Raw genomic sequence first — 112,372 nt, 5'->3', positions numbered from 1 at the left:
TGCTTTTCTCACACCCGGCCGATTACACGCCGGTCTGCACCACCGAACTGGGCCTGACCGCCAAGCTGAAGGACGAATTTGCCAAGCGCAATGTCAAGGCGATTGCGTTGTCGGTCGATTCGGTCGAGTCGCATAAGGGCTGGATCAACGACATCAACGAGACGCAGAACACCAGCGTCAACTTCCCGATCATTGCCGACCCCGATCGGAAGGTTTCACAGCTGTACGACATGATTCATCCGAATGCGAGCGAGACATTTACCGTGCGTTCGCTGTTCGTGATCGATCCGAACAAGAAGATTCGCCTGACGATTACGTATCCCGCTTCGACGGGGCGCAATTTCAATGAAGTGCTGCGCGTGATCGACTCGCTGCAGTTGACCGACAGCCACAGTGTGGCCACGCCGGGTAACTGGGAAGACGGCGACGACGTGGTCATCGTGCCGTCGTTGAAGGACGAGGAAGTCCTCAAGCAGAAATTCCCGAAGGGCTACAAGGCGGTGCGGCCGTATCTGCGCCTGACGCCGCAGCCCAACAAGTGACCGTCTCCTTGGTAGTGTGATTGCCGCCCGGCCTTGTGCCGGGCGTTTTTTGCGTTGGAACCGGCTCGGGATCCTACTGGGCGGGCCGATCTTGGCCCTGTGGTGCTCGCCGTACCCATGTAGGGCTGCGCTTCTCGGACCAACCTCGGCCCGCTCGCCACGGATCCTGATCCGGTTCTCAGGCAAAACAAAACCGGCCAGCCCTTTCGGGTCTGGCCGGTTTGTCTTTTGTGAAGACGGGTCAGTGTGCGATCAGATCGCCCAGCCGCCTGCGTAGAAGGCCACCAGCGCACCGGCAATCGCCACGGTGCCGATGTTCAGCTTGCGCCATTCGCCGGCCACCAGGCGGCCGATCACCAGCGTGCTGAAGCCGAGCATGATGCCGGTGACGATGTTGCAGGTCAGCACGATGAACACGGCACAGACCAGGCCAGACAGCGCGTCAACCATGTCGTCCATGTGCAGCTTGCTCACGCTGGAGAGCATCAGCAGGCCGACATACATCAGCGCCGGAGCCGTTGCGTACGACGGCACCAGGCCGGCCAGCGGCGAGAAGAACATCACCGCCAGGAACATCACGCCGACCACGACAGCCGTCAGGCCCGTCTTGCCGCCTGCTGCCACACCAACGGTCGACTCGATGTAAGCCGCGGCCGGCGCACCGCCGAAGAACGCCGAGAAGATCGAGCTGATCGAATCGGCCGTGAGGGCGCGGCCGCCGTTGATGATGTGGCCCTTGTCGTTGAGCAGACCGGCTTGGCCGGCCACGGCGCGGATCGTGCCGGTGGCATCGAACACAGCGGTCATCACGAGCGCCAGCACGCTTGGCAGCACGGCAGCCGTGAGTGCACCGCGGATATCCATTGCACCGATCAGCGACGCATGACCTGCGGCGGCGAGCGAAGGCACGGCAAACACGCCAGTGAACTTCACGGCCGGGTCAAAGATCAGGCCCAGGATCGAGATGGCGATGATCACGATCAGGATGCCACCCGGCACGCGGCGGCGCTCCATGCCGAAGATGGCGGCCAGACCCAGCACCGACATCATGACCGGGAAGGCGGTGACGTGGCCCAGTGCAACGGGCAGGCCCTCGCCGGCGTTCTTCACTACCAGGCCGACGTCGTTGGACGCGATCAGCAGCAGGAACAGCCCGATGCCGATGCCCGTGCCATGCGCCACGCCCGACGGCAGATTGCGCAGGATCCAGGAGCGCACGCCCGTGGCCGAGATGGCCGTGAAGGCCACACCCATCAGAAACACCGCGCCCAGCGCGATTTCCGGCGTCAGCTTTTGCCCAAGCACCAGGCCGAAGGCCATGAACGCGGTCAGCGAAATTGCACAGCCGATGGCGATCGGCAGCTTGGCCCACAGGCCCATCAGCAGCGAACCAAAGGCGGTGGTCAGGCACACCGCGACAAAGACTGCGCTGGTATCAAAGCCGGCCTTGCCCAGCATGCCGGGCACGACAAACACGGCGTAGACCATTGCCATGAATGTGGTGATGCCGGCCACGACCTCGCGCTTTTGCGTGCTGCCGCGTGCAGAAATCTGGAAGTAGCGATCAATGGCACGCGCGTCGGCGATGCCAGCGGCGCCAAGTTCCGTCGACGACGGAATGGTCTGTTCAGCCATGGTGGGTTTGTCTCCTGGCAGGACTCCGCGCCGGCCGATCTTGGTCGTCCGCGTAGGGTGCCCTGTTCTGGTTTTGATATCGGTACGGGTGCCTGCGTACGCGCGCCGGCATTCTCCAGACCGTTGTCTCGCGATTGGTTTTGTCGCGTGGCGCTGCAATCTGCGTGTGGACCGCGCGCTCGTTCTATCGGTGTGAGGGGCGTGCGGCCCAACAATCCGCCGACACTTGAACCGAAGCATAGACGCGCGCTACCGCCGATTCATGCGGCGTGGCGTATCCCGGTCATTTGCAAATTGGTATATCGCGAGGGGAGGAGAACAACGGTGCCCAGGACGGGCGAGAGGTGCGGCAGCGGGTGTGGCGAGTGGTGCACGAGTGTGCCCCAACTCGCCGGAAAAACAAAGCGCAATCAGAAGAAAGCCTGAATGCCGGTTTGTGCGCGGCCCAGGATCAGCGCGTGGATATCGTGCGTGCCTTCGTACGTGTTCACCACTTCCAGATTCACCACGTGGCGGATCACGCCAAACTCGTCGGAGATGCCGTTGCCGCCCAGCATGTCGCGCGCCACGCGGGCGATATCGAGCGACTTGCCGCACGAGTTGCGCTTCATGATCGACGTGATTTCCACGGCGGCCGTGCCTTCGTCCTTCATGCGGCCCAGGCGCAGGCAGCCTTGCAGGCCGAGCGTGATTTCGGTCTGCATGTCAGCCAGCTTCTTCTGCACCAGTTGGTTGGCGGCCAGCGGGCGACCGAACTGCTTGCGATCGAGCACGTACTGGCGCGCGATGTGCCAGCAAGCTTCTGCAGCGCCCAGCGCGCCCCACGCAATGCCATAGCGCGCCGAGTTCAGGCACGTGAACGGGCCTTTGAGGCCGCGCACGCCCGGCGTCAGGTTCTCTTCCGGTACGAACACTTCGTCCAGCACGATTTCACCGGTGATCGACGTACGTAGACCGACCTTGCCGTGGATGGCAGGTGCCGTCAGACCCTTCCAGCCTTTCTCCAGGATGAAGCCGCGGATTTCGTCCTCGCCGTTGTCGTTCGGCAGCTTGCCCCATACGACAAACACATCGGCGATGGGCGAATTGGTGATCCACATCTTGGCGCCCGACAGCGAGTAGCCGCCGTCGACCTTCTTGGCGCGCGTGATCATCGAGGCCGGGTCGGAGCCGTGGTTCGGCTCGGTCAAGCCAAAGCAGCCGATCCACTCGCCGGTTGCCAGCTTGGGCAGGTACTTTTGCTTTTGCGCTTCGCTGCCGAATTCGTAGATCGGCACCATCACCAGCGACGACTGCACGCTCATCATCGAGCGATAGCCCGAGTCCACCCGTTCGACTTCACGGGCAATCAGGCCGTAGCTGACGTAGTTCAGGCCGGGGCCGCCATACTGCTCGGGAATCGTCGGGCCCAGCAAGCCCAGCTCGCCCATCTCACGAAAGATCGACGCGTCGGTCTTCTCATGCCGGAACGACTCCAGCACGCGCGGCATCAGCTTGTCCTGGCAGTACGACGCGGCGGCGTCGCGCACCATGCGCTCGTCGTCGGTCAGTTGTTGGTCGAGCAGCAGCGGGTCGGCCCAATTGAAGGCATTGCGAGCAGTCACAGCGGTCGTCTCCGAGTCTTCGTTGTTCCGACATACGGAACACAGTTTCGAAATTTAGAGCTATCATAGCGCAACCACCGACGATTTCCAGGGCTTTTTTGCCATGAGCACGACCCGTCTCCCCGATCCCGAATTCGACACGGCGCCCGCCGAGTCGAGCGATCCGAATTTCGTCACGGCGCTCGCGCGCGGGCTGGAACTGCTGCGCGCATTCCGCCCTGGCGACACGCTGCTAGGCAACCAGGAATTCGTCCGGCGCACGGGCTTTCCCAAAGCCACCGTCAGCCGGTTGGCCGGAACGCTGGTGTCGCTCGGCTACCTGCGTTACGACGATGCGCTCGGCAAGTACGGGCTGGACGCCGGTGTCCTGGCGCTCGGGTTTGCGTATCTGGCATCGAGCGACGTGATCCAGCTCGCGCGCCCGCACATGAGCGCGTTTGCACAGCGCTTTGGTGTATCGATTTCGCTGGGCAAGCGAGATCGGCTGGACATGGTGTACCTGGAGACGATCCGTCACGACAGCCCCTCGATGAGCGGGTCGTCGGGGCTGGGCGTGGGCTCGCGGCTGTCGCTGCTGTCGAGTTCGATGGGACGAGCCTATCTGGCTTCGTTGCCCGCAGCGCGGCGTGAGCGCCTGTACGAAGCATTGCGCACACAACAGCCAGCGCAGTGGGCGGCAGAAGGTGCCGCTGCAGATGACGCAGTGAAAGCCGCCATACGCAATGGTTACGCCGTTTCCCTGCGCGACTGGCATCCAGCCATCCACGCGTGTGCGGTGGCGTTTTTCGCGCCGAGCCAGCGCGAGCCTTACGTGGTGAGTTGCAGCGCGCCGTACACGGCCGCCGACGCAGAGCGCATTCGCGACGAGCTGGCCCCTGCGCTGAGAGAGTTTGCGGCAAGGCTCGGCCAAGTGGTCGAGCCAGCCTGAGCTGCGCAGGTCAAAGGTCCGTGCGCAACTTCCAAAGCTCCGGAAACAACACCACATCCAGCATCTTGCGCAGGTAACCGACGCCCTCGGTGCCACCGGTGCCACGCTTGAAGCCAATCACGCGCTCAACCGTGGTCACATGCCGGAAGCGCCATTGCCGGAACGCGTCTTCCAGATCGACGAACTTCTCGGCCAGTTCGTACAGCTCCCAATGGTGCGTCGGGTCCCGGTAGACCTCCAGCCACGCTGCTTCCACCGAAGCGTTGTAGGTGACCGGGCGCGACCAGTCACGCTCGATGCAATCCGCATCGAACGCAAAGCCGTGACGCGCCATGTAACGCACCGCCTCGTCGTACAGCGACGGCGTTTCCAACGCAGTCTTGACCTGCTCGTAATGCTCGGTGCGATGCGCGTGCGGCTTGAGCATCGCCGCGTTCTTGTTGCCGAGAATGAACTCGATCTCGCGGTACTGATACGACTGGAAGCCCGATGATTGCCCCAGGTGCGGACGCATGGCGGAGTACTCCGGCGGCGTCATCGTGGCGAGCACGTTCCACGCCTGCACCAGCTGATCCATGATGCGCGACACGCGCGCCAGCATCTTGAACGCAGGCGGCAGGTTGTCATTGCGCACGCAATCGCGCGCGGCACGCAGCTCGTGCAGCATCAGCTTCATCCACAGCTCGGTCGTCTGATGCTGGACGATGAACAGCATCTCGTTGTGATCGGGCGAGCGCGGGTGCTGCGCGTTCAGGATCTGGTCGAGCGCGAGGTAGTCGCCGTAGCTCATCGATTTCGAGAAATCGAGCTGGGCGTCGTGCCAGCCTTCGCCCTGGGCGGCATGCATGGGGCAGCCCGATGCTGCGGATTGGTTCGGGTTCGACATCTCAGGTCACCAGCGTACGTTCGTTGAATTGGGTCGATTGCCATGCGCTGGTTTCCAGCACATCGCGCAGAATTTCCACCGCATCCCACACATCGGCAAAGCTTGTGTACAGCGGCGTGAAACCGAAGCGCATGATGCGCGGCTCGCGGTAGTCGCCGATCACGCCGCGCGCGATCAGTGCCTGCACCACCGCATAGCCGTTGGGGTGTTCGTAGCTGACGTGGCTGCCGCGGATGGCGTGGTCGCGCGGCGTGACGAGCGTGAGCGGAAAGCCTGCACAGCGCGTTTCCACCAGCGTGATGAAGAGGTCGGTCAGCGCAAGCGATTTGGCGCGCAGGGCGGCCATCGACGTCTGCGCGAAGATGTCGAGCCCGCATTCCACCATCGCCATCGACGTGATCGGCTGCGTGCCGCACAGGAAGCGACCGATGCCGGCGTCAGCGTCATAGCGCGACTCCATCGCAAAGGGCCGAGCATGGCCCCACCAGCCCGACAGCGGCTGCCAGAAGCGCTCGCGCAGTGCCGGTGCCACCCACACGAAGGCGGGCGAACCGGGGCCGCCGTTCAGGTATTTGTAGGTGCAGCCGATGGCGTAATCCGCGCCGCCTGCGTGCAGGTCGACGGGCACGGCACCAGCCGAATGCGCCAGATCCCAGATGGCCAGCGCGCCGTGCTGGTGCGCCAGTGCCGAGACGGCGGCCATGTCGTACATGTGCCCGCTCTTGTAGTTCACGTGTGTGAGCATGGTGACCGCGACGTCGTCGCCGAGCGCCCCTTCCAGTTCTTCCGGCGAGTCGATCAGGCGCAGCTTGTAGCCGTCGCGCAGCAGGTCGGCCAGTCCTTCAGCGATGTACAGGTCGGTCGGGAAATTGTGCGTTTCCGACACGATGATCTTGCGGTCGGGCGCGTCTTCGCGCTGCACGCGAATCGCCGCAGCCAGCACCTTGAATAGGTTGATCGACGTGGTGTCTGTGACGACGACTTCGTCTTCGCGCGCACCGATCAGCGGGGCCAGTTTGTTGCCCAGGCGGCGCGGCAGTTCAAACCAGCCGGCCTGGTTCCAGCTGCGGATGAGGCCATCGCCCCATTCGCTGGCGACGACTTCCTGCGCGCGGGCAAGGGCAGCTTTCGGGCGTGCACCGAGCGAGTTGCCGTCCAGATAGATCACGCCGTCGGGCAGCGCAAAGGCGTCGCGCAGCGAGCCGATCGGATCGGCCGCGTCGCGTTCGAGGCAGGAGTTGCGGGTGATGGTCATGTGAATGCGGGGCGAAAAAAGCGGTTGGTGTTCTGTCGATGTATCGATCAGGGCAGGCTGCGCAGCACGGCGCGCACCGGGCTTGCATCGAGGGTGGCGAACTTGAGGGGCAGGGCGATCAGCTCGTAATCGCCGGCAGGGACGTCGTCGAGCACCAGTCCTTCCAGGATGGCGAGGCCGTGCTTGCCGACGGCATGGTGCGCGTCCATGGTCTTGGAGGTTTGCGGGTCGAGCGAGGCGGTGTCGACGCCGATGAGCTTGACGCCGTGGGCAGCCAGCAGCGCGATGGTTTCGGGCGCGACGGCGGCAAAGTGGTCGTCCCACGCGGTCTGCGGCATGTGTGCGTACGTGCGCAACAGCACGCGCGGCGGAGTATCGGTCAGCGCTTCACGCACGTGTTCCGGCTCGACGCGCGCTACGCCAACGCAGTGGATGACGCGGCATGTGCCAAGGTAAGCGTCCAGCGACACGTGCCCGATGGCAGCGCCGTCGGCGCGGTAGTGCAGCGGTGCATCGGCATGCGCCCCCGTGTGCGGCGAGAGCGTGATGCGTCCGACGTTGACCGGGCAGTCGCCTTCCAACTTCCACGCAATTTCCTGCGAAAACGGCGTGTCGCCGGGCCAGGTGGGCGTGGCGGGCGAAAGCGCGGGGCTGATGTCCCACAAAGTGCGTTCCAAGGCGGCTCCAGGGCAAGAAGATCGGTGAATCCGTGCCGAAATGATAGGGAAATCCACGCGCAATGGGTTTGCATAATCGTGCGTGTTGTTCCGCTGTATTCGCATAAAATGCAACTTATTAAAGAAATCACGCAAATAACGACGACAGATGCAACTCGATACCACCGATCTGCGCATTCTGCAGGTATTGCAGGAAGACGGCCGCATCAGTAACCAGGACCTGGCCGAGCGCGTGGCGCTGTCGCCGTCGGCCTGCCTGCGACGCGTGCGGATGCTGGAAGAGGGCGGCGCCATCACCGGCTATCGGGCGCAACTGGGGCGCGCGGCACTCGGGCTGGAACTGGAAGCCATCGTGCAGGTGTCGATGCGCCAGGACGTGACGGGCTGGCACGAGACCTTCATGGCTGCCGTGCAGAGTTGGCCCGAGATCGTGGCCGCTTACATCATCACCGGGGATTGCAACTACATCCTGCGCGTGCAGGCGCCCAACCTGCAGCACTACTCGGAGTTCATCATCGAGCGGCTGTACAAGACGCCCGGCGTGATGGACATCCGCTCGAATATCGTCCTGCGTACCATCAAGGACCGCGATGGCGGCTTGGCGCTGCTAATGGAAGCGCGTGGCGTGCGCCCGCTGGAGGGCGGGGCGGCGGGCAAGCGCGGGAATGCAAAGTAGACGCTAGCGCCGGAGTTTCTGACGAGAATCAATCCCCTACTGCAAGCATGCGCGGATAGTGGCCCTGTGTTGCCGACCGGAGCGGGCCATGGCCAAGAAGTTTCCGCTGCATCCTGTGCATCCCGAGCGCATCTGCTGGGGCTGCGACAAGTATTGCTCCACCGACGCCCTTGGCTGCGGCAACGGCTCGGGCCGTACGCAGCACCCCGCTGAACTGCTGGGCGACGACTGGTACGAATTCGGGGATTGGGGCATCGAAGCGGAGGCGCCGCAGAAGGCAGCGACTTCCACGTGATGCGGGCGGGGCGTCAGTCGCCGATGTGCGTGAGCGACGAAAACGCGCCGCGATGGAACACCAGCGGCGCGCCATCCGCGTCGATCACGCCGCAGCGCTCGACTTCACCCACGAAGATGACGTGGTCGCCTTCGTCATATCGGCTGCGGTTATGGCACTCGAACCACGCCAGCGATTGCGCGAGAATCGGCAGACCGGTCGGGCTCAGGCGGTAGTCGATATTGGCAAAGCGGTCGCCCTTGAGCGTGGCGAAGCGCTTGCACAGGTCCAACTGCTCGGCCGCCAGGATATTGATGACATAGTGCGAGCCGGCGTGGAACAGCGGAAATGAGTTGGCCTGCGTGCCCAGGCTCCACAGCACCAGCGGCGGGTCCAGCGACACCGAATTGAACGAGCTGGCCGTCACGCCGACAAACGCCGGCGTACCTGGCCGACCTTCCGAGCGCGTGGTGACCACCGTCACCCCAGTAGCAAACTGGGAGAGCGCACGCCGGAAGTGCGCGGCGCCAAAATCGGGCGGGGTGGCGCGGCCATGTGGGCGTCGATGTGACGACGCCTCGCGCGCTGAGGATTCCGGGGCGCGCGCATCCATGGGAATGGCTCCGTGTTGGTCCATGAAAACTACCGAAAGTAATAGTCAATTGTAACGGACGTCCGATAGGCCGCGTCGGGGTAGGGCTTTGCGTGGTTCTTCGATCACATGATGGTGCCTGTGTCAGGATGAGGGTCTTCGGCCGACCAATGGCAGCTCAATCAATTGCAGGAGAACTCGAATGACTGAACAACGCGCCCTTGAAACCGCCGTCCTGGGCGGAGGCTGCTTCTGGTGTCTGGAGGCTGTGTTCCAGCAGGTGCAAGGCGTGCACAGTGTGGTGTCCGGCTACGCCGGCGGCCATGTCGATCACCCAAGTTACCGTGCCGTATGCAACGGCAACACTGGTCACGCTGAAGTCGTAGCGGTGAAATTCGACCCGGCCGTGATCCCATATCGCGAGATTCTCGACATCTTCTTCGCCATTCACGACCCGACCACCGTGGACCGCCAGGGCAACGATGTCGGCCCGCAATACCGTTCAGCCATCTTTGCCCAAACGGCCGGACAACTGGCGACGGCGCGGACGGCCGTTGCCGAACTCGGCGCCAGCGACATCTTTGAAGCGCCCATCGTGACGGAACTGGTGGATGCCGCTGACGGCAAGGTGACCTTCTGGCGCGCGGAAGATGAGCACCAGAATTACTTCCGCGATCACCCGACGCAAGGCTACTGCGCGTTCGTGATCTCGCCCAAGGTGGCGAAGTTCCGCAAGCAGTTCGCGCACCGCCTGCAGGGCTAGGAGAGGGCGCCGAGGCTACGTTGCGTCCGCGGGAAGGCGCGCGGCAATGGCCTCGGCCAGCTTGATGCACGACAACGGGGACGATCCTTCCGCCTTGTTGCTGACCAGGATCGTCACCTTGCGCCCGGCCGCCAGCGCGGCGACTGCCATGTCGGCCAACGTTTCGCGCGAGAACGGGTCTTCATCGACGAGCTTGTTGAACGGTTTGTACGCCGCTTCGGCTTGTGCATAGCGATAGCGGCTGTTCAGGTTCCAGCGCACCACCAGCTGGCCGCCCGCGCCCTCATCCAGCAATGCAACGGCGGCGGCTTGCCGGTCCGCCGCCGGCATCCGCTCATGCAGGCCGACGCAATAACGCACGCCTGCTGCGCGCAGCATCCTGATCAAGCGTGGCGTGAGCAGCGTGGCGTCGCGCAATTCCACCGCGTAGACGGCATCGGGATTGAGTTGTGGATCGAGCGGCGGCAGGGCGGTCAGGAACGCCTCAAGCCGTTCCACAAAGCCGGCGGCATCTTCGGCCAGCGCGCCCAGCGGCGAGAGCTGAAACACCAGCGGCCCGCACCGCATGCCAAGCCCGCGGGTGGCAGGCTCGACAAAATCGCGGATGGCAAATTCAGCATTCAGGAAGGCGGGATTGGCTATGCGGCCGCGCCCGTCCGATTCCCGAATCCACGCATCGCATACGGCGGAAGTTGCCTTGACTGCAAAGCGGAAATCTTCCGGCACGCTGGCCGCATAGGCAACGTAGTCCGCGAGCGGAATCGGTGAATAGAAACCGCGATCAATGCTGACCGTGCGCAGCAGCGGGTGGCGGGCATAAGCCGCCAAGCCTTTGCGCGCGAGCATGGATTCGGAATATTCGCCCCCATACACCAGCCCGTCCCACCCCGGATACGACCACGACGAAGTGCCGATGCGCAGGCCGCGCGGCAGGCGTTGCGCCAGCTCGGCCACTTCGGGTGCGACCGTAGCTGGCAGCACGCCCTGGCGGGTGGGTGAACGTTTGGTTTTCGGAGCGGACTTGCCTGGTTCGGCGGCCACGCCATCGGTGGCTGCGGGTGGCGCGCCGAACAGATCGTCGATGGGGGAGCTGGCGGTCAAATGGTTACGCGTAGATATAGCGGCGCGACCACGGGATCGTCGTCGCCGACTTGCCGCCCTTCTGCAGCACGGTTTGGAAGATCGAGATTTCGTCGGCGTCGAAGGCGTGTGCGCAGCCGGCCAGGTAGACGCGCCAGATGCGGTATTTCTTTTCGCCCACCATCGCGCGGATGGTCTCGCCGTTGGTCTCGAACCGCTCGGCCCAGTGCTCGAGCGTGCGCGCATAGTGGCGGCGCAGGCTTTCAACGTCAAGCGCTTCCAGGCCGCCATCCTGCGCGGCGCTCAGTGCCAGCGAGATGTGCGGCAGCTCGCCTTGCGGAAAGACGTAGCGATCAATGAAATCGCCGCCGCCCATGGAGCTTTCTCCGCCGGCCGTGTCAGAAGACGTGATGCCGTGGTTCATGGCGATGCCGTCGTCGGCCAGCAGATCGTGTATGCGGCGGAAATACACGGGCAGGTTCTTGCGACCGACGTGCTCGAACATGCCGACGCTCGTGATCCGATCGAACTGGCCGGTGAGGTCGCGGTAGTCCTGGATGCGGATCTCGATCTGGTCTTGCAAGCCGGCCGCGCGCACGCGTTCGGTGGCGAGCTCGTATTGGTTTTGCGACAGCGTCACGCCCAGGCAGCGTGCGCCGTACTTCTGCGCGGCGCGCAGCACCAGCGCACCCCAGCCGCAGCCGATATCGAGCAGCGTTTGCCCCGGCTGCAAGCGGATTTTGGTAAGGATATGGTCGATTTTCTTGAGCTGCGCCTCGTCGAGCGTTTCATCGCCGTTTTCGAAGTAGGCGCAGGAGTAGACCATGTTCTGGTCTAGCCACAACTTGTAGAAATCGTTGGAAACGTCGTAGTGGTACTGGATCGATTCCTTGTCGCCCTCCTTCGTATGGGCGAAGTGGCGCACCACGCGGGCCAACGCATTGCCGCTGCTGACCGCCGCCGCTGAAGCGAGGCTGTAGCCAACGTTGATGATGTCGGCCAGCTTGCCGTCCAGGTCGATCTTCTCCTGGACGTAGGCTTCGCCGAGATTGTTGAGGGTCGGGGAAAGCAGCAGCGGCAGGGCGCTCGCTTCGCGCACGGTGAGCGTGACGCGGGGCTGCTCGAAGCGGCCCAGTTCGTATTGGTCACCGTTCCATAACCGCAGCCGTACGGGAAGGTTGGCAGACTCGCGGATGTCCTGGATCCACTGCTCGAGTTTGCGGTCAATCGCCTGTTGGAAAAACATGTCGACGCCTCCCTGATGTGCAGGTGTTCGAGGCGGCCATCGGATTGCAGCCCGAACGGATCACATTAGCTTACGACAAACTTTCCCATTGTGCTGTGCGGGTCTTAGGGGGCGCGTGCCGAGCCAATCCTCCGCAGCAAGCGCCGTGCCGGCATGACGCGACGCGCAATAACGTGTTGCGTCTCCACTCGCCCCGCTACGGGGCGAGGCGGACGATCTTCCAGCTGCCGTCAGCCTGTTTCCGGTACTCCAGCCGGTCGTGCAAGCGCGATGGGCGGCCTTGCCAGAATTCCAGCCGCTCCGGCACCAGACGGTAGCCGCCCCAGTGCGGCGGGCGCGGCGGAGCATCGCCAAAGCGTGCGCGATATTCGGCTTCGCGAGCCTCCAGCGTGGTGCGGTCGGGCACTTCGCTGCTCTGCTCCGACGCCCACGCCCCCAACCGCGAGCCCAGCGGGCGCGAATGGTAATAGGCGTCGCTCTCGGCGTCGCTCACTTTTTCGACAATGCCTTGGACGCGCACTTGCCGCTCCAACCCAATCCAGTGGAACAGCAGCGCAGCGCGCGGGTTTTCGGCCAGTTCCTCGCCCTTGTGGCTGGCGTAATTGGTGAAGAAGGTGAAGCCGCGTTCGTCCAGATTCTTGAGCAGCACGATGCGGGCCGAGGGCTGGCCGTGCGGATCTACGGTGGCGAGCGTCATGGCGTTGACTTCAGCCACCTCCGCCTTCAGGGCCTCGTCGAACCAGCGGCGGAACTGGCGCAAGGGGTTGGCGTCGACGTCGGCGATGTCGAGCGAAGCGCGGGCGTAATCGGTGCGGATATCGGCAATGGAGGTCATGAGCGTGGCGGATGCGGCATGCGAACGGCCCGAGTATAGACAAACGCCGCCCAATGTCCTTTGCTTGCGCGCAAGGGCTGGCACGGTTTGCGCTTGGGGCGGGGTGCTGGCGATCTGTCATGCGCCGCCTATATTGGCTAGTCAAGGGCGTCAGGCTGGCGACGCCTGCCATCTTCCCCACAAAAATTTCAACAGGATGTCGAAATGGCCCCCCGTTCCCATTTTCCTGACACCGCTGCCGGCCTGACGCGACGTCAGTGGCTGCAGGGCACATTGGCGTTGGCTGCGGCCGGGCTGGCGGGCTCGCAGGTATTGCGTGCGGTCGCCCAAGCCCCGACTGAATCGCTCGATGCCTTCATGGCGTTGTCACAGGCGCTGACGGCGCGGCCTGCACTGGACCGCGCCGTTGGCACGCGATTGCTGGCGGCGCTGGGCAAATCCAGTGCCGATTTTGCCGCGCAATTGCGGCCGCTGGCGCAGGCGTTGGCGGCGGGCTCGCTTTCCGATGCGCAGCAGAAGACCGCGCTGCAGATTCTGGAAGCGTGGTACCTGGGTGTGGTCGACGGCAATGTCGTCACGTACGAGCAGGCACTGATGTACAGCGTGGTCTCCGACACGCTGGTCATCCGCACATACTGCCCCAACCAGCCCGGCTTCTGGGCCGAACCCCCTGTCGAGAGGCAAGCCTGATGGCCGATACCCAACAAGCCGATATCGTGGTGGTGGGCTCCGGCGTGGCCGGAGCGTTGGTAGCGTACGAGCTGGCGCGTGCGGGCAAGTCGGTGCTGATGCTCGAAGCCGGCCCGCGCCTGCCGCGCTGGGAGATCGTCGAGCGCTTCCGCAATCAGGCCGACAAGATGGATTTCATGGCGCCGTATCCGTCGACGCCATGGGCACCGCATCCGGAATATGGCCCGCCCAACAACTACCTCGTGCTCAAGGGCGAGCACCAGTTCAACTCGCAGTACATCCGGGCGGTGGGCGGCACGACTTGGCACTGGGCCGCATCGACGTGGCGCTTCTTGCCGAACGACTTCAAGCTGCGCAGTGTGTACGGCATCGCGCGCGACTGGCCGATCCAGTATCAGGATCTTGAGCGCTATTACGGCCTGGCCGAAGAGGCCCTGGGCGTATGGGGCCCGAACGACGAAGATCTGGGCTCGCCGCGCAGCCAGCCGTATCCCATGGCGCCGCTGCCGCTCTCGTTCAATGAGCGCACGATCAAGGATGTGCTCAATGCGCACGACGCAAGCTTCCACGTGGTGACCGAGCCGGTGGCGCGCAACAGCCGCCCGTACGACGGCCGCCCGACCTGCTGCGGCAACAACAACTGCATGCCGATCTGCCCGATCGGCGCGATGTACAACGGCATCGTGCACGTGGAGAAAGCCGAGCAGGCCGGCGCCCGGCTGATCGAGAACGCCGTGGTCTTCAAGCTCGAAGTCGGCGCCAACAAGCGCATCGTGGCCGCGCGTTACAAGGACTCGAAAGGCGCCGAGCACCGCGTGGAAGGCAAGTGGTTCGTGCTGGCCGCCAACGGCATCGAAACGCCCAAGCTGATGCTGATGTCCACCAGCCAGGATTTTCCGAAGGGTGTGGGCAACAGCTCCGACATGGTGGGGCGCAACCTGATGGACCACCCTGGCACCGGCGTGAGTTTCTATGCCGACCGCAAGCTATGGCCGGGGCGCGGGCCACAGGAAATGACCTCGCTGATCGGCTTTCGCGATGGGCCGTTCCGTGCCACGCAGGCTGGCAAGAAACTGCACCTGTCGAACATCTCGCGCATTGAGCAGGAGACGCAGCGCATCTTCAAGGAAGGTAAGCTCATCAAGCCCGCTGAACTGGATGCGCGCATCCGCGACCAGGCCGCGCGCTACGTGCAGTTCGACAGTTTCCACGAGATCCTGCCGCTGCCGGAGAACCGCATCGTGCCCAGCGCGACCGAGGTCGATGCCATCGGTATTCCGCGTCCGGAGATCACGTACCACATTGACGACTACGTCAAACGCAGCGCCGTGCATACGCGCGAGGTTTACGCCACGGCGGCGCAGGTGATGGGCGGCACCAATGTCGAGTTCCACGACGACTTCGCGCCCAACAACCACATCACCGGCGCAACCATCATGGGCGCCGATCCGAAAGACTCCGTGGTCGACAAGGATTGCCGGACGTTCGACCACCCGAACCTGTTCATCAGCAGCAGCTCCACCATGCCGACCGTGGGCACCGTCAACGTGACGCTGACCATCGCGGCACTGGCACTGCGCATTGCTGACCAACTGAAGAAGGAGGCGTGAGATGAAGACGATCGCTTCTTTCTCGCTGCTGTTGCTGACCGGTCTGGTGGTCAATGCCTGGGCCAAGGACACGCCCGCTGACACTGCGCAGATCAAGCGCGGCGAATACCTCGCCATTGCGGCGGACTGCGCGGCCTGCCATACGGCGCCCGGCGGCAAGCCCTTTGCCGGCGGCTTGCCGATGCAGATTCCGATGCTGGGCACCATTTACAGCAGCAACATCACGCCCGATGAAAAGACCGGCATCGGCAAATGGACGTACGAAGAATTCGAGCGTGCCGTACGCAAGGGCGTGGACGACGACGGCAACAACCTGTATCCGGCCATGCCGTATCCGTCGTTCGCGAAGATCAACGATGCGGACATGCGCGATCTCTATGCGTACTTTCGCAACGGCGTGACAGCGGTGCAGAACGATCCGCCACAAAGCACCATTCGCTGGCCGTTGAACATGCGCTGGCCGCTCAAGCTGTGGAACCTCATCTTCCTCAAGAGCGAACCGTACGTTCCGAAGGCCGACAAGTCGCCGACGTGGAATCGCGGTGCGTACCTCACGCAAGGCCTGGCGCACTGCGGGACGTGCCATACACCGCGCGGTTTCGCCATGCAGGAGAAAGCGCTGGACGAGCGCGGCAGCGGCTATCTGGCGGGCTCGACGCTCGCGGGCTGGACGGCGTTCAACATCACGTCGGACCCGACGAGCGGCATCGGCGCGTGGAAGCCTGAACAGCTCGTGCAATACCTGCGCACCGGCAGCGTGCCTGGCGTGGCGCAGGCCGCAGGGCCGATGGGCGAAGCGGTGCAGCACAGTTTTTCGCGGATGACGATGCAGGACGTCGAGTCCATCGCCGAATATCTGCGCACCGTCCCTGCCGTGAGCAACAACCTTGAGCGCGCACGGCAGGATTGGGGCAAGCCTGCCACCGATGTGACCGCGCTGCGCGGCAAGCCCATCGAAACCACGATCGACGCCGCGCGCCTGTACCTGGGCAATTGCGCCACGTGTCACCAGGCCGATGGACGTGGCACGCCCGATGGCTATTACCCGCCGCTGCTGCACAACTCCACGGTCGGCACGCGGGACACGACCAACCTCGTGCAAGTCATGTTGTTCGGCATTGAGCGCAAGGCGGGCGACAGGCATATCGGCATGCCGGCGTTTGGGCGTGACCTGTCCAACGAGCAGCTCGCCGCGCTGACGAACTACGTCACGCGCCAGTTTGGCGATCCGGCCACACCGGCGGTGACTGCCGAGGCCATCGCAAAGCGGCGCTCAGCAAAGTAGCGGGGATGATGCCGGCGGCAGGTCAGCCGCCGGTCGTGAGTGGGTCGCGCGACGCGGGTGCTGCGGGACGCTTCGGTGTAGCAGTCTTGCCCGAGTCCGGCTGCGTCGATTTCAAGTCGCCCTCCGGCGTGCGGCCAGGGTTCTTGCTGTGATACGTCTTGCCCGGCGGTGGCGCGGTCGGGCGCTGGCGCACATCGGCGAGCAGCTTGCCGCAGGCGCTTTCCGGTGCGGGTTTGAGCTCAAGCACCGGCAGTACCGCCGCCACCGGCGCCGTCAACGCCAGGGCCACTGCGCCGCCTGCCCGCAGTGCTACGACGGCCGGGTTGATCGACACATCCGGATGCTTGTATGTGCCCTTCACATACAACGGCGTACGCAGCGAAAACACGCGCAGCCCCTTCGAATCCGGGTGAATGGTGAAGTCCAGGGCCTCCTGCTTGAAGCTCGTCGCGCCGGTCACGTCGATGACAGCATCCTGCGTATCCACCACGAACGTGCGCGCCTGCGCCAGGCCATTGCTCACGGCAAAGTCGCCGGCCGCGCAGTTGATGGTGACCTGCTTGTCGCCGAAAAGCTTGGTCAGGATCACGTTGCCGACGTTCAGCCCCATGGCTTCAAGAATGAACTTGCTGATCGTGCCTTGCTCGACCAAGAGCTTCACCTCGCCGTTCGATGAACCGAGCAGAGCCGCCACCGAATTGCCCGTGGCCGAGAGACGCGCATCGCCGTTGATCTCGCCCACGCTGGCGCGCACCGATTCGATCTTCGGGAACAGCTGCTTGATCTTGAAGTGCCGTGCCGCCAGCGCCGCGCGCGCCTGCATGGGCGTCGCGTGTCCGTCGAGCTGGATGTTGGAGGAAAGCGTGCCGCCCGCAATGCCGAAGTTGAGCGGGTCGAGCGTCAGCACCGCGTCCTGCAGCTTGACGTGCGTGACGAGGTGATTGATCGGCAGATCTGCGGTGTGGACGATGCGCTCACCGGTGAACTTCACGTCGGCATCAATGGCGTTCCAGCGATCGGTACGGAAGGGTTCGACCGGCAGTACCTTGTCGGGGGGCTGGCGTACGGTTTTGCTGTCGCCTGGGTCGGCGCTCGGGTCGGCCCGCTTGGCCTTGCTGGCGTTGGAGTCGGCGCCGATGATTGGCGCGAGGTCGGCAAACAGCAATTGATGTGAGACCAGTTCGCCCGTCAATTGCGGACGCGGTTGGCGCATCGCAAAGGTGAGCGTGCCGCCCAAATCTGAACCACCCACGCGTCCCGTGAATTTTTCGTAGCGCCACGTCGAGCCTTGCCTGCGAAGTTCGCCGATCAGCCGGCCGCGGGTGTCGAACGGCGGCGTATCCGGCAGCACCACGCCGGTCAGCGGATACAACTGCGCCATGCTTGCGCCCGATAGGTGCAGGCGTAAGTCGATGGCCGTCAGGCTCGCGGGGTTGGTCAGCGTGCCTGCCAGGTCAATGCGTGTCTTGCCTACCGTAACGTCGGCCTGCAGCGGGTAGGGCCGTTGTGCATCCTGCAGGCGCAGCACGCCGCCGGCCTTGCCGCTGCCCTTGATGGTGGCGTTGTTGTAGGTGCCCTTGACCGTCCACGCGATGCCGTAAGGCTGCTGCGGATCCGGCACCGTCGGCGTCTGTGCGGCGCTATCGGATGCTGCCGCGCCGGACGCCGTCGGCACCGTGGCGGGCTGGTCCGCATTCTGGATGGCTGTGCCGTTGGCGGCGGTGTATAGCGTCTGGTTGTCGACGGTGTCGATCGTCGCTGTCAGGTGAATGCGCTTGATGTCATCGTCAAGGGCCAGCGAGCCTTTGCTGAAGGCGATCTCGCGCAGGTCCAGTTTCCAGTCCGACGGCTTCTTGTTGTCGCCCTCGCTGCCCGCCAGATCGAAGGTCCAGTTGTTGCGGTTCTGCTTGTCGCGCTCCAGCGCAATGGCGGGCGTGTCCAGCGTCACGCTCGGGATGACGATGCGGTGTGCCAGCAGCGGCAGGGCCTCCAGCACAAACGTGAGCTGATGGATGGTGGCCACGTGCGGCTGCTTCGCCCAGTCCGGATTGCCGACGGTGATGTCGTTGGCAATCAATCGCGGCCAGGGTACGTACGCGCGCCAGCCGGATTCGCCTTGGGGCTTCTTCCACGTGAGCATCAGGTCGCCGTTGATGGCGAAGGGGCGCCCGATGGCTTGCGAGACGCGATCATTCAGATACGGCTTGGCGCGGTTCCAGTCGAACGTCAGCACAAAGATGACCGCCGCTGCCACGATGACGACGGGTGTGATGACCAGTCCGAGGGCGAGTTTGCCGGATGTACGCATCGTCTTCTTGTTGGTATTGGCACCAAAATGCGACCGCGCACGTTGATATATAGTTCGGCGCAACCACGATTCCATTGTGTCATGAGCCAAGTAGCAATCAGCGCGCCAGCGCACCCGCCTATCCTCGATGATGAATACGCGCGCCGGTTTGGCGGTGTTGCCCGGCTGTACGGGCCACAGGCGCTTGAGCGTTTTGCGGCGGCGCACGTGTGCGTGATCGGCATCGGCGGCGTGGGTTCGTGGGTGGCCGAGGCGGTGGCGCGCTGCGGTGTTGGCAAGTTCACCCTGATCGACCTCGATCACATCGCTGTGTCGAACACCAACCGGCAGATTCACGCGCTGGGCGATGCGTATGGCATGGCCAAGGTCGACGCCATGGCCGAGCGCATCCTGCAGATCAATCCGCGCGCCGAGATCAGCCGCATTGATGATTTCGTGACGGTCGAGAACGTCGAGGCATTGCTCGGCCATCCGTTCGATTACGTGATCGACGCCATCGATGCGGTGAAGGTGAAGACGGCCATCATCGCGTTCTGCAAACGTACCGGCAAACGCGTCGTGACGTGCGGCGCCGCGGGTGGGCAACTGGACCCGACACGCATTCGCGTGACGGACCTCTCTCGCACGATTCAAGACCCGCTGCTGGCCAAGGTGCGCGGCAATCTGCGTCGCCAGCACGGCTTTTCGAAGAACCCGAAGTCGCGCTTTGGTATCGACGCAGTCTTCTCGGATGAGCCGCTGCGCTACCCAGAACCTGAACAGCAGGTGTGCGCGGTGGAGTTGCCGGTCGAGTCGAGCCACGCCGGCATCGACGATCTTGCAGCGGCTGGGGATATTGCCGTGGTCAATGCGCCGCCCGCTCCGCAGCCTGCGCAGCAGGGGCCGCAGGGCCTTGCGTGCGCGGGCTTTGGCTCGTCCGTATGCGTGACAGCGGTGTTCGGGATGGTGGCCGCGTCAACGGCGCTGCGCGCGATCGCCGGCGTATGACGGCCTGCTGCCTTAGCGCGGGATGACCTGATCGAGCTTCTCGCGGATGATGTCGGCATACACGCCCGACCATCCGTCTCGCGGCTGGCTATTGGCAAAGACCACAAAACCAGGCATGACCGACACGCCGTATCGATCGGCGGTGTGCTGGTTTTCGTCGAAATCCATGGTGACGAATGTGGCGCGTCCGGCGTAGCTTGATTCCATCTGTTCGAGGCTGGCCACGGCCGATTGGCTCGGGTGGCTCCACTCCGCGGCAAAGCACACCACCACCGGGTTGCGTTGCGAGGCGTCGATCACATCGGATTGAAACGAAGCATCGTTGACGATCTTCATGGGCGCTCCCAGGGTGGAGTGGACGCCCGCGCAACGAAGGCCAGCGGGCAGGGCCACTTTGACTCTAGGCAGCAGACCGCCGGTCGACAACCCGCGTTCAGTCGACGTGCTCGATATTGCGCACGGTGTTGCCCACTTGCGCCAGGTACGTCGTCATCATGCGGTCCATCACGTCGACATGCTGGGCAAACCAGGCGGGCAATTCCGCCACAAGGCGTCGGCCCAAATCCATCTCGCCCGCAGCGGCGCGCTTGCGCACTTCGCGGCACAGCGCCAGCACGTTGTCGTGTTCACCGCGGTGGCAGTGGCGCGGGGGGAAGTCCGCGGCGTCCATCCACGCGTTCTCTTCACCGAAATGGTGCTCGGTATGGTCGATGAAAGCGTCGAGCGCGGGAATGAACTCGGCGTCCGAAGCATCGGCAATGGCATTGAGCAGGGCGCAGAATTCGGCGTGGTTGGCGTCGGTGGCGGCATCTCCGAGCTGGAGCGCCTCCGACCATTCGATCACGGGCATGGCAGGCGGAAGAATTGGATGGGCGAGGCGGTCAGCTTAAGCGACGGCCACCTCGCCACAGTTTGACGTCGGGCAAACGTGTTAGCCGGCGTCCGGTGCGGGATGCTGCTGCAGCACTTCTACCGCCCGTGTGTACAGCGCCGCCGATGGCGCATAGCCACGCCCGATCTGGTACAGCGTGCCGCCTTGCTCGGCCAGCAGGCTGGGAAACCCGGTGATGCCCCAGCGGCGCGACAGGCGGAAGTCTTCGCGCGTTTCGTCGCGTAGCGCGTCCGTGTCGAATACGGCATCGAAGTGTTCCGCCTCCACGCCATTGGTGAGCGCAACGTCGCGCAGCACATCGGCTTGTGTGGTGTCGCGGCCTTGGGCGTAGAAGGCGTGTTGGATGGCATGGAAGACGGTAAGCACGCGTTCGTCGTCCTCGGCCCAGTGCTCGCGCGCCATGACGACGGCGCGGCAGGCGGGTTCGGTGTCGTAGACGAAGTCGTCGCGGCGCATGGCCACTTCGGGCGACTGGTCGAACGGCATGCCGCTGCGTTCGGCCACGGCATGCCAGTGGTGGAGGATTTCTTCGCGCTTGTCTGCGGCCATCGGCTCCCGCTGGCCGGGGCGCAGGCCGCCGGTGATGAGCGTAACTGGAACCGGCGCGCCAAGGGTGTCGGCCAGCCGCTTGCGCAGGTCAGCCAACTGCGGGCCGAAGCCGTAGCACCAAGAACACATTGGATCGGCTACGTAGATCAGTCGCATGGCGGCTCCTCAGTTCAGTTTGGACGCAAGCTGCCGGCGCCAGTGCGAAACCGCCTGCGGCGCGTCGCGCATCATGTCAAATACCGAGACCATCGTCTTGCGAGCGACGTCGTCACGGAATGTGCGATCCCGCTCGACGATGGCGAGCAATTGCTCCAGGGCCGCCTCGTAATCCTGGCCGGCGATGTACTGCTGCGCCAGATCAAGCCGCGCCTGCAGATTGCCGGGCTCCGCTTCCACGACCGTGCGCAGGGCGCCGGCATCGGGCAGTGTATCGGCCCGTTCAGTGGCCTTCAGCCGTGTTTCCAGCGGGGCATAGCGCTCGTCCTGCGGCGCCTTGGGGGAGAGCAATGCGAATTCGCCCTGCGCGGCATGCGCGTCGCCGCTATCCAGCAACAGGTTCACCAGTTCAAAGCGGGCAGCATCGAAGCCGGGGTCGAATGCCAGCGCATTCTGGAACGCTTCGCGCGCATGGGCGGTTTCGCCGGCTTGGCTTGCGGCCAGCCCTTCGCGATAGGCGATTTCTGCAGGCTGCGGAATCACCCGGTCCAGGAAGGCGCGCAATTGCGTTTCAGGCAAGACGCCAACGAACTGGTCGACTGGCTTGCCATTCACGAACGCCACCACGTACGGGATGCTGCGCACGTGGAACTGGGCGGAAAGCTCCGGGTTTTCGTCCGAGTTGATCTTGGCGAGCTTCCATTTGCCGGCGTACTCGGCCTCCAGCTTTTCCAGCATCGGACCCAATGTGCGGCACGGACCGCACCATGGCGCCCAGAAATCAACCAGCACCGGGACCTGGCGAGAGGTTTCGATCACTTCTTGCGCGAAATTCTGCGAGGTGATGTCGCTCATCGTCGGGATTCTCCTGAGGGGCGGTGGCGCCGGCACACGCGCCGGCGAGAGGTATCGTGCATTTTACTTGGGGGTGGAGCGGACCGTTTACAGGGAGTCTGCCCGCCGTTTGTTCGCCGCAATAACGTATGTCAGGACAACGGTTGAAAATAGAACGATCGTTCGGATACCATCCGGTAAAAACAACACACAGATTTACGGAGACATGGCATGACACGACCGCACTTCCAGTTCTGGCCCCGACGTTTGCCGCACAACATCAGCTCGCCGCAAACGAGCCTTTGGTACAACCTGGAAGTGTCTGCCCGACGCTATCCGGACAAAGACGCGATCATCTTCTACGGTCGCCACACCACCTTCCGTGAGCTGCATGACGATGCAGTCGCCGTGGCGGGGTGGTTGCAGCAGGCGGCGGGGGTGCAGAAGGGCGACCGCGTGTTGCTGTACATGCAGAACTGTCCGCAATTCATGGCCGCGTATTACGGCATCCTGCGCGCCGACGCGGTGGTCGTGCCGGTCAACCCGATGAACCGGCCGGAAGAATTCAAGCATTACATCACCGATGCGGGCGCCGCCACGGTCATCTGCAGTGCAGATCTGGCCGTCAACGTGACCACCGCCAACGCCGATCTGCCGGAAGCGCAACGCACCAGGCACCTGCTGGTCACGTCGTACGCCGATGCACTGCCGGCCCAGTACGAGTATCCCGAAGACGCACCGCCTGCGTGGATCACCGCGCAGCATCCGGCGCAGCCTGGCGCCGTTGCATGGAACGACGCACTCGCGCAGCGCCTCGTGCCGGGCCCGCACACCGCCGGGCCGGACGACCTGGCGGTGATGCCTTACACGTCGGGCACCACGGGCTTCCCGAAGGGTTGCATGCACCCGCACCGCACGGTGATGCACAACATCGTCGGTGGCTCGATGTGGTCGAACGGGACGAAGGAGGGCGTGAGCCTGTCGATCATCCCGTTGTTCCATGTGACCGGCATGCAGTACGGCATGAATGCGCCGATCTACATGGGCTCCACGGTCGTGATGCTGCCGCGCTGGGACCGCGAGGTGGCGGGGCGGCTGATCTCGCGCTACAAGATCACGCATTGGACGAACATCCCGACCATGGTGATCGACTTCCTGGCGAGCCCGCAGCTGGCGGAGTTCGACCTGTCGAGCCTGGCCTACATCGGCGGCGGCGGCGCGGCGATGCCGCAAGCCGTGGCCGAGCGCCTGCTGAAGGATTTCAACCTCGCGTACCAGGAAGGCTACGGCCTGTCGGAAACCATCGCGCCCACGCACAGCAACCCGGCCGATCGCGCCAAGCAGCAGTGCCTGGGCATTCCCGTGTTCAACACCGACGCTCGTATCGTCGATCCGCAGACGCTGCAAGAACTGCCGATCGGCGAGGTGGGTGAAATCATCGTCAGCGGCCCGCAGGTCTTCCTGGGTTACTGGGGCAAGCCGCAGGCCAGCGCAGAAGTCTTCATCGAGTTCGAAGGCAAGCGCTTCTTCCGCACCGGCGACCTGGGCAGGATGGACGAAGACGGCTACTTCTTCCTCACCGATCGTCTGAAACGCATGATCAACGCGTCGGGCTTCAAGGTCTGGCCGGCCGAGGTGGAGAGCCTGCTGTACAAGCACCCCGATGTGCAGGAGGCCTGCATCATCGGCACGCGCGACGCGTATCGCGGCGAGTCGGTCAAGGCGGTGGTGGTGCTCAAGGCCCACGCCAAGGGCAAGACCACTGAAGACGACATCATCAACTGGGCGCGCGACAACATGGCCGCCTACAAGTACCCGCGCGTGGTGGAGTTTGTGGATGCGCTGCCCAAGTCCGGCACGGGCAAGGTGATGTGGCGCACGCTGCAGGAGCAGGAAAACGCAAGGAATGAGGCGGCCGAGAAACCGGCGGCGGCATAAACAGAAAGGGGCCTCAGAGGCCCCTTTTTCAATGTCCGCGCGCCTTGAACAGGAGCGCGCCGATGCCGTGGAAGCCCCGCTGACGCGCATGCCGCATCGGCGTGACGCCCCCGCGGTCGGCCAGGTTCGGGTCGGCGCCCCCGTCGAGCAGGAGTTGCACCGTCTTCTCGTATTTGTCGCTGCCATCGCCCAGGGCCACGGCTTCGATCAGCGCGGTCAGGCCCAGGTTGTTGGTGGCATCGGGCGGTACGCCCGCCTTCACGAGTTCGCTGACCACTTCCACGTAGCCACGGCGTGCAGCCGGGATGAGCGCGGTGTCGCCGTCAGCGTTGGTGGCGCGCAGGTTGGCACCGTGCGAGAGGGCCAGGCGCACCGTTTCCGCATCGCCCTGGATGGCAGCGAGCAGGAAGGCGCTGTTCTGCGTGTTGTCCTGCAGGTTGACGTCGGCGCCGGCCTGGATGAGCAAGCGTGCCGCCGCACCCATGTGGGCCATGACGGCGGCGATGAGCGCGGTGCGACCGTCGGCATCACGCGCCTTGAGGCTGGCGCCCTCGGCCAGCAACGACTGGATGGCCATCGTGTTTCCGGCCTGCGCGGCCAGGATCAGGTCGCGGTCACGCGTGGCCGGGTCGCTGCGGCGGACGGGCCGGGCGTCGGGCGTATGTGCCGCGCCGGGTGCCACTTTGGCGCTGGCGTTGGCTGCAACATGCACGATCGGCAGATGCTGCTCCTGCCACGCGTTCGCCATGTCGCCCACGGCCAGTGCCATCCCCAGCATGACGCCGATGAGCTGGTTGATCGCGGGGTGCGGAGCGATGAGCATGGCGGGCGGGTTCAGGCGCTGAGGTAGGGATCGGGCAGCGGCGCGGTGTCGGTTACGTCCATTGCGTCGGTTGCGTCGGTTGTTGCGGAGGGGGCGTTTGCTGCGTCGGTCTCCTGCAGGCGCGACCACAGGCGGTCCAGATACGGATCGTGCAGCCCATTGCTGGCCAGGCCGATCAGCGTGCGCTGCAGGTATTCGCGTGCCGGGCCGTACAGCCCGACCGCCTCGCGCAGGCAGCCGACCACGCGCTCGTCGGGCAGGCGGCCGGCATAGGCCTCGTGCGCGCGGTTCATGACAAACGCCAGCGCCAGGACGCGTTGGCCATTGATTTCGGTGGGCAGCCAGCGGGGGAGGTACGCGCCAGTCAGCATTTCGCGGCGCCAGAGCACCCGGAATTCATGCTCGGCATGCTCGCGCGGAACGCGGAAGGCCACGCCACGGCAGCTGCCGCCACGGTCCAGGCCGAGTACGAGCCCGGGGTTGTCCCAGGTACCGCGGTTGATGCGGGAATAAAGATAGAAGCCGCGGTGATAGCCGTGCACCGTGGCGCGGGCGGCCTCGGTGTGGAAGATCATCGGGTTCCAGATGAGCGAGCCGTAGCCGAACACCCAGGCGTCCTGGCATTCGCCGTGCGCAGCCGACAACCGCGCGAGCGTCGATGCAAGCGACGCTTCCAGCGCAGTCTCGGTCAGCAACGACGACGCGACGGGCGAATCACCCAGGGCGGCGCGCAACCGGTTCTGTTCGAGATCCTCTCGGGTGACGGCCATGTCGCAAGCATAGAGCAATCGTTACGAGTGGTCACGCGGACGGACGGCCGATGGCCCGGAAACGGGGCGTTGCGAGGCTCGCGGGACGTGTGACTATGGCGCGGCCGCAACGGTGGAGCATGCGCTGCCGGAAAACTGGAGGCGGGGGAACGGAATTGAACCGTCTTATACGGCTTTGCAAGCCGCAGCATTGACCACTCTGCCACCCCGCCGAGGGAGGCGGCTTGAGATGCGCCGTGTGACGCATCGCAAGCCGGGGCGGATTCTAGCGCAGGATCAGACTTCCAGCAGATCGACCTCGAAAAGCAACGTTGCGTTCGGGGGGATCACGCCGCCCGCGCCGCGTGCGCCGTAGCCCAGGGCCGCCGGGATGATCAGCTTGCGCGTGCCGCCGACCTTCATGCCTTGCACGCCTTCGTCCCAGCCCTTGATGACCATGCCGCCGCCCAGGTGGAAGGCGAAGGGGTCGTTACGGTCCTTGCTGGAATCGAACTTCTTGCCGGCCTGGCCGTTTTCGTAGAGCCAGCCGGTGTAGTGCACGGTGACGTATTTGCCGGCCGTGGCTTCAGCGCCGTCGCCGACGACGACATCCTCGTATTGCAGGCCGCTTGCGGTGGTTTCGATGGTCATGATGAGCCTCGTGGAGTGGCGTGGGTGATGAGGGCAAAGGGCTCAGGCAGCGTCCGCGGCCTTGAGCGTTTCAAGCTGGACGTGGACGTTGTCCGCGTCGTTGGCGATCCAGATATCGCCGTCCTGGATGGTGACCTGCAGACGCATGGTGCGTTCCACCATGGCGGCCAGCGCAGCCACGGTGTCCGCTGCAACTTCGTACACCGAGACGTTGGCAAAGCGCGTGATCTTGGTCTCGATTTGTTGCCACCACACGCGGCTCGCGTTGCCGCTATATGTATAGACGGCGACTTGCTCGGCGCGGTTGCTGGCCTTGCGGATGCGGGTGTCGTCGGGGTTGCCGAGGTCGATCCACAGTTCGATGGCGTCGGTCAGGTCACGCTGCCAGAGCTCGGGTTCGTCAGGCTCGGACAGTCCACGCGTGAAGGCAAGTGTTTCGCTGGCGTGGCGGGCGAAGGCGAGCACGCGCACCATCATGCGTTCGTCGTTCTCGCTCGGGTGGCGGGCAACGGTCAACGCGTGGTTGGCGTAGTAGTGGCGATCCATGTCGGCGATCTGCAGATCGACCTTGTAGATCGTGGATTTCAGGGCCATGCGGGTGGTCGGTGGATGGGCCGTTTTTGGCAAAGCGCGCATTGTCGCACGGGCCGATGAACCTGACGGCATTGGCGGGCCGCATTCCCAACGGCGGCTGTTTGCGGTATACGAGCGGTGCGTGCGCTAGTCGGCGCACGTTTTTCCTATCCAAACCAGGACAATCAGAACGATGCGTTGGATATTCGGAATCGTGGGTCTGTTGCTCGGAGGCCTGTCGGGGGGCGTCGTCGGGGCGTTCTTTGGGGCGTTGATCGGTCTGGGACTGGCATCGCTGATTTTGTACATGGACAAGCGGGCCAGCGCGCAGTGGGCAAATCCGCCCGACGCGCCGGACGCAACCGGCGCTGCGCAGGGCCATGCGCCCGCGCAGGCTGCCTTGTCGCCACAGCCGGCCACGCTGCAGGAGCGGGTGGCGCAGCTTGAGCACGAGGTAACGCTGCTGCGCCGGCAGATGGCTGAAATCAAAGGTGGAACGTTTGCAGTGCCTACCGCGGCTGAGCCTCCTGCCGTTGTGCTGCCGCCGACCGTGGCCGAAGCGTTGCCGTCAGCGGAGGCGCCTGCGCCGCAGATGGCGGTTCCACAGCCAATCCCTGAGCCTGTTCCCCAGGCCGTGCCGGTCCTGGCGCCGCACGAGCCCGATTGGGTGGAGCGCGCCGTCGGCGCTGCCCGCGACTGGCTGCTGGGCGGCAACAGCGTGGTGCGGGTCGGCATCCTGATCCTGTTCTTCGGGGTGGCATTCCTGCTCAAGTACGCGGCGGACAACAGCCTGCTGCCGGTTGAGTTCCGGCTGGCGGGTGTGGCGGTCGGGGCGATCGTGCTGCTGGGCTTCGGCTGGCGCCTGCGCGAGAAGCGTCCGGGCTATGCGCTGGTGCTTCAGGGCGGCGGGGTCGGGGTGCTGTACCTCACGGTCTTTGCCGCGACGCGTGTGGTGCCGCTGCTCAGCCCGGGGATGGCGTTTCCGCTGCTTGTGCTGATCTGCGCGTTGGCCGCCGGACTGGCCGTCAAGCAGAACGCGCCGGCGCTGGCCTTTACAGGCAGCGCAGGCGGCTTCCTGGCGCCGATTCTGATCTCGACGGGCCAAGGCAGCCACGTGGCGCTGTTCAGCTATTACGCGCTGCTCAATGCGGGCATCTTCGCCATTGCGTGGTTCCGGGCGTGGCGGGCGCTGAATCTGCTGGGCTTCTTCTTTACGTTCGGGATTGCCACGGCGTGGGGCGTGTTGCGTTACCAACCGTCGTTGCTGGCGAGCACCGAGCCGTTCCTGATCCTCTTCTTCCTGATGTATGTGGGCATTGCGCTGCTGACCGCGCTGCGTCGCCATATCAGCCTCACCAACTACGTTGATGGCACGCTGGTGTTCGGCACGCCGCTGGTGGCGATGGGTTTGCAGGCGGGGCTGGTTCACCACATTCCGTTTGCGATGGCGTGGAGCGCCACCGCGCTGGCCGCGTTCTATCTGGCGATTGCGGGCTGGCTGGCGCCCCGGCGTGCCAGCCTTGGTCTGCTGTACGAGGCGATGTTCGCGCTGGGCGTGATCTTCATCACGCTGGCGATTCCGCTTGCGTTCGATGGGCGCACCACCAGTGCGGTGTGGGCACTGGAAGGCGCCGCCGTGGTGTGGCTGGGCGTGCGCCAGCAGCGTCGGTTGGCGCTGGCGGCCGGCTTGCTCCTGCAGTTGGCAGCGGGCGCCGCATTCGCCGTGGATGCTGTGTTCGATTGGGCGCCGCAGCACGGCTGGGCCGTGCTCAATAGCCGCTATATCGGCGGCGTATTGATTGCGCTGGCGGGCGTGTTCAGCGGCTGGCGCCTGCATGGCAAGGCGGAGGCGCGGTCGTGGCTGAAGGCCGCGCCGGTGCTCGGCATTGTTGCGTCGGTGTGGGGCTTGCTGTGGTGGCTTGGCAGCGGCAGCAACGAGATCGACCGCTGGGCCTGGCGCATCGCCAGCAAGACCGTCGGCCGCCCGGATATTCCGCTGTACGCCGCCTTCGCCCTGCTGACGGCGTGGGCTGCGCACGGCCTGCGCCGCAAGCTCGATTGGGCACTGGCCGAATGGCCTGCGCTGGCGTTGTCGCCGGTGCTTGCGTTGACTTCTCTGGCTGCGATCGAGCACTGGGCACCGTCACCGCTGGCCGGCTGGGGCGGGCTGGTGTGGATTGCGGCCGTGGTGCTGGCCTTCGTGCTGCTGCGCCGCCAGGAACGCGACGTGAAGGACACCATCCTCGCGCCGCTGCATACCGTGCTGTTCTGGATGATCTGCGGCGTACTGGCGACGGAAGGCTACTGGCGCCTGGATGCCTACGTGCCCGAGGGCACCTGGAGCTTCGCCGCCTGGGCCTATGCCTACGGCGCGTTGCTTGCCCTGCTGGCTGGCGCAGGCTGGCGCATCCGCTGGCCCGTCGCCCGCTTTGAGCGCGCCTATCTGCTGTGGGGCGCTGCACCGCTGGCTGCCCTGCTGTGGTTGTGGAGCCTGGCGAGCGCCGCCAGCGACGGCAATGCCGCGCCGCTGTTCTACCTGCCGATTCTCAATCCGCTGGACGTGGCGCAACTGCTGGTATTCCTCGCTATCGCGCTGTGGATGCGCCGTGTGGCGCTGCAGAAGCTGGTGCCCGAGCCGATGGTGATCGGCTACGCCATCGGTGCGACGCTGTTCATCTGGGCCAACGCGGTGCTGCTGCGCACGCTGCATCATTGGGCCGACGTGCCGTACACGCTGGACGATCTGGGTGACTCGATGCTGGTGCAGGCGTCGCTGTCGATGTTCTGGACCGTGCTGGCGTTGGCGGTGATGGTGTTTGCCACCCGGCGCGCCAGCCGCGCGCTGTGGTTCACCGGCGGGGCGCTGCTGGGCGTGACGGTGGTCAAGCTGTTCCTGTTCGACCTGTCACGTGTCACGGGTGTGGAGCGCATCGTGTCATTCATCGGTATTGGCGTGCTGCTGTTGCTGATCGGCTATTGGTCGCCGTTGCCGCCGAAGCCCAAAACCAGCGCTGATGCTGAAACCGGGGAGGTTCTGTGAAGAAGGTTGTTCTTGCGATGGCTGCGGCATCGCTGTTGTCTGCGCCGGCGTGGGCCGAACGCTTTGCGCTGACCGGCACGCCCGGCGCGCCTTACTACGCCGTCACGCTCACCGAAGACGTCTACGCCCATGCGCACGAGGCCAGCCTGGCCGATCTGCGCATCCTCAATGGCGACGGCGAGCCCGTGCCGTTCACCATCGACATCCCGCGCGATCCGCCGCCGCAGGCACGCACGCTGCACGACGTGCACTGGTTCGCCACGCCCATCGACGATGCGCAGAAGCCGGGCGCCGCGGGTGTCGTGCTCGGTACCGATGGCGTGCTGCGTGCAACGGGCGTGCAGCTATCGCAGGCGTCTGTCCGTGCGTGGGTGGTCGACCTCAGCCAGCTTCGTGACACGGTGACGGCGCTGATCATTGCGCTACCGGCCGCCGAATTCCAGAGCGGTGTGAGCGTGCAGGCAAGCGATGACTTGCAGCATTGGAGCCCAGTCGCCCAGGCCACGCTGTTCCGCCTGTCCAACCAGGGCAGCACGCTGGTGCAGGATCGCATCGAGTTCACGGGGCTGCGGGCGAAATACTTGCGCCTGACGTGGCAGGGCAAACCGCCTGTGCCGGATGCCGTGCGTGCAGAGTTGGCCGCCGGGGCTCCGGTTGCGCTTGCGGATAACGCCACCCAGTGGCGCTCGGGTCTGGCGCCGGTGCAAACGCCCGCCGCCGGCGATTACTACTTCGATACCGGCGGCGTGTTCCCGGTCGAACGCGTGAAGATTCATCTGCCGCAGGCCAACACCGTCGCGCAGGCGACGCTGTATGCGCGTGCCGACGCCCAGGCGTCGTGGCGACCGGTGACGTCCGCGCGCCTGTTCCGGCTGGCTGGGGCTGAGGGGAAGGGCGAGCAGGAGAACGCGGCCATCACCGTGCCCGCCACGGGCGAGCGCTACTGGCGTCTGCAGGTCGACACGCGCAGCGGTGGCCTGGGTGCCGGCGCGCCGCAGTTGGCGATCGGCTGGCGTCCGGCCACGGTCACGTATGCGGCGCGCGGCAATGTGCCGTTCATGCTTGCGGTGGCGGAAGTGGCGCGCGGCAATCCGGTCGCACGCGCGGATTTGCTCGCGGGTGCATCGCCCGCCATTGCGCAGGCACAACTTGGCGCGATGAGCGATTCGCCTGCCGATGCGCTCACAGCAGAGCCGCCCGGCGGCCGCAAGCGCCAGTGGATCCTGTGGGGCGCGCTGTTGGCAGCGGTGGCCGTGCTGGGCGGCATGGCGTGGCGGTTGTTCCGCGCGCCGTCCGTGCCGCCGGATGCATCGACGTAATCCGCATTGCCCAACAAAAACGGCGCCACCTGGGCGCCGTTTTTGTTGGCAGAGCGGAAGCTCAGTGCGCGAAGGCCGGTTGGACGAACAGCGCAACGCACAGGGCAAAGCCTGCAAACCACGTCAGCGAACGCAGTGGTGCCCAGTCGGCGAGATAGCACACCGTGTACAGCACGCGCGCCACGATGAATGCGATGGCCAGCAGGTTGATGCGGTCGATCACGCCGCCGCCCAGGATGGCCACCAGCACAGCCACCGCAAAGAACGGAAACGCTTCAAAGTGATTCTGCTGTGCGGCTGCGGCACGGGCCGCTACGCCGGTCTGCTGTGCGAGCCACCCGCGTGGGTTGCGGTTGTCGTACCGCGGGCCTTTGGCCTTGGCGATGCCGACAGACACGATCGGCAGCACCGCTGCCACCAGAACGCACCAGAGGGCGATCGGCATGGTCAGTCTCCTGGATGTGGATGGGTGTGAAGGTGACGCACCCTAGCACAAGGTGCGTTTTCAAACACCTGAGGCGCTAGTCGACACCCTGCACGGCAATGCGCACATCCCCGAGCATGACCACCTGGCCTGCGCGAATCTTGGCAGTCTTGCGCAGTTCCGGCTGGCCGTCGACCGTGACCGCTCCGTCGGCGACAACCGCCTTGCCGGCACCGCCGCTGTCCACCACGCCAGTCAGTTTGAGCAGCTTGTGCAGCTCGATGTATTCGGTGGTCAGGGCGAAATCGATATTGGGCATGAATGGATTACAGCGGTTGTTGCGAGGTTTATTGAGGCGTGGCTTCCACGCTGATGTCGAGGTCCACGCGGTCACCGACATCGGGCAGGAAACGTGTCATGCCGAACGCGCTGCGGGTGATGGCAAGATGGAAATCGCCGCCGCAAACGTGGCGCGTGCTGCCGGGCATCTTCTCGTCGCCACAACTGAAGCGGCGCACTTCCAGCCTCACAGGCTGCGTCACGCCGTGCAGTGTCAGCTTGGCCTCGATGGCGACCAGTTTGCCGCCTTCCACGACAAAGCGGTCGCTGCGCAGGCGGATGATCGGAAATTGCGCAGCGTCGAGAAACTGCTCCGATTTCAGCACACCGTCCAGCACCCGCAGGCGCGTGTTGACGGATGCAGCGTCGACGGTGAAATCGAAGCCGCCCTGGTTGGTGGCTTCATCGAAATTGATGGCGCCGTCGATCTTGTCGAAGCGGCCGCGCATCGTGCTGCGATCGAAATGCGCTGCGCCGAAGTAGACCGATGTGTGCGCCAGATCCGGCGCAAATGATGTGGCAAAGGCGGGAGTGGTGAACAACCCCGCCAGCAATAGAATCCATGCACGCATGATGCCTCCGTTATCAGAGGCCCATGGCGCGCATGGGCCTGTGCTTACTTGCCCCAGCTGTCTTTCAGGCCGACCACGCGGTTGAACACGGGTTTGCCCGGTTGCGAATCGACGCGGTCTGCCACGAAGTAGCCGTGGCGCTCGAACTGGAAGCGGTCTTCCGCCTTGGCCGTTGCCAGCGTGGGCTCCAGATAGGCCGTGACAGTCTTCTTGGAGTCGGGGTTGAGCGCATCCAGGAAGTTCTTGTCGCCCGAATCCGGCTGCGGGTCGCTGAACAGGCGGTCGTACAGGCGCACTTCAGCTTCCAGCGCATGTGCGGCGCTCACCCAGTGGATGTTGCCCTTCACCTTGACGCTGTCAGCACCCGGCGTGCCACTCTTCGTATCCGGAATGATGTTGGCGTGCACGGCGGTGATGTTGCCGTCGGCATCCTTGTCGCAGCCGGTGCATTCGATCACATAGCCGTAGCGCAGGCGCACCTTGTTGCCCGGGAACAGGCGGAAGTAGCCCTTGGGCGGCGTCTCGGTAAAGTCCTCACGCTCGATCCACAGTTCACGTGTGAGGGGAAATTCGCGGCGGCCGAGTTCAGGCTGCTTGGGGTGCACGGGTGCGGAGCACGGCTCGTTGAAATCGGCCGGCACGTTGTCGAGCACCAGCTTGACCGGGTCCAGCACGGCCACCGAGCGCGGCGCACGCGCATCGAGGTCGTCGCGCACGGCGCCTTCCAGGATGCTCATGTCGATCCAGCTATCGGCTTTCGACACGCCCACGCGTTCGCAGAAGAGCTGGATCGATTCGGGCGTATAGCCGCGGCGGCGGATGCCAACGAGCGTCGGCATGCGCGGATCGTCCCAGCCATCGACGCGCTTTTCCGTCACCAGTTGCAGCAGCTTGCGCTTGCTGGTGATGGCGTACGTCAGGTGCAGTCGCGCGAATTCGTATTGATGCGGCAACGGTGCGGGCAGCACGCCGGCGTCGCGCAGGTGGTCGAGCACCCAGTCGTACAGCGGGCGGTTGTTTTCGAATTCCAGCGTGCACAGCGAATGCGTGATGTTCTCCAGCGCATCGGAAATGCAATGCGTGAAGTCGTACATCGGGTAGATGCACCATGCGTCGCCGGTGCGGTGGTGATGCGCATGGCGGATACGGTACAGCACCGGGTCGCGCATCACGATGTTCGGTGCGGCCATGTCGATCTTGGCGCGCAGGACGTGTTCGCCGTCCTTGTACTTGCCGGCGCGCATGTCGCGGAACAGCGTGAGGTTCTCGTCGACCGAGCGGTCACGGAACGGCGACGGCGTGCCCGGCTTGGTGAAATCGCCCCGGCTGGCGGCAATCTGCTCGGCGCTTTGGCTGTCGACGTAGGCTGCGCCGCGCTGGATCAGCACTTCAGCAAAACCGTAAAGCTGCTCGAAGTAGTCGCTGGCGTAGTAGAGGTGCTCGCCGCCGGCGTCGTTCCACGAATAGCCGAGCCAGTGCACGGCGTCGATGATGGAATCGACGTATTCGGTGTCTTCCTTGACGGGGTTGGTGTCGTCAAAACGCAGGTGGCAGCGGCCGTTGTAATCGCGGGCCATGCCGAAGTTCACCCAGATGCTCTTGGCGTGACCAATGTGCAGGTAGCCATTGGGCTCCGGCGGGAAGCGGGTGACCACCGGCGGGATCGGCTGGCCGGTGGCGTCCTTGCGATCGGCATAGGTGCCTTGCGCGAGATCGCCATCAATGATCTGGCGCAGGAAATTGGACGTGGGGGCGGCGGCGGTCGACCCGTTGGCGTTGGCGTTGTCTTGGCTCATGGGAGTGCGTGATTCGGCAATCCCGCGATTTTACAGTGCCGGGCGGTTTACGCCCCCGGACGCTATTTGCGCTGGGCCAGACCGTCGAGCGCCTGTGCGCGCAACAGCTCATTCGAGGCGGTGAAGGTCTGCTGCCGGAGTTGCGCGATTTGCGCTGCGCGGTCGGCTTCCGACAGGCCGGTAAAGGCGTTGATGCGATCGCGTTCGCGGGCGTAGGCGTCGTAGCGGCTGCGCCAGTCGGCTTCTTGCCGGTTGCCCTGGATCAGGCGGTCGGCCACGAGGCCGTCCACGCCGCGGGCTGACAGGCGCTGGCGCATCTCGGCTTCGCTCATGCCCTGCTTTGTCCATGTTTCCATGTCGCTGGCCAGCTTGAGCGGGGCGGAGGCGTCGCGGCGCGCCTGCTGTACCGATGGCGGGAGATTGGCATCGATGGCGGCGATCCTGGCAGCGCGCTGTTCCGGCGTGAGCGACGGGTCGGCCATCACAGCGAGGCGGTCGAGCGCGGCGGCGTCCATCGCGTCGTCATCGCCGTACCACGCCTGCGCGACGTCCGCGCCCAGGTATTGGCGGCGCAGCGCGGTGCGCTCGCTCAACTGCTGGCGGAGTGTGGCGATCAACTCCGGGCGTTGCTGGACTTGTTCGAGGCTCGGCTTGTTGCGGCCGGCTGTTCCGTTCGCAGCCGCTGCCTTGCGATAGGCCAGGTAGTGCTGCAGCAGAGATTGCGCTTCCGCCAGCGCCGGCGTGCTCAGCTTGGCGCGCAGATGCGCCTCGGCCATCGACACACGCCGCGCTTCGGGCAGCGAGGCGGGCACGTCGAGGAAGTAGTCAAAAACCGCGCGGTTGGCGGCTTCGACGATGAGGTGGCCGCGCGTATCCACACGCAGGCCGTCCGGCGCCTGCGTATCGGCCAACTCGGGCGCGGGCGCAACGGTTGTCGACGGTTCGGCGCTGACACTGCCGATGAATGCGCCCTTGGCCGCCTGCGGCTGCGATGCCGCAGGCGTTTCCGGTGCGTCCGACGTGTGCCACCAGTAGACCCCGCCCGCAACCGACACCGCCACCAGCACGGCCACAACAAACGTCATGGGTTGTATCGATGGCGATTGGGGTTTCATCGTGGCGTTCAGCGATTGGAGGGTTAGAGACCGGCCGTCTTCAGTCGATTGGCTTGCGTGCGGATCACTGCAACCGGGTCGGCCGCGCCCCAGCCGATCAGGCCGAGCAGCTGGTTGACCTCATCCAGGTGGTTCCAGGCGTAATCCGTCGACAAGACCTGCCCGAACTTCGCGCTGCACACGGAGACGAGCCCATCGTTGGTTCCCGACCCCCGTGCCTGCATGACGCCGCCGCTGAACACCAGCACCGGATCAAACACGTCGAGAAGGTTGGTGGCGGTGGAGCGGCCCGTCCACGAATACAGTTTCTGCACGTTGCCGTTGCGCACGTCGGTGGCGCTGCCGGTGTTGCATCCGCTCGCCAGCCCGGCGCTGGGGAACGCCTTGTTGAAATCAGCCGCGCCCGACGTCGACAGAATGTGCAGCGCCGCAAATCCATTCTGCGGATTGCTGTTGCCGTTGAACCAGCCGAGCACCGAGCCGAATACATCGGCGCCGAGGTTCACGAGCGCCTGGAACGGGGCCGGTGTCGACTCCACGAAGTCCGCAAACTCCGATCCCTTGTGGGGCGTGCCGATGGTGGTGACGGAGGCCACGAGGTCCGGCACGACGGCTGCCGCATAGCGCGAGGTCAGCCCGCCCTGGCTGTGTCCAATGAGGTTGACCTTGGCCGCGCCCGTGGTGGCGAGCACGCTGCGGATCTGGCTGACGAGCTGTTCGCCGCGCACGGTTTCATCGTTGAAGGCGGATACGTCGGCCACGTAGACATTGGCGCCATTGGCGCGCAGGTCTTCAGGGATCTGGTACCAGTAGTCGACCACGCCGAGGAACTTGCTGGTGCCCGACAGGCCATGCACCAGCACGATCGGGTACTTGGTTGCGGCATAGGTGCTGGCGGCCTGGGCCGGCACAGCGGCACCCAGGGTGAGGGCGGATGTGGCCAAGACGGCGGCTGCAGCGTGCGTGCGCAGGAAGCTGCGCGCTGATCCATACAGAGCATGGAGCAGGGAAGTCTGTGACATTCGGTTGTCTCCTGGACATTGGATAGGTGGTCGACCTCTTTGGGCCGATCGCCCTCCGTTATCCGAAGCGCCGTGTCCGACGTCAACTGAAGTGGAGGTTTGGCTCTAATGCTGCGCTGCCGCGTGCGCAAATAAAAACCGGAGGGCGAGCCTCCGGTTTGGTAGGGTGCGATGCAACAACATCGCTGGGCTTATTCCTCTTGAAACGCCTCCTCGCGTTTTCTGTTGATGGCGGGCAGCGCCACCAGCAAGACCAGGATGCCCGCCGCAATCAGCAGCCCAAGCGACAGCGGCCGCGTGACGAACGTGGAGAAATCCCCACGCGAGAGCAGCAGCGCGCGGCGGAAGTTTTCTTCCATCATCGGCCCCAGCACAAAACCGAGCAGCATGGGTGCCGGTTCACAGCGCAGCTTGACGAACATGTAGCCGATCAAGCCGAAGAGCGCCGTCTGGAAGATATCGAATGTCGTGTTCGACACCGAATACACGCCAATGCAGCAGAACACCAGAATGGCCGGATACAGGAAGCGATACGGCACCTTCAACAGGCGCACCCACACGCCGATCATCGGCAGGTTCAGCACGATCAGCATCAGGTTGCCGATCCACATCGAGGCGATCAGGCCCCAGAACAGCGCGGGGTTGCTGGTCATCACCTGCGGGCCGGGCTGGATGTTGTGGATGGTCATCGCGCCCACCATCAGTGCCATCACCGCATTGGGCGGAATGCCCAGCGTGAGCAGCGGGATGAAGGACGTCTGCGCGGCAGCGTTGTTGGCCGATTCCGGACCGGCCACACCTTCGATGGCGCCCTTGCCAAACTCGTGTGAATACTTCGACGTCTTCTTCTCCAGCGAATACGACGCGAACGACGCCAGCGTCGCGCCACCGCCGGGCAGGATGCCCAGCAGCGAGCCGAGCGCCGTGCCACGCAGTACGGCCGGGATCATGCGCTTGAAGTCTTCGCGGCTGGGCCAGAGGTTGCGCACGTGCTCGACAAAGGTTTCGCGGTGCTCTCTCTGTTCGAGGTTGGCGATGATCTCGGCAAAGCCGAACACGCCCATTGCCACCGACACGAAGTTCAGCCCGTCGGCCAGCTCCGGCACGTCGAACGAATACCGCGCGGTGCCCGAGTTCACATCGGTGCCGACCAGGCCGAGCAGCAAGCCCAACACGATCATCGCTATTGCCTTGACGAGCGAGCCCGAAGCCAGCACCACCGCGCCGATCAGGCCCAGCACCATCAGCGCGAAATACTCCGCTGGCCCGAAGTTGAACGCGAATTCGGACAGCGGCGTGGCAAACGCCGCCAGCACCAGCGTGGCCACGCAGCCAGCGAAGAAAGAGCCGAGGCCGGCGGTTGCCAGCGCCACGCCGGCCCGCCCCCGCCGGGCCATCTGATAGCCGTCAATGGTTGTGACGACAGACGAGGATTCGCCCGGCAGATTGACGAGGATGGCCGTGGTGGAGCCGCCGTACTGCGCGCCGTAGTAAATGCCGGCCAACATGATCAGCGCGGCCACGGGCGGCAGCGCGTATGTGGCGGGCAGCAGCATCGCAATCGTGGCGATGGGGCCAAGGCCAGGCAACACGCCGATCAGCGTTCCGAGCACGCAGCCGATGAACGCGTAGATCAGATTCTGTATGGAAAGCGCGGTGGAGAAACCGAGCGCGAGATTGGCAAAGAGATCCATGGTGTCGTCCGCGTCCCGCTCAATTGCCGATGAAGGCAGGCCACACCGGAAACTGCAGCTTGAGCCCGTAGACGAAGGCCCCGAGGCTCATCACCACCATCACGATGGCCGTACCGGCGGCGCCCTTGAGCGTGAACTCGTGGCTCGCCATGCTGGAGACCAGCACGAGCACCACAATGGATAGGACCAGCCCAAGCGGTTGCAGCAGCAGCCCGAACAGCACCACGGAGCCGAGCACCCACAGCAGCGTCTTGACGTCCCAGCGCGGAATGCGATCGGCCACACCTTTGCGCGACAACGATTGCACGACTACGACCACGCCCAGCAGCACGAGCACCACGCCCAGCCAGAACGGGAAGTAGCCCGGGCCCATGCTGCCTGCCGTACCCATGCGGTAGCTGCGCGCCAGAATGGCAAACGCCGCACCAGCGACGATGAACATGATGCCGGATGCAAAATCCTGGTGACTGCGGATCACCGGACCACCTCGTTGATCGTTCTGCAAGTCGGGTCTCCTCGGAGTAGCGTGCTGCGCCGGGTGTGGCTGGCCGCCTTGTACCTTGTAAGGCGGCCAAGTTTGCACGCTAAGCAGACCGGCTTTCAAGCACCTTGCGGAGGGGAAGGCGGGCCTTCTCATGGCCCGGCGCGGCGCCTGGGCAGACGATTCAGGGTTTGTCCCTAGCGTTGCCTTGGGGAAACTTGGGGCCGCACAACGCGGTTGCGCGGCCCTGTGCATTTACATGCCGATGCCGCGTGCCATCAACACAGCCGCCAGCGGAATGAAGATGATCAGGTGCGACTCGATCATGACCCAACGCCGCGTCTTGGCAATTTCCGCGGGCGTGGGTACGAAGTTGGGCAGCGTCTTGCCCTGCTTCTTCCAGCGCAGGATCGTGACAGTCGGAATGATCGACATCAGCCCGATCAGGATGAACAGGCCAACCTTGACGTGGAATACCGGGTTGTGGACGTAGAACGCGTAGCCTTTGGCGCCGTAGAACACGCGCAGCAACCCCGTGATCAACACCGCGAGGGCAGCAAAGCCGAACACGGCGTCATAACGCGCCAGGCGCTTGCACGTCTCGGGCGTCATGTCCGGGCGCAGCACCACGGCCTCGGCGGTGAGAAAGACGATCAGCGTGAAGATCGATATGTAATGCAGGTAGGCCAGCAACGCATCAAGCCACATGAGGACCTCGTCTTGGGTGGAAGAAGTTGCGATTAGATGACGCCTTGCACGCGCAGGGCTTCGATCTGCTCGGGCGAGAAATCGAGCACGTCGCGCAGCACGGCGTCGGTGTGCTCGCCCAGCAGCGGCGGGTGGCTTGCGGCCTTGGGCGGCGTCGCGCTCATCTTGACCGGGCTGCCGACCAGCTTGACGGTACCGGCGCTCGGGTGAGGCAGGTCGACGCGCAGGCCGCGCGCCTGTACCTGCTCGTTGTCGAACACCTCGTCGAGCGAGTTGATCGGGCCGCACGGCACGCCGGCGGCTTCGAGCTTGTCGATCCATTCGCCTTTGCTGAAGCGCTTGACCATCTCGGCCAGGATCGGCACCAGCACGTCGCGGTTGGCCACGCGCTGCGGGTTGGTGGCAAAGCGCGGGTCGTCAGCCAGCTCGGGCATGCCGCCGGCATCCACAAAGCGGCGGAACTGCCCGTCATTGCCGACCGCCACGATGATCCAGCCATTGGACGCCTGGAACGTCTGATACGGCACGATGTTCGGGTGCGCGTTGCCCCAGCGCTTGGGCGCCTGACCGCTGGCGAGGTAGTTGGTGTTCATGTTGGCCAGCATGGCGACCTGCACGTCGAGCAACGCCATGTCGATGTACTGGCCCTCGCCGGTGCGGTCCCGATGGGCAAGAGCGGCCAGCACGGCCACGGTGGCGTACATGCCGGTCATCAAATCCGAAATGGCCACGCCGGCCTTCTGCGGGCCGCCTCCGGGCAGGTCGTCGCGCTCGCCGGTCAGGCTCATGAAGCCGCCCATGCCTTGCACGATGAAGTCGTAGCCGGCGCGCGCGGCGTAGGGGCCGGTCTGGCCGAAGCCCGTGATGGAGCAGTAGATGAGGTCCGGTTTCACCGCCTTGAGCGATGCGTAGTCGAGCCCGTATTTCTTGAGCTGGCCGACCTTGTAGTTCTCGAGCACCACATCCGCATGCGCGGCGAGTTGGCGCACGATGTCCTGGCCCTCGGGCGTGCTGATGTCGACGGTGATCGAGCGCTTGTTGCGGTTGGCGGCCAGGTAATAGGCGGCTTCGGCGGTGTCCTGGCCGGCTTCGTCCTTGAGCCACGGCGGGCCCCATGTGCGCGTGTCGTCGCCGGCGCCGGGGCGTTCTACCTTGATGACGTCGGCGCCGAAATCGGCAAGATTCTGCGCGCACCAGGGGCCGGCAAGCACGCGGGTCAGGTCGAGAACACGGAGATGGCTCAGAGCGCCCATGGATTGACGAATCGACACAATTGGAACGGGTGCACTCTACACCACGCCCCGGAAGGGGCGCAGCCCCATGCGACCAACCGGGGAAAATGCGGCGCAGAATGGACGCGACCCGGGCGCGAACCCCGTATAATCAACGGTTTGCACTAATCCAAGGCGCTCAGGAGCGGGATGCTCCAAGGCGCAATGCTGACTCCGGCACCCCGCGACATGAAAGCCTCCGATATCCGCCAAAAATTCCTGACCTTCTTTGAGGGCAAGGGCCACACCGTGGTGCGCTCCTCGCCGCTGGTGCCGGGCAACGACCCGACGCTGCTGTTCACCAACTCCGGCATGGTGCAGTTCAAGGATGTCTTCCTTGGTACCGACAAGCGCCCGTACGTGCGTGCGGCTTCCGTGCAGCGCTGCCTGCGCGCCGGCGGCAAGCACAACGACCTGGAAAACGTCGGCTACACCGCGCGCCACCACACGTTCTTCGAAATGCTCGGCAACTGGTCGTTCGGCGACTACTTCAAGCGCGACGCACTCGTGTGGGCGTGGGAGCTGCTGACGCAGGAATACAAGCTGCCGGCCGACAAGCTGTGGGCCACCGTCTACCAGACCGACGATGAGGCCTACGACATCTGGACCAAGGTCATCGGCCTGCCGCCCGAGCGCGTCGTGCGCATCGGCGACAACAAGGGCGCGCCGTACGCCTCCGACAACTTCTGGCAGATGGCCGAAACCGGCCCGTGCGGCCCGTGCTCGGAAATCTTCTACGACCACGGCCCGGACGTATGGGGCGGCCCCCCGGGAAGCCCGGAAGCCGACGGCGACCGCTACATCGAAATCTGGAACAACGTGTTCATGCAGTTCGATCGCCAGCTCGATCCGGCGACCGGCGAATACACGCTGACCCCGTTGCCCGCACCGTGCGTCGACACCGGTATGGGCATGGAGCGTCTGGCTGCGATCCTGCAGCACGTGCACAGCAACTACGAGATCGACCTGTTCCAGGCGCTCATCGCCGCCGCCGCGCGCGAGACCCACACCAAGGATCTGGCCAACAACTCGCTGCGCGTGATTGCCGACCACATCCGCGCGTGCTCGTTCCTGATTGTCGACGGCGTGATTCCGGGCAATGAAGGCCGCGGGTATGTGCTGCGCCGGATCATCCGCCGCGCCATCCGCCACGGTTACAAGCTCGGCTGCCGCGCAGCGTTCTTCCACAAGCTCGTGGACGACCTCGTCGCGCAGATGGGCGAAGCCTATCCGGAATTGCGCGAGGCACGCGACCGCGTGGTCGAGGTGCTGCGCACCGAAGAAGCCCGCTTCTTCGAGACCATCGAGCACGGCATGTCGATCCTCGACGGCGCGCTGGGCGAGCTCAAGGCGAACGGCGGCAAGATGCTCGACGGCGAACTCGCCTTCAAGCTGCACGACACCTTCGGTTTCCCGCTGGACCTGACGCAAGACGTCTGCCGCGAGAACGACGTGATCGTCGACGAAGCCGCCTTTGATGCCGCCATGAACCGCCAGCGCGAGCAGGCACGCGCCGCCGGCAAGTTCAAGATGGCCGCCGGCACGCTCGACTACACCGGCGACAAGACCACCTTCCACGGCTACGACCAACTCGTGCGCGAAACCGCGCGTGTGACGGCGCTGTTTGTGGATGGCGCATCGGTGCAGGAAATGCACCCGGGCCAGACCGGCGTCGTGGTGCTGGACCACACCCCGTTCTATGCGGAATCAGGTGGTCAGGTTGGCGACCAGGGCACGCTCAAGGCCGCGACCGTCTGGTTTGACGTGGCCGACACGCTCAAGGTGCAGCCGGAAGTGTTCGGCCATCACGGCGAGCTGCGCACCGGCGTGCTGAAGGTTGGCGACGCTGTGGCGGCGGAAGTGGACGCGGTGCGCCGCGCGCGCACCATGCGTAACCACTCGGCGACGCACCTGATGCACAAGGCGCTGCGTGAAGTGCTGGGCAGCCACGTGCAGCAGAAGGGCTCGCTGGTCGATGCGGAAAAGACCCGCTTCGACTTCTCGCACAACGCACCGATGACGCCGCTGCAGATTCGCGAAGTGGAAGCGCGCGTCAACGCAGAAATTTTTGCCAACGCGGCCACGAGCGCCCAGCTCATGGGCTTTGACGACGCGGTCAAGAACGGCGCGATGGCGCTCTTCGGCGAGAAGTACGGCGACGAAGTACGCGTGCTGTCGATCGGTTCGTCGAAGGAACTGTGTGGTGGCACGCACGTGGCGCGCACGGGCGACATCGGCCTGTTCAAGATCGTGAGCGAATCGGGTGTGGCAGCGGGCATCCGCCGCGTGGAAGCCATCACCGGCGACAACGTGCTGCACTACCTGCAGACGCTCGACACGCGCATCAACGAAGCGGCCGCCGCACTGCGTGCCCAGCCGTCGGAACTGACGCAGCGTATCGGCCAGGTGCAGGATCAGGTCAAGTCGCTCGAGAAGGAGCTGGAGCGCCTGAAGTCGAAGCTGGCCGCCAGCCAGGGCGACGAACTGGTGAGCCAGGCCGTGGACGTGGCCGGCATCAAGGTGCTGGCTGCCAAGTTGGACGGCGCCGATGCCAAGACGCTGCGCGAGACCATGGACAAGCTCAAGGACAAGCTGCAGACCGCGGCCATCGTGCTGGGCAGCGTGACCGACGGCAAGGTGGCGCTCATTGCCGGCGTGACGGCTGACGCCACGGCCAAGGTCAAGGCCGGCGAGCTGGTCAACTTTGTCGCCCAGCAGGTCGGCGGCAAGGGCGGCGGCCGCCCGGACATGGCGCAGGCCGGCGGTACGGAGCCGGATAACCTGCCGCAGGCGCTGGCCGGTGTGGCAGCGTGGGTGCAGCAGAAGGTGTGATGTAACCCCTTCGTATCGGATGCGCTGAACGGCGCGCGTTCCCGGCAACGGGGCGCGCGCCGTTCGTTTTTTGGGCCCCATTCCGTGCGCCGCGCACGCTTCGCAGACTTGTATAGGCCTGTTTGACAAGTCGGCTGGCAAACGCCTGCCGCTGGAGACAGGCCCCGCCATGGCCTATACCGGGAAAACGTTGCCGATTGTGTAGGGATTGTGTGCCGCTTGGCAGGCAACTTGCATCGGTTGCGCGCGCTGTTCCCCACAGCGCGGGTTGATCCCATTCCTATCCCCAAATCCGAGGAGAACCATGAGCGTCCTATCTGACAAGGTCGACGCCCCGCCACCGCAGCCGCCGCATCGGCTGCTCGGGCGCAAAGGCAAACGATTGGCGCGCGCCGTCGCGGTTGGCGCCTTGCTGGCGGCCGGCGTCGGTGCATCGACACAACCGGTTGCGCAACTTGCGCCCGAGTCGCACGCGCGCAAGGTCAAGGTGCTGATCATCAGCATGTTCGCGCCCGAGGCGCAGCCGTGGATCGACAAGCTGGGCCTGACGCAAGACGTGCCGGTGCCGGGCCTCTCCATCGATTATCCGAACGTGCATTGCAACGCCAGCGACGTCTGCCAGCTCACCACCGGCATGGGCAAGGCGAATGCTGCGTCGTCGGTGTCGGCGCTGATCTACAGCGGCAAGTTCGATCTGCAGCGCACGTATTTCCTCGTAGCGGGCATTGCGGGGATTGATCCGTCGCAGGGCACGCTCGGCAGCGCCGCGTGGGCGCGCTTCCTGATCGACAGCGACATCGCATGGGAGATTGATGCGCGCGAGGTGCCCGCCAGCTGGCCCAACGGCTTCATCGGCATCAATACGCAGGGCCCGGGGCAGAAGCCGCCGCTGGATTACAAGACCGAAGTGTTTCGCGTGAACGAGGCGCTGCTGCAGAAGGCGCTGGCGCTTTCCAAGGGCGCGGTGCTGGACGACAACGCCACCGCGCGGGCCTACCGCGCCAACTACCCGAGCGCACCGGCCAACCAGCCGCCCGCCGTCGTGCAATGCGACACCGCTGCCGGCAACACGTACTGGCACGGCGCCAAGCTGGGCGAGCGTGAAGCCGCGTGGGTCAAGCTGCTGACGGACGGGCAGGGCACCTACTGCACCACGCAGCAGGAAGACAACGCCACCTTCGAGGCGCTCACGCGCGGTGCGAAGGCGGGCCTGCTCGATCTGCAGCGCGTGGCCGTGCTGCGTACCGCGTCCAACTTTGACCGGCCGTATCCGGGGCAGACGCCGTATGACTCGCTGGTCAACAGCAACTCGGGCGGGTTCGTGCCGTCGCTCAATAACCTCTATCTGGCGGGCGGTCCGCTGGTCAACGAGATCGTCACGCGCTGGAGCGTGTGGAAACACGGAGTGCCCTCGCCATGATCGATTCCCGACTCAAGACACCCATGCGATCCGTCGCGAAGCTGTGCGCCGTGGGCTTGGCAGCGTTGACCTTGAACAGTTGCGCGTATGACGGGGTGAAAGTCATCGTCATCAACATGTTCCAGGGCGAGGCCCAACCCTTTATCGACCGCTACGACCTGAAGGAGAAGGTCTACATCTCCGGCCTGTCGCCCGACGCGCCGAACATGCTGTGCAACTACGACGGCATCTGCCAGGTCACCACGGGCATGGGCTATGCGAATGCCGCATCGACGATTTCCGCGCTGCTCTATCGCAGCAAGCTGGACCTTTCGCACACCTACTTTGTGATTGCCGGCATTGCGGGCATCGACCCGGGGCAGGGGACGGTGGGCTCGGCGGCGTGGGCGCGGTATGCGGTCGATTACGGCCTCTCGCATGAGATCGATGCGCGCGAGATGCCGGCTGGCTGGCCGTACGGCTACTTCGGCATCGGCACCAAGGGCCCCGGCGAGAAGCCGCCGATGGACTACCGCACCGAGGTGTTCCAGCTCAACGAGGCGCTGCTGCAGAAGGCGTACACGTTGTCGAAATCGGCGACGCTGGAAGACAGCCCCGAGGCCATCGCCTTCCGCAAAAACTACGCGTATGCGCCGGCCAACCAGCCACCCGCCGTCATCCAGTGCGACGTGGCCTCCGCCGATACATGGTGGGCCGGTCGTAACCTCGGTCAGCGCGCGCGTGACTGGGTGAAGACGATGACCGACAACAAGGGCACCTACTGCACGACGGCGCAGGAAGACAACGCCACGCTGGAAGTGCTCACGCGCGGCGCACGTGCCGGCAAGGTCGACTTCAGCCGCGTGGCATTGCTGCGCGCCGGGTCCGACTTCGACCGTCCGTACGACGGCCAAAGCGCCTCCGATGGGCTCATCAACTATGCGCAGCAGGGCGGCTTCGTGCCGGCCACGCACAATCTCGTCAACGCGGCCAAGCCGTTGTTGGACGAGATCGTGCAGCACTGGCCCCAGTGGAAACAGGGGGTGCCGGCGAATTAACAGTTGCTGACATCACATTTCAATCTATATAATGCGAATCATTCTCATTTGATGGAGGGCCACGGGCGAATGCCCACCCCCTGACCATCGCTCCAGCCGGGCGAGCCAGCGGGTTTCCACCTGCCAGCCAACGGATCGACGCGCCGCGTGAAGTTTTGCGGCGCGTTTTTTCATCCCCAACGCATGACTGCGTTGTCGCGCGTCTGGTTTTGCCACTTCTGATCGTCCCTTTGTCTGCGATGAACCGTCTTCTCGCGGCCCGCGCATTCTCCTGCGCGCTCGCCGCCATTCCTCTTGCCGTTTCCACGTTGGCCCATGCCGAAGAAAGCCAGCCCCGCGCAGCTGCCGCCACGGTCGATTTGAATGAGACCACCGTCACGGCAGGCAGCCAGCGGGGTTTTGCAGCCAGCACGGCGGAGGTCGGAGCATTCCGCGGCATGGCGTTGCGCGACATTCCTGCCACCGTGAACGTGGTCACGCGCGAGGCACTCGACGCGCAGCAAGACACGTCGCTGTACGACGCGCTGCGCAATACAGCCGGCGTGACGCGCCAGCAGCTTTCGGGCGAAACGTTCGACAACCTTGCCATCCGCGGCGTGACGCTGGAGAACCGCACCAATTTCCGCTTCAACGGCTCGATGCCGATTCCCGCGCTCACGGCAATGCCGCTTGAAGATAAGGAGCGCGTGGAGGTGCTCAAGGGCGTGTCGGCGCTGTATTACGGCTACACGACGCCGGGCGGCGTGGTGAACCTTGTTACGAAGCGCGCGGGCAACACGCCCGTCACCACGCTGGGCATGCAGTTCGACAGCAACGGCACCGCCGTCGGCACGCTCGACGTCGGGCGCCGCTTTGGTGAAGACAATCAATATGGCCTGCGCATCAACGCGGCGGGCGGCGCGCTGCAGTCGCCGACAAGCGGCATTGACGGCACGCGCCAGCTCGCCGCCATGGCATTCGACTGGAAGGTCAACAGCCGCCTGAGCCTGAAAGCCGACGTGGAATATTCGCGCAAGGTCATCACCGAACAGTCGGTGGTGACGCTGCCCGCTGCCAAAAACGGCGTCATCACGTTGCCTGCCATGCCCGACCCGAGCAAACGCATTGCGCCGGGCTGGGCCGACTTTGATGGCAACAACACCAACGCGCTGCTGCGTGCCGATTACGCGCTCGCCGATGCGTGGCTGCTGACGGTGGAAGGCGGCATGTCGGAGACGGCGCGCACGCGGGCGTTCTCGGAATTCAAGCTGACCAATGCGCTGACGGGTGCTGGCACGCTGTCCGGCCAGCGCCAGAACGGTCGCTGGAATACAAGCCACGTGCGGGCCGATATTTCGGGCACCGAGAAAACGGGCGGGGTGACGCATGACCTGACCTTCGGCATTGCGCGGTCCGACATGCGCCAGGCAGCCGTGTATTCGGACCGCTTCTCAGGTGTGCAGAATCTGTACAACCCCGTCGACCTCGGCTGGCTGCCGACCACCGGCACCGGTTTTACGGCCGAGCAGCGCGCGGTGGATACGGGCGTCTACGCGCTGGATCGCATGACGCTGTCGCTGCACTGGCAGGTGATCGCCGGCCTGCGCTACACGCGCTACACCAGCGAGCAGGCGCCCAACCGCTACGAGGCCAGCAAGACCACGCCGCTGGGGGCCGTCATCTACAAGTTCACGCCGGCGCTCTCGGCGTATGCGTCGTACGCGCAAGGGCTGGAAGCCGGCGCGCGGGCACCGAACACGGCCGCCAACGCCAATGTGGCCATGCCGCCGGCGCTGTCCGAACAGAAGGAAGTGGGCGTGCGCTACGAAACGCCGGCCGGCACACAGCTTGCCGCTGCCGTGTACGACATCGACCGGGCAGCGAGCTACACCAACGACGCAAACGTCTTCGTGCAAGATGGCCGCGAGCGGATTCGCGGTATCGAGCTGACCGCGCAGGGCCGCCTCACCAAGGACCTGTCGCTGCTGGCTTCCGCCGGCTGGACGGACGCGAAGTTCCGTGGTGTCGGTAATGGCCTCGACGGGAAAACCCCGGAGAACACGCCGCGCAGCACCGGCAGCCTCTTTGCCGAATACACGTTGCCGATGCTGCGTTCTGTCTCATTCAACGCGGGCGCGTACTACCTCGGCCCGCGCCCGGTGAACGATGCCAATCAAGCCGAACTGGGTGGCACCACGCTCTTCAGTGCAGGCGTGCGCTATGTGACACGCATCTCGGGCAAACGGGCAACGCTGCAATTCAATGTCGACAACCTGACCGACAAGCGCTACTGGGCGGGCGCCGGCAACAACCGTCTGTCGATGGGCGTACCGCGCCTCTTCAAGCTCGGCATGAAGATTGATCTGTGATGCGTGTCAGCCGCCCGCCGCTTTCTTCGCTGCGCCCAGCACTTCCATCGGCAGCGGAAAGACAATCGTCGAGCTTTTGTCGCCGGCGATCTGCGTGAGCGTCTGCAGGTAGCGCAACTGGATTGCCTCGGGCTGCTGGGCCAGCATGCGTGCGGCTTCGAGCAGCTTTTCCGATGCCTGCAGCTCGCCTTCCGCGTGGATGACCTTGGCGCGGCGTTCGCGTTCGGCCTCGGCCTGGCGGGCGATGGCGCGGATCATCGATTCGTTCAGGTCGACGTGCTTGATCTCCACGTTCGCGATCTTGATGCCCCACGGGTCGGTCTGGATGTCGAGGACCTTCTGGATATCGAGATTGAGCTTTTCGCGCTCGGCCAGCATCTCGTCCAGCTCGTGCTTGCCCAGGATGGCGCGCAATGTCGTCTGCGCGAGCTGGCTTGTCGCTTCCAGATAGTTGGCCACCTGGATGATGGCGCGCTCGGGGTCGACCACACGGAAATACACCACCGCGTTGACCTTGACCGACACGTTGTCGTGCGAGATCACATCTTGCGGCGGCACGTCCATCACCACCGTGCGCAAGTCCACGCGCACCATCTGCTGGATGGCCGGCACGATGAGCACCAGCCCCGGCCCCTTCACGCGCCAGAAGCGGCCGAGCAGGAACACCACGCCGCGCTCGTATTCGCGCAGCACCCGGAACGACGAGATGACCAGCAGCACGGCCAGGAAGATCAGGCCGCCCGCGCTGAAGAAGCCATAAAGCATTTTTCTTCTCCTTATGAAGACGCGGCGACGGGGGCGACGGGTTCGACCATCAGTGTCAGCCCATGCCGGGCGATTACACGCACCTGATCGCCACGCGCGATGCCGCCGTCACAGCGCACGCGCCAGCGCTCGCCATGGATGCGCGCCCAGCCATCGCTGTCGGCATCGGCGTCCGGTGTATCGACGTCCACCACTTCGCCTGTCATGCCGATGAGCGTATCGCCGCCGGTCACGATCGGCCGCCGTCGCGCACGCACCGCCAGGCTGGAGAGCGCTAGAACAACAGTCAGGCTCACGAAGGCCAGTCCGATGATGAGCGGAAGCGGCACGCCAAAGCCAGGCGTTTGCGTATCGATCAGCATCACCGCGCCCAGCACGAACGCAACGATACCGCCCACGCCGAGCGCGCCGAATGTCGGCAGGAATGCTTCAGCCACCATACAACCCAGGCCAAGTGCGATGAGGGCGAGCCCCGCGTAGTTGATCGGCAGCATCTGCAGCCCGTAAAGCGCCACCACGATGCACACCGCGCCGAGGATGCCGGGCACGACCATGCCCGGCGTCGAGAACTCGAAGATCAGTGCATACACGCCCACCGTCAGCAGCAACAGCGCCAGGCTTGGGTCGGTAATGACGCCGAGGAAGTGGTTGCGCCAGTCGGGCTCCAGCGTGACGATCGTGGCCTCGGCTGTACGCAGCGTGATCACGCCGGCGGACGTGCGCACCGCACGGCCGTCGACTTGCTTGAGCAGATCAGGCAGGCTTGCCGCAACAAGGTCAATCACGTGCTGGCTGGCGGCCTCGGGTGCGTCGAGGCTGACCGCTTCGCGAACGGCGCGCTCGGCCCACTCGGCATTGCGACCGCGCAGCTGGGCCAGGCCGCGAATGTACGCCGCGGCGTCGTGCATCTGCTTGCGGGCCAGGGTGTCTTCATTGCTGGACGTGGCGGCTGGCGCGCTGGCCGGCTTGGCGCCTTCGCCGGGGCTGGGGGCGTGGCCGCCCATGCCGATCGCCACGGGAGAAGCTGCACCCAGATTCGTGGCCGGCGCCATCGCGGCAACGTGGCAGGCGTAGAGGATGTAGGTGCCCGCGCTCGCTGCCCGCGCGCCGCCGGGGGCCACGTAGCCTGCAACCGGCACGGGCGACGCAAGGATGGCTTGAATGATCTGGCGCATCGACGCATCGAGGCCGCCGGGCGTATCCATTTGCAGCACAACGAGCTGCGCTCCTTGATCGCGCGCCCGCTGCAGGCCGCGGATCACGTAGGCTGCGCTGGCCGGCCCGATGGCACCCGTTACAGGCAGCACCACGACCGGCGCGGCTGCCGCGGCAAGGCTGGTCCACACCGCGGCCATGACCGCTGGCAACCATCCCATCCAATGCCGCATCCGCAACGACGGTCGCATCTGCGCCTCCGTCCGTGATTGCTGCGCTCTGCCCGATCAGGCCGGCGGCGCAATCCCGATATCCGCTTTCAGTTTAGGCGGCAATGGCTTCGCGTGCGGTTGCACTTGCCGTTGGTTGCGGCTCGCTCAGCACCTGCAAGAGCGCCTGCAGGGCGGGGCCAGCCATGTCGCGATGCCAGGCTAGCAGTGTGTCGACACGGCCTGGCTTGTCCAGCGTGTGGATGCTGATTTCCGGCGCATTCGTGTACAGCTCGAGCACCGAGCGCGGCACCAGCGCCACGCCAATCCCGGCCGCCGCGCACGCGATGATGGCGTGGTACGAGCCAAGCTCCAGTACCCGCGACGGCACTACGCCATCTGCTGCAAACCAGTCTTCGATCAATTGCCGATAGGCGCAGCCGGGTTCGAACGCGAGCATGCCCGCGGTCTGCACGTCGGCGGCGCGGCGGATTGGCGGATGGGCGCGGTGAGCAATCAGTACCAGCTCTTCCGCAAATGCCGGCAGTGTGGTCATGGCGGCACGCGTGTTGTTCAGGCATGCCGTTTCGGCAACGAACGCGCAGTCGACTTCAAAGTTCGACAGCGCCTGGAGGGACTGGCGCGTGGTCATCGTTACCAGTTCAAGCTGCACGCGCGGCCAGCGTTGATGGAGCGTTGCCAGCAGGGCAGGAAGGCGGCTGGCCGCCGTGCTTTCCATGGACGCGATGCGCAGGCGCCCGTGCGGCTCCCGCGGCTGCACGGCCTGGCGCGCTTCGGCGGCCAGGCGGAGGATGTCGTCGGCGTAGGTCAGCAGGGTCTGCCCGGCGGGCGTCAGCACCATGCGCTTGCTTTCGCGCACAAATAGCTGCACGCCGAGCGAAGCCTCCAGCTGGCGGATGCGTGTCGTCACATTCGACTGCACGCGATTGAGCTGCTGGGCCGCTCGGGTGACACCACCTTCCCGCACCACCGTCCGGAAGATCTCGAGCGAGGACAGATCCATGATGTATCTCAAATGCTAATGGGTTTGTTCAATATAATTCATTTTTCAGGATGAACGGCCTTGCGTACGATGAAGTGCCGATTTCCTCATCCAGGCCTTCTCATGGAGCACATCCTGTCGTCTCCCTCAGCCTTGTCCGCCGCGCGTTTTCAGCGGGCCACCGCATGGCGCGTGGCGATTGCGGGCATGGTGGCGCTGTCCGTGGCGATGGGCATCGGCCGCTTCGCCTTCACGCCGATCCTGCCGATGATGCTTCACGACGGCAGCCTGACGCTGGCGCAGGGCAGCTGGCTGGCAACCGGCAACTACCTGGGCTATTTCGTTGGCGCGCTGGCCTGCATGGCCGTGCGCGGCGACGCGGCGCGGCTCATCCGCACCGGTCTGGTTGCGACGGTGCTGCTGACCGCCGGAATGGGCGTCCTGCAAGGGCAGCCTGCGTGGCTTCTGCTGCGCTTTGCGGCCGGCATGGCCAGCGCGCTGGTGTTTGTCTTTACGGCGGGCTGGTGCCTCCATCGACTGACCGAGCTGGGCCATGCGGCGCTCGGCGGCATCATTTTCTGCGGGCCGGGACTTGGCATCGCCATTCCGGGCTTGGCGGCCAGCGGCATGGTGGCGCTCGGCTGGCACGCAACGTCGGCATGGATTGCTTTTGGCGTGCTGTCGGCGCTGCTTTCGGCGGCGGTGTGGTCGACCATCCGGCCCGAAGCGCATGCGCATGCCGCTCCGGCGCGGGCTGCCTCCGGCACGGCACCCGGGCTGGATGCGCCCACCAGCGCGCTGACGCTTGCCTATGGCTTGGCTGGCTTCGGTTACATCATCACCGCCACCTTCCTGCCGGTGATCGCGCGCAAGGTGCTGCCTGCGGGTTCGGTCTGGCCCGATCTGTTCTGGCCGATGTTCGGTGCGGGGGTGGCGCTCGGGGCGTTTCTTTCCACGCGGATCAGCCTGGGGCGCGATAACCGGTCGCTGCTGGCCACGGCCTACGCCATGCAGGCGGTTGCCGTGACCATCAGCATTGTGTGGCCCACGGTGGCGGGGCTGGCGCTTTCCAGCACGCTGCTCGGCCTGCCGTTCACGGCGATCACGCTGTTTGCCATGCGCGAGGCGCGCCGGCTCTGGCCGCATGCCGTGCCGCGTCTGATGGGTCTGATGACTGCCGCGTACGGCATCGGCCAGATTGCGGGGCCGCCGCTGGCGAACCGCCTGTTTGCAGCCACGGGCGGCTTCAATGCATCGCTGGCGGTGGCAGCGGTGTCGCTGGTGGCGGGTGTGGCGACCTTTCTTGCGGTCAAGCGGACGGCCCCGGCGCGCGCGTGATGCGCGGCATGTGAAGGCGCGTACAACGCGGTCCGCGCGCCCGTTCTAGAATGCCTCCTCCATTGGAGGAGCCCCATGTCTTTTGCCTTGCGCCCCGATGCCGTCGTGCCCGGCGGCGAGATCAGCCAGGCCGAGCGGGCGGTGCGCGTCGATCTTGCCGCCGCGTATCGTCTGGCCGCGCTCAACGGTTGGGACGACCTCGTCTACACCCATTTGTCGGCCACCGTGCCGGGCGAGCCGGATCACTTCCTGATCAACGCGTTCGGCCTGGCGTTCGACGAGATCACCGCATCCAACCTCGTCAAGATCAATGGCCGCGGCCAGCTTGTCGGCGATTGGCCCGATGCAGCGACGCGTCCGTCCGTCAACGTAACGGGTTTTGCACTGCACGCCGCCGTGCATGCCGCGCGGCCCGACGCGCACTGCGTGATCCATCTGCACAATACGGCGGGCATTGCGGTGTCGGCGCAGAGGCGGGGGCTGCTGCCGCTGTCTCAGCATGCGCTGCGGTTTCACCGGCGCATCGCCTATCACGATTACGAAGGCCTTGCGTTCACGCCGGAAGAGGGCGCGCGCCTGACCGCATCGCTGGGCAACCATTTCGCCATGCTGCTGCGCAACCACGGCACGCTGACCATTGGCCGGACCGTGGCCGAGGCGCACGTGCTGATGGCCACGCTCATCAAAGCATGCGAGATTCAGATCCAGGCGCTGGCCGGCGGCGAGGTCGTCTCGCCCGCACCGGAAGTGGCAGATCGCGCGGCCGAACAGCTCGAAGATGGCGGCGCCATTGAAGGCGTGATCGAGTGGCCGGCGCTCTTGCGCAAACTGGATAAAATCGATGCCTCATATCGTGACTGACGCGACTGACCCAACCGACGCGACCGTCAAAGCGACTCACTTAACAGGAGACACCATGCCGACTTTCCACATCGAGATGTTCGAGGGCCGCAGCGTTGAGCAGAAGAGGAAGCTCGTCGAAGAAGTGACGCGTGTCACGTGCGAATCGCTGGGCTGCGCGCCGGGCGCCGTCGACATCATCATCACCGACATCAAGCGCGAGAACTGGGCCACCGGCGGCGTGCTGTGGTCCGAACAGAAGTAACTCTCTTCCACTTCCATTTGCCGGCCCGCCATGCAGCCCAAGCAGCATTTCGCCTCAGACAACTACGCGGGCTTCTGCCCAGAGTCTCTGAAGTATTTCCTGGAGGCCAACGGCAGCGGCCACGAGCCGGCCTATGGCGATGATTCGTGGACGCAGCGCGTGTGCGATCGCATCCGCGATCTGTTCGAGACCGATTGCGAAGTCTTCTTCGTCTTCAACGGCACGGCCGCCAATTCGCTGGCGCTGTCGTCGCTGTGCCAGTCGTATCACTCGGTGATCTGCCACGAGCTGGCGCACATCGAGACGGATGAATGCGGCGGTCCGGAGTTCTTCTCCAACGGCTCCAAGCTGCTGACCGCCAAGGGCGAGAACGGCAAGCTCACGCCGGACGCGGTCGAGGCGCTCGTCACGCGGCGCTCCGATATTCACTATCCAAAGCCGAAGGTCGTTTCGCTGACGCAGTCGACGGAAGTCGGCACCGTCTACACCGTGGACGAGGTGCGCGCCATTGCCGCGATTGCCAAGCGTCGCCAATTGCGCGTGCACATGGACGGCGCGCGTTTTGCGAATGCGGTGGCGTCGCTCGGCGTGCATCCGTCCGAGATCACGTGGCGCGCCGGCGTGGATGTGCTCTGCTTTGGCGGCACGAAGAACGGTCTGCCGGTCGGCGAGGCGGTTGTCTTCTTCGATCGCCGCCTGGCGGAAGACTTCGCCTATCGCGTCAAGCAGGCGGGGCAGCTGGCGTCGAAGATGCGCTTCATCTCGGCGCCGTGGCTGGGTCTGCTTGAAAACGATGTCTGGCTGCGCAACGCGCGTCACGGCAATGCGATGGCGCAGCTTCTGCATGCGCGCATTGCCGATGTGCCGGGCGTGCGCATCATGTTCCCGACCGAATCGAACGCGGTGTTTGCCGAGTTGCCGGTGCCTGCCATCGAGGCGCTGCGCGCACGCGGCTGGCGCTTCTATACGTTCATTGGCGCCGGCGGCTGCCGCCTGATGTGCTCGTGGGATGTGCAACCCGAGACGGTGGAAGCCTTCGCCGCCGATATTCGCGCAGCCTGCGCGCAGGCCACTTAATCGATCTGACTGCCATGAGCTTCGACTACCGCTTTTGTCCGCAATGCGCCACGCCGCTTGTCGAGCAGCACAATGCCGGCCGCCTGCGCATTGCGTGCCCAGCGCAGGACTGCGGCTTCGTGCACTGGAACAATCCGCTGCCTGTCTTGGCGGCGGTTGTCGAATATCGCGGGCAGATGTTCCTGGCGCGCAACGCGTTGTGGCCGGAAGGCATGTTCGCGCTCGTGACTGGCTTTCTCGAACGCGACGAGACGCCGGAAGAGGGCATTGCCCGCGAGCTGAAGGAAGAGACGAACCTCAATGCACAATCGATCTCGCTGATCGGCGTGTATGAGTTCATCCGCAAGAACGAACTGATCATCGCGTACCACGTGGTGGCCGATGGTGAGATCGCGCTGTCGGAAGAGTTGGTCGAATACCGCCTGAAGCCGTTTGAGAAAGTCCGCCCCTGGACGGCCGGCACCGGCTATGCCGTTGCAGATTTTCTGATGGCACGCGGCCTGCCTGTCAGCTATATCGACATCCGCACCGGCGAACCCGCCGAGCCGCCGCCGCGCCAGTGGCAGCCGACGCGGCTCGTTACAATCACGGAATAACTGATGCGAGCGGCACCGCGCCGCTTGCCCGGACCACTGAGGAAGACATGGAGTTTCAGAAGGAAATCGACGCGCGCGGCCTGAATTGCCCGCTGCCCATCCTGCGCACGAAGAAGGCGCTTGCCGACATGCAAAGCGGCGATGTGCTCAAGATTCTTGCTACCGACCCCGGCGCCACGCGGGACTTCCAGGCATTCGCCAAGCAGACCGGCAACGAGCTGCTGGAGCACAGCGAGCAGGACAAGGTGTTCACGTTCTACATGCGCCGCCGCTGATCTGGCAGCGCGTTCAATGACAACGGGGCGATCCGGTTTTGCCGGATCGCCCCGTTGTCATTTGGCGGCGAATCGCTTCGCGAATTCGTGTGGCTTACTTGCGTGCTTCCATCGCCATGCGCAGCGCCAGGCTGGTCAGCACGGTACCCATCAGGTAGCGCTGGACCGACAACCAGCTCGGCTTGCGCGAGAGGAACGCAGCGATGCTGCCCGCTGTGGCGGCGATCATCGAATTGACGGTCACGCTCACGCAGATTTGCGTGACCCCCAGGCAGACCGACTGCACCAGCACGCTGCCGTGCGCAGGCTCGATGAACTGCGGCAGCAATGACAGATACAGCACCGCCACTTTCGGATTGAGCATGCTGGTCAGCAAGCCCATCGTGTACAGCTTGCGCGGGCTGTCTACCGGCAGCTCCCGCACCTGGAACGGCGCCCGGCCGCCCGGTCGCACCGCCTGCCAGGCGAGATACAGCAGATAAATCGCGCCACCAAAGCGCAGTGCATCGTAGGCAAACGGCACGGCCATCAGCAACGCTGTGATGCCGAATGCCGCACACAGCATGTAGAAGACGAAGCCCGTGGCGATACCCGCCAGCGACACGAGCCCCGCGTTGCGCCCTTGGCAGATCGAGCGCGAGATCAGGTAGATCATGTTCGGGCCCGGCGTCAGCACCATGCCGAGCGCAACCAGGGCAAAGGTGAGCAGGTTGGTGAGGGTAGGCATGGCGGGCTCGATGTCAGCGGCAAGGATGAAGAGCTTGCAGGCTAGCACCCGTCATCAATCGCCCGACAGGTACAGAAAAACACAAATTTCGGCAATTCTGTATCGGTCCCGGGTTGTAACGCACAGACGACGGCGACGCGTGTTTCATTTTTTGATGAGGGCAGCCGAGAGGGCAGGGACGGCTTAGAGAATGCTGAACGATCGGTGGCCACATGCCATGCGTGCGTCATCGGCGTTGTTGAAGGTATGCCGCCCCCCATTTTTTTTGATCCCTCCATCCCCGTCCCCATGCATCTGCATTCCATCCTTTCCGCCATGTTTTTCATGGCGTTGCCGGCCCATGCCGAGTTGCTCATCAGCGAGTACGTCGAAGGCAGCTCGAACAACAAGGCCATCGAAATCTACAACCCGGACGGCGTGGAGGCCGATCTGTCGGTCTACAAGATCGAGCAGTACAACAATGGCGGCAGTACGCCCACCGCATCGTTTGCGCTCTCCGGCAAGCTGGCGCCGGGCGCCGTGCATGTGATGGCGCACAGCACGCTCGCCAGCGTGCTCGGCTCCCGCGTCAACCAGACGGCGGCGTTCTCCTTCAACGGCGACGATGCGCTGACGCTGACGCGTTCCGGTGTCGTTGTGGACCGCATCGGCCAGGTCGGCTATCAGCCGTCGTCAGGCTTCTGGGGTACGGCCAGCGCCGGCACGAAGGACCACACGCTGCGCCGCAAAGGCGCGGTAAAGCAGGGTGATACGGCAGCGACGGCTGCTTTCGATCCGTCCGCGCAATGGGATGCGTTCAACGTCGACGACTTCTCCGACCTTGGTCTGTACAACGGGCAGGGCGCTGTCACGCTACCGCCTGCCGTTGCAATGTGCGGCGCACCGGTAACGCACCTTGCGGATGTGCAGGGCGCCGGGGCCACTTCGCCGCTGGCCGGCGGGACCGTCGAGATCGAAGCCGTCGTGACCGCCGACTACAGTGGCGCCACAGGCTTTAACGGCTTCTTCGTGCAGCAACCCGATGCACAGCGCCGCAGACTGCCCGGCGTGTCGGAAGGGTTGTTTGTCTACGCGCCGGGCGTCACCGCCCGCGCTGGTGATCTCGTTCATCTCGTCGGCAAGGTCGAGGAAAAGTACGGCCAGACGCAGTTGACGCTGGCCACCAACGGCATCGCCGGTTGTGCCAGCGGCAACAGCGTGACGCCAGTCGACGTGACACTGCCCGTGGGTGATGCCAGAGCGCTCTCGGCATATGAAGGGATGCTCGTGCGCCTGCCGCAGACGCTGACAGTGAGCGAAACCTACGAACTCGGACGCTACGGCAGTCTGCTGCTCAGCAACGGACGCCTACCGCTGCCTACCAACGTGGCTCGACCCGGAGACGCCGCCGCGGCGCAGGCTGCAAGCAACGCGCTGAACCGCATCGTGCTTGACGATGGTTCCAACCAGCAGAATCCCGCCAACGTGCGCTATCCGGCGCCGGGCCTGTCTGCGGCGAACCCCGTGCGCGCCGGCTATACGGTGAGCGGTGTGCAGGGCGTGCTGGAAATGCGCTACAACGCCTGGCGCCTGCAGCCCGTGCCGGGTGCGGCTGCACCGGATTTCAACGCGGCCACGAACCCGCGCGCCGGTGCACCTGCACGCCACGCGCAGGCGGATGTGCGCGTGGCTTCGTTCAACGTACTGAACTACTTCAACGGTGACGGCAAAGGCGCTGGTTTTGATGATCCAACCAACCGCGGCGCCAAGACACAGGCCGAGTTCGAGCGCCAGGAAGCCAAAATCGTCGCCGCCATCCGCGCCATCAATGCCGATGTGGTCGGCCTGATGGAAATCGAGAACGACGGCTACGGTGACCTCAGTGCCATCCGCCGCTTGACGACCCAGCTGGGCGCCGACTGGCGCTACGTCGATCCGGGCGTGCCGAAGCTCGGCAGTGATGCAATCACGGTGGCCATCCTTTACAACAGCCGCACCGTGGAGCCTGTGGGGGTGCCGGCCACGCTGGCCATCGACAACAAGAACCGCCAGCCGCTGGCGCGCAGCTTTCGAACCATCGGCGGCGCGCAGAACTTCACCGTGGTCGTCAATCACCTGAAGTCGAAGAGCTGCTCCGGCGCAACTGGTAAGGACGCCGACCAGGGCGATGGCCAGAGTTGCTGGAACCCCACCCGCGTGCGCGCTGCCGGCCTGATCGCCGACTGGCTGGCAACCTCGCCGACCGGCGTGGCGGATGTCGGCAAGCTCCTCATCGGTGATCTCAACAGCTATGCCAAGGAAGATCCCGTTGCGCTCCTTGCCGACAAGGGCTATGCCGACATGGTGGCCAAGTTCATCGGCAAGGACGCTTACAGCTATGTGTATGGCGGCGAATCCGGCTACATCGACCATGCGCTTGTCACTTCAGGCCTTGCCGAGCGCGTGCGCGCCGTGCACGAGTGGCACATCAATGCCGATGAGCCGATTGCGCTGGAATATGCGTTCGCATACAAGAGCGCCGAGCAGCAACTGACGCTCTACGCGCCGGATGCGTACCGGTCTTCCGACCACGATCCGGTGCTGGTCGACATCGCGCTGGATACACAAACCACAGGTGGCGGCACAAGTCCGGAAGGCGATGCGGCGGCGGGTGGGGCCACGGGCAGTCCAGGGGTGGGGGGTGCCGGTGCGGTGGATCCCATCCTTGGGCTCGCACTGGCGGCCGCTGCCGTAGCCCTGGCGCGGCGCCGCCCGTGTCTGGCTTGAGCGCCCGCGTTCTTCCTCGGGCGACGTGCTGCAGCTCCATCACCATTCGAATCGCATCCGTGTGTTTGCTGACCGTTCGACACGGCCTTAAGGCAGTTTCCGACCATCCGGTTCGGGACTGAATTAAGCTTGTGGACTGGCAGATCGGCAATATCACGAACGCGACGTGCCGATGCAATCGATTCCGATATGGCGACTGGGGATGCTGTGAAGAATGTAGCGGCGATAGTGCGCACGCTGATCCTGGGTGCATGGCTGGCGCTGATGTCCGGGGGCGCCCACGCGGCCGCAACGTCGCTGTTCACGCCGGAAGAGCATGCCTGGATTGCCGCGCATCCGGTGGTGCGTACCTGCGTGAATGCACATTGGCGGCCATTCGAGTTTGTCGAAGGCGGCAAGGTGGTCGGCATCGTTCCGTCGTTCCTCGATGCGGTTTCGGAGCTGAGCGGGCTGCGCTTTGAATATGTCGATGGAGCGTGCTGGAAAGGCTCCATCGCAGCGTTGAAGTCCGGCAGCATCGACATGTTGCCCGACTGGAGCAAGAACTATGACACGGTGCCATACCGAGATGGCTTCATTGCGAGTACGCCGTACTACGTCGGCACAATCACAATCGTCACGGCCGAGCGTGAAAACCTGTTTGCCGGCTTCCCGCAGTTGGCCGGCAAGCGCATCGCAATCAAAGGCGGCGGCGGGCTCGAACTTGCAATTCGCCACAGCGATGTACCCGTAACGTTGCTGACGTTTCAGGACGAGTCCGATGCGCTGGATGCCGTCGCAAATGACGAGGCGGACGCTGCCCTCGGGACTGACGCGTCAATCCTTCCGCAGTTGAATCGCCAGTTCAAGGGTCGACTTTTTCTCTCGGGAAGCATCTGGGACCGTCCATATGCGCTGACGATGGTCACGCGCGAAAACAACGCCGTGCTGGCGTCGATTCTCGATAAGTCGCTGACCGCAATTCCGGCATCCGATGCCGATGCCATCCGGCACCGCTGGCAAGAAACAACGGATTACGGCGCGCCGTCGCTTGCTTCGATCCTGCATTACCGCTGGCGGCAGGTCGCCCTTGTCGGCGGTGTTGTGCTGGCGTTCGCGGTGCTGGCGTACGTGCTGTGGCGCGCGCGCGTCGCTGCCGTGCGCAGTGAGCGCGACAAGGCCATGTTTCTCGCGTTCATCAGCCACGAAATCCGCACACCCATGCACACCATTCTTGCGTCGCTGGAGTTGTTGCAGCGATCACAGCTGACTGGCGAGCAGGCAAACCGTGCGAATGCAGCGGTCTCGGCATCGGAAACCCTTCTGGCGCTGCTCGACGATGTTCTCGAATACTCGCGCCTCGAATCGCGCAGTGTGACACTCGCGCCTCGGTCAACCGAGATCGGGCCGTGGGCCGAGCAGACGCTCGACATGGTGCGTTGGCGTTCGGAAGAGAAGGAACTGGCGCTGTCCCTCGATCTTGCATGCGCCCGCGATTTCAGCGTAGAGATCGACCCCATGCGCGTGCGGCAGATCGTCCTGAACCTGTTGGTAAATGCGATCAAGTTCACCGCGGCCGGCAAGGTGGTTCTGCGCGTCGATTACCTGCCGCGCAAGCGTCGTGGCAATGGCACGCTCGTACTCGAGGTCAGAGATACGGGCATGGGCATTCCCGCGGAGCGCCAGCGGAACATCTTCGAGCCTTACGCACGTGTGGAAAGCCCGGGTAATCGCGGCGCGAGCGGCAGTGGGCTCGGCTTGTCGATCTGCCGCGAACTGGTCGACCTGATGAGCGGCGTGATCACCGTCAGCAGCAGCCCCGAGGTCGGCACGGTATTCACGGTCATGTTGCCGGTGCGCGAATCGCACCCGGAGTCCGCATCGCAGGGTGCACCGGGAGACTCGTCGGCCGGCGCGCAAGCGACATCTTTGCGTCGGCCACACAAGCCGTTGATGCCGGAATCGAAGGATGGGCCGCTAGTCCTGGTCGTCGACGATCACGAGGCGGTGCAGCACGCGATCCAGCATCAGCTTGATGCGCTGGCTTGTCGCTCGGCCATTGCTGGTACGGGCGAAGCGGCGCTCGAACAGTTTGTGTCGACAGCGTTTGACATGGTGCTGCTCGACTGCAATCTGCCAGGCATCGACGGCTATACCGTTGCGCAGCGCATGCGCGAGATCGAACACCAGCGCGGCGCCGAGCGGACCCCGATCGTGGCCATTTCTGCCGCAGCTGACGATGCGCATCGCATGCGCTGTTTCGACAGCGGCATGGACGGTGTCCTCGGCAAGCCGCTGCGTCTGGCCGCATTGCGTGAGCTGATCGAACTTTGGTGTGGCCATGGCGATTCCCACTCCCACACGGTGCCGACGGAGCATGAGGTGGCGCCGACGGCGGACGTACTGGCAATCTATCGACAGACCATGAAAACCGACCTTGAGATGCTTGCCCAAGGCGTCGCACTTCGGAAGATCGACCAGGCACGTCGAGCGGCGCATCGCATTTCCGGCGCCGCCGCCGTTGTGGACGACCTGCAAACGCGTCAGGCGGCAAGCGAGTTGGAGCGGCATCTTTCACAGGCGTCCAGTGACATCACCGCAGACGCGCAGGCGCTTCTGGCTCAGCTCCAATCGCTACACCCGACGGACGGCGCCGACACCTGAGCCTGCCCCCCAGAGCGAACCTCGCTCCGATCCTACATCCCCACAAATGCGTTGTACGCCTCGCCTGAGGCGACATGGAGCCTCTTGCGGCTCCGATTCTTGGTTCTACAGCGCACCTAGCGAGCCGCTGCGTTCGCAACGAGAAAGCCTTCGCGCCCGATTGGCGTAAGGCGACGTGCCCGCAAAAGCACGAATCCGACCGCTTTTTCAGAACAGTCTGATATGGCCCAGCCGCCACGCTTGGAATACTTGCGCCTGCCTTCTTCGATAGGCATTTGTTCTCGACCAAATCCAGCACGTTCGTGCCGCGGATTCAATCTAAGGGTAAGTCAATGAAAGCAAAACTGTTCCTGGCTGGCGTCGCCATGTCTACGCTGTCGGCCGCCGCAATGGCCCAAACGACGCCTACGTCGGTGGATGGAGTCATCAATTTCCAAGGCACGATCCTGAGCGACACCTGCAAGGTGTCCTCGCTCGCCGGCGATGCAGGCACCATCAACGTCGACATGGGCACCATTGCTGCCGATGACATCGGTACGCTGACCGCACCGAAGAACCTCGCCAACGGCGCTGGCTCGGCCAACATTGACGTGGTCTGCAAGACGGGCGCCAAGGTCAGCATGAAGTTCGCCGGCAAGACGGCTGAGCTGAGCGCAGACAAGAAGACGCTGCGCGTGAACAACGGCAACACCGCCGCAGGCTTCGCACAAGGCGTGAGCATTGCCGTGTACGAAGGTACGGGCGCTGGCGCAAACGCGTTCGACCTCAGCGCCGGCAACCTGCTGGCACAAACCACGGTGCCGTCGACCGGTGGCGCAGTCAACGTGCGCTTCGCCGCGGCCTATGTGGCTGCAGACCCGACGAAGATCAAGCCGGGTATCGCCAACGCCAGCCTGCCGTTCACGCTCACCTACGAGTAAGCGTAAGACAAGCGCCAGCCAACACGGCTGGCTTCAATCGGCAGCGGTCATTACGCCGCTGCCGTCTATTTCTTCACAGGCTATTCCGGATATGAAAGCAAAACGATGCGCCGTTGGCGCGGCGTTGGCGTGCGCGTTGGCTGCGTCCGCGAGTCACGCCAGCATTTCCCTCAGCACCACGCGGCTGATCTTTGACGGCAAGAACAAGGAAACCTCCGTGGTCGTCAACAACGACGGTGGCGATGCATTGATCCAGGCGTGGCTTGATCCGCTTGATGAAGGCGCACACGGTCAACTGCCGTTTGCCATCACCCCGCCGCTGGCCAAGTTGGCAGCAAAGCAGCAGCAAATGCTGCGGGTGCTGTACGAAGGCGTGGGTATGCCGACAGATCGTGAGTCGGCCTTCTGGTTGAATGTACAAGAGGTTCCGCAGACAGCCCACAACGACAACGTATTGCAACTGGCTGTCCGCCAGCGCATCAAGGTGTTCTATCGGCCGGCTGGTTTGAACGCGGACCCCCAGAAGGCTCCGGCCAGCCTGCAATGGCAACTCAACCAGGATGGTGGCAAGGCGATGCTGCGTTTGAGCAACCCGAGTCTCTACCACGTCACCGTGGTGGACGCAAAGGTACACAGCGGCAGCGCAGAAGAACCCGTCATCGACGCGAAGATGGTTGCCCCCGGCGCCACGGTGGCGTTGTCCGTGAAGTTGCCGGCCAACACCACCGTGCCGGAGCTGCGCTACGACGTCATCAATGACTACGGCGGCCGCCAAAGCTACCGCGTCACTTTGCACGGCAGTCAGCCGAGCACACCGGTTTCTACCGGCAATTGATTGAGCCGGCCGCCAGCCGGTTCGATTGCGCCAGCCCGCCTGGGCTGGATAAGCCCGCGCCAACCGTAGCGGAGCTTGCCTATGTGACAGCCCCCCGATTCACCAAGCCAGAAGCGAGCATTGCGATGTCTACCCGCCAGACGACCAAAGCGGTCTCCAGAAAGACCAATGGAAAAGCGGCTGCTGCACGCCCGAGCGCAACGCCGCTCTACCTGGCCGTGTGTCTTGCGATGATGAACAGCGCGCGGGCCGCCGAAGGAGAGACGCTCGTTGCGCAGGCAGATCCAATGCTGCTTGCGTACAACACGAGCTTTTTGCACGGCCAAGGGCGCCCGGCGGACCTGAGCGCCGTGCTCAGTTCCGGCAGCAGCGTGCCGCCTGGCACCTATCGGGTCGAGGTTGAAGTCAACGGCAATCTGGTGGGCCGCCGTGATATCGACTTTTATCAGGACAGTGAAAAAACGCAGCTCCGCCCATGCCTGACAGCCAAGATGCTGCACGACTTCGGCGTCAATCTGAGCAGCGTGACCCCGCCGCTGGACATCAATAGCCAGGCGTGCCTTGATCTGCCACACGTGATGGATCAGGCCTCAGTCGATTTCGACGCCGGCCGACTGCAGCTGAATCTGAGCGTTCCGCAGGCATTTCTCTCGCGTGCAGCACGTGGCTACGTGGACCCGGCTCTGTGGGACGAAGGCGTAACAGCTGGCTACGTCAATTACCAGTTCAGCGGCAACTACGGCCACACTCGCATTGGTAGCGACAGCAGCAGCTATTTCATTGGCCTGCAGAACGGCGTGAACATTGGCCGTTGGCGACTGAGAAACGAGTCCACGGTCAGTGGAAGCAACAGCGGCCAGACCCGCTTCAAGAGCAACCGCACGCTGGTGCAGCGCGACGTCGATGCCATCAAGGGCCAATTGAGTCTCGGCGAGCAGTACTCCGATTCAACGTTGTTCGACAGCGTGCGGTTTCGCGGGGTGCAAGTCGGCTCCGACGATGCCATGCTGCCCGACAGCGAGCGTGGTTACGCGCCGGTGGTGCGCGGACAAGCCGCTACCAATGCGGTGGTCGAGGTACGTCAGAGTGGCTATGTCCTCTATCGGGCCAATGTCCCGCCTGGCCCATTCCAACTCACCGATATTTTCCCGTCCGGCTCCAACGGCGATCTTGAGATCACCGTGATCGAAGCCGACGGCAGCAGGCGCGTCACGCACCAGGCGTTTTCAAGCCTGCCGTTGATGCTGCGCAAAGGGCGGCTCAAGTACAACTTTGCCGCCGGTAAATACGATGGCGAGCAGGGCCCGTCGCCCAATCTTGTCAGCGGTTCGCTCGTCTATGGACTGACTGATAACAGTACGGTAGCTGGGGGCTTGCAGGTATCAAAGGACTTCCAGGCAGTGAACGTGGGTGTCGGCACCAACACACCCATTGGCGCGCTTTCCGTCGATGTGACCCAATCCACCAGCCGGGTGCGCGGTAAGCGGGACACCGGGCAGAGTGTGCGGGTTCTGTACGCCAAGACATTTACCAGCACTAACACTAACTTCACGCTTGCTGCCTATCGATATTCGACGTCCGGTTACCGCACCTTCAACGATCACGTCAACGATCTCAGTAGCACCGCAAGCAATGGTTGGGTCAACGGCCTCGGCTTTCAGTCCGGGCGCAGTCGCTCACGTATTGACCTGACGACCAGCCAGGACCTGGGTGGCGTGGACCGCCGATACGGCAGCGTTTACTTGAACGTCAGCCAGCAGACCTACTGGAACCAGCCCGGGTCGAGCCGCAGTCTTAGTGTGGGTTATGGCAACAACTGGAAACAGTTGAGCTACAACCTCAGCCTGAGCCAGACGAAGGACACCCGGTTTAGCGGAAACGGCAACAGCACGCAAATCATGCTGACGATGTCGATTCCGCTGGGTGGCAAGCTGCGGTCGGGGCGTGCGTATACCAATATCAGTAATAGCAATAACGGCGGCACCAATGTCCAGAGCGGTCTGAGCGGCTTTGTCAACGAGAAAACCTCGTATGCCATGCAGGCCGGTTACACCGGCAGTGGACGCGGCGCCACCGGCGGGGCAAGCATCACCCGAGACACCGACATGGGGCAGCTCAACGCCAACGTGAACGTTGCACGCGACTACCAATCGACTAGCGTTGGCGCCACAGGCTCTGTGGTGGTCCATCGCGGCGGCGTCAACTTGAGCCGCACCGTGGGAGATACCTTCGCGCTGATGAAGGTGGAAGGGCTCAAGGGCGTGGACGTGAAGACCGATGCTGGTACCTCGGTCGGCCGCAACGGGTACGCAGTGATCACCTATGCGCAGCCGTATCGCCTGAATGCGCTGAGCCCCGAGACGCATAACCTGGGTGCGGATGTGGAACTGGAGGACACCGTCAAGCAGGTGGTGCCGCGCCGCGGCGCGATCGTGCAGGCGACCTTCAAGGGTTACAGCGGCCAGCGCGCCCAGTTCGCACTCCAGCAGGCGAATGGGACGCCGGTGCCTTTTGGCGCGAGCGTGGAAGACGCACAAACCGGCAGGCACCTCGGCATCGCAGATCCGAACGGGAATGCATTTGTGCTGCTCAATCAGGAACAGGGCACCTTGTCGGTGAAGTGGAAAGACAACCAGTGTCAGGCGCCTTATGCGTTGCGCCAGGCTGAACCCGGACGGAACTACCAGAGGCAGACGCTGCGCTGCCGATGAGGTCGGGCAGGCGTAACGTCATCGGTCTTGACGATCTTCAGTTGCCACCGCTGCCGGCCTCGACACTAAGTGCCGCAATTAAGGCAAGGTAAGGATGGGCACCGCGAATACGTCTGTCGTTTTTGCGATGAGCTATGACTGGCGCGGCGTGAGGCGGCTCGACTGGCTCGTCTGCCATGCATGTCTTGCAGTGAGCCGAAGCGGCTAGGTCGATCCTTCCGCGGGGCAGGTCCCGCAGGCGCGTGTGCCGAAAAGAAAAAACCCCAACCGAGAACGGTTGGGGTTTTGCATTTGGTGGAGCCGGCGGGAATCGAACCCGCGTCCGCAAGCCCTCCACAGAGAGTTCTACATACTTAGTTCTGTCATTTGATTTAACCGCCGCATCGCGGACGAACACGCTCTACGACGGCGATTCACTAAGTTTTCGTCTCTAGGCCCGTGACTCACCTAGAGCTTATCTGACGTAAATGACCTCGCTAGTCTTTCGACCCTAGCCCGTCAGCGAGCCAGTGCGAGGACGGCGGCCCTTAGGCTGCCAGTGCGTAACGTTCGTCGTTAGCAGTTATTGCATTCCCATTGATTAACGAGGTGACGGGTCCTCGGTATGCCCTCACTGCTTCGCAACCCACGTCGAAACCAGGTCGGCCCCAGAGAAGAAGAGAATTATCCCACAGATGGGTTACTTCAGCGCGAAATCAACCCGTGTCGTCTTACCTTTGTCCTTGATGCCATCGGCACTGAGCTTGGGCGCTACCACGAAGAGACGTCCAGGCTCCACACGTTCTGCCAGCGCCACATGGACGGCGTTGGCACGGCGCTGGGCGAGTTCCCGCAGGTCAGCATCCGTCACTTGCACGTTGGTTTCCATCAGCTTGCGCATCTCGTCGGGCGGCAACGATTTCGCAAGCCCGATCACGTTGCGCGGTTTGGGGAACTTGGCGGCCTTGTAGGCGCGTTCAAGATACTTGTTTTCCTCTTCCGGCTTGACCGTTGTGTCTGCCTCAGCAGCGTCGCCGGCGTCCTTGAGCTTCTGCTCGCGAATCTGGCGATTTACCGCCTCCCGACGCAGGCCGTCGCGGTCGAACTCCGGATCGACGCGGCCGATGATGTCGACCTTCAGTGCCGGGCGGTCCTTCAGCGCAGTGGCGAGCTTGTCGAGCTTGGCCACCGATGCCTGGCTGATGTCCGACGTGCCCGGATCGAATTCGATGTAGCCGAGTTCTTCGCCGCCGCTGCCGCCGAACGCACTCGCCAGCAACGAGAACGGCGCCGTCACGGCACGTGCGATGAGGTTCACGAACGCGCGCAGGATGACGCCGCCGATGCTGAACTGCGGATCATCGAGCGAGCCTGACACCGGCACGCGCACGTCGATCTCGCCGCGCGAATTCTTCAGCAGCGCCACCGCCAGCCGCACGGGCAGATTGGTGGCGTCCTTGCTTTCTACGCGGTCGCCGAAGGTGAGCTGGTCGATAAAGATATGGTTGTCAGCGGTCAGCTTGCCCTGGTCGAGCAGGTAGTGCAGATCCATCGTCAGCTTGCCCTTGGTGATCGGGTAGCCGGCGTATTTGGCGGAGTAGGGCGTGAGGTTGGTCAGCTCTACGCCGTCGGCTTTGGCCGTCAGGTCCACGAAGGCCGTGGGGGCGAGCGGGTTGACCTTGCCGTGGATGTCCACCGGTGCCGTGCCGTCGACACTGCCGCGCAGTGTCACGTCGGCAGGGGTCTGGTTGGCGGCGGTGCTGATCGTACCAATGGAGCCGCCGATGGCCGTAAGGTTGGCGGTGTAGTTTGGTTTGACGAAGTTATCGGTGAAGCGGATGTTCCCGTCCTGCAGCGTGATGGCGTCAACGCGCAGGTCTGCGCCGCCGGCCTTGGGTGCGGGCGGGGTGGCTGTTACGGTGACAGCCGATGCAGGCGCCGCAGCAGGGGCCGAAGCTACCACGGGTGCAGCTGCCGGGGCGGAAGCTGTAGCGCCCGATGCCGATGCAGGTTCGCTCTGGGTCAGCGAGCGTCGCTCCTCGGTCGGCTGCACGCGGATATCTTGGAGGTTCAGGCGCCCATTCGGGTTGATGATGATCCGCGCGTAAAACGTCGATAGTGCCACCGCGCCCACACGCACATGCGGCGTAGCGCCGTCATAGTTGGCCTGGATGCGGTTGAGCGCGAGCGAGCGCCAGCGCAGGAAGTCGTCCGAACTCACGCGATCTTGCAGGCGCACGTTGCCCAGCGTCGCGTTGCCCTGGTAGTTCACAGTCAACGCCTTGCCCTGGTTGAGGACGAGGCGCCCGTCCATCGATAGCAACGCGCTGGTAATCGCCGCGTTCAACGACTTGTCCAGATACGGGTCGAAACCCGCGAGTGACAGGTTCTGCGAGTTTACGCGCAGGTCGGCCTTCAGCGGCTGCGGTACCACCTCGCCGCGTACATCGAGCTTGCCCTTGGTACCCAGCCCCGCACCAATCTGCACGTTGACGGGTTTGCCCAGGTCGGAGGAGGCGTTTTGCACGACCACGTTCAGCGGCTCGACACGTACCTTGACCGGGCGCGAATTGGATTGGTCTTCAAAGCCGACGGCACTGTTGTCCAGCTTCAGCGTTTGCACCGTCACAGCCCAGGGTTTTTCGGCCGGGGCGTTCGATTTTGCGCTGGACTTGGCCGGCGCCGCCGATTTGCCCGTTGTCGATTGCGGCCCATCGAGCAGCGTCAACGTGGTCGTACCGTCCTTCTTGCGCAGTGCGTCGATCTGCAGCCCGTCTGCGCGTACTTCGTTCAGTGCGATGGTGCGGGCGCTCAGGTCAAAGCTCTTTACATCCGCGCGCAGCAGCTTGGCGCGCAGCGCAGTGTCTTTGCCCGTGGATGGCGCCAGCGACAGATCGGCCAGGCTGGCGGTCAGCGGTTCCGCACGCACGTTGAATTTGTCAGGCCCGAAGTCGAGCGCCACCTTGCCGTCGGCCGACAGCGCGCCGTTCTGCAATTGCGGTGCGCCCGCCTGGCGCAGATACGGGCCGATGCCGGCCAGCTTCACGCCATCCAGTTTCAGCTCCAGCTCGCCGGTGCTTTTCTCCAGCAATATGCTGCCCTTAACATTGAGCGCGCCGCCTTGCGCCAGCTTGGCGCCCACATCAAGTGTGGTCGGGCCGCCCAACGTGCGCACGCCAAAGTCACCGTGGAGGTCTTCCAGTGTCAGGTCGGCAGCCGGCTGCGTGGTCGAATCTCGCCAATGGACTGTGCTGTTCGCCAGTTGCAGCTTGCTGACCACCACATCCAAGGGCTTCGGCTTGGCGGCCGGCGCAGGCTCTGCCTTGGCAGCATTCGCTTCGGCAGGTACGGGTTTGCCGCCGAGTTGCGCGAAATTGATCGCGCCATCTGTACCACGCGTGGCATCGACGCGTACGCCATCCAGCGTCAGCGTATCGAGGTGGAATACGTTGTCGAGCGGGCGCACGTCGGCAAGTGTTGCGCGCACCTGTTTGGCAGCCACCAGTGGCGCTTTCTTGGCATCCACCACTTCCAGGTTGTCGAGGCCGGCTGTGCCGTGCACGCGCAGTACCGGAGCACCGGCCTTCGGCTTCTGGAACTCGATCGTCAGATCGGTCGTCAGCTTGCCTTGCGGCACCGCCACCGGCAGTGGGCCGGGCACGTAGCCAAGGTAGCGGGGCAGATCGAGGCCATCGATCTTGACGTTGAGGTTGGATTCGAGCGAATCGGCAAATGGCTTTGTCTTGCCCGCAAAATGCAGCGGTGCGCCATCGATGCGCGCTGCCAGCAGCGGTTGCACGAAGATGTCCACATCGGCTGGCAGGCTCGCCAGGAAAGGCACACCGATTTGCAGGCCATCCACCTTGTGCTCCGTACCGAGCGGCTGGTCGACAAAATCGATCGCGCCGTTGGCCAACTGCAGATTGGCGAAGACGAAACGCGCCGGCTCGTTCGACTTGGGCTTGGGTGGGTTCTCCGGCTGGCTTAGCCTGTCGACGATGTCGGAGAAGTTGAAGCGCTGTTCGGCGGTGCGCACGATACGCACCTGCGGCGCCTCGATGCTGAGCTCTTCAATGACGGGCGCGCGGCGGAAGATCGAACTCCACGACGCGTTCACATGCAGATGGCCGACGTCGACGAACGGCGTCTTGCCGTCGCGCTCGGCAATGTGGAGCTGGTCAACATCAAGCCGCAGCGTGTATGGGTTGATGCTGATCTTGCCGACCGAAACCGGCCGTTCCAGCAGCGTACTGAGTTGCGTTTGTGCCAGGTGTCGCAGCAGCGGCGGGCCACCGAATGCGCCCAGCAGCCCGAATGCCACCAAGAAGATCAGCACGCCGATCGCGGTGCGCTTGGTGCGTCGCGATGTACCAACCTGAGCCGCGCGTTGCCAGCCTGCCGTACCGCGCACGCGATCAAGCCGCGCGCGCCAGCCATTGGTATTCGATTGCAGATCAGGGCGCGAATCGGGGGAGGTGCTCATGCTGGTGTCGGTCCGGCCATGGCGTGGCCTACTTCGTCAGTCGGTCGACCGCCACGTCCCCGATGGGAGGCGGCGGTCCTGAAAGGTGCGACGCCCAGGCATTCACCTGGGCATCGTGGTCAAGCGCGTTGCGATTCGAGCAACAGCGGAATCAGCTCGGCCGCGCTGGCAATCAGCGCATCGGCGCGCCATTCCACGGGCGATGGTCCATTACCACAATAGCCGTAACTGGCCGCAATGGTAGGCATGCCGGCAGCACGGCCGGCTTCGATATCGCGAAGGTCATCGCCCACGTAGACGATCTGCCGTGCATTGACGCCGATGGATTCGGCTGCATGCAGCAGAGGGGCGGGGTGGGGCTTGGCATGCGGCGTGGTGTCGCCCGCGACGACACAGGCTGGCGGCACCGGCAACGGCAACTGCGCAACCAGCGGAACCGTCAGGCGCCCCGACTTGTTGGTGACGATGCCCCAGGGAATGCCTGCGCGGCCCAGTTCCAGCAGCACGTCGGCCATGCCTGGAAACAACCGCGTGCGCACGCAGATCTCCGCCTCGTAGTTGGCGAGAAACGCCAGCCGTAGGGATTCGAATTCCGCATCCTCGGGCCCAACGCCGAACGCCACGCCAATCAGCCCGCGGGCACCATGCGAGGCAACCGGGCGGAGCGCTTCGTAGTCCACCGGTTCGAGGCCGCGGTCGGTGCGCACCTTGTTGGCCGCCGCGGCCAGATCAGGGGCCGTGTCAGCAAGCGTGCCGTCCAGGTCGAACAGCACCGCGCCCAGCGGATCGGGGAACTGGCGCACCGTCATGCCTCGGCCGGACGGCGCGTCGCCATCAGGTAGTTGACGCTGGTGTCCTGCGTAAGGGCGTAGCGGCCGGTGAGCGGGTTGTATTCCAGCCCGCGCATCTCTTGAGCCTGCAGCCCGGCCCCGCGTACGAACGCGCTCAGCTCTGAGGGGCGAATGAACTTGGCGTAATCATGCGTGCCGCGCGGCAGCATGTTGAGGACATACTCCGCGCCAATGACCGCCAGCAGATACGCCTTGGCGTTCCGGTGGATGGTCGAAAAAAATACGTAACCGCCTGGCTTCACCAATGTCGCGCACGCGCGAACAACGGATGCCGGATCCGGCACATGTTCGAGCATCTCCATGCAAGTAACGACATCGAAGCTACCCGGCTCGCGTGCGGCCAGCGCTTCCGCGGCGATCTCCTCGTAATCGACGGTAATGCCCGCCTCGAGGCTGTGCAGGTCTGCAACACGCAATGCTTTGCGGGACAGATCGATGCCTTTGACGTTAGCCCCGGCACGCGCCATGCTCTCTGAGAGGATGCCGCCGCCGCAACCGACGTCTACGACGCGTTTGCCAACCAGCGGCGCAATCGACTGAATCCAGTCAAGGCGCAGCGGATTGATTTCGTGGAGGGGTTTGAACTCGCTGTTCGGATCCCACCAGCGGTGGGCGAGTTCGCTGAATTTTTCGAGTTCGCCGGGATCGGCGTTCGCGTGAGTGGTCGTCATGTTGCGCTGCGCCAGGGCATATCGGCTAGGTGAGGAAATGTACCAAAAAGCATCGCCCCGACCAAATCATGGGGTTCGCAAAAAGGTTTCACATTGAAACAGAGGTGAACAAATGCGCATGCACTTCCTCCAACTGTCACCTTCGCTCAAGGAGAGATCAATGAAATCCAAACATATTCTGATGGGACTGGGTGTTGCGGGCCTGACAGTGCTGGCGGGCTGCGCCGCGCCCGGTTACGGCGGTGGCTATAACGGTGGGTATGCTCAGCAGCCCGCCTATGGCCAACAACCGGCTTATGGCGGGCAGCCGCAGCAAACGGGCGCCCTTTACGGCCGGGTCGAATCGATCCAGCCGATGCAGGCCCCGGCAAATAGCCCGGGCATTTTGGGCACGATCATCGGCGGCGTGGCCGGCGGCATTCTGGGTCATCAGGTTGGCGGCGGTACGGGCAACACAGTCGCGACTATTGGTGGCGCAGCACTCGGTGCCTATGCAGGCAACCAGGTCGAGCAGCGCGCCGGAGCGGGTGGCCAAACGGTGTACCGCATCACCGTGCGCCTGGACGATGGTCGCGTTGCCACCGTCACCCAGCGAAACCCGAACAATCTGCGCGTTGGCGATCGCGCCATGGTTGCTAACGACCAGGCGACACCTTCCTATCAATAAGAAGGGCGGCCACGAGAAGAGGGGCATCGGGTGCCCCAAACAAAAAAGCGATGGCGCATCTGGCGTCATCGCTTTTTTAGTGCCCTTTCCGCTGCAGCCCAGAGGAGGGCGTTTGCCGGTGTACAGGCGAAAAAAAGCCCAGCTTTCGCTGGGCTTTTTCCCGGTGTGAACCGAATTACTGAGCCTTGCGGGTGCCGACCACTTCGACGTCCACGCGGCGGTTCGGTTGCTGGCAGGCGATTTGTGCCTTGCGCGAACCCTTGCACGACTTCGGATCAACCTTCAGCTGGCGCTTGCCCTTGCCTTCCGTGTAGACACGGTTGGCTTCGATGCCCTTGCTGACCAGGTAGCCCTTGACGGCTTCAGCACGACGGACCGACAGGCGGTCGTTGTACTTGTCCGAGCCGAACGAGTCGGTGTGGCCAACGGCGATCACGACTTCCAGGTTGATGCCCTTCAGCTTCGAGACCAGGTCGTCCAGCTTGGCCTTGCCTTCCGGCTTCAGCACAGCCTTGTCGAAATCGAACAGGGTGTCAGCAGCGAACGTAACCTTTTCGCTCGACACAACCGGGGCAGCCGGAGCAGCCGGAGCAGCCGTCGGAGCAGCAGCCGGAGCCAGAGCGCCGTCGCACTGAGCGTTGGCGGTTGCCGGCGTCCAGAAGCCATTGCGCCAGCACAGTTCGTTCGTGCCGTTCTTCCAGACCCACTCGCTCGTGCCGTTACCCCAGTTGTCGTTGACGGCCTTCTTTTCGTAGGGCACCGACTGAGCGTAAGCGGACGCAGCCATGGCTACCGCAGCTGCAGCGAACGCGAGCTTGGCAAATTTTTTCATATTTCTCCTCTCAGGATGAGATCACCGCAGAAGACTGCGAGCAGATGGGACGAAAACAAGTCATACATTCTTCGGAGTATAACATTCTCGGTGTGGTGAAGGCTCCACTTCGAACAATGTCTGCCTCTTCGCTGGGGGATTGTGCCACAAGCACGCACTCCTAAAAAGCAAATATAAGCGATTCGAACGGGGCACCACGGCCTTGTGGTGTGTACGCAACAAGGCAGGAAATGGCTCGCAAACCCTTATGGGGACTGGCTCGCCGGTTTTGTCCTCGCTCGCAGGGAACGTGCCTGGGGTTGACGATGCGTCGCTCGCGCGTATGAGGGGAGGGGGCTTGCGGCATGGTAAAATGTTCTGTTATTCGCGCAACCGCAGCGTCCCGCTGTGGGCACCACTGTGCTCACTAGGGGACCTCCCACCGTTCGCCCAATGGATCAATTCGCCAAAGAGACACTCCCGGTATCGCTCGAAGAAGAAATGCGCAGCTCGTACCTCGCTTACGCCATGAGCGTGATCGTAGGTCGCGCCCTTCCAGATGTGCGGGATGGTCTCAAGCCGGTGCATCGTCGTGCGTTGTACTCGATGCACGAGCTGAACAACGACTGGAATCGCCCCTATAAGAAGTCCGCCCGTATCGTCGGGGATGTGATCGGTAAGTATCACCCCCACGGCGACACTGCTGTATACGACACCATCGTGCGGATGGCGCAGAACTTCTCTCTGCGCTACATGCTGGTCGACGGCCAAGGCAACTTCGGCTCGGTCGACGGCGACAACGCCGCGGCGATGCGTTACACCGAAATCCGCCTGTCGAAGATCGCCCACGAACTGCTGGCCGACCTCGACAAGGAAACGGTCAATTTCGAGCCGAACTACGACGGCTCCGAAACTGAACCATCGGTTCTGCCGGCTCGCATTCCCAACCTGCTGATCAACGGGTCGTCCGGGATCGCGGTGGGTATGGCGACGAACATTCCGCCGCACAATCTGAATGAAGTCGTCGATGGTTGCCTGCACTTGTTGCGCAACCCGGAAGCGACCGTCGACGAGCTGATCGAGCTGATTCCGGCGCCGGATTTCCCGACGGCGGGCATCATCTATGGCATTTCGGGCGTCCGTGAGGGCTATCGCACCGGCCGCGGCCGCGTGGTGATGCGCGCCAAGACGCACTTCGAGGATATCGATCGCGGCCAGCGCCAAGCGATCATCGTCGACGAGCTGCCGTATCAAGTTAACAAGCGCACGCTGCTCGAGCGTATTGCCGAGCTGGTCACCGAAAAGCGCATCGAAGGCATTTCCGACATTCGCGACGAGTCGGACAAGTCCGGCATGCGCGTGGTGATCGAACTCAAGCGCGGCGAAGTGCCGGAGGTTGTGCTCAACAACCTCTATAAGAATACGCAGCTGCAGGATACGTTCGGCATGAACATGGTGGCGCTGGTCGACGGCCAGCCGCGTCTGCTGAACTTGCGTCAGATGCTGGAGTGCTTCCTGCTGCACCGCCGCGAGGTGGTGACGCGCCGCACCGTATTTGATCTGCGCAAGGCGCGCGAGCGTGGTCACATCCTGGAAGGTCTGGCGGTTGCGCTGGCCAACATCGATGAGTTCATCGCAATCATCAAGGCTGCCCCGACCCCGCCGGTCGCCAAGGCTGAGTTGATGAACCGTAGCTGGGATTCGGGTCTTGTGCGCGACATGCTCGTTCGCGCGGAGAGCGAAACCTCCGGCGGCGGTGCTGCGTATCGCCCGGAAGGACTGTTGCCCGTCTTTGGTATGCAGGCCGATGGCCTGTACAAGCTGTCGGACACGCAAGCGCAGGAAATCCTGCAGATGCGCCTGCAACGCCTCACCGGGCTGGAACAGGACAAGATCGTCCAGGAATACCGCGAAGTGATGGCACAGATCGCCGATCTGCTGGACATCTTGGCGCGGCCAGAGCGCATTACCGCCATCATCGTCGAGGAACTCACCGCGATCCGCGCCGAGTTTGGTGATGAGCGTCGGTCGCAGATCGAGCACAATGCGACCGAGTTGGATACAGAAGACCTCATTACGCCGCAAGATCTCGTGGTGACGTTGTCACACAGCGGCTATATGAAGAGCCAGCCGATTTCCGAATACCGTGCGCAGAAGCGTGGCGGTCGTGGCAAGCAAGCTGCCGCGACGAAGGAAGACGACTGGATCGACACGCTATTTGTCGCCAACACGCACGACTACATCCTTTGCTTCTCGAATCGCGGCCGTCTGTATTGGCTCAAGGTCTGGGAGGTGCCGCAAGGCAGCCGTAACTCGCGCGGTCGTCCGATCGTCAATATGTTCCCGCTGTCGCCGGGCGAGAAGATCAACGTGATCCTTCCGGTGAAGCAGTTCGATGAGCAGCATTTCGTGTTCATGGCGACTTCCAAGGGGACAGTCAAGAAGACGGCGCTGACGGATTTCTCCAACCCGCGCAAGGCCGGCATCATCGCAGTGGATCTTGACGAGGGCGATTTCCTGATCGGCGCGGACATTACGGATGGTCAGCACGACGTGATGCTGTTCTCAGACGCTGGCAAGGCGGTGCGCTTCGATGAAAACGATGTGCGCCCGATGGGTCGCCAAGCGCGCGGCGTTCGCGGTATGAACCTGGAAGAGGGCCAGCAGGTGATTGCCATGCTGGTCGCGCCGGCAGAAACCGAGGGCGAAGGTGCCCAGTCGGTGGTCGGCAGTGTGCTGACTGCCACCGAAAACGGCTACGGCAAGCGCACGCCGATCTCCGAATACACCCGACATGGTCGCGGTACGAAAGGCATGATTGCCATCCAGACCTCGGAGCGTAACGGCAAGGTGGTGGCCGCCGCGCTGGTGGCGCCGGAAGACGAAATCATGCTGATCACGACGGGCGGTGTGCTGATTCGCACGCGCGTGGACGAGATCCGGGAAATGGGTCGCGCCACGCAGGGCGTCACGCTCATCTCAGTGGGTGAGGGCAACAAGCTGTCCGGGCTGCAACGTGTGATGGAGTCCGATGCTGAAGGCGCAGATGGTGTCGAAGGCACCGATGCGGCGGATGCCGCTCCCGGTGCCGATGCACAGGCGGATGACAGCAGCGAGACATAATTAGAAACATCTTTTGCTTGCCGTTAGGCGCAGTTCTGTCATGATGCCGGACCTGTGCGCGGCAAGGGCTTGGAACTTTTGCGTCACACGCCCGGCCTAAACGCAACGCTTATCTCAAGGGAGCAACAATGCACAAGAGTCTCAAACTCAAACATCTGATCGTGGTGGCCGGTTTCGCTCCGCTGTTTGCGTTCGCGCAGGCTGGCGACGCCGACAAGACGGCTGCCATCAAAGAGCTGCTGACGACGATGAACGTCGATGCAGCCATCAAGGGTCAGGGTGAAGTGTTGGCTAACGGCGCTAAGCAGGAAGCCCCGCTGGTGCTGGAGCAGGCACTGGTCGAGAACAAGACTCTGAACGACAAGCAGAAGCAAGCCGCTGTCGACAAGCTGAAGAAGAACGGCGCCGTGCAGCGCATGACGGACGGTGCTGGCAAGGACTTCGACACGGAAGCCTTCCGCAAGGATGCTCTGCAAGCTCACTATGATTCGCTGGGCAAGTACTACTCGACCCAGGAAATCAAGGACTTGACCACGTTCCTGAAGACGCCGAGCGGCCAGAAGTTCATGGCCAACCAGGGCAAGGCCATGCAGGAAGTGTGGGGCAACGTGATGCAGAAGTACGGTCCGCAAGTCGGCAAGAAGATGCGCGACATGGCTGACAAGGAAGTTGCCGCTGCTGCGAAGTAATTGCGCCGCATAGACGGACGATGGGGGCGCAATCCCCCTCGGGCTGTCAGTTGGTAGATAATGGCTGTTTGGGTTTGTGCCCAGACAGCCATTTTTCTTTTGCCCTTCGCCCTATGAACCAAGCGGATCGAGCCCTTCAAGCCAGCCAGGCGCGTGTGTACAACTTTTCGGCAGGCCCGGCGGTGTTGCCGCTCGAGGTGCTGGAACAGGCGAAAGAGGAGATGGTCTCCTGGCACGGCAGCGGCATGAGCGTGATGGAAATGAGCCATCGCGGCCGCGAATTCGAAAGCATCCTGGCAGCGGCGTTCGGCGATTTGCGGCAGTTGCTGGCGGTGCCCGACAACTACGAAATCCTCTTCCTGCAAGGGGGCGCCATCGCCGAGAACGCCATTGTGCCGCTGAACCTGATGCGTCGGCTGTCGGCGGATGCACCGAAGGCTGACTACGTCGTCACCGGCACGTGGTCGGTCAAGTCGCAGCAGGAAGCGCGCAAGTACGGCGAGGTGAACATCGCTGCAACCAGCGAGGCTGAGCGTTTCCACAAGATCCCGGACGTATCGAGCTGGAAGCTGTCGTCAGACGCGGCCTACGTGCACCTGTGCACGAACGAAACCATTGTTGGTGTCGAGTATCAGGAGACGCCGGACGTCGGCCAGGCGCACGGGCGTGTGGTGGTGTCTGACGTGTCGAGCCACATCCTCTCGCGGCCGATCGACTGGAACGGCTATCAGGTCCTGTACGGTGGCGCGCAGAAAAACATCGGCCCCGCTGGCTTGACGATTGCCATCGTGCGCAAAGACCTTCTCGGACACGCGCACCCGCTGTGCCCGTCGGCATTCAACTGGCGTCTCGTGGCCGAGAACGGCTCCATGTACAACACGCCGCCCACCTACGCCATCTACATCGCGGGGCTCGTGTTTCAGTGGATCAAGCGCCAGGGCGGGGTCGAGGCGCTGGAGACGCGCAACATCATCAAGTCGAAGATGCTGTACGACTTTATTGACGCCAGCAGCTTCTACCGCAACGAGATCCATCCGACGTGCCGGTCGCGCATGAACGTGCCGTTCTTCCTTAACGACGAATCCCGCAACGAGGCGTTCCTCACGCAGGCGCGCGAGCGCGGGTTGGTGCAGCTCAAGGGTCACAAGTCCGTGGGCGGCATGCGGGCGAGCATCTACAACGCGATGCCGCTGGAAGGTGTAGAGGCGCTGGTCGACTTCATGCGTGAGTTTGAGAGAGTGTCCGCGTAAGGCTGATCCTCGATCACGGCAGAACATTGCGCGAAGCGCCCGCTTCGCGCGGCAATTTGCAATCCGTTGCCGAACCCGATTCCTACAATGACCAGTCAGTCAGACGATACGAAGCAAAACAAGGACGCCGCATTGGCGGCGGAGCTTGCGCCGTTGCGCACGCAGATCGACGCCATCGACAATCAGCTGCTTACGCTGCTCTCGGACCGCGCCAGGGTGGCGCAGGAAGTGGGCGAGGTGAAGAAGCGCTATTCGTCGCCGGCGTTCCGGCCGGACCGCGAATTGCAGGTCATCCGCAAGATGCAGTCGGGCAATCAAGGGCCTCTGCACGACGAGAGCATCGCTGCCATCTGGCGCGAGGTGATGTCCGCTTGCCGTGGTCTGGAACAGGCCCTGCGCATCGGCTACCTCGGCCCGGCGGGCACGTTCTCGGAGCAGGCGGTAATCGCGCATTTCGGCCACGAGATCCAGCCGATGCCGTGCCCGAGCATCGACGAAGTGTTTCGTGCGGCAGAGTCCGGCACGGTCGATTGCGGTGTGGTGCCGGTCGAAAATTCGACGGAAGGCGTGGTGTCGCGCACGCTCGATCTGTTCTTGCAGACGTCGTTGAAGATCAGCGGCGAGATTGCGCTGCGAGTGCATCATAACTTGTTGCACAAGACGGGCGACATGTCGCAGGTGAAGGTGGTGCGCGCGCACGCGCAGGCGCTGGCGCAGTGCCAACGGTGGTTGAACACCAACTATCCGAATCTGCCGCGTGAGGCCGTGTCGAGCAACGCCGAGGCAGCGCGCATGGCGGGGGAGGACGAAACCGTCGCCGCGCTTGCAAGCGTGCAGGCGGCAAACCGCTACGGCCTGCACGTGGTGCGTGCCAATGTGGAAGACGATCCGCATAACCGCACGCGCTTTGTCGTGATCGGCAACTACGAGACGGAGCCGAGTGGACGCGATCAGACATCGTTGATCCTGTCGGTGCCGAACGAGGCCGGCGCTGTCTACAAGCTGCTGGCGCCGTTGGCGGAGAACGGCGTGTCGATGTGTCGCTTCGAGTCGCGCCCGGCGCGCAGTGGCGCGTGGGAGTACTACTTCTACGTCGATGTGGAAGGCCATCAGCGTGACCCGCAGGTAGCGCGCGCGCTGGAAAAGCTGCGTCACGACGCGGCGTATTTCAAAGTGTTGGGGTCCTATCCCTCGGCACATTGAGGGATTCAAGACGCTCTGCACGGGCAGGGCGTCGATAACAGAGGAGCACCCCATGTCTTTGCAGTTCGGCCCCGAGTATGTCCGTGCCATCGCCCCTTATGTGGCAGGCAAGCCGATTTCGGAAGTGGCACGCGAGTTCGGCCTCGATGCGGCGCGCATCGTCAAGCTGGCGTCCAACGAAAACCCGCTGGGCATGCCGCAGTCGGCCAAGAACGCGATGGCCTCGGCCATTGACGAACTGGCACGCTATCCGGACGCCAACGGCTTCAGCCTGAAGGCGGCGCTGCATGCCAAGTTTGGCGTGCCGGAAGCATGGATCACGCTCGGCAACGGCAGCAATGACATCCTCGAGCTGGCAGCTCGCGCGCTGGTATCACCGGGGCAGGCTGTGATGTATGCGCAGCACTCTTTTGCCGTGTATGCGCTGGCGGCGCAGGAGGTCGGCGCGCGCGCCATCGAGGTGCCGGCCCGCGATTACGGCCACGATCTCGACGCGATGGCCGCTGCAATCACGCCGGACACGCGCCTGATCTACATCGCCAACCCGAACAACCCGACTGGCTCGTTCCTCTCGGCCGATGACATTGCGGCGTTCCTCGCCAAGGTGCCGCCGACGGTCGTTGTCGTGCTGGACGAGGCGTACAACGAGTTCCTCAAACCGGAGCAGCAGTACGACTCCACGGCATGGGTGCGCCAGTATCCGAACCTGCTCGTGTCGCGGACGTTCTCCAAGGCTTACGGACTGGCAGGCTTGCGTGTCGGCTATGGCATTGCGCAGCCGCAGTTGACTGATCTGCTCAACCGCATCCGCCAGCCGTTCAACGTCAACAGCCTGGCGCAGGCCGCAGCTGTGGCGGCGCTCAATGACGCGCAATTCCTGCAGCAATCGGCTGAACTGAACGCCGCCGGCTACGTGCAGTTGACAGACGCATTCGATCGGTTGGGTCTTCAGTACGTGCCGTCCTCGGGCAATTTTGTGCTGGTGCGCGTGGGCGATGACACGGGCGCCGGTGCGCGCGTGAACGTTGCGTTGCTCAAGCAGGGCGTGATCGTGCGTCCGGTCGGCAACTACGGCTTGCCGCAGTGGCTGCGCATCAGCATCGGCTTGCCGGAAGAGAACGCCACATTCATCGACGCACTGGAGACGGTGCTGGCGCAGGAAAAAGCTGCCGCGTAACTTCCGTAGCAACCGCCGTAGCGCCCTGTTTCCGGCATCGGGCCCTGCGCACATCGGGCTACAATGCCGCTTTGCTTTTTTCTGGCAGGGCGGTGTTGTGGCCTCTTCTTTTTCGAGTTCCCGGTTGGTGATTGTCGGCGTCGGCCTTATTGGCGGTTCGCTGGCGCTGGGGTTGCGTCGTGCGGGTGTGGTTGGGCATGTCGTCGGCGTCGGGCGATCGGCCGCGTCGCTTGAGACGGCGGTCCGCCTGGGCGTGATCGACGAAGCCCTGCCGATGGAAGAGGCCGTGCGCGGTGCCGACATGGTCGTGCTGTGTGCACCGGTCGCGCAGACGCTGCCGTTGCTACTCGCGATGCAACCGCACCTGGGCCCGGACACCATCGTCACGGATGCCGGTAGCACCAAGTCCGACGTCATCATGGCGGCCAAGACGGCGCTGGGCGACCAGGTCAGCCAATTCGTGCCGGCCCATCCGATTGCCGGCCGTGAACTGAACGGCGTGGAGGCCGCGTTGGCCGATCTCTATGTCGGCAAAAAGACCGTGCTGTGCCCCCTGCAGGAAAACCGCCGCAGCGATGTTGCCCGTGTGCAGGCGATGTGGGAAGCCGCGGGCGCGCATTGCCACATCATGTCGGCCGTGCAGCACGATGCCGTGTTCGCCGCCGTTAGCCACCTGCCGCACGTGCTGTCGTACGCACTGGTCGCGCAGATCATCAATGCCGAAGACGGTGCACTCAAACTCGATTTTGCCGGCGGTGGTTTCCGCGACTTCACGCGCATCGCTGCATCGTCACCCGAAATGTGGCGAGACATCTGCCTGTCGAATCGCGAAGCGCTGTTGCGTGAACTCACCACCTACGAGGCGGTGATCGGCCGCATGAAAGCAATGATTGCAGAGCGCGACGGCGCAGCGCTTGAGCGCGTGTTCCGCCGGGCCAGCGAAGCGCGCCTCGCGTGGCCGCAACGGGTCGCACCCGGCAATGCTGCGGATGCGCAATCCGAATAACGTTTTGTTTTGAACTGAGTGGATTCATGGAACATCTCGACGTCGGCCCCCTGAAGACGGCGCGCGGCACCATCAAGCTGCCGGGCTCGAAGAGCATCTCCAACCGTGTGCTGCTGCTGGCCGCTCTCGCGCAGGGCGAGACGGTGGTGCGCGACCTGCTCGACTCCGACGACACGCGCGTCATGCTTGACGCGCTTGGCAAGCTGGGCGTCTCAGTCGAAGGCCTGGGTGACAACGCGTATCGTGTCACCGGCACCGGCGGTCGCTTTCCGAACAAGTCGGCCGATCTGTTTATGGGCAACGCCGGCACCGCTATCCGCCCGCTGACGGCCGCGCTGGCACTGCAAGGCGGCGAGTACACGCTGCACGGCGTGCCGCGCATGCACGAGCGGCCGATCGGGGACTTGGTCGACGGCCTGCGCCAAGTGGGCGCACGGATCGACTACACGGGCAATGAGGGCTATCCGCCGCTGGCGATCCACGCAGCGCAGGTCAAGATCGATGCACCGATTCGCGTGCGGGGCGATGTATCGAGTCAGTTCCTGACGGCATTGCTGATGGCGCTGCCGCTGGTCGAGTCTGTCGGCAATGTCGCCATCGAAGTGGTTGGCGAGCTGATTTCCAAGCCTTACATCGAGATCACGCTGAACCTGATGGCGCGCTTCGGCGTGCAGGTCGCGCGCGATGGCTGGGCGTCGTTCACCGTGCCGACCGGCGTGGCCTACAAGGCGCCGGGCGAGATCTTTGTGGAGGGCGATGCTTCGTCTGCGTCGTACTTCCTGGCCGCGGGCGCGCTTGGCGGCGGGCCGGTGCGTGTGGAAGGTGTCGGCATGTCCAGCATCCAGGGCGACGTCCGCTTTGCCGACGCACTGAACCGCATGGGCGCCAACGTCATGGCCGGCGGCAACTGGATCGAAGTGCGCGGCGTCGAGCGCGACGACGGCAAGCTGCACGCCGTCGAGTTGGATTGCAATCACATTCCCGATGCGGCAATGACGCTGGCGGTGGCAGCGCTGTTTGCCGACGGCACAACCACGCTGACCAACATTGCGAGCTGGCGCGTCAAGGAGACCGACCGGCTGAGCGCCATGGCCACCGAACTGCGCAAGCTGGGTGCCGAGGTAGAAGAGGGGGCAGACTACATTCGTGTGACGCCCCCGTCGCAATGGACTCTGCCCGCCGGCGGCATCGACACCTACGATGACCATCGCATGGCGATGGCTTTCTCGCTGGCCGCGTTTGGCCCGGTGCCGGTGCGCATCAACGACCCCCGCTGCGTCGCCAAGACGTTCCCGGAATATTTCACGGCGTTCAGCGGCATTACCGCTTGAACCGCAATTAACTGCCAGTCATCATCATGTCCGACACCGCTGCTTCCACGCCGTACCCGGTCATCACCATCGACGGTCCGACCGCATCCGGCAAGGGCACGGTCGCTCACCAGGTCGCGGATCTGCTCGGCTTTCATCTGCTGGATAGTGGGTCGCTGTACCGGTTGGTGGCGCTTGCCAGCATGCGCGAGAACATCGACGACCACGACGTCGAGAGCCTCGTACGTATCGCCCGCGAACTCGATGTGCGCTTCAAGGCAGATCACATCTGGCTCAAAGGCGAGGATGTGAGCTTGGCACTGCGGCATGAGTCCGTTGGCAACCAGGCTTCGGCCATCGCCGTGCATGGTGCGGTGCGGGAGGCGTTGCATGCACGTCAGCGTGCGTTCCTGGAAGCGCCTGGCCTCGTAGCCGACGGCCGTGATATGGGCACAGTGGTTTTCCCCGAAGCGGTGCTCAAGGTGTTCCTGACGGCAAGCGTGCAGGCACGCGCCGAGCGGCGCTATAAACAATTGATTGCAAAGGGTTTTTCTGCTACAGTGGAAAGTCTTTCGCAGGACTTGGAGGCGCGTGATTTGCGGGATCGCACCCGCAGTGTCGCGCCGCTGCGTCCGGCGCAAGATGCGCGGCAACTGGATTCGTCCGACATGACGGTCGATGAAGTGGTCGCGCAGGTACTGGACTGGTACCGCCAGGTGCAGGGCGCCAACAAGGCGAACTGACTCGGCTGAACTGGTTCGATCGGTGCCGGTGGCATGTCGCTGCCGGCGGTTGTTCAACTTATAACCCCGCATGCGTGTCTTCGCCATTCCGTGCGAAAGCAATGCGAGGCATGTTCTGCGGATGTCTATTTTTTATGTCCCAAACTAACGAATCTTTTGCCGCCCTGTTCGAAGAGTCGATCGCCAAGTCCAATATGAAGGCTGGCGAAGTGATCTCTGCGGAAGTTGTGCGTATCGACCACAACTTCGTCGTTGTGAACGCGGGCCTGAAGTCTGAAGCTTTTGTTCCGGTCGAAGAATTCCTGAACGATCAGGGCGAGCTGGAAGTGCAAGTCGGCGACTACGTTTCGGTCGCAATCGACGCGCTCGAAAACGGCTATGGCGACACCATCCTGTCGCGCGATAAGGCCAAGCGTCTGGCTTCGTGGCTGAACCTTGAAAAGGCACTGGAATCCGGCGAGATCATCTCCGGTACCGTGACTGGCAAGGTCAAGGGCGGCCTGACCGTCATGGTCAACGGTATTCGTGCATTCCTGCCGGGTTCGCTCGTCGACGTGCGTCCGATCAAGGACACCACGCCGTACGAAGGCAAGACCCTCGAATTCAAGGTCATCAAGCTGGACCGCAAGCGCAACAACGTTGTGCTGTCGCGCCGTGCCGTGGTTGAAGCCACGCTGGGCGAAGAGCGTCAGAAGCTGATGGAAACGCTCAAGGAAGGCGCGATCGTCAACGGTATCGTCAAGAACATCACCGACTACGGCGCGTTCGTGGATCTGGGTGGCATCGACGGTCTGCTGCACATCACCGACCTGGCATGGCGTCGTGTGCGTCACCCGAGCGAAGTGCTGTCGGTTGGCCAGGAAATCACCGCCAAGATCCTCAAGTTCGACCAAGAGAAGAACCGCGTCTCGCTGGGCGTCAAGCAGCTGGGCGAAGATCCGTGGGTCGGCATCTCGCGCCGCTACCCGCAAGGCACCCGTCTGTTCGGCAAGGTGACCAACCTGACCGATTACGGCGCGTTCGTCGAGATCGAAGCCGGTATTGAAGGCCTGGTCCACGTGTCGGAAATGGACTGGACCAACAAGAACGTGGCCCCGTCGAAGGTTGTCCAGCTGGGCGACGAAGTGGAAGTCATGGTTCTGGATATCGACGAAGACAAGCGTCGTATCAGCCTGGGCATGAAGCAGTGCAAGGCCAACCCGTGGGACGATTTCGCGCGTAACCAGAAGAAGGGCGACAAGCTGGCTGGCCAGATCAAGTCGATCACCGACTTTGGCGTGTTCATCGGTCTGCCGGGCGGCATCGACGGCCTGGTGCACCTGTCGGATCTGTCGTGGCAAGAGACGGGCGAAGAAGCTGTTCGCAAGTACAAGAAGGGCGACGAAGTGGAAGCCGTTGTGCTGGCCATCGACGTCGACAAGGAACGCATCTCGCTGGGTATCAAGCAACTGTCGGGCGACCCGTTCAACAACTTCATTTCGACCAACGACAAGGGTTCGATCGTGCAGGTCACGATCAAGGCCGTTGATCCGAAGGGTGCCGTGGTGCAGCTGGCTGACGACGTGGAAGGCTACCTGCGTGCCTCGGAAATCTCGAGCGACCGCGTGGAAGATGCCCGCAACGTGCTGAAGGAAGGCGAAACGATGACCGCGATGATCGTCAACATCGATCGCAAGTCGCGCAACATCAACGTCTCCATCAAGGCGAAGGACAGCGCCGACCAACAGGAAGCGATGCAGAAGTTCTCGGCGGATACCGGCGCAGCTGGTACCACGAACCTCGGCGCGCTGCTGAAGGCCAAGCTGAACGAAACCAATCAGTAAGCATCAACCGGGTCGACCCTAAAGAACGACGAGGACGCGCGCAAGATGCCCATGACCAAGTCCGAACTCGTGGAAAAGCTGGCCGCTCGCTTTCCGCAGCTGCTGCTGCGGGATGCCGATATCGCGGTCAAGACGATCCTGGATGCGATGTCCGACGCCCTGGCGGACGGCCACCGCATCGAGATCCGCGGATTCGGAAGCTTCGGTCTGAATCGTCGTCCGCCGCGTGTCGGTCGCAATCCCAAGTCTGGCGAGAAGGTGCTGGTGCCCGAAAAGCGGGTGCCTCACTTCAAGGCGGGCAAGGAGTTGCGCGAACGGGTTGACCGCAGCCTGGAGCGGCAAGGCGAGCCTTCTTTGGAGGGCGAGCCTGCCGTGTCGCTCGCGACTGTAAAGGCTTCGAGACAGGCTGACAGCACCCGCCAGGCTGCCGGTTTTCCGGTAGACACGGCGGTGCCGCTGGCAATGTCGCGCTAAGCCTAGGTAGCACTTGGTAGCTTCAGGAACGCCCCGCTTGCCGGGGCGTTTTTTATTCCGGCGATGCTTGTCTGCCGCCAAGCCTGGCGTGGCTGGCCGCCATATGAATCCGCTACAATGCGGCACAACCCGGCAATCGCGCCGTTTCCGGCTGTTGCACCGCCGCCCGTTTCCGAATCCGCATGAAATTTCTCGTCTGGGTCATCCGCATTCTGTTGTTCGTGCTGCTCTTCGTGCTGGCACTGCACAACACGGCGGAAGTCTCGCTCGTGCTGCCGTTTGGCGTGGTCTGGCATGCACCGCTGATCCTGATCGCCTTGGCGTTCTTTGTCGCCGGCATCTTGTTGGCCATGCTGGCCATGGCTCCGCGTGTGATGCGACATCGCTTTACGGCAAGCCGCTTGCGCCGCCAGATCGGTCGCATGAAGAAGGCGGATGAGGTGACCGAGGTGCCCACGCCCGTTGTCGCCGATTCTCCGTATCACGTTCCCGGCCCCAAGGTCTGACGCATGGATTTTGATCTCTGGTGGCTGTTGGCCATCCCCCTGGTGTTTGGCTTGGGCTGGGTGGCTGCGCGGCTCGATGCCCGCCAGTTGCGCACCGAACAATCGTCGCTGCCGCGCTCGTACTTCAAGGGGCTCAATTTCCTGCTCAACGAGCAGCCGGACAAGGCTATCGACGCTTTCATTGAAGTTGCGCGTCTGGACCCGGAGACCACGGAGCTGCACTTTGCGCTCGGTAGCCTGTTCCGCCGCCGCGGTGAAACCGAGCGCGCCATCCGCGTTCACCAAAATCTCGTCAATCGCCCGGATCTTCCCCCCAATGAGCGCGATCACGCGCTGTTTGAACTGGGACAGGATTTCCTGCGCGCCGGCCTGCTGGATCGCGCAGAGGAATCCCTGCGCATGCTGATGGAGGGCACATTCGCTGAGCCAGCCAAGCGCGTGCTGCTCGAGTTGTACGAGGTCGAAAAGGAGTGGCGCAAGGCGATTGAAGCTGCGCGTGAATTGCAGAAGCTGCAAGGCAAGGATTACGCCGTGCAGATCGCGCAGTTCTGCTGCGAAGTCGCCCAGGAAGCGCTGCAGCGCAAGGACGTACCGACCGCCGTCGAGTGGCTGGAGCGTGCGCTGCAGGAGAATCCGAAGAACGTGCGCGCCACCATTCAGTTGGGCGACGTGGCGCAAGGGCAGGGCGATGTTGAAGGCGCCATCAAGCGTTGGCGCAGCATCGAACAGCAAAACACGGCCTTCTTGCCGTTGGTGGCTGAACGCCTGATGAAGGCGTACACGCAGCTTGGCCGCGCGGCCGAGGGACTCGCATGGCTGCGCTCCAAGATGGACGCGCGCCTGGGCCCCGAACTGCTCGATACGGTCTACAAGTACGAATTGGATGTGCACGGTATTGACGATGCCGTGGCGCTGATGCGCGATCAGATCCGTCGTCAGCCGTCGTTGATGGCGTTGACGCGGCTCGTGGAAGCCGAAGCAACCCGCGCGTCCGAGGCGGTTGGCAGTGAAGCACCCGCGGCGGCCGACGCCGCCGAAAGTGCGCTGGCAGACCCCGTTGAAGCGGGCAGCAATGCCGATATCCAGCGCGCGCAGGATCTCGGCGCCATTCGCGATTTGCTGCAAAGCCGTACGCGCAATCTGGCGCGCTATACCTGCCAGGAGTGCGGTTTCCGCGCGCGTCTGTTCTATTGGCAGTGCCCTGGCTGCAACCGTTGGGAAACGTATGCACCGCGCCGTACCGAGACGCTCGGCGGCAGCGGCGGTGCCAGCATGTAATTCAGTCCGGCGCGGCCTGCTTGTAGCGGCCGCGCTGGCGCTTTTTTAATCTTCAAGTGTTCGTATGAAAATCACCATCATCGGTAGCGGTTATGTCGGTCTGGTCACCGGCGCATGTTTGGCGGAGCTGGGCAACGATGTGTTCTGCCTCGACGTCGACCAGAAGAAGATCGACCTGCTCAACGCCGGCGGCGTGCCCATCTACGAACCGGGCCTGAAGGAACTCATCGAGCGTAACCGCGCGGCCGGCCGCATCCAGTTTTCGACCGACGTGGCAGCCAGCGTGGCGCACGGCGACGTGCAATTCATCGCCGTGGGCACGCCGCCCGATGAAGACGGCTCCGCCGACCTGAAGTACGTGCTGGCGGCCGCGCGCAACATCGCCCAGCACATGGCGGGCTTCAAGGTGATCGTCGACAAATCGACGGTGCCGGTGGGAACGGGCGACAAGGTGCGCGCCGCGGTTGGCGAAGTGCTGGCAACGCGCGGCAAGTCGGACATCGGCTTCTCGGTCGTGTCGAATCCGGAATTCCTGAAAGAAGGCGCCGCGGTGGACGACTTCATGCGCCCGGACCGCATCGTGCTCGGCACGTATGGCGATAACGATGGCCTGCGCGCAAAGGCCATCATGCGCACGTTGTACGCGCCGTTCAACCGCAACCATGAGCGCACGTTCTACATGGACGTGCGCTCCGCCGAGTTCACCAAATACGCGGCCAATTCGATGCTGGCCACGCGCATCTCGTTCATGAACGAGATGGCCAATCTCGCCGACAAGGTGGGTGCGGATATCGAACTCGTTCGCCTGGGCATCGGCTCCGACCCGCGTATCGGCTACAGCTTCCTCTACGCTGGCACCGGCTACGGCGGTTCATGCTTCCCCAAGGATGTGCAGGCGCTGGTGCGCACGGCACAGGAGTACGGCCAGACGCTGCACGTGCTCGAAGCCGTTGAAGCCGTCAATGACAAGCAGAAGGAAGTGCTGGTCGGCAAGATCGAAGACCGCATGGGCGCCGACCTGACCGGCCGCACGTTCGCCATCTGGGGCCTGGCTTTCAAGCCGAATACTGACGACATGCGCGAAGCACCGAGCCGCATCCTGATTGCCGCGCTGCTGGCGCGCGGTGCGCGCGTGCAAGTGTATGACCCGGTTGCGATGGAAGAAGCCCGCCATGCGCTGGCACTCGATCTTTCTGCCGAGCAACTGGAACGCGTGACGTTCTGCGCCGGTCAGATGGACGCGCTCAAGAATGCCGATGCGCTGGTCATCGTGACCGAGTGGAAGGCATTCCGCAGCCCGGATTTCAACGCCGTAAAGGCCATGTTGAAGACGCCGATGGTGTTCGACGGCCGCAACCTGTTCGAGCCGCAAGCCATGCGCGATGCGGGCTTTGAATACCAGGCCATCGGGCGCTCCACCCAATCGTAATCACCGAGACCCACCGGCCACTGCCGACGCCCAGACCCATGACCACGCTCGCTTCCGAACAGATCCACGCCGCCCGCATTCTCGTGGTCGGCGACATGATGCTCGACCGCTACTGGTTTGGAGACGTCGATCGGATTTCGCCGGAAGCACCGGTACCGGTCGTGCAGATCAAGCGCCAGGAAGAACGCCTTGGTGGTGCCGCCAACGTGGCGCGCAACGTGGCGGCACTGGGCGCACAGGCCACCATGCTCGGGGTGATTGGCGACGACGAACCGGGCCGCACCATCGAAACGCTGCTTGGCGAGAGCCACGTTACGGGTCACCTGCATCGCGATCCGGCGGTCAACACGACGATCAAGCTGCGCGTGCTGGCACGTCAGCAACAATTGATACGCGTTGACTTTGAAAATGCGCCCACGCACGAAGTGCTGATGTCGGTGCTCGATCGTTTCGCCATGCTGGTGCCGCAGCACGACGTGGTGGTGCTGTCGGACTACGGTAAGGGCGGTCTCACGCACGTCGGCAAGATGATCGAGATGTCGCGCCACGCCGGCCGCCGCGTGCTGGTCGACCCGAAGGGCGACGATTATTCGCGCTACAAGGGCGCAACCATGATTACGCCCAACCGCGCTGAAATGCGCCAGGTGGTGGGCTCGTGGAAATCCGAGCAGGACCTCACCATCCGTGCACAAAACCTGCGCCGCGAACTGCAGCTAGAGGCACTGCTGCTTACACGCTCGGAAGAAGGCATGACGCTTTATACCGAGCACGAGGTGTTGCACGTGTCAGCGCAGGCACGGGAAGTATTCGACGTCTCGGGCGCAGGCGATACCGTGATCGCCACGCTGGCCGCGTTGCTTGGCGCGGGCGCCAACATCAAGGAAGCCGTGCAGTATGCGAATCGCGCAGGCGGCATCGTCGTCGGCAAGCTGGGCACGGCTGTCGTCACCCACGCAGAACTCTTCAACTGATCATCCGATCAACAGATCATGACCATCATCGTCACCGGAGCCGCCGGCTTTATCGGCGCCAACATCGTTAAAGGCCTGAATGAGCGCGGCGAGAGCGACATCATCGCCGTCGACAACCTCACGCGGGCCGACAAGTTCAAGAACATCGTCGACTGCCAGATCAGCGACTACCTGGACAAGACCGATTTTGTCGAACGCTTTGCGCGCGGCGAGTTCGGCAAGGTCCGCGCGATCTTCCATGAGGGCGCCTGCTCCGACACCATGGAGACCGATGGCCGCTACATGATGGATAACAATTACCGTTACTCGCTGGCGGTGATGCGCGCGTGTCTGGACCAAGGCGTGCAGTTCCTCTATGCCTCGTCGGCTGCCACGTACGGCGCGTCGGAAACGTTCCGCGAAGAGCCCGAGTTCGAGCGGCCGCTCAACGTATATGGGTACTCCAAGTTGCTGTTCGACCAGATCGTGCGCCGTGTCATGCCGACGGCGCTGTCTCAGATCGTCGGCTTCCGCTACTTCAACGTCTACGGCCCGCGCGAGCAGCACAAGGGTCGCATGGCGTCGGTGGCATTCCACAACTTCAACCAGTTCCGCGCAGAAGGTACGGTCAAGCTGTTCGGCGAGTACAACGGCTACCCACAAGGCGGCCAAATGCGCGATTTCGTGTCGGTGGAAGATGTGGTGAAGGTCAACCTGTTCTTCTTCGACAATCCGGACAAGTCTGGCATCTTCAATCTCGGCACGGGCCGTGCGCAGCCGTTCAACGACATCGCCACGACGGTCGTGAACACATTGCGCGCAGCGGAAGGCAAGCCTGCGCTTTCCACCGAAGAGCTGGCACAGGAAGGCCTGATCGAATACGTAAAATTTCCCGATGCGTTGCGTGGCAAGTACCAGTGCTTCACGCAGGCTGACCAGTCGCGCCTGCGCGCGGCAGGTTACACGGCACCGTTCCTGACGGTCCAGGAAGGCGTGGAGCGTTACTGCCAGTGGCTGTTGAAGCAGCCGGCCTGACCGCTCAGTCGTTTCAAGAATCAGACAGCGTGTGACTTTTTGTCCGCGCGCAGCGGCATCGCCAGGATGCTCTTTAAGATGTGCCGAAACCGCCGCTCACGTGGCGGTTTTTTATTCCCTATACCAAGGAGAAGCACATGTTGAAGAAGCTGTTGGCCACCGCCTTGATGTCGCTGTCGATGCTGTCCGCCTCGTGGGCTGCGGTAGACGTGAATACCGCAGATCACGCTGCGCTGGAAACGTTGTCCGGCATCGGCCCCAAGCGTTCCAAATCGATCATTGAAGAGCGCACCAAGAACGGCCCGTACAAAGACGCCACCGACTTCAAGGCTCGCGTGGCCGGCATTGGCGACAAGACGCTCGCCAAGCTGGAAAACGAAGGGCTGACTTTCGGTGCACCGGCACCGGTACCGACCGCCGTCAAGAAGGACGGTAAGGACGCGAAGAAGAAGTAAGCGAGGCAGTCATGCTGCCGACAACGCCCCACCTCGAGCGGGGCGTTTTGCCATGTGCGGGGCAGGGATTTTGGCTGCATTACAATGGCTGGATTCCCGTCCCCCACGCATCATGGCCTATCTCACCATCGAAGACACCATCGGCAACACGCCGCTGGTTCAGCTCCAACGCATTCCCGGCGAAGGCAACGCGCGCCGCGGCAATGTCATCCTCGGCAAACTCGAGGGCAATAACCCGGCCGGCTCGGTCAAGGATCGCCCCGCGCTGTCCATGATCAAGCACGCCGAAGCGCGTGGCCGCATCAAGCCGGGTGACACGCTGATCGAGTCCACGTCCGGCAACACGGGCATTGCCCTGGCCATGGCCGCCGCCGTGCGTGGTTACAAGATGGTGCTGATCATGCCGGAAGATCTGTCGGTTGAACGCCGCCAGAGCATGGCTGCTTACGGCGCGGAGATCATTCTCACCCCCGTCAAGGGCGGCATGGAATACGCACGCGACCTGGCCGACGCGATGGAAAAGGAAGGCAAGGGCGTCATCCTCGATCAGTTTGCCAACCCGGACAACCCGCTTGCGCATTACGAGACCACCGGGCCCGAACTGTGGCGCGACACCGAAGGCCGCATCACGCATTTCGTCTCGGCGATGGGGACGACGGGCACGATTACTGGTGTCTCGCGCTTCCTGAAAGAAAAGAACGCCGACATCCAGATCGTGGGCGCACAGCCGGAAGAAGGTTCGCGCATTCCGGGCATCCGCAAGTGGCCCGAGGCGTACATGCCGAAGATCTACGATCCGAAGTACATCGATCGTACCGAGTCGGTGAGCCAGTCCGACGCCGAGCACATGGCACGTCGCATGGCTCGCGAAGAAGGCATTTTTTGTGGGATCTCTGCGGCGGGTGCGTTGTGCGTGGCGCTGCGTGTGGCAGAGGAAGTTGAAAACGCCACGATCGTTTTCGTGGTGTGCGACCGGGGCGATCGTTACCTGTCGACGGGCGTCTTCCCTGCCTGACGGTACGCCGCATCGCCAAATAAAAAGCGCAGCCGAGGCTGCGCTTTTTATTTGCACTGACGGCGGATCAACTCCGCATCGCCTGCCGCACGGCCTGGCCCAGCTCGTACACCGCAGCCGCGTAAAAGAAGCTGCGGTTGTAGCGCGTGAGCACGTAGAAGTTGCGCAGGCCGACGCGGTACTCGGTCGGCTGACCCGGCGTGGGCAGATCGATCATCAGCACTTCAGTTTCCTGCTCGCGTGCGGCATCGACGCCCGGAGCCAGCGCCAGACCGGCGCGTGTGAGCCTGGACAGCGTCATGCCGGGATACGGTTGGCCGTCTGCGGCCGCCGCCGCGATGCCCTGGCTGTCGGCATCGCCTGCAATGTTCCACATCACGGGGCGGTTTGGTTCCCAGCCGTGCATCTGCAGGAAGCGCGCGACGCTGCCGATGGCGTCTACCGCGCTGTTGCGCAGATCGATGTGGCCGTCGCGGTCGTAATCGATGGCGTATTCGCGGATGCTGGTCGGCATGAATTGCGGAATGCCGACCGCGCCCGCATATGAGCCAAGGATCGAAAACGCATCCGCGCCCGTGTCTCGGCACCAGAGCAGGAAGTCCTTCAACTGGTTGCGGAACATCGTGCTGCGGTCTTCGCGGTTGCGCGTGTCGGGGTAGTCGAAGGCCAGCGTGGACAGCGCGTCCATCACGCGGAAGTTGCCCATGTCTCGGCCGTAAATGGTCTCGACGCCCAGGATGCCCACGATCACGTCGGCCGGTACGCCGAATTCGTTCTCCGCGCGGCGCAGCGTGTCGCCGTATTGCTGCCAGAACCGTACGCCGGCGCCAATGCGGATCGGCTCGATGAAGCGGCCGCGATAGGCCGTCCAGCTGCGACGCGCGGGCGTGGCCGGCGGCAGGATCAGGCGTGCCACGGTGGCGGAATAGGCCGTGCCCGCAAACAGCGTATCGAGCGATGTCCGGTCAAAGTTGTACTGCGCGACCAGCATGCCGATGAAGGCCTGCGTTTGCGGGTTGTTGCGATAACGATCGGGGTCGATCTCTTCTTCATGCACCGCGACGCGGCGCTTGGGCGACTTGGAGACTTTCTTGGCAGCCAGCGAGAGCGCCGGGAAAGAGAGCGCGGAGAGCGCGGCGCCAGCCACCAGGGCGCGCAATACGGGACGACGGGAAGAAGGCGATTGGCTCATGGGCAGGCTTCATACGGGATCGGGGCATTGTAGCGGATGCGTCTGTTGGATCGCCCCGGGGCGTGCGGCGTTGTCGCACCGCCGTGCTAACGTAGCGGCTGGAGACACTGAAACACACCGGATCACAACAACATGGCGACCGGCCTTTACACGCATCCTGAATTCCTCCGGCACGAGATGGGGCCGCACCATCCCGAATGCCCGGACCGCCTGCGCGCGATCGAAGATCAACTCATCGCCAGCCGCATCGACGACCTGCTCGTTCCTTGCGAGGCGCCGCCCGCCACCGAAGCGCAGCTGTGCCGCGTCCATCGCAGCGAATACGTGCGCGAACTGGTGGCCAGCGTGCCGATTGCCGGCTATATGCCGATCGATCCCGACACCTCGATGAACCCGCACACCTATATGGCCGCGGTGCTCGCTGCAGGTGCCGCGGTGGATGCCACCGATAAGGTCATCGCCGGCGAGCTGGAAAACGCCTTCTGCAGCGTGCGCCCACCCGGCCACCATGCCGAGCCGGGGCGCGCAATGGGCTTCTGCTTCTTCAACAATGTGGCGGTCGCCGCGCGTCATGCGCTGGACCATCACGGCTTGCAGCGCGTGGCGATCGTCGACTTTGACGTGCACCACGGCAACGGCACCGAAGCGGCGTTCATCGATGAGCCGCGCGTGCTGATGTGCAGCATCTTCCAGCACCCGTTCTATCCGTATTCCGGCTCCGAGACGGTGGCGGCCAATATGGTGAACATCCCGCTGCCGGCATACACCAATGGCCTGACCGTGCGTGAGGTGGTGGAAACGATCTGGTTGCCGCGTCTGGAGGCGTTCCAGCCGGAGATGCTGTTCATTTCCGCCGGCTTCGATGCGCACCGCGAAGATGATCTGGGCCAGATGGGCCTGGTCGAGGCGGACTACGCGTGGATTACGAAGCAACTCATGCAAGTGGCGCGCACGCACGCCAAGGGCCGCATTGTCAGTTGCCTGGAGGGTGGCTACAACCTCAGTGCGCTGGGCCGCAGCGTGGTGGCGCACATCAAGGCGCTGGCGGAGCTTTAGGCCAGCGACGATGACGAATCGTTGATGACATTCGAAAAAGTAATAAAGACATCGTTAAAGAATCGTTCCTCGCATGTAGGGTCTGCCTTACACTAGCGCCTCATTCAAACAAAAAAGAGACGGCAACGGCCTAGGCACAGGGCGGTTGCCGTTTTTGTCTGTACGCATGATCAAACTCAAGGGGATATCGCAGCACTTTCGGGGAGCGGGCGGCCATGACGTCCAAGCGCTGCGCGACGTCGACCTGACCATCAATCGGGGCGAGATTTTCGGCATCATCGGCCGCAGCGGCGCGGGTAAGAGCACGCTGGTTCGCGTGATCAATCTGCTGAACCGGCCGACCTCCGGCACCGTCACCGTGGCGGGGCAGGAGCTCACCGCACTCAATGCCGACGGCCTGCGCCAGGCGCGCCGCAAGATCGGCATGATCTTCCAGCACTTCAATTTGCTGTCGTCGCGCACCGTGTACGACAACGTGGCGTTGCCGCTGGAGTTGGCCGGCACATCGCGCGAACGCATCCGCGAGATCGTCTTGCCACTGCTGGAACTGGTGGGCCTGTCCGCGCATAAGGACCGCTACCCCGCGCAGATTTCCGGTGGTCAGAAGCAGCGCGTTGGCATCGCACGCGCGCTGGCGAGCCAGCCGGATGTGCTGCTCTCCGACGAGGCGACCTCCGCGCTGGACCCGGAGACGACGCGCTCGATTCTTGACCTGCTGCGCAAGATCAACCGCGAATTGGGGTTGACCATCGTGCTGATCACGCACCAGATGGAAGTCATCAAGCAGGTGTGCGACCGCGTGGCGGTACTCGACGCCGGCCGGGTAGTGGAACTGGGCCGCGTGATCGACGTGTTCCTGAAGCCTGAGCATGACGTGACGCGCGCGCTCATCGGCGAGGTGATCTCGCAAGAGTTGCCGCCCTCCGTTCTGGCGCGCGTAGAAAGCCGCCTCACAGCACGCGAGCGAGGTGGCCGTGATCATCTGTTCCGTCTCGCCTTTACGGGCGCAGGCGTAGACCAGCCGGTGCTGGCGCAGGCGATCCGCAACTACGGGCTCGACTTCAACATCCTGCACGGCCATATCGACGAGATCCAGGGTCAGGCATTCGGCTCGCTCGCCATCCTGGCTTCGGGCGAAACCGCCGACATCAGCAACGCGATGAACTTCCTGCGTGAACAAGGCGTGGTGGTCGAGGAGATCAATCATGTGGTCTGACCTGACCGACCTGTTTCTGCCGGCCTTCTGGGAAACGCTCGCCATGGTCGGCGTGTCCGGTGGCATTGGTGCGCTGTTTGGCGTGCCGCTGGGCGTACTGCTGTATCTGACGACTTCGGGCGGCGTGCTGTCGGCGCCGGTGTTCAACCGCGTGGCAGGCCTCGTCGTCAATGCCGTGCGCTCGGTGCCGTTCATCATCCTGCTGGTCGCGGTGATTCCGTTCACCCGCTTGCTGGCGGGCTCGTCCATCGGCACCGCTGCGGCCATCGTGCCGCTCACGATTGCTGCGATTCCGTTTGTTGCGCGCCTGGTCGAGACTGCGCTGCGCGAAGTGGACCGTGGCCTGATCGAAGCCGCGCAGTCGATGGGCGCGACGACCGGCCAGCTCGTCTACAAGGTGTTGTTGCCCGAGGCGATGCCGGGCATCCTCGCCGGCCTGACGATCACCTTCGTCAGCCTTGTCGGCTACTCGGCCATGGCTGGCACCATCGGCGGCGGCGGCCTCGGGGATCTGGGCATCCGCTACGGTTATCAGCGCTATGAATCGGACATCATGCTGGCGGTGGTCGTCATCCTGATCGTCTTTGTGCAGGCGGTGCAATCGACGGGCGATTGGCTCGTGCGCCGCCTGAGCCACCGTTAATCACCCAATCGACAGACACAACGAGGAAACGCAATGAATCGCCGTCAACTGCTGCAATGGTCCGCGAGCCTGGGCGCCGCATTGGCACTGGTCGCAGGTAGCGCCCTGGCGCAGGGCAAGCCGATCAAGATCGGCGTGACCGCCGGCCCGCACGCCGAGATCATGGAAGAAGTGAAGAAGGTCGCCGAGAAAGACGGCCTGAAGCTCCAGATCGTCGAGTTCAACGATTACATCCAACCGAACGCCGCCTTGGCAGCCGGCGATCTGGACGCCAACAGCTATCAGCACCAGCCGTATCTGGACGACCAGATCGCGACGCGCGGCTATAAGTTCGTGAGTGTCGGTCAGACCATCACGTTCCCGATGGGGATCTACTCGAAGAAGATCAAGTCGCTGAAGGAACTGAAGGACGGTGCGCGCTTCGGCCTGCCGAACGACCCCACCAACGGCGGCCGCGCGCTGCTGCTGCTGCAATCGCAAGGCGTGATCAAGCTTAAGCCGAACGCGGGTTTCAAGGCCTCGCCGCGCGATGTGGCCGAGAACCCGAAGAAGCTGAAGTTTGTCGAGTTGGATGCCGCGCAACTGCCGCGCTCGCTGGATGATCTGGATGCCGCCGCCGTCAACGGTAACTACGCCGAGAAAGCCAACCTGGACCCGACCAAGGATGGCATCGCCATCGAAAGCCCCAAGGGCCCGTACGCCAATGTGATTGCCGTGCGTGCCGCTGACAAGGATCAGCCGTGGGTCGCCAAGCTGGTCAAGGCCTACCACTCGGATGCGGTGAAGGCGTTTGTGAAGGCCAAGTACAAAGACGCCGTGATCGTGGCTTGGTAAGCACTTTTACACACGGTTAGAGGGTTTCCCCCAACTCGTTGCCGGACGTTTGACTGGCGTCCGGCAAATTTTCGCGGTTAAAATAGCACGACCGTTCGTAAAAATTACGCGAGCGACCGGCCCCCCTTATAATGGCCGGCGTTTTGCAAAATCGTCTTATCAATTAGTGGAGTGAGCGCATGAAAGTCCTGGTCGCAGTCAAGCGCGTGATCGATTACAACGTGAAGGTTCGCGTTAAGACGGACGGCAGCGGTGTCGATCTTGCCAACGTCAAGATGAGCATGAACCCGTTCGACGAGATCGCCGTGGAAGAGGCGGTTCGCCTGAAAGAAGCTGGCGTCGCCACCGAAGTGATCGCCGTGTCGTGCGGCGTGACGCAGTGCCAGGAAACGCTGCGCACCGCCATGGCCATCGGCGCCGATCGCGGCATTCTGGTCGAGACGGCCGAAGAGCTGCAGCCGCTGGCCGTCGCCAAGCTGCTCAAGGCGCTGGTCGACAAAGAGCAGCCGCAGTTGATCATTCTCGGCAAGCAGGCGATTGACGACGACGCAAACCAGACCGGCCAGATGCTGGCTGCGCTGGCCGGCCTGCCGCAAGCGACGTTTGCCTCGAAGGTGCAGATTGCCGACGGCAAGGCTTCGGTCACGCGTGAAGTGGACGGCGGTCTGGAAACCCTGTCGGTCAAGCTGCCGGCCGTGGTCACCACCGACCTGCGCCTGAACGAGCCGCGCTACGTGACGCTGCCGAACATCATGAAGGCGAAGAAGAAGCCGCTCGACACGGTCAAGCCCGAAGACCTGGGCGTGGACGTTGCCCCGCGCCTGAAGACGCTGAAGGTGGTTGAGCCCGCCAAGCGCAGCGCCGGCGTGATGGTGCCCGATGTGGCCACGCTGGTGTCCAAGCTCAAGACGGAAGCCAAGGTGCTGTAAGCGGTCACGCTACTTGCACGCAACTTCAAGCACACCGAATAGGCAGATCAAGATGACCGCACTCGTTATTGCTGAACACGACAATCAATCCATCAAGGCCGCGACGCTGAACACCGTGGCTGCAGCCGTCCAATGCGGCGGCGACGTCCACGTGCTGGTGGCCGGCGCTGGCTGCGGCGCCGCTGCACAGGCCGCAGCGCAGATCGCTGGCGTGACCAAGGTGCTGGTGGCCGACGCGCCCCAGTTTGCCGATGGCCTGGCCGAGAACGTCGCCGAGCAGGCCCTGGCCATCGCCGGCAACTACAGCCATATCCTGGCGCCCGCCACCGCCTACGGCAAAAACATCCTGCCGCGCGTGGCCGCCAAGCTCGACGTGGCCCAACTGTCCGACATCACCAAGGTCGACAGCCCGGACACGTTCGAGCGCCCGATCTACGCCGGTAACGCGATTGCCACCGTGCAATCGGCCGACAAGGTGAAGGTGATCACCGTGCGTGGCACGGCCTTCGACCCGGCTGCCGCCACCGGTGGCTCCGCTGCAACCGAAAGCCTGACCGCCGTGGCAGACGCCGGCATCTCGCAATTCGTCTCGCGCGAAGTGACGAAGAGCGACCGCCCGGAACTGACAGCCGCGAAGATCATCGTGTCGGGCGGCCGCGGCGTGGGTTCGGGCGAGAACTACACCAAGGTGCTGACGCCGCTGGCGGACAAGCTGGGTGCCGCACTGGGCGCCTCGCGTGCCGCAGTGGACGCCGGCTTCGTGCCGAACGACTATCAGGTCGGCCAGACCGGCAAGATCGTGGCGCCGCAGCTGTACATCGCCGTCGGTATCTCGGGCGCGATCCAGCACTTGGCCGGCATGAAGGATTCGAAGGTGATCGTCGCGATCAACAAGGATCCGGAAGCGCCGATCTTCCAGGTGGCTGACTACGGCCTCGTGGGTGATCTGAACGCTGTCGTGCCGGAGCTGGTGACCGCACTGGGCTGATTGCACTGCGCAGCGCGCTTCACTTGATGCGCGCTGCAACGCCCGACGCAAAGCCGTTTCCGACCTGTTTGGAAACGGCTTTTTTATGCGTGAGCGCCATCAGGAGAGTGCGTCACGCACTCGATGAGGCACTGTCCTGATCGCGCTTAACAAGAGTTGGAGAGAGACATGACCTATCAAGCCCCAGTCAAGGACATGCTGTTCGTGATGAACGAGTTGGCCGGCCTGGACAACGTCGCGAAGCTGCCTGGCTTTGAAGACGCCACCGCCGACACGGCGCAAGCCGTGCTGGAAGAAAGCGCGCGCTTCACCGGTGAAGTGGTTGCGCCGCTCAATGTGGAAGGTGACCGCAATCCGAGCAGTTGGAAAGACGGCGTCGTCACGGCCACCGCGGGCTTCAAGGAAGCGTTTGCCCAGTTCGGTCAAGGTGGCTGGCAGGGCGTGCAGCACCCCTTGGAATACGGCGGCCAGGGCTTGCCCAAGCTGATCGCCACGGCGTGCATCGAAATGCTGAATGCGGCCAACCTGTCGTTCGCACTGTGTCCGCTGCTGACGGATGGTGCCATCGAGGCGTTGCTGACGGCCGGCACCGAAGAGCAGAAACAGCTTTTCGTCCCCAAGCTCATCTCGGGCGAATGGACGGGCACGATGAACCTGACCGAGCCGCAAGCCGGCTCCGACCTGGCACTCGTGCGCACGCGCGCCGAGCCCGTGGGCGACGGCACCTTCAAGATCTTCGGCACGAAGATCTTCATCACCTGGGGCGAGCACGACATGGCCGAGAACATCGTCCACCTTGTGCTGGCGCGCACGCCGGGCGCACCGGAGGGCGTGAAGGGCATCTCGCTGTTCGTGGTGCCGAAGTTCATGGTCAATGAAGACGGCTCGCTGGGTGCGCGCAACGATGCCCACTGCGTGTCGATCGAACACAAGCTCGGCATCAAGGCGAGCCCGACGGCCGTGCTGCAATTTGGCGACAACGGCGGCGCGATCGGCACGCTGGTCGGCGAAGAAAACCGCGGCCTGGAATACATGTTCATCATGATGAACGCGGCGCGTTATGCGGTGGGCATGCAGGGCATCGGCGTGTCGGAGCGCGCGTATCAGAAGGCTGTCGCCTATGCACGCGACCGCGTGCAGAGCCGCCCGGTAGATGGCTCTGCTGCCAAGGCCGTGCCCATCATTCACCACCCCGACGTCAAGCGCATGCTGCTGACGATGCGTGCCATGACCGAAGGCGCTCGCGCGCTGGCTTACGTGGCCGCCGCGGCGTGCGATGCTGGCCATCATGCTGCCGACGAAGCCGCACGCAAGCAGAACGCAGCGCTGTACGAATTCCTGGTGCCGATCGTGAAGGGCTGGAGCACGGAGATGTCGATTGACGTCACCAGCATGGGCGTGCAGGTGCACGGCGGCATGGGCTTTATCGAAGAGACGGGCGCCGCGCAGTTCTATCGTGATGCGCGCATCCTGCCGATCTACGAAGGCACCACGGCCATCCAGGCCAACGACCTGATCGGCCGTAAGACGGTGCGTGACGGCGGCGCGGTGGCGTTGGGCATCTGCGCGGAAATCGCCAAGGTGGAAGCGGCGCTGGCGGCGAAGGGCGGTGCGCATTGCGACGCGATGCGTGTGCGTTTGGCAGCCGGCCGTGAGGCGCTTGAATCGGTGGTACGCTTTGTGGTCGCGCAGACCAAGGCGCAGCCGAACGCCGTGTTCGCGGGCAGCGTGCCGTATCTGCGCCTGTGCGGCATCGTGCTGTCGGGTTGGCAGATGGCGCGTGCGCTGCTGGTGGCCATCGACCGAGAGAGCGAAGACCCGAACTTCTACGGCGCGAAGATCGCCACGGCGCGCGTGTTCGCTGACGTGTTGCTCACGCAGGCGCCGGGTATTGCGCAGAGTGTGCTGACGGGCGGCGAGACGATCGGTGCGGTGCCGGAAGTGCAGTTCTAAGCGGCGTCAGCGGCACAAATAAAAGGGAGGCTTCGGCCTCCCTTTTTGATTGTCTGCAGCGTAGGCGATCAGGCCAGCGCGGGCTTGGTTGCTGGCATCGGCGTGCCGCCCAGGTAGCGATACACCGACAGGTCATCCGAGCGGATGGCAGGCGAGCGGCCGGACACCAGATCCGACAGCAGCTTGCCCGAGCCGCATGCCATGGTCCAACCCAGCGTGCCGTGGCCCGTGTTGAGCCACAGGCCGCGCACGGGCGTCTGACCGACGATGGGCGTGCCGTCCGGCGTCATCGGGCGCAGGCCGGTCCAGAACGACGCGCGCGACACATCACCTGCACCCGGGAACAGATCGTTGACCACGAACTCCAGCGTCTTGCGCTTGCCCGGGTCGAGGCGCTTGTCGTAGCCGACGATCTGCGCCATGCCGCCCACGCGGATGCGGTCGTCAAAGCGCGTCACGGCCACTTTGTAGGTCTCGTCCAGGATGGTGGACACGGGGCTCTTCTCCGCATCCGTCATCGGTACGGTGATCGAGAAACCCTTGAGCGGGTAGACCGGCACGTTCACTAGGTTCTTCAGGAACGGCGTGCTGTAGCTGCCCAGCGCCACGACGACCAGGTCGGCGTCGATCGGCTGGCCGTCGACCAGCGCGCCACGCACGGCGTCGTTCTTGAAGATGAGGCTGTTGATCGTGCTGTTGAAACGGAAGCGCACGCCGAGCTTTTCCGCCATCGCTGCCAGGCGCGTGGTGAAGAGCTGGCAATCGCCCGTTTCGTCATTGGGTAGGCGCAAGCCACCGGCCAGCTTGTGGCGGGTCGAGGCCAGGCCTGGTTCACTGCGCACGAGGTCGTCGCGCGAAAGCAGTTCGTAGGGCACACCAGCACGCTCGAGCACGGCGATGTCATTCGCGGCGCCGTCGAGCTGTTGCTGGGTGCGGAAGATTTGCAGCGTGCCTTGCTGGCGGCCTTCGTAGGCGATGCCGGTGTCGGCGCGCAGGTCGCGGATGCAGTCGCGGCTGTACTCGGCCAGACGGACCATGCGCTCTTTATTTTGCGCATAGCTGGCAGCGTCGCAGTTTCGCAGCATCTGCCACATCCACTTGAGCTGGAAGAGGGTGCCGTCGGGGCGGATGGAGAGCGGCGCGTGCTGCTGAAACATCCACTTGATGGCCTTGAGCGGTACGCCCGGGGCCGCCCACGGCGACGCGTAGCCCGGCGAGATCTGGCCAGCATTGGCGAAGCTCGTCTCCAGCGCCGGACCGGCTTCGCGGTCGACGACGGTGACTTCATGGCCCGCGCGGGCCAGGTAATAGGCGCTGCTGACGCCAATCACGCCGCTGCCAAGAACGAGCACGCGCATGGTGATACTCCCCGGAGATGCATTTGCGATAGATGTCGCTATCGTATTCGCACAACACTAGTAATTGTTTCTGTATATTTCAGGGAAACAGAAACAACTTCGATTTTGAGGCGTTTTCAACCATGCGAACCCAGCGCAAGCCTGTCCGGGCCCTCGATAAGCTCGATCGGCGCATCCTCGATCTGCTGCAAAAAGACGGAAGGCTGTCGATGAAGGAGCTGTCCGAGGCGGTCGGCCTGACCATCACGCCGTGCATCGAGCGCGTCAAACGGCTGGAGCGCGAGCATTTCATCCTGGGTTACTACGCGCGGCTCAATCCAGCCATGCTGGGTGCATCGCTGCTGGTGTTTGTGGAGATCAGCCTGGGCAGCAAATCCGGCAATATGTTCGAGCAGTTCCGGCGCGAGGTGCTGCGCATTCCCGAAGTGCTGGAGTGCCACCTCGTCTCCGGCGATTTCGACTACCTCATCAAGGCGCGCATTCGCGAGATGAGCGAATACCGCCGCTTGCTGGGCGACATCCTGCTGCAGTTGCCGGGCGCCGTGCAGTCCAAGAGTTACATCGTGATGGAGGAGATCAAGGAGACGCTCGCCATCGATGTGACAGAAGCGAGCGGGTGACGTAGCGTTGTCACGCAAACGCCTTAGGCTGGCCGGTATCTCATTAAAGACACCGGAGCCCGAATGTCCCACCAGCCGATCGTCAAGCCGACCCGCCGCACGCTGATCAAGGGTCTCGTTTCCGCCAGCGGTACCGCGTTGCTGGGCTCGCGTATTAGCGATGTGCTGGCGCAGGGCGTCGCGCCAGCTGCAGTGACGTCCGAGCGCCTGCGCCCCCAACTGCCTGGCGGTGTGATGAGCGGCGATATCACGGCTGACAGCGCCATCGTCTGGAGCCGCACCGACCGCCCTGCGCGCATGATCGTCGAATATTCGACAGACGCCGCCTTCAAGAATCTCGCGCGCCGCGTTGGCCCAGTAGCGCTCGAAAGCGGCGGCCTCACAGCCCGCGTTGACCTGACGGGCCTGCCTGCCGGCGCTGACCTGTTCTACCGCGTCCGCTTCCAGGATCTCGTGCACGACAAGGCGTTTAGCGAGCCAGTCACCGGCCGTTTTCGCACGGCGCCCGTGTCGGCCAATCGCCCGGTCTGCTTTGTCTTCTCTGGCGACGAGGCCGGCCAGGGCTGGGGCATCAACGAGCGTTTCGGCGGCTATCGTCTGTACGAAGCGATGCGTCGCGAATCGCCCGACTTCTTCATTCACTCCGGCGACCAGATCTACGCCGACGGCCCGATCCAGGCCGAGGTGAAACTGCCCGACGGCTCGCTGTGGACGAACCTCGTCACCGAGGCGAAGTCGCACGTTGCACAGACGCTCGACGACTACCGCGGCGCCTTCGCCTACAACCAACTGGACAAGAACAAGCGCGCGTTTTCCGCCGAGGTGCCGTTCCTCGTGCAGTGGGACGACCACGAGGTGCGCAACAACTGGTACCCCGGCCAGCAGATCGGCCCGGAAGAGAAGCGCTACCAGGAGAGCAGTGCGTCGCTATTGGCCGCGCGTGCGAAGCAGGCGATGTTCGAGTACAACCCGTTCCGCTTCAACCCGATCGACCCCGAGCAAATCTATCGCGCGTTCCAATACGGCCCGCTGCTCGACGTGTTCATGCTGGATGAGCGCAGCTATCGCGGGCGCAATTCGCCGAACCGCCAGACCCGGCTGGATGCCGATTCGGCCTTCCTCGGTCCGGCACAGGCGGCGTGGCTGAAGCAATCGCTCAAGCAGTCGAATGCGACGTGGAAGGTGATTGCCAGCGACATGCCGATCTCGCTGGTGGTGCCCGATCTGAACCCCGATGTGCCCAAAGGCACCTACGAAGCGTGGGCGAATGCGGATGACGGTGCGCCGTCGGGCCGCGAACTTGAGTTGGCCGAGATCCTGCGCTTCATCAAGCAGGAGAACATCCAGAACGTGGTGTGGGTAACGGCTGACGTGCACTACGCACAGGCCACGTACTACCACCCGTCGCGCGCAAAGTTCACGGAGTTCAAACCGTTCTGGGAATTCGTCGGCGGGCCGATCAATGCAGGCACGTTCGGGCCGAACGTAGTGGACCCAACCTTTGGGCCGGACCTGCGTTACATCAGCATTCCCAAGGACAATCCGCAGAACCAGTCGCCTGCAGCCCTGCAGCAGTATTACGGCCGCGCCAAGATCGACCCGGCCACGCGCACGATGCACGTGTCGCTCCACGATCTCGACGGCAAATCGCTCTGGGAAGTGAAGCTCGATCCCGAGGCGTAGCCACCGTCACCCGCAGCGCAGCGGGATCGGATGCGATACGATCAGTAGGCCCCCGCATCCATTCTGTTCCGCTGTGTCCGATATGTCCGATCGCCACGTCCCCCGCAAGGGACGCGGCGCCACTTCCAATCTGCAAGGCCGCTTCGAACGCGACGAACGCACGCGCGTCGACGATGGCTGGCAACCGCTCGTCGGGCATCTCGATCCGGACGACGCGCCGGCGCGCATCCAGACCTCTGTCTCCATCGAACGCGCCCGCTCGATCCTGAGCCATAACCAGTCGCCGGATATTCCGTTTGGGGTGTCGCTCAACCCGTATCGTGGCTGTGAACACGGTTGCGTGTATTGCTTTGCGCGGCCGACGCACGCGTACCTGGAGTTGTCGCCGGGTCTCGATTTCGAGACCAAACTGTTCGCCAAGACCAATGCCGCCGAGGTGCTGCGCGAAACGCTGGCCAAGCCCAGCTACCGCTGCGAGGCAATTGCGCTGGGCGTGAACACCGATGCGTATCAACCGATCGAGCGCGAGCTGCGCATCACGCGCGACGTGCTGCAGGTGCTGCACGATTGTGATCACCCGGTCGGGCTCATCACCAAGTCGACATTGATTGAGCGTGACATCGATCTGCTCGCCCCGATGGCCGCAAAGAACCTCGTCGTAGCCGCCGTGACCATCACCACGCTCGACGCCGATCTGGCGCGCAAGCTGGAGCCTCGCGCCGCCACGCCATCGCGCCGCCTGCGCACCATTCGCACGCTGGCCGAGGCGGGTATTCCGGTGGGTGTCAGCGTCGCGCCGATGATCCCCTTCATCACCGACGATCACATGGAGCAGATTCTGGAAGCCGCGCGCGAAGCGGGCGCCTCATACGCGAGCTACATCGTGTTGCGCTTGCCGAACGAGCTGAACGCGGTATTTCAGGATTGGCTGATGGCGCATTTTTCCGACCGGGCGCAACGCGTGATGAACCGTATCCGCGACCTGCACGGCGGGCACGATTACAAGGCGGATTTCGCCACGCGCATGCGCGGCACCGGCATCTGGGCGGACTTATTGCGGCAGCGTTTCTACAAGACCGCCGACAGGCTCGGCTTCAGTTACCACCGGTACAACGAACTGGTGCTCGACACGTCGCAGTTCAAACCGCCCGCGCGCACCGTCAAGTCAAGCAAGCCCGTTGACGAACGCCAAGGCAGTCTGTTTTGACTACTGCGACAGCTCTTTCGCCGCCTGCACCTGCGTTTCGAAATACGTCTGGAAGGTGATGGCGAGGCCGGCCATCAGCAGGCCCGTGCCGATCATCAGCGTGAAGATGCTGAGCAGCACGACAGGCCAGCCCGAATGTGTGGGCGCGCCGTCGGCATTGAATTGCGCATCCCATTTTTCGTCGGGGCGCAGGCCGTAGACCAGCGCAGACAGATAGCCCGCGAGCACTGAAGATCCACCGATTATTGCGCAGACCCAACCCGGGACGCTCGCACGCTGTGTCGACCACAGCAGCGCCACGCCAATCGCACCGAGCACCATGGCAAGCACTTGCGACCACGCCCAGAAATCGCGTTTGCCCTTGAGATAGAAGCGGTGCGCGCCCACGCTTCCGAACAGGAAGGCGAGCAGTACGGTCAGCAGCTTGGATTTTTTCTGAAGAGCGGTCGTAGGCATAGCGGGCGGTGAACACACGGCAAGAGCTGCGCCGCGCATTCTACGCCCAACATCAGCCGCGGCGCAGCCAAAAATGGCGGCGCCGGGAGCGCGTCCTAAAGACGCATCAGCAACTGGAAGAAGAGGCCGTCAGTTCGGCCGGACGCGCGCAGCGCTGCGGGGCGCTTGCGGCAGGAAGGGCAGAATCACTAAATCGGAACCGGACGCAGCGACAGCACGCTCATCGACACCGTCGAGTCCTGCTGCAGTTGGGGTGTCTGATGGCGCGAGCCGACTTCACCGTAGAGCAGGTGAGCGAGCACCAGCATAAAGGCCGTGGTCCAGACCAGGCCGAGGATAAGCCGCGCATGGCGGTGGAGGGGAAATGACATTGGAGCACCTGTTGTCGTTGTGTTTGGTGTGATGTCACGGGCACGCCAAACGTGTGCACGTGGCCTCCAATCCGACTCAGGTGCTCCCGCCAAGTTCCGGGATGCGAAATACGGCGGTGTGTGTCAGCCCCGGCGCGAGCCGCGCCAGTTACCTTGGTCGCCATTGCCGCGTTCCTGGCGCATGCGTTCTTGCTGTTGCTGCCAGTCGCCGCGGCCGCCGCCGTCCCGAGGTTGAACCCGACCATTGAGGCGATCATCGGCGCGGGCGCGCGCTTCCATGCGCTCCATTTGCGCGCGGATGCGGGCGGCCTGCTCGCTACGCGTGTCGGCAAAGAATTGCGCCACCAACGGACGTTCCTGCGGCATCGTCTGTGCCGTTTGCGTCCAGACGGGCATGGCGGATTCTGCAAAGGCGACGGCGGCTTGACGCGCCGATGCGTTGCCAGCCACAGCGCCCGCAGAGGCGACGATCAGAACGCCTGCCGCCAAGGGGCGAAGCAATGCGCGAATCGGCATGGCTATCTCCTGTCGGGCAAGGATTCGAGAGGGCCACGCGCCGCGTGTTTCTGGTGTGTGCAACAGAGATCGACGGCGCGTGTTCATGCTTGTCAATGTAAGGCTTCACTCAGCAGGCATCCACTGTCCGAACGTTACCCGTGTAACGAGATGTTTCGTGCACGCTTTGCCATGGCGAGGGGCGACGCCTAGGTCATTTCCCGGTGTAGCGGATGCGATACACAGCGCCGGCTAGGTCGTCCGAAACGAGCAAGCTGCCGTCAGGTGCCACCAGCACATCGGCTGGACGTCCCCATGCCTGTTCGCCCTGCAGCCAGCCGTGAGCGAACGGTTCCTGCTTCGTCACATTGCCGGCAACGTCCAACGCGATGCGCATGACGCGGTAGCCCACCTTTGACGATCGGTTCCACGAGCCGTGCTCGGCAATGAAGATATTGTTTCGGTACTCCGCCGGAAAGCTGCCCCCTGCATAGAACCGCATGCCCAATGCCGCCACGTGCGCCCCGAGCTTGGCGACAGGCGGCACGTAGTTGCTGCACGGGTGCCCAGCACCGAATTCTGGGTCTGGAATGTTGCCCGCGTGGCAGAACGGGTAGCCGAAGTGCGGATTGGGTTGAGTGATGCGGTTCAGCTCGTCGTCGGGCACGTCGTCACCCATCAGATCACGGCCGTTGTCGGTGAACCACAATTCGTGCGTAGTCGGGTGCCAGTCGAAGCCGACCGTGTTGCGAATGCCGCGCGCCACCAGTTCCAGTCCGCTGCCGTCGGCGTTCATGCGCATGATGTTGGCGTACCGGTTTTCATCGGGGCGGCAGATATTGCAGGGTGCGCCAACAGGCACATACAGTTTTCCGTCCGGCCCAAATGCGATGAATTTCCAGCCGTGATGCGTTTCTGTTGGCAACTTGTCGTTGATGACCATCGGCTCGGGTGGATTGCTGAGTCGCTTGTCGATGCCATCGAGCCTCACCACACGCGAAACCGCAGAAACATAAAGGTTGCCGTCACGCCATGCCACGCCAACAGGGAGTTGCAGCCCGGACGCCACCACATGGATGGGCGCATTCGGCGTCTGCAACGACATCGCATAGACTTTGCCGGCGCGGCTCCCGACATAGAGAATGCCGGCTGGAGAAAGCGCCATTTCACGTGCGGCCGGCATCGCGTCCGTCAGTACCTCGACACGGAAGCCGGGCGGTACGTGGAGTGTCTCGATGGGGGGCTTGGCGAGCGCCGCAGTCACTGCACCAAGCCAAGCTGCGACCACAATGGCGGGCTTTACGTACCGTCCTTGCCGCGCGTGCCGCCCGGCATCTTTATTCGCTACGCCTAAGTGTTTGTTTGGTCGGAGAAATTGCGCTATACTTGCGTGTTTCTCTGTACGCATACCCAGTTTTTCAAGGAATAGATCCATGGTCGTGATCCGTCTGGCCCGCGGTGGCTCCAAGAAGCGCCCGTTCTTCAATATCGTTGCGACCGACTCGCGTAACCGCCGTGATGGCCGTTTCATCGAGCGCGTCGGTTTCTACAACCCGCTCGCCGGTGAAGGCGAAGAAGGTCTGCGCATCGTGCAAGACCGCCTGACCTACTGGGAAGGCGTGGGCGCACAACTGTCGCCGACGGTTGCCCGTCTGGTGAAGCAAAACGGCAAGAAAGCTGCTGCCTAAGTTTTAGCATGCGTCGATCGACGGTGCCGTCCGAGCACTTCCTGCTGTGACGCGCGCCGCATCGACACGGCCGGGTCCTGTAGCTGCTGCAACGCAGGCAACCTCGCAAAAGGTTGCTGAACGGCTGCAAGCCATGCGCCCGGGCGCGGGCACCAACCCGACGCTCCCCGACGATCTAGTCGAGGTGGGTTATGTCGGTGGCGCCTACGGTATTCGCGGTTGGATCAAGGTCCAGTTGCACGGCGATGCTGACGCGTTGCTGAATGCGCGCACCTGGTGGCTCAAGCCGGCTGCTGGCGCACTGGCAACCTTGGCAGACTGGCGGGTGTTTCCCGTCGGTACGTCGCGTGAGCATAGCGGCACGGTGGTGGCGGGTTCGCCTGCCGCGCCCGATCGAAATGTCGCCGAGGCACTGCGCGGCTATGCCGTGTGGGTCAGCCGGGCCGATTTTCCCGAGCCGGACGATGACGAGTTCTACTGGGTCGATTTGATCGGCGCGACGGTCGTCAACGAGCAACAAGAAACGCTTGGCACGGTGGGCGGCCTGATCGACAACGGTGCGCATCAAATCCTGCGTATCGTCGGTGAAGGCGGCGTCGAGCGGCTCGTGCCATTTGTCGAGGTTTACGTGAAGTCGGTGGATGTCGCAGGCAAGCGCATCGTCGTCGACTGGGGTCTGGATTACTGAACATGCGGCCGGAGAATTCGGCGATGCAGTTCGACGTCGTCTCGCTGTTTCCGGACATGTTCCGGGCGCTGACGGACTGGGGGATCACCAGCCGTGCAGCCAAGCAGCAGGTGTACACGTTGCGCACCTGGAACCCGCGCGATTTCACGACGGACAACTACCGCACCGTGGACGATCGCCCTTACGGCGGTGGTCCAGGCATGGTGATGTTGGCCAAACCGCTGGAAGCCGCGCTGGATGCGATTCACGAGGCGCAAGCGCCGGCGCCTGCGCATGTGGTGTTGCTGTCGCCGCAAGGCAAGCCGCTTACACACAAGCGGGTGATGGAGCTGGCGCAACTGCCGGCCCTCACGTTGCTGTGTGGCCGTTACGAAGCGATCGATCAACGTCTGGTCGACCGTCGCGTAGATGAAGAAATCAGCCTTGGCGATTTCGTCCTTTCCGGCGGAGAGCTTGCAGCGATGGCGATCATCGACGCCGTGGTCCGGCAGTTGCCCGGCGTGCTGGGCGATGCGCAGTCGGCGGTGCAAGACAGTTTCGTCAACGGTTTGCTGGATTGCCCGCACTACACGCGGCCGGAAGAGTACGAAGGTGTGCGTGTGCCCGATGTGCTGCTGGGTGGCCACCATGCCGAGATCGAGAAGTGGCGCCGCCAGCAGGCGCTGTTGAATACGATGCGCAAGCGGCCCGATCTGATCGAGGCGGCGCGCAAGCAGGGTTTGTTGTCCCGCAGCGATGAGGTTTTCCTCGCTGCCGCGGCGATAACGGCAAAGGGGTCAGAGGCTTCCATACCGGAAGGCTCGGCCAAGTGAAGTTCCCATCCTCTACCGGGGCCGCGGTCTACCGACTGGGCAAAACGCCGGCACGATGGTCAAGGAGAAAAAGATGAATCTCATCGAGCAAATCGAGCAGGAAGAAATCAAGCGCCTGACGGCCAACAAGACGATCCCCCCGTTCGCCCCTGGCGACACCGTGATCGTCAACGTGAACGTCGTTGAAGGCACCCGCAAGCGTGTGCAGGCGTATGAAGGCGTGGTGATTGCCAAGCGCAATCGTGGCCTGAATTCGTCGTTCATCGTTCGCAAGATCTCTTCTGGCGAAGGTGTGGAGCGTACGTTCCAGCTGTACTCGCCGCTGCTTGCCAGCATCGAGGTGAAGCGTCGCGGTGATGTGCGCCGTGCGAAGCTGTACTACCTGCGCCAACGCTCGGGCAAGTCGGCACGCATCAAGGAGAAGCTGACCTTCAAGCGCAAGGAAGCCGCAGCGGAGTAATCTGCACGCGTTGCGAAAAGGCACCTTCGGGTGCCTTTTTTCTCTTTTGCGGCGGAAGATTGACCGCATATATGTCGTCCGCCCATCACCATTCAGTCCCATCCGATGCGCCGTCCCGTGTTCGATCCTGAGCAGTTGCCGGTGGTGCCGACCGAGGCATCGTTGCCGGCGCTCGGGGTCGCGCGATTGACCGCCGAGTTCGTACGCGCGCGGCTGCAGATGCCGCCCGACTGGC

Annotated in this window: 102 protein-coding genes, 1 tRNA gene and 1 other RNA gene (2 of these 104 cut by a window edge); 60 read left to right on the top strand and 44 right to left on the bottom strand. The window is 63.6% G+C overall.

Annotated elements, in window-relative coordinates:
- On the top strand, positions 1-542 hold the 3' portion of the coding sequence (locus ACTJK6_RS05285; protein WP_440838473.1) for a peroxiredoxin. It extends 97 nt beyond the left edge of the window; only the last 542 of its 639 coding nucleotides appear in the window; its start codon lies beyond the left edge, outside the window; its stop codon occupies positions 540-542.
- A 252-nt stretch (positions 543-794) separates the two neighbouring features.
- On the opposite strand, the gene ACTJK6_RS05280 is transcribed toward ACTJK6_RS05285, so the two are convergent.
- Complete coding sequence (locus ACTJK6_RS05280; RefSeq protein ID WP_232042232.1) at positions 795-2,177, bottom strand: NCS2 family permease; 1,383 nt, start codon at positions 2,175-2,177, stop codon at positions 795-797.
- A gap of 410 nt (positions 2,178-2,587) precedes the next feature.
- Entirely contained in the window at positions 2,588-3,781 is a 1,194-nt protein-coding gene (locus ACTJK6_RS05275; RefSeq protein WP_440838472.1) for an acyl-CoA dehydrogenase, read from the bottom strand.
- A 103-nt stretch (positions 3,782-3,884) separates the two neighbouring features.
- Here ACTJK6_RS05275 and ACTJK6_RS05270 point away from each other — a divergent pair, with 103 nt between their 5' ends.
- Complete coding sequence (locus ACTJK6_RS05270) at positions 3,885-4,709, top strand: IclR family transcriptional regulator (protein ID WP_260802861.1); 825 nt, start codon at positions 3,885-3,887, stop codon at positions 4,707-4,709.
- Positions 4,710-4,719: 10 nt separating this feature from the next.
- On the opposite strand, the gene kynA is transcribed toward ACTJK6_RS05270, so the two are convergent.
- The 3 genes from kynA to kynB are packed head-to-tail and all read right to left on the bottom strand — an operon-like array spanning position 4,720 to position 7,527.
- On the bottom strand, positions 4,720-5,556 hold the full coding sequence (kynA, locus tag ACTJK6_RS05265) for a tryptophan 2,3-dioxygenase (RefSeq protein ID WP_374220492.1): 837 nt from the start codon (positions 5,554-5,556) through the stop codon (positions 4,720-4,722).
- A gap of 40 nt (positions 5,557-5,596) precedes the next feature.
- Complete coding sequence (gene kynU, locus ACTJK6_RS05260; protein WP_316868578.1) at positions 5,597-6,850, bottom strand: kynureninase; 1,254 nt, start codon at positions 6,848-6,850, stop codon at positions 5,597-5,599.
- Between the two features lie 47 nt (positions 6,851-6,897).
- Positions 6,898-7,527, bottom strand: coding sequence for an arylformamidase (kynB, locus tag ACTJK6_RS05255; RefSeq protein ID WP_232042236.1), 630 nt, complete (start codon positions 7,525-7,527; stop codon positions 6,898-6,900).
- Between the two features lie 148 nt (positions 7,528-7,675).
- Here kynB and ACTJK6_RS05250 point away from each other — a divergent pair, with 148 nt between their 5' ends.
- A complete protein-coding gene (locus ACTJK6_RS05250) occupies positions 7,676-8,203 on the top strand; it encodes an Lrp/AsnC family transcriptional regulator (RefSeq protein WP_440838471.1) in 528 nt (175 codons plus the stop codon).
- Between the two features lie 88 nt (positions 8,204-8,291).
- The gene (locus ACTJK6_RS05245; RefSeq protein ID WP_024976333.1) at positions 8,292-8,498 is read left to right on the top strand and encodes a DUF3079 domain-containing protein; all 207 of its coding nucleotides are present in this window, start codon (positions 8,292-8,294) and stop codon (positions 8,496-8,498) included.
- Positions 8,499-8,511: 13 nt separating this feature from the next.
- Here the strand turns inward: ACTJK6_RS05245 and ACTJK6_RS05240 are convergent, their stop codons facing one another.
- On the bottom strand, positions 8,512-9,090 hold the full coding sequence (locus tag ACTJK6_RS05240; RefSeq protein ID WP_260803126.1) for a flavin reductase family protein: 579 nt from the start codon (positions 9,088-9,090) through the stop codon (positions 8,512-8,514).
- A 181-nt stretch (positions 9,091-9,271) separates the two neighbouring features.
- On the opposite strand from ACTJK6_RS05240, the gene msrA reads away from it, so the two are divergent.
- On the top strand, positions 9,272-9,832 hold the full coding sequence (msrA, locus tag ACTJK6_RS05235) for a peptide-methionine (S)-S-oxide reductase MsrA (protein ID WP_440838470.1): 561 nt from the start codon (positions 9,272-9,274) through the stop codon (positions 9,830-9,832).
- Between the two features lie 15 nt (positions 9,833-9,847).
- Here the strand turns inward: msrA and ACTJK6_RS05230 are convergent, their stop codons facing one another.
- The 3 genes from ACTJK6_RS05230 to pdxH form a co-directional block, all read right to left on the bottom strand.
- A complete protein-coding gene (locus ACTJK6_RS05230) occupies positions 9,848-10,933 on the bottom strand; it encodes a DUF72 domain-containing protein (protein ID WP_440838469.1) in 1,086 nt (361 codons plus the stop codon).
- A gap of 4 nt (positions 10,934-10,937) precedes the next feature.
- A complete protein-coding gene (locus ACTJK6_RS05225) occupies positions 10,938-12,158 on the bottom strand; it encodes a class I SAM-dependent methyltransferase (RefSeq protein ID WP_440838468.1) in 1,221 nt (406 codons plus the stop codon).
- A gap of 196 nt (positions 12,159-12,354) precedes the next feature.
- The gene (gene pdxH / locus ACTJK6_RS05220; protein ID WP_232042241.1) at positions 12,355-12,993 is read right to left on the bottom strand and encodes a pyridoxamine 5'-phosphate oxidase; all 639 of its coding nucleotides are present in this window, start codon (positions 12,991-12,993) and stop codon (positions 12,355-12,357) included.
- Between the two features lie 204 nt (positions 12,994-13,197).
- Between pdxH and ACTJK6_RS05215 the strand changes: the two genes are divergently transcribed.
- Genes ACTJK6_RS05215 through ACTJK6_RS05205 form a run of 3 tightly spaced genes read left to right on the top strand, consistent with a single transcriptional unit; the run spans position 13,198 to position 16,578 of the window.
- The gene (locus ACTJK6_RS05215) at positions 13,198-13,683 is read left to right on the top strand and encodes a sugar dehydrogenase complex small subunit (RefSeq protein WP_316658301.1); all 486 of its coding nucleotides are present in this window, start codon (positions 13,198-13,200) and stop codon (positions 13,681-13,683) included.
- Positions 13,683-15,293, top strand: coding sequence for a GMC family oxidoreductase (locus tag ACTJK6_RS05210; protein WP_322016313.1), 1,611 nt, complete (start codon positions 13,683-13,685; stop codon positions 15,291-15,293). Before ACTJK6_RS05215 ends, ACTJK6_RS05210 begins: the two co-directional genes overlap by 1 nt.
- A 1-nt stretch (position 15,294) precedes the next feature.
- Positions 15,295-16,578 carry a cytochrome c gene (locus ACTJK6_RS05205; RefSeq protein WP_322016314.1) on the top strand — a complete coding sequence of 428 codons (1,284 nt, stop codon included), beginning with the start codon at positions 15,295-15,297 and terminating at the stop codon, positions 16,576-16,578.
- Positions 16,579-16,600: 22 nt separating this feature from the next.
- Here the strand turns inward: ACTJK6_RS05205 and ACTJK6_RS05200 are convergent, their stop codons facing one another.
- Complete coding sequence (locus ACTJK6_RS05200) at positions 16,601-18,886, bottom strand: AsmA family protein (RefSeq protein ID WP_440816499.1); 2,286 nt, start codon at positions 18,884-18,886, stop codon at positions 16,601-16,603.
- Between the two features lie 81 nt (positions 18,887-18,967).
- Between ACTJK6_RS05200 and tcdA the strand changes: the two genes are divergently transcribed.
- Positions 18,968-19,873: a tRNA cyclic N6-threonylcarbamoyladenosine(37) synthase TcdA gene (gene tcdA / locus ACTJK6_RS05195; protein WP_440838467.1), complete on the top strand. Its 906-nt coding sequence runs from the start codon at positions 18,968-18,970 to the stop codon at positions 19,871-19,873.
- A gap of 12 nt (positions 19,874-19,885) precedes the next feature.
- On the opposite strand, the gene ACTJK6_RS05190 is transcribed toward tcdA, so the two are convergent.
- The 4 genes from ACTJK6_RS05190 to trxA all read right to left on the bottom strand — a co-directional run bounded on the left by ACTJK6_RS05190 (position 19,886) and on the right by trxA (position 22,325).
- Positions 19,886-20,209, bottom strand: a complete 324-nt coding sequence (locus tag ACTJK6_RS05190) for a thioredoxin family protein (protein WP_260802849.1) — start codon at positions 20,207-20,209, stop codon at positions 19,886-19,888.
- A gap of 97 nt (positions 20,210-20,306) precedes the next feature.
- A complete protein-coding gene (locus ACTJK6_RS05185; protein WP_232042248.1) occupies positions 20,307-20,723 on the bottom strand; it encodes a bacteriohemerythrin in 417 nt (138 codons plus the stop codon).
- A gap of 81 nt (positions 20,724-20,804) precedes the next feature.
- Positions 20,805-21,470, bottom strand: coding sequence for a DsbA family protein (locus ACTJK6_RS05180; RefSeq protein WP_440838466.1), 666 nt, complete (start codon positions 21,468-21,470; stop codon positions 20,805-20,807).
- 9 nt (positions 21,471-21,479) lie between these two features.
- On the bottom strand, positions 21,480-22,325 hold the full coding sequence (trxA, locus tag ACTJK6_RS05175) for a thioredoxin (RefSeq protein WP_440838465.1): 846 nt from the start codon (positions 22,323-22,325) through the stop codon (positions 21,480-21,482).
- Between the two features lie 210 nt (positions 22,326-22,535).
- Here trxA and ACTJK6_RS05170 point away from each other — a divergent pair, with 210 nt between their 5' ends.
- Entirely contained in the window at positions 22,536-24,242 is a 1,707-nt protein-coding gene (locus ACTJK6_RS05170; protein WP_440838464.1) for a long-chain fatty acid--CoA ligase, read from the top strand.
- Positions 24,243-24,270: 28 nt separating this feature from the next.
- On the opposite strand, the gene ACTJK6_RS05165 is transcribed toward ACTJK6_RS05170, so the two are convergent.
- The 5 genes from ACTJK6_RS05165 to ACTJK6_RS05145 all read right to left on the bottom strand — a co-directional run bounded on the left by ACTJK6_RS05165 (position 24,271) and on the right by ACTJK6_RS05145 (position 27,059).
- A complete protein-coding gene (locus ACTJK6_RS05165) occupies positions 24,271-25,065 on the bottom strand; it encodes an ankyrin repeat domain-containing protein (RefSeq protein ID WP_414560331.1) in 795 nt (264 codons plus the stop codon).
- A gap of 11 nt (positions 25,066-25,076) precedes the next feature.
- On the bottom strand, positions 25,077-25,835 hold the full coding sequence (locus ACTJK6_RS05160) for a gamma-glutamylcyclotransferase (RefSeq protein WP_260802845.1): 759 nt from the start codon (positions 25,833-25,835) through the stop codon (positions 25,077-25,079).
- A gap of 136 nt (positions 25,836-25,971) precedes the next feature.
- A tRNA-Cys gene (locus ACTJK6_RS05155) sits at positions 25,972-26,047 on the bottom strand.
- A 64-nt stretch (positions 26,048-26,111) separates the two neighbouring features.
- A complete protein-coding gene (locus tag ACTJK6_RS05150; RefSeq protein WP_012761517.1) occupies positions 26,112-26,465 on the bottom strand; it encodes an FKBP-type peptidyl-prolyl cis-trans isomerase in 354 nt (117 codons plus the stop codon).
- Positions 26,466-26,507: 42 nt separating this feature from the next.
- Positions 26,508-27,059 (bottom strand): YaeQ family protein, encoded by a 552-nt coding sequence (locus ACTJK6_RS05145; protein ID WP_045204548.1) that lies wholly within the window; start codon positions 27,057-27,059, stop codon positions 26,508-26,510.
- Between the two features lie 172 nt (positions 27,060-27,231).
- Here ACTJK6_RS05145 and ACTJK6_RS05140 point away from each other — a divergent pair, with 172 nt between their 5' ends.
- Both ACTJK6_RS05140 and ACTJK6_RS05135 read left to right on the top strand, forming a co-directional pair.
- Positions 27,232-30,078: a DUF2339 domain-containing protein gene (locus tag ACTJK6_RS05140; RefSeq protein WP_440838463.1), complete on the top strand. Its 2,847-nt coding sequence runs from the start codon at positions 27,232-27,234 to the stop codon at positions 30,076-30,078.
- Positions 30,075-31,397, top strand: a complete 1,323-nt coding sequence (locus ACTJK6_RS05135) for a DUF3999 domain-containing protein (protein WP_440838462.1) — start codon at positions 30,075-30,077, stop codon at positions 31,395-31,397. The genes ACTJK6_RS05140 and ACTJK6_RS05135 overlap by 4 nt, the downstream gene beginning before the upstream one ends.
- 61 nt (positions 31,398-31,458) lie before the next feature.
- Here the strand turns inward: ACTJK6_RS05135 and ACTJK6_RS05130 are convergent, their stop codons facing one another.
- The 10 genes from ACTJK6_RS05130 to ACTJK6_RS05085 all read right to left on the bottom strand — a co-directional run bounded on the left by ACTJK6_RS05130 (position 31,459) and on the right by ACTJK6_RS05085 (position 40,801).
- Positions 31,459-31,842, bottom strand: coding sequence for an MAPEG family protein (locus ACTJK6_RS05130; RefSeq protein ID WP_232042256.1), 384 nt, complete (start codon positions 31,840-31,842; stop codon positions 31,459-31,461).
- Between the two features lie 76 nt (positions 31,843-31,918).
- Entirely contained in the window at positions 31,919-32,140 is a 222-nt protein-coding gene (locus ACTJK6_RS05125) for an RNA-binding S4 domain-containing protein (RefSeq protein ID WP_024976310.1), read from the bottom strand.
- A gap of 28 nt (positions 32,141-32,168) precedes the next feature.
- Positions 32,169-32,732, bottom strand: coding sequence for a YceI family protein (locus tag ACTJK6_RS05120; RefSeq protein WP_433866629.1), 564 nt, complete (start codon positions 32,730-32,732; stop codon positions 32,169-32,171).
- A 44-nt stretch (positions 32,733-32,776) separates the two neighbouring features.
- On the bottom strand, positions 32,777-34,528 hold the full coding sequence (locus tag ACTJK6_RS05115; RefSeq protein ID WP_260802840.1) for a glutamine--tRNA ligase/YqeY domain fusion protein: 1,752 nt from the start codon (positions 34,526-34,528) through the stop codon (positions 32,777-32,779).
- Between the two features lie 62 nt (positions 34,529-34,590).
- Positions 34,591-35,613 (bottom strand): lipase secretion chaperone, encoded by a 1,023-nt coding sequence (locus tag ACTJK6_RS05110; RefSeq protein ID WP_440838461.1) that lies wholly within the window; start codon positions 35,611-35,613, stop codon positions 34,591-34,593.
- A 53-nt stretch (positions 35,614-35,666) separates the two neighbouring features.
- A complete protein-coding gene (locus ACTJK6_RS05105) occupies positions 35,667-36,665 on the bottom strand; it encodes a lipase family alpha/beta hydrolase (RefSeq protein ID WP_440816520.1) in 999 nt (332 codons plus the stop codon).
- 191 nt (positions 36,666-36,856) lie between these two features.
- The gene (locus tag ACTJK6_RS05100; protein WP_440838460.1) at positions 36,857-38,359 is read right to left on the bottom strand and encodes a tripartite tricarboxylate transporter permease; all 1,503 of its coding nucleotides are present in this window, start codon (positions 38,357-38,359) and stop codon (positions 36,857-36,859) included.
- Between the two features lie 19 nt (positions 38,360-38,378).
- Complete coding sequence (locus ACTJK6_RS05095) at positions 38,379-38,801, bottom strand: tripartite tricarboxylate transporter TctB family protein (RefSeq protein WP_232042982.1); 423 nt, start codon at positions 38,799-38,801, stop codon at positions 38,379-38,381.
- 294 nt (positions 38,802-39,095) lie between these two features.
- On the bottom strand, positions 39,096-39,548 hold the full coding sequence (locus tag ACTJK6_RS05090; protein ID WP_045204537.1) for a DUF2214 family protein: 453 nt from the start codon (positions 39,546-39,548) through the stop codon (positions 39,096-39,098).
- 32 nt (positions 39,549-39,580) lie between these two features.
- Positions 39,581-40,801: a CaiB/BaiF CoA transferase family protein gene (locus ACTJK6_RS05085; protein ID WP_440838459.1), complete on the bottom strand. Its 1,221-nt coding sequence runs from the start codon at positions 40,799-40,801 to the stop codon at positions 39,581-39,583.
- Positions 40,802-41,008: 207 nt separating this feature from the next.
- On the opposite strand from ACTJK6_RS05085, the gene alaS reads away from it, so the two are divergent.
- The 4 genes from alaS (at position 41,009) to ACTJK6_RS05065 (ending at position 48,456) form a co-directional block, all read left to right on the top strand.
- Positions 41,009-43,651, top strand: coding sequence for an alanine--tRNA ligase (gene alaS / locus ACTJK6_RS05080; RefSeq protein WP_433866638.1), 2,643 nt, complete (start codon positions 41,009-41,011; stop codon positions 43,649-43,651).
- Positions 43,652-43,955: 304 nt separating this feature from the next.
- On the top strand, positions 43,956-45,071 hold the full coding sequence (locus ACTJK6_RS05075) for a purine-nucleoside phosphorylase (RefSeq protein ID WP_440838458.1): 1,116 nt from the start codon (positions 43,956-43,958) through the stop codon (positions 45,069-45,071).
- Positions 45,068-46,108, top strand: a complete 1,041-nt coding sequence (locus tag ACTJK6_RS05070) for a purine-nucleoside phosphorylase (RefSeq protein ID WP_440838457.1) — start codon at positions 45,068-45,070, stop codon at positions 46,106-46,108. Before ACTJK6_RS05075 ends, ACTJK6_RS05070 begins: the two co-directional genes overlap by 4 nt.
- A 239-nt stretch (positions 46,109-46,347) precedes the next feature.
- Positions 46,348-48,456, top strand: a complete 2,109-nt coding sequence (locus ACTJK6_RS05065) for a TonB-dependent siderophore receptor (RefSeq protein WP_440838456.1) — start codon at positions 46,348-46,350, stop codon at positions 48,454-48,456.
- A 6-nt stretch (positions 48,457-48,462) separates the two neighbouring features.
- Here ACTJK6_RS05065 and ACTJK6_RS05060 read toward each other — a convergent pair whose 3' ends face one another.
- From ACTJK6_RS05060 to ACTJK6_RS05050, 3 genes are all read right to left on the bottom strand, one after another.
- Positions 48,463-49,221, bottom strand: coding sequence for a slipin family protein (locus ACTJK6_RS05060; protein WP_232042267.1), 759 nt, complete (start codon positions 49,219-49,221; stop codon positions 48,463-48,465).
- 11 nt (positions 49,222-49,232) lie between these two features.
- On the bottom strand, positions 49,233-50,627 hold the full coding sequence (locus ACTJK6_RS05055) for an NfeD family protein (protein WP_440838455.1): 1,395 nt from the start codon (positions 50,625-50,627) through the stop codon (positions 49,233-49,235).
- Between the two features lie 73 nt (positions 50,628-50,700).
- The gene (locus tag ACTJK6_RS05050; RefSeq protein ID WP_433866647.1) at positions 50,701-51,609 is read right to left on the bottom strand and encodes a LysR family transcriptional regulator; all 909 of its coding nucleotides are present in this window, start codon (positions 51,607-51,609) and stop codon (positions 50,701-50,703) included.
- Between the two features lie 102 nt (positions 51,610-51,711).
- Between ACTJK6_RS05050 and ACTJK6_RS05045 the strand changes: the two genes are divergently transcribed.
- The 6 genes from ACTJK6_RS05045 (at position 51,712) to ACTJK6_RS05020 (ending at position 55,979) form a co-directional block, all read left to right on the top strand.
- Positions 51,712-52,926, top strand: coding sequence for a YbfB/YjiJ family MFS transporter (locus ACTJK6_RS05045; protein WP_440838454.1), 1,215 nt, complete (start codon positions 51,712-51,714; stop codon positions 52,924-52,926).
- Between the two features lie 75 nt (positions 52,927-53,001).
- On the top strand, positions 53,002-53,787 hold the full coding sequence (locus tag ACTJK6_RS05040) for a class II aldolase/adducin family protein (RefSeq protein WP_322016346.1): 786 nt from the start codon (positions 53,002-53,004) through the stop codon (positions 53,785-53,787).
- Positions 53,788-53,842: 55 nt separating this feature from the next.
- Complete coding sequence (locus tag ACTJK6_RS05035; RefSeq protein WP_004629375.1) at positions 53,843-54,031, top strand: 4-oxalocrotonate tautomerase; 189 nt, start codon at positions 53,843-53,845, stop codon at positions 54,029-54,031.
- A 30-nt stretch (positions 54,032-54,061) separates the two neighbouring features.
- A complete protein-coding gene (locus ACTJK6_RS05030; protein WP_232042272.1) occupies positions 54,062-55,108 on the top strand; it encodes a threonine aldolase family protein in 1,047 nt (348 codons plus the stop codon).
- Between the two features lie 14 nt (positions 55,109-55,122).
- Positions 55,123-55,704 carry an NUDIX hydrolase gene (locus ACTJK6_RS05025; protein ID WP_232042273.1) on the top strand — a complete coding sequence of 194 codons (582 nt, stop codon included), beginning with the start codon at positions 55,123-55,125 and terminating at the stop codon, positions 55,702-55,704.
- 47 nt (positions 55,705-55,751) lie between these two features.
- Positions 55,752-55,979, top strand: coding sequence for a sulfurtransferase TusA family protein (locus ACTJK6_RS05020; protein WP_024976289.1), 228 nt, complete (start codon positions 55,752-55,754; stop codon positions 55,977-55,979).
- Between the two features lie 94 nt (positions 55,980-56,073).
- On the opposite strand, the gene ACTJK6_RS05015 is transcribed toward ACTJK6_RS05020, so the two are convergent.
- Entirely contained in the window at positions 56,074-56,706 is a 633-nt protein-coding gene (locus ACTJK6_RS05015; protein WP_252693189.1) for a LysE family translocator, read from the bottom strand.
- 288 nt (positions 56,707-56,994) lie between these two features.
- On the opposite strand from ACTJK6_RS05015, the gene ACTJK6_RS05010 reads away from it, so the two are divergent.
- From ACTJK6_RS05010 to ACTJK6_RS04990, 5 genes are all read left to right on the top strand, one after another.
- A complete protein-coding gene (locus ACTJK6_RS05010; protein WP_440838453.1) occupies positions 56,995-59,451 on the top strand; it encodes an ExeM/NucH family extracellular endonuclease in 2,457 nt (818 codons plus the stop codon).
- Between the two features lie 189 nt (positions 59,452-59,640).
- On the top strand, positions 59,641-62,094 hold the full coding sequence (locus ACTJK6_RS05005; protein WP_440838452.1) for an ATP-binding protein: 2,454 nt from the start codon (positions 59,641-59,643) through the stop codon (positions 62,092-62,094).
- Between the two features lie 332 nt (positions 62,095-62,426).
- Positions 62,427-63,014: a fimbrial protein gene (locus ACTJK6_RS05000; RefSeq protein ID WP_260802823.1), complete on the top strand. Its 588-nt coding sequence runs from the start codon at positions 62,427-62,429 to the stop codon at positions 63,012-63,014.
- On the top strand, positions 62,938-63,849 hold the full coding sequence (locus ACTJK6_RS04995; RefSeq protein WP_440838451.1) for a fimbrial biogenesis chaperone: 912 nt from the start codon (positions 62,938-62,940) through the stop codon (positions 63,847-63,849). The genes ACTJK6_RS05000 and ACTJK6_RS04995 overlap by 77 nt, the downstream gene beginning before the upstream one ends.
- 125 nt (positions 63,850-63,974) lie before the next feature.
- Entirely contained in the window at positions 63,975-66,560 is a 2,586-nt protein-coding gene (locus ACTJK6_RS04990) for a fimbria/pilus outer membrane usher protein (RefSeq protein WP_440838450.1), read from the top strand.
- Positions 66,561-66,852: 292 nt separating this feature from the next.
- Here ACTJK6_RS04990 and ssrA read toward each other — a convergent pair.
- From ssrA to ubiG, 4 genes are all read right to left on the bottom strand, one after another.
- Positions 66,853-67,209: a transfer-messenger RNA gene (ssrA, locus tag ACTJK6_RS04985) on the bottom strand.
- A 30-nt stretch (positions 67,210-67,239) separates the two neighbouring features.
- Positions 67,240-71,022, bottom strand: coding sequence for a DUF748 domain-containing protein (locus ACTJK6_RS04980; protein WP_440838449.1), 3,783 nt, complete (start codon positions 71,020-71,022; stop codon positions 67,240-67,242).
- Positions 71,023-71,141: 119 nt separating this feature from the next.
- Positions 71,142-71,831 (bottom strand): HAD-IA family hydrolase, encoded by a 690-nt coding sequence (locus tag ACTJK6_RS04975; protein ID WP_440838448.1) that lies wholly within the window; start codon positions 71,829-71,831, stop codon positions 71,142-71,144.
- The gene (ubiG, locus tag ACTJK6_RS04970) at positions 71,828-72,544 is read right to left on the bottom strand and encodes a bifunctional 2-polyprenyl-6-hydroxyphenol methylase/3-demethylubiquinol 3-O-methyltransferase UbiG (protein ID WP_316878084.1); all 717 of its coding nucleotides are present in this window, start codon (positions 72,542-72,544) and stop codon (positions 71,828-71,830) included. The genes ACTJK6_RS04975 and ubiG overlap by 4 nt, the downstream gene beginning before the upstream one ends.
- 160 nt (positions 72,545-72,704) lie before the next feature.
- On the opposite strand from ubiG, the gene ACTJK6_RS04965 reads away from it, so the two are divergent.
- Positions 72,705-73,211: a glycine zipper 2TM domain-containing protein gene (locus tag ACTJK6_RS04965; RefSeq protein WP_440838447.1), complete on the top strand. Its 507-nt coding sequence runs from the start codon at positions 72,705-72,707 to the stop codon at positions 73,209-73,211.
- 175 nt (positions 73,212-73,386) lie between these two features.
- Here the strand turns inward: ACTJK6_RS04965 and ompA are convergent, their stop codons facing one another.
- Entirely contained in the window at positions 73,387-74,043 is a 657-nt protein-coding gene (gene ompA, locus ACTJK6_RS04960) for an outer membrane protein OmpA (protein ID WP_232042283.1), read from the bottom strand.
- Positions 74,044-74,475: 432 nt separating this feature from the next.
- On the opposite strand from ompA, the gene gyrA reads away from it, so the two are divergent.
- The 17 genes from gyrA to cysM all read left to right on the top strand — a co-directional run bounded on the left by gyrA (position 74,476) and on the right by cysM (position 93,488).
- Positions 74,476-77,145 carry a DNA gyrase subunit A gene (gene gyrA, locus ACTJK6_RS04955; protein ID WP_260802817.1) on the top strand — a complete coding sequence of 890 codons (2,670 nt, stop codon included), beginning with the start codon at positions 74,476-74,478 and terminating at the stop codon, positions 77,143-77,145.
- A 128-nt stretch (positions 77,146-77,273) separates the two neighbouring features.
- A complete protein-coding gene (locus ACTJK6_RS04950; RefSeq protein WP_232042285.1) occupies positions 77,274-77,834 on the top strand; it encodes a DUF2059 domain-containing protein in 561 nt (186 codons plus the stop codon).
- Positions 77,835-77,947: 113 nt separating this feature from the next.
- Positions 77,948-79,084, top strand: coding sequence for a 3-phosphoserine/phosphohydroxythreonine transaminase (gene serC, locus ACTJK6_RS04945; RefSeq protein ID WP_232042286.1), 1,137 nt, complete (start codon positions 77,948-77,950; stop codon positions 79,082-79,084).
- An 87-nt stretch (positions 79,085-79,171) separates the two neighbouring features.
- The gene (gene pheA, locus ACTJK6_RS04940) at positions 79,172-80,287 is read left to right on the top strand and encodes a prephenate dehydratase (RefSeq protein ID WP_232042287.1); all 1,116 of its coding nucleotides are present in this window, start codon (positions 79,172-79,174) and stop codon (positions 80,285-80,287) included.
- A 52-nt stretch (positions 80,288-80,339) separates the two neighbouring features.
- On the top strand, positions 80,340-81,464 hold the full coding sequence (hisC, locus tag ACTJK6_RS04935) for a histidinol-phosphate transaminase (protein WP_316868613.1): 1,125 nt from the start codon (positions 80,340-80,342) through the stop codon (positions 81,462-81,464).
- 97 nt (positions 81,465-81,561) lie between these two features.
- A complete protein-coding gene (locus tag ACTJK6_RS04930) occupies positions 81,562-82,470 on the top strand; it encodes a prephenate dehydrogenase (protein ID WP_232042289.1) in 909 nt (302 codons plus the stop codon).
- 26 nt (positions 82,471-82,496) lie between these two features.
- Positions 82,497-83,801 carry a 3-phosphoshikimate 1-carboxyvinyltransferase gene (gene aroA, locus ACTJK6_RS04925; RefSeq protein ID WP_316868617.1) on the top strand — a complete coding sequence of 435 codons (1,305 nt, stop codon included), beginning with the start codon at positions 82,497-82,499 and terminating at the stop codon, positions 83,799-83,801.
- A 26-nt stretch (positions 83,802-83,827) separates the two neighbouring features.
- Positions 83,828-84,523 (top strand): (d)CMP kinase, encoded by a 696-nt coding sequence (gene cmk / locus ACTJK6_RS04920; protein ID WP_260802812.1) that lies wholly within the window; start codon positions 83,828-83,830, stop codon positions 84,521-84,523.
- 134 nt (positions 84,524-84,657) lie between these two features.
- Positions 84,658-86,346, top strand: coding sequence for a 30S ribosomal protein S1 (gene rpsA / locus ACTJK6_RS04915; RefSeq protein ID WP_004629196.1), 1,689 nt, complete (start codon positions 84,658-84,660; stop codon positions 86,344-86,346).
- 45 nt (positions 86,347-86,391) lie between these two features.
- Positions 86,392-86,820 (top strand): integration host factor subunit beta, encoded by a 429-nt coding sequence (locus ACTJK6_RS04910; RefSeq protein WP_045204506.1) that lies wholly within the window; start codon positions 86,392-86,394, stop codon positions 86,818-86,820.
- 182 nt (positions 86,821-87,002) lie between these two features.
- Entirely contained in the window at positions 87,003-87,326 is a 324-nt protein-coding gene (locus ACTJK6_RS04905; RefSeq protein WP_232042292.1) for a LapA family protein, read from the top strand.
- A gap of 3 nt (positions 87,327-87,329) precedes the next feature.
- Positions 87,330-88,604 carry a lipopolysaccharide assembly protein LapB gene (lapB, locus tag ACTJK6_RS04900; RefSeq protein WP_232042293.1) on the top strand — a complete coding sequence of 425 codons (1,275 nt, stop codon included), beginning with the start codon at positions 87,330-87,332 and terminating at the stop codon, positions 88,602-88,604.
- A gap of 64 nt (positions 88,605-88,668) precedes the next feature.
- Positions 88,669-90,033: a UDP-glucose dehydrogenase family protein gene (locus ACTJK6_RS04895; RefSeq protein ID WP_440838446.1), complete on the top strand. Its 1,365-nt coding sequence runs from the start codon at positions 88,669-88,671 to the stop codon at positions 90,031-90,033.
- A gap of 38 nt (positions 90,034-90,071) precedes the next feature.
- Positions 90,072-91,004 carry a D-glycero-beta-D-manno-heptose-7-phosphate kinase gene (gene rfaE1 / locus ACTJK6_RS04890; protein ID WP_260802809.1) on the top strand — a complete coding sequence of 311 codons (933 nt, stop codon included), beginning with the start codon at positions 90,072-90,074 and terminating at the stop codon, positions 91,002-91,004.
- Between the two features lie 18 nt (positions 91,005-91,022).
- The gene (gene rfaD, locus ACTJK6_RS04885; protein ID WP_440838445.1) at positions 91,023-92,018 is read left to right on the top strand and encodes an ADP-glyceromanno-heptose 6-epimerase; all 996 of its coding nucleotides are present in this window, start codon (positions 91,023-91,025) and stop codon (positions 92,016-92,018) included.
- 137 nt (positions 92,019-92,155) lie between these two features.
- Positions 92,156-92,473 carry a ComEA family DNA-binding protein gene (locus ACTJK6_RS04880; protein WP_316868623.1) on the top strand — a complete coding sequence of 106 codons (318 nt, stop codon included), beginning with the start codon at positions 92,156-92,158 and terminating at the stop codon, positions 92,471-92,473.
- A 112-nt stretch (positions 92,474-92,585) separates the two neighbouring features.
- Positions 92,586-93,488 carry a cysteine synthase CysM gene (cysM, locus tag ACTJK6_RS04875; RefSeq protein ID WP_260802807.1) on the top strand — a complete coding sequence of 301 codons (903 nt, stop codon included), beginning with the start codon at positions 92,586-92,588 and terminating at the stop codon, positions 93,486-93,488.
- Positions 93,489-93,555: 67 nt separating this feature from the next.
- Here the strand turns inward: cysM and mltB are convergent, their stop codons facing one another.
- A complete protein-coding gene (gene mltB, locus ACTJK6_RS04870) occupies positions 93,556-94,680 on the bottom strand; it encodes a lytic murein transglycosylase B (protein ID WP_440838444.1) in 1,125 nt (374 codons plus the stop codon).
- A 132-nt stretch (positions 94,681-94,812) separates the two neighbouring features.
- Between mltB and ACTJK6_RS04865 the strand changes: the two genes are divergently transcribed.
- From ACTJK6_RS04865 to ACTJK6_RS04835, 7 genes are all read left to right on the top strand, one after another.
- The gene (locus ACTJK6_RS04865) at positions 94,813-95,736 is read left to right on the top strand and encodes a histone deacetylase family protein (protein ID WP_322016365.1); all 924 of its coding nucleotides are present in this window, start codon (positions 94,813-94,815) and stop codon (positions 95,734-95,736) included.
- 166 nt (positions 95,737-95,902) lie between these two features.
- On the top strand, positions 95,903-96,952 hold the full coding sequence (locus tag ACTJK6_RS04860) for a methionine ABC transporter ATP-binding protein (RefSeq protein ID WP_440838443.1): 1,050 nt from the start codon (positions 95,903-95,905) through the stop codon (positions 96,950-96,952).
- Positions 96,942-97,595 (top strand): methionine ABC transporter permease, encoded by a 654-nt coding sequence (locus ACTJK6_RS04855; protein ID WP_012761567.1) that lies wholly within the window; start codon positions 96,942-96,944, stop codon positions 97,593-97,595. Before ACTJK6_RS04860 ends, ACTJK6_RS04855 begins: the two co-directional genes overlap by 11 nt.
- 33 nt (positions 97,596-97,628) lie before the next feature.
- Complete coding sequence (locus tag ACTJK6_RS04850) at positions 97,629-98,429, top strand: MetQ/NlpA family ABC transporter substrate-binding protein (RefSeq protein ID WP_232042302.1); 801 nt, start codon at positions 97,629-97,631, stop codon at positions 98,427-98,429.
- A 179-nt stretch (positions 98,430-98,608) separates the two neighbouring features.
- On the top strand, positions 98,609-99,358 hold the full coding sequence (locus ACTJK6_RS04845; RefSeq protein ID WP_260802802.1) for an electron transfer flavoprotein subunit beta/FixA family protein: 750 nt from the start codon (positions 98,609-98,611) through the stop codon (positions 99,356-99,358).
- A 52-nt stretch (positions 99,359-99,410) separates the two neighbouring features.
- Positions 99,411-100,346: an electron transfer flavoprotein subunit alpha/FixB family protein gene (locus ACTJK6_RS04840; RefSeq protein ID WP_440838442.1), complete on the top strand. Its 936-nt coding sequence runs from the start codon at positions 99,411-99,413 to the stop codon at positions 100,344-100,346.
- Between the two features lie 168 nt (positions 100,347-100,514).
- Complete coding sequence (locus tag ACTJK6_RS04835) at positions 100,515-102,299, top strand: acyl-CoA dehydrogenase (protein ID WP_440838441.1); 1,785 nt, start codon at positions 100,515-100,517, stop codon at positions 102,297-102,299.
- A 68-nt stretch (positions 102,300-102,367) separates the two neighbouring features.
- Here ACTJK6_RS04835 and ACTJK6_RS04830 read toward each other — a convergent pair whose 3' ends face one another.
- Entirely contained in the window at positions 102,368-103,657 is a 1,290-nt protein-coding gene (locus ACTJK6_RS04830) for a D-amino acid dehydrogenase (protein ID WP_232042306.1), read from the bottom strand.
- 122 nt (positions 103,658-103,779) lie between these two features.
- Here ACTJK6_RS04830 and ACTJK6_RS04825 point away from each other — a divergent pair, with 122 nt between their 5' ends.
- The 3 genes from ACTJK6_RS04825 (at position 103,780) to ACTJK6_RS04815 (ending at position 107,167) form a co-directional block, all read left to right on the top strand.
- A complete protein-coding gene (locus ACTJK6_RS04825) occupies positions 103,780-104,277 on the top strand; it encodes an Lrp/AsnC ligand binding domain-containing protein (protein ID WP_232042307.1) in 498 nt (165 codons plus the stop codon).
- Between the two features lie 63 nt (positions 104,278-104,340).
- A complete protein-coding gene (locus tag ACTJK6_RS04820) occupies positions 104,341-105,960 on the top strand; it encodes an alkaline phosphatase D family protein (RefSeq protein ID WP_440838440.1) in 1,620 nt (539 codons plus the stop codon).
- 82 nt (positions 105,961-106,042) lie between these two features.
- Entirely contained in the window at positions 106,043-107,167 is a 1,125-nt protein-coding gene (locus ACTJK6_RS04815) for a PA0069 family radical SAM protein (RefSeq protein ID WP_433866683.1), read from the top strand.
- Here the strand turns inward: ACTJK6_RS04815 and ACTJK6_RS04810 are convergent, their stop codons facing one another.
- The 4 genes from ACTJK6_RS04810 to ACTJK6_RS04795 all read right to left on the bottom strand — a co-directional run bounded on the left by ACTJK6_RS04810 (position 107,168) and on the right by ACTJK6_RS04795 (position 109,777).
- Positions 107,168-107,623 carry a TM2 domain-containing protein gene (locus ACTJK6_RS04810; RefSeq protein WP_260802795.1) on the bottom strand — a complete coding sequence of 152 codons (456 nt, stop codon included), beginning with the start codon at positions 107,621-107,623 and terminating at the stop codon, positions 107,168-107,170. It lies immediately after the preceding gene.
- A gap of 188 nt (positions 107,624-107,811) precedes the next feature.
- A complete protein-coding gene (locus tag ACTJK6_RS04805) occupies positions 107,812-107,994 on the bottom strand; it encodes a hypothetical protein (protein ID WP_440816601.1) in 183 nt (60 codons plus the stop codon).
- 123 nt (positions 107,995-108,117) lie between these two features.
- Positions 108,118-108,510, bottom strand: a complete 393-nt coding sequence (locus tag ACTJK6_RS04800) for a hypothetical protein (RefSeq protein ID WP_316868629.1) — start codon at positions 108,508-108,510, stop codon at positions 108,118-108,120.
- A 193-nt stretch (positions 108,511-108,703) separates the two neighbouring features.
- Complete coding sequence (locus ACTJK6_RS04795) at positions 108,704-109,777, bottom strand: PQQ-dependent sugar dehydrogenase (protein ID WP_440838785.1); 1,074 nt, start codon at positions 109,775-109,777, stop codon at positions 108,704-108,706.
- 145 nt (positions 109,778-109,922) lie between these two features.
- Here ACTJK6_RS04795 and rpsP point away from each other — a divergent pair, with 145 nt between their 5' ends.
- The 5 genes from rpsP to ACTJK6_RS04770 all read left to right on the top strand — a co-directional run.
- Positions 109,923-110,177, top strand: coding sequence for a 30S ribosomal protein S16 (gene rpsP / locus ACTJK6_RS04790; RefSeq protein WP_024976244.1), 255 nt, complete (start codon positions 109,923-109,925; stop codon positions 110,175-110,177).
- 133 nt (positions 110,178-110,310) lie between these two features.
- Positions 110,311-110,865, top strand: coding sequence for a ribosome maturation factor RimM (rimM, locus tag ACTJK6_RS04785; protein ID WP_260803121.1), 555 nt, complete (start codon positions 110,311-110,313; stop codon positions 110,863-110,865).
- Between the two features lie 23 nt (positions 110,866-110,888).
- Positions 110,889-111,677: a tRNA (guanosine(37)-N1)-methyltransferase TrmD gene (gene trmD, locus ACTJK6_RS04780; protein WP_440076815.1), complete on the top strand. Its 789-nt coding sequence runs from the start codon at positions 110,889-110,891 to the stop codon at positions 111,675-111,677.
- Positions 111,678-111,750: 73 nt separating this feature from the next.
- Positions 111,751-112,137, top strand: a complete 387-nt coding sequence (gene rplS / locus ACTJK6_RS04775; RefSeq protein ID WP_004629138.1) for a 50S ribosomal protein L19 — start codon at positions 111,751-111,753, stop codon at positions 112,135-112,137.
- Positions 112,138-112,242: 105 nt separating this feature from the next.
- A protein-coding gene (locus tag ACTJK6_RS04770) for a CoA pyrophosphatase (protein WP_440838439.1) crosses the window boundary here: on the top strand, positions 112,243-112,372 show its start. The gene runs 575 nt beyond the window's last position; only the first 130 of its 705 coding nucleotides appear in the window; it begins with the start codon at positions 112,243-112,245; the stop codon falls past the right edge of the window.

The sequence above is a fragment of the Ralstonia sp. 22086 genome (assembly GCF_052045975.1).
GTDB lineage: Bacteria > Pseudomonadota > Gammaproteobacteria > Burkholderiales > Burkholderiaceae > Ralstonia > Ralstonia wenshanensis.
The sequence above is the reverse complement of the archived record's forward strand: the minus strand, read 5'-3'. Positions and strand labels throughout refer to the sequence as shown.

Excerpts from the sequence above, each read along its gene's own strand:
- ACTJK6_RS05130 (WP_232042256.1), bottom strand. The coding sequence starts at position 31,842 with ATGCCGATCGCCCTCTGGTGCGTTCTGGTGGCAGCGGTGCTGCCGATC.
- ACTJK6_RS05120 (WP_433866629.1), bottom strand. The coding sequence starts at position 32,732 with ATGCGTGCATGGATTCTATTGCTGGCGGGGTTGTTCACCACTCCCGCC.
- ACTJK6_RS05180 (WP_440838466.1), bottom strand. The coding sequence starts at position 21,470 with ATGCGACTGATCTACGTAGCCGATCCAATGTGTTCTTGGTGCTACGGC.
- ACTJK6_RS05060 (WP_232042267.1), bottom strand. The coding sequence starts at position 49,221 with ATGCTTTATGGCTTCTTCAGCGCGGGCGGCCTGATCTTCCTGGCCGTG.
- ACTJK6_RS05010 (WP_440838453.1), top strand. The coding sequence starts at position 56,995 with ATGCATCTGCATTCCATCCTTTCCGCCATGTTTTTCATGGCGTTGCCG.
- ACTJK6_RS05115 (WP_260802840.1), bottom strand. The coding sequence starts at position 34,528 with ATGAGCCAAGACAACGCCAACGCCAACGGGTCGACCGCCGCCGCCCCC.
- rplS (WP_004629138.1), top strand. The coding sequence starts at position 111,751 with ATGAATCTCATCGAGCAAATCGAGCAGGAAGAAATCAAGCGCCTGACG.
- rimM (WP_260803121.1), top strand. The coding sequence starts at position 110,311 with ATGCGCCCGGGCGCGGGCACCAACCCGACGCTCCCCGACGATCTAGTC.
- ompA (WP_232042283.1), bottom strand. The coding sequence starts at position 74,043 with ATGAAAAAATTTGCCAAGCTCGCGTTCGCTGCAGCTGCGGTAGCCATG.
- ACTJK6_RS05110 (WP_440838461.1), bottom strand. The coding sequence starts at position 35,613 with ATGACGTTTGTTGTGGCCGTGCTGGTGGCGGTGTCGGTTGCGGGCGGG.
- pdxH (WP_232042241.1), bottom strand. The coding sequence starts at position 12,993 with ATGACCTCCATTGCCGATATCCGCACCGATTACGCCCGCGCTTCGCTC.
- ACTJK6_RS04835 (WP_440838441.1), top strand. The coding sequence starts at position 100,515 with ATGACCTATCAAGCCCCAGTCAAGGACATGCTGTTCGTGATGAACGAG.
- ACTJK6_RS05150 (WP_012761517.1), bottom strand. The coding sequence starts at position 26,465 with ATGACCATCGAAACCACCGCAAGCGGCCTGCAATACGAGGATGTCGTC.
- alaS (WP_433866638.1), top strand. The coding sequence starts at position 41,009 with ATGAAAGCCTCCGATATCCGCCAAAAATTCCTGACCTTCTTTGAGGGC.
- kynA (WP_374220492.1), bottom strand. The coding sequence starts at position 5,556 with ATGCATGCCGCCCAGGGCGAAGGCTGGCACGACGCCCAGCTCGATTTC.
- lapB (WP_232042293.1), top strand. The coding sequence starts at position 87,330 with ATGGATTTTGATCTCTGGTGGCTGTTGGCCATCCCCCTGGTGTTTGGC.
- ACTJK6_RS05025 (WP_232042273.1), top strand. The coding sequence starts at position 55,123 with ATGAGCTTCGACTACCGCTTTTGTCCGCAATGCGCCACGCCGCTTGTC.
- rpsA (WP_004629196.1), top strand. The coding sequence starts at position 84,658 with ATGTCCCAAACTAACGAATCTTTTGCCGCCCTGTTCGAAGAGTCGATC.
- ubiG (WP_316878084.1), bottom strand. The coding sequence starts at position 72,544 with ATGACGACCACTCACGCGAACGCCGATCCCGGCGAACTCGAAAAATTC.
- ACTJK6_RS05040 (WP_322016346.1), top strand. The coding sequence starts at position 53,002 with ATGTCTTTTGCCTTGCGCCCCGATGCCGTCGTGCCCGGCGGCGAGATC.
- ACTJK6_RS05170 (WP_440838464.1), top strand. The coding sequence starts at position 22,536 with ATGACACGACCGCACTTCCAGTTCTGGCCCCGACGTTTGCCGCACAAC.
- ACTJK6_RS04905 (WP_232042292.1), top strand. The coding sequence starts at position 87,003 with ATGAAATTTCTCGTCTGGGTCATCCGCATTCTGTTGTTCGTGCTGCTC.
- ACTJK6_RS05145 (WP_045204548.1), bottom strand. The coding sequence starts at position 27,059 with ATGGCCCTGAAATCCACGATCTACAAGGTCGATCTGCAGATCGCCGAC.
- mltB (WP_440838444.1), bottom strand. The coding sequence starts at position 94,680 with ATGAGCCAATCGCCTTCTTCCCGTCGTCCCGTATTGCGCGCCCTGGTG.
- ACTJK6_RS04805 (WP_440816601.1), bottom strand. The coding sequence starts at position 107,994 with ATGTCATTTCCCCTCCACCGCCATGCGCGGCTTATCCTCGGCCTGGTC.
- ACTJK6_RS05090 (WP_045204537.1), bottom strand. The coding sequence starts at position 39,548 with ATGTGGCTTGATGCGTTGCTGGCCTACCTGCATTACATATCGATCTTC.
- msrA (WP_440838470.1), top strand. The coding sequence starts at position 9,272 with ATGACTGAACAACGCGCCCTTGAAACCGCCGTCCTGGGCGGAGGCTGC.
- cmk (WP_260802812.1), top strand. The coding sequence starts at position 83,828 with ATGTCCGACACCGCTGCTTCCACGCCGTACCCGGTCATCACCATCGAC.
- ACTJK6_RS05065 (WP_440838456.1), top strand. The coding sequence starts at position 46,348 with ATGAACCGTCTTCTCGCGGCCCGCGCATTCTCCTGCGCGCTCGCCGCC.
- trmD (WP_440076815.1), top strand. The coding sequence starts at position 110,889 with ATGCAGTTCGACGTCGTCTCGCTGTTTCCGGACATGTTCCGGGCGCTG.
- ACTJK6_RS05165 (WP_414560331.1), bottom strand. The coding sequence starts at position 25,065 with ATGCTCATCGCTCCGCACCCCGCGATCAACCAGCTCATCGGCGTCATG.
- kynU (WP_316868578.1), bottom strand. The coding sequence starts at position 6,850 with ATGACCATCACCCGCAACTCCTGCCTCGAACGCGACGCGGCCGATCCG.
- gyrA (WP_260802817.1), top strand. The coding sequence starts at position 74,476 with ATGGATCAATTCGCCAAAGAGACACTCCCGGTATCGCTCGAAGAAGAA.
- rpsP (WP_024976244.1), top strand. The coding sequence starts at position 109,923 with ATGGTCGTGATCCGTCTGGCCCGCGGTGGCTCCAAGAAGCGCCCGTTC.
- ACTJK6_RS04855 (WP_012761567.1), top strand. The coding sequence starts at position 96,942 with ATGTGGTCTGACCTGACCGACCTGTTTCTGCCGGCCTTCTGGGAAACG.
- ACTJK6_RS04950 (WP_232042285.1), top strand. The coding sequence starts at position 77,274 with ATGCACAAGAGTCTCAAACTCAAACATCTGATCGTGGTGGCCGGTTTC.
- ACTJK6_RS05005 (WP_440838452.1), top strand. The coding sequence starts at position 59,641 with ATGGCGACTGGGGATGCTGTGAAGAATGTAGCGGCGATAGTGCGCACG.
- ACTJK6_RS05000 (WP_260802823.1), top strand. The coding sequence starts at position 62,427 with ATGAAAGCAAAACTGTTCCTGGCTGGCGTCGCCATGTCTACGCTGTCG.
- ACTJK6_RS05270 (WP_260802861.1), top strand. The coding sequence starts at position 3,885 with ATGAGCACGACCCGTCTCCCCGATCCCGAATTCGACACGGCGCCCGCC.
- rfaD (WP_440838445.1), top strand. The coding sequence starts at position 91,023 with ATGACCATCATCGTCACCGGAGCCGCCGGCTTTATCGGCGCCAACATC.
- trxA (WP_440838465.1), bottom strand. The coding sequence starts at position 22,325 with ATGAGCGACATCACCTCGCAGAATTTCGCGCAAGAAGTGATCGAAACC.
- ACTJK6_RS05200 (WP_440816499.1), bottom strand. The coding sequence starts at position 18,886 with ATGCGTACATCCGGCAAACTCGCCCTCGGACTGGTCATCACACCCGTC.
- ACTJK6_RS05020 (WP_024976289.1), top strand. The coding sequence starts at position 55,752 with ATGGAGTTTCAGAAGGAAATCGACGCGCGCGGCCTGAATTGCCCGCTG.
- serC (WP_232042286.1), top strand. The coding sequence starts at position 77,948 with ATGAACCAAGCGGATCGAGCCCTTCAAGCCAGCCAGGCGCGTGTGTAC.
- ACTJK6_RS04840 (WP_440838442.1), top strand. The coding sequence starts at position 99,411 with ATGACCGCACTCGTTATTGCTGAACACGACAATCAATCCATCAAGGCC.
- ACTJK6_RS04845 (WP_260802802.1), top strand. The coding sequence starts at position 98,609 with ATGAAAGTCCTGGTCGCAGTCAAGCGCGTGATCGATTACAACGTGAAG.
- ACTJK6_RS04825 (WP_232042307.1), top strand. The coding sequence starts at position 103,780 with ATGCGAACCCAGCGCAAGCCTGTCCGGGCCCTCGATAAGCTCGATCGG.
- ACTJK6_RS05045 (WP_440838454.1), top strand. The coding sequence starts at position 51,712 with ATGGAGCACATCCTGTCGTCTCCCTCAGCCTTGTCCGCCGCGCGTTTT.
- ACTJK6_RS05205 (WP_322016314.1), top strand. The coding sequence starts at position 15,295 with ATGAAGACGATCGCTTCTTTCTCGCTGCTGTTGCTGACCGGTCTGGTG.
- ACTJK6_RS05240 (WP_260803126.1), bottom strand. The coding sequence starts at position 9,090 with ATGGATGCGCGCGCCCCGGAATCCTCAGCGCGCGAGGCGTCGTCACAT.
- hisC (WP_316868613.1), top strand. The coding sequence starts at position 80,340 with ATGTCTTTGCAGTTCGGCCCCGAGTATGTCCGTGCCATCGCCCCTTAT.
- ACTJK6_RS05055 (WP_440838455.1), bottom strand. The coding sequence starts at position 50,627 with ATGCGACCGTCGTTGCGGATGCGGCATTGGATGGGATGGTTGCCAGCG.
- ACTJK6_RS05015 (WP_252693189.1), bottom strand. The coding sequence starts at position 56,706 with ATGCCTACCCTCACCAACCTGCTCACCTTTGCCCTGGTTGCGCTCGGC.
- ACTJK6_RS05280 (WP_232042232.1), bottom strand. The coding sequence starts at position 2,177 with ATGGCTGAACAGACCATTCCGTCGTCGACGGAACTTGGCGCCGCTGGC.
- tcdA (WP_440838467.1), top strand. The coding sequence starts at position 18,968 with ATGAGCCAAGTAGCAATCAGCGCGCCAGCGCACCCGCCTATCCTCGAT.
- ACTJK6_RS04830 (WP_232042306.1), bottom strand. The coding sequence starts at position 103,657 with ATGCGCGTGCTCGTTCTTGGCAGCGGCGTGATTGGCGTCAGCAGCGCC.
- ACTJK6_RS05085 (WP_440838459.1), bottom strand. The coding sequence starts at position 40,801 with ATGGGCGCTCTGAGCCATCTCCGTGTTCTCGACCTGACCCGCGTGCTT.
- aroA (WP_316868617.1), top strand. The coding sequence starts at position 82,497 with ATGGAACATCTCGACGTCGGCCCCCTGAAGACGGCGCGCGGCACCATC.
- ACTJK6_RS04975 (WP_440838448.1), bottom strand. The coding sequence starts at position 71,831 with ATGACGGTGCGCCAGTTCCCCGATCCGCTGGGCGCGGTGCTGTTCGAC.
- ACTJK6_RS05070 (WP_440838457.1), top strand. The coding sequence starts at position 45,068 with ATGATCGATTCCCGACTCAAGACACCCATGCGATCCGTCGCGAAGCTG.
- ACTJK6_RS04860 (WP_440838443.1), top strand. The coding sequence starts at position 95,903 with ATGATCAAACTCAAGGGGATATCGCAGCACTTTCGGGGAGCGGGCGGC.
- ACTJK6_RS05095 (WP_232042982.1), bottom strand. The coding sequence starts at position 38,801 with ATGTTCATCGTCGCTGGTGCGGCGTTTGCCATTCTGGCGCGCAGCTAC.
- ACTJK6_RS05035 (WP_004629375.1), top strand. The coding sequence starts at position 53,843 with ATGCCGACTTTCCACATCGAGATGTTCGAGGGCCGCAGCGTTGAGCAG.
- ACTJK6_RS05245 (WP_024976333.1), top strand. The coding sequence starts at position 8,292 with ATGGCCAAGAAGTTTCCGCTGCATCCTGTGCATCCCGAGCGCATCTGC.
- ACTJK6_RS05210 (WP_322016313.1), top strand. The coding sequence starts at position 13,683 with ATGGCCGATACCCAACAAGCCGATATCGTGGTGGTGGGCTCCGGCGTG.
- ACTJK6_RS05100 (WP_440838460.1), bottom strand. The coding sequence starts at position 38,359 with ATGGATCTCTTTGCCAATCTCGCGCTCGGTTTCTCCACCGCGCTTTCC.
- ACTJK6_RS05250 (WP_440838471.1), top strand. The coding sequence starts at position 7,676 with ATGCAACTCGATACCACCGATCTGCGCATTCTGCAGGTATTGCAGGAA.
- ACTJK6_RS05190 (WP_260802849.1), bottom strand. The coding sequence starts at position 20,209 with ATGAAGATCGTCAACGATGCTTCGTTTCAATCCGATGTGATCGACGCC.
- ACTJK6_RS04820 (WP_440838440.1), top strand. The coding sequence starts at position 104,341 with ATGTCCCACCAGCCGATCGTCAAGCCGACCCGCCGCACGCTGATCAAG.
- rfaE1 (WP_260802809.1), top strand. The coding sequence starts at position 90,072 with ATGACCACGCTCGCTTCCGAACAGATCCACGCCGCCCGCATTCTCGTG.
- ACTJK6_RS04865 (WP_322016365.1), top strand. The coding sequence starts at position 94,813 with ATGGCGACCGGCCTTTACACGCATCCTGAATTCCTCCGGCACGAGATG.
- ACTJK6_RS04815 (WP_433866683.1), top strand. The coding sequence starts at position 106,043 with ATGTCCGATCGCCACGTCCCCCGCAAGGGACGCGGCGCCACTTCCAAT.
- ACTJK6_RS05160 (WP_260802845.1), bottom strand. The coding sequence starts at position 25,835 with ATGGCCGTCACCCGAGAGGATCTCGAACAGAACCGGTTGCGCGCCGCC.
- ACTJK6_RS05140 (WP_440838463.1), top strand. The coding sequence starts at position 27,232 with ATGCGTTGGATATTCGGAATCGTGGGTCTGTTGCTCGGAGGCCTGTCG.
- ACTJK6_RS05185 (WP_232042248.1), bottom strand. The coding sequence starts at position 20,723 with ATGCCCGTGATCGAATGGTCGGAGGCGCTCCAGCTCGGAGATGCCGCC.
- ACTJK6_RS04965 (WP_440838447.1), top strand. The coding sequence starts at position 72,705 with ATGAAATCCAAACATATTCTGATGGGACTGGGTGTTGCGGGCCTGACA.
- ACTJK6_RS05225 (WP_440838468.1), bottom strand. The coding sequence starts at position 12,158 with ATGTTTTTCCAACAGGCGATTGACCGCAAACTCGAGCAGTGGATCCAG.
- ACTJK6_RS05125 (WP_024976310.1), bottom strand. The coding sequence starts at position 32,140 with ATGCCCAATATCGATTTCGCCCTGACCACCGAATACATCGAGCTGCAC.
- ACTJK6_RS05030 (WP_232042272.1), top strand. The coding sequence starts at position 54,062 with ATGCAGCCCAAGCAGCATTTCGCCTCAGACAACTACGCGGGCTTCTGC.
- ACTJK6_RS04895 (WP_440838446.1), top strand. The coding sequence starts at position 88,669 with ATGAAAATCACCATCATCGGTAGCGGTTATGTCGGTCTGGTCACCGGC.
- ACTJK6_RS05075 (WP_440838458.1), top strand. The coding sequence starts at position 43,956 with ATGAGCGTCCTATCTGACAAGGTCGACGCCCCGCCACCGCAGCCGCCG.
- cysM (WP_260802807.1), top strand. The coding sequence starts at position 92,586 with ATGGCCTATCTCACCATCGAAGACACCATCGGCAACACGCCGCTGGTT.
- ACTJK6_RS05050 (WP_433866647.1), bottom strand. The coding sequence starts at position 51,609 with ATGGATCTGTCCTCGCTCGAGATCTTCCGGACGGTGGTGCGGGAAGGT.
- ACTJK6_RS04850 (WP_232042302.1), top strand. The coding sequence starts at position 97,629 with ATGAATCGCCGTCAACTGCTGCAATGGTCCGCGAGCCTGGGCGCCGCA.
- ACTJK6_RS04810 (WP_260802795.1), bottom strand. The coding sequence starts at position 107,623 with ATGCCTACGACCGCTCTTCAGAAAAAATCCAAGCTGCTGACCGTACTG.
- ACTJK6_RS04910 (WP_045204506.1), top strand. The coding sequence starts at position 86,392 with ATGCCCATGACCAAGTCCGAACTCGTGGAAAAGCTGGCCGCTCGCTTT.
- ACTJK6_RS05215 (WP_316658301.1), top strand. The coding sequence starts at position 13,198 with ATGGCCCCCCGTTCCCATTTTCCTGACACCGCTGCCGGCCTGACGCGA.
- pheA (WP_232042287.1), top strand. The coding sequence starts at position 79,172 with ATGACCAGTCAGTCAGACGATACGAAGCAAAACAAGGACGCCGCATTG.
- ACTJK6_RS04995 (WP_440838451.1), top strand. The coding sequence starts at position 62,938 with ATGTGGCTGCAGACCCGACGAAGATCAAGCCGGGTATCGCCAACGCCA.
- ACTJK6_RS04990 (WP_440838450.1), top strand. The coding sequence starts at position 63,975 with ATGTCTACCCGCCAGACGACCAAAGCGGTCTCCAGAAAGACCAATGGA.
- ACTJK6_RS04880 (WP_316868623.1), top strand. The coding sequence starts at position 92,156 with ATGTTGAAGAAGCTGTTGGCCACCGCCTTGATGTCGCTGTCGATGCTG.
- ACTJK6_RS05105 (WP_440816520.1), bottom strand. The coding sequence starts at position 36,665 with ATGTCACAGACTTCCCTGCTCCATGCTCTGTATGGATCAGCGCGCAGC.
- ACTJK6_RS04980 (WP_440838449.1), bottom strand. The coding sequence starts at position 71,022 with ATGAGCACCTCCCCCGATTCGCGCCCTGATCTGCAATCGAATACCAAT.
- ACTJK6_RS04800 (WP_316868629.1), bottom strand. The coding sequence starts at position 108,510 with ATGCCGATTCGCGCATTGCTTCGCCCCTTGGCGGCAGGCGTTCTGATC.